This is a genomic window from Thermovibrio guaymasensis (assembly GCF_003633715.1).
GTDB lineage: Bacteria > Aquificota > Aquificia > Desulfurobacteriales > Desulfurobacteriaceae > Thermovibrio > Thermovibrio guaymasensis.
In genome coordinates this window covers 1-115,343 of the sequence record NZ_RBIE01000003.1, presented here as the reverse complement: position 1 = coordinate 115,343, position 115,343 = coordinate 1, and the positions used below count along the sequence as shown (strand labels likewise).

At 42.1% G+C, this 115,343-nt stretch carries 98 protein-coding genes, 5 tRNA genes, 2 pseudogenes and 1 riboswitch (1 of these 106 running past the window's edge); of the genes and pseudogenes, 50 read left to right on the top strand and 55 right to left on the bottom strand.

All coding sequences use genetic code 11. The features are described 5' to 3' along the window. The 3 genes in view from C7457_RS07380 to C7457_RS07370 are tightly spaced (each overlapping or abutting the next) and all read right to left on the bottom strand, a layout consistent with a single transcriptional unit that may run on beyond the window. Positions 1–250, bottom strand: partial view of a glycosyltransferase family 4 protein gene (locus C7457_RS07380; protein ID WP_170137387.1) — the beginning only. The gene continues 809 nt to the left of window position 1, outside the view; only the first 250 of its 1,059 coding nucleotides appear in the window; its start codon is at positions 248–250; its stop codon lies off the left edge, out of view. Continuing rightward, the gene (locus C7457_RS07375; RefSeq protein ID WP_121171582.1) at positions 228–986 is read right to left on the bottom strand and encodes a glycosyltransferase family 2 protein; all 759 of its coding nucleotides are present in this window, start codon (positions 984–986) and stop codon (positions 228–230) included. Before C7457_RS07375 ends, C7457_RS07380 begins: the two co-directional genes overlap by 23 nt. Further along, positions 983–2,020 (bottom strand): polysaccharide deacetylase family protein, encoded by a 1,038-nt coding sequence (locus C7457_RS07370; protein ID WP_121171580.1) that lies wholly within the window; start codon positions 2,018–2,020, stop codon positions 983–985. The genes C7457_RS07375 and C7457_RS07370 overlap by 4 nt, the downstream gene beginning before the upstream one ends. Between C7457_RS07370 and ispE the strand changes: the two genes are divergently transcribed. The 10 genes from ispE (at position 1,994) to C7457_RS07320 (ending at position 8,988) form a co-directional block, all read left to right on the top strand. Further along, positions 1,994–2,893: a 4-(cytidine 5'-diphospho)-2-C-methyl-D-erythritol kinase gene (gene ispE, locus C7457_RS07365; protein ID WP_245939615.1), complete on the top strand. Its 900-nt coding sequence runs from the start codon at positions 1,994–1,996 to the stop codon at positions 2,891–2,893. The genes C7457_RS07370 and ispE overlap by 27 nt on opposite strands. 3 nt (positions 2,894–2,896) lie before the next feature. After that, positions 2,897–2,971, top strand: a tRNA-Gln gene (locus C7457_RS07360). Positions 2,972–2,981: 10 nt separating this feature from the next. Continuing rightward, positions 2,982–3,057, top strand: a tRNA-His gene (locus tag C7457_RS07355). A gap of 11 nt (positions 3,058–3,068) precedes the next feature. Then, positions 3,069–3,154: transfer RNA gene (locus tag C7457_RS07350), tRNA-Leu, on the top strand. Between the two features lie 4 nt (positions 3,155–3,158). Beyond that, positions 3,159–3,234: transfer RNA gene (locus C7457_RS07345), tRNA-Gly, on the top strand. Between the two features lie 4 nt (positions 3,235–3,238). Continuing rightward, positions 3,239–3,313, top strand: a tRNA-Cys gene (locus tag C7457_RS07340). Between the two features lie 125 nt (positions 3,314–3,438). Next, positions 3,439–4,572: a hypothetical protein gene (locus tag C7457_RS07335; RefSeq protein WP_121171576.1), complete on the top strand. Its 1,134-nt coding sequence runs from the start codon at positions 3,439–3,441 to the stop codon at positions 4,570–4,572. 34 nt (positions 4,573–4,606) lie between these two features. Next, entirely contained in the window at positions 4,607–5,668 is a 1,062-nt protein-coding gene (gene pstS, locus C7457_RS07330; RefSeq protein WP_121171574.1) for a phosphate ABC transporter substrate-binding protein PstS, read from the top strand. 133 nt (positions 5,669–5,801) lie between these two features. After that, a complete protein-coding gene (gene uvrA, locus C7457_RS07325; protein WP_121171572.1) occupies positions 5,802–8,609 on the top strand; it encodes an excinuclease ABC subunit UvrA in 2,808 nt (935 codons plus the stop codon). Between the two features lie 19 nt (positions 8,610–8,628). Then, positions 8,629–8,988 (top strand): DsrE/DsrF/TusD sulfur relay family protein, encoded by a 360-nt coding sequence (locus C7457_RS07320; RefSeq protein WP_121171569.1) that lies wholly within the window; start codon positions 8,629–8,631, stop codon positions 8,986–8,988. A 23-nt stretch (positions 8,989–9,011) separates the two neighbouring features. Here C7457_RS07320 and C7457_RS07315 read toward each other — a convergent pair whose 3' ends face one another. Continuing rightward, positions 9,012–9,746: a C-GCAxxG-C-C family protein gene (locus tag C7457_RS07315; protein WP_121171567.1), complete on the bottom strand. Its 735-nt coding sequence runs from the start codon at positions 9,744–9,746 to the stop codon at positions 9,012–9,014. Positions 9,747–9,805: 59 nt separating this feature from the next. Between C7457_RS07315 and C7457_RS07310 the strand changes: the two genes are divergently transcribed. Next, complete coding sequence (locus C7457_RS07310; protein ID WP_121171565.1) at positions 9,806–10,534, top strand: TrmB family transcriptional regulator; 729 nt, start codon at positions 9,806–9,808, stop codon at positions 10,532–10,534. Here C7457_RS07310 and C7457_RS07305 read toward each other — a convergent pair. From C7457_RS07305 to C7457_RS07295, 3 genes are read right to left on the bottom strand one after another with little or no spacing between them, the layout of a single operon-like run. Further along, a complete protein-coding gene (locus C7457_RS07305) occupies positions 10,527–10,868 on the bottom strand; it encodes a glycine zipper domain-containing protein (protein ID WP_121171563.1) in 342 nt (113 codons plus the stop codon). The two genes, C7457_RS07310 and C7457_RS07305, sit on opposite strands and share 8 nt — an antisense overlap. After that, positions 10,843–11,178 carry a SpoVG family protein gene (locus C7457_RS07300; protein WP_121171561.1) on the bottom strand — a complete coding sequence of 112 codons (336 nt, stop codon included), beginning with the start codon at positions 11,176–11,178 and terminating at the stop codon, positions 10,843–10,845. The genes C7457_RS07305 and C7457_RS07300 overlap by 26 nt, the downstream gene beginning before the upstream one ends. Further along, entirely contained in the window at positions 11,175–11,606 is a 432-nt protein-coding gene (locus C7457_RS07295) for an antitoxin AF2212-like protein (protein ID WP_121171559.1), read from the bottom strand. The genes C7457_RS07300 and C7457_RS07295 overlap by 4 nt, the downstream gene beginning before the upstream one ends. 56 nt (positions 11,607–11,662) lie before the next feature. Here C7457_RS07295 and C7457_RS07290 point away from each other — a divergent pair, with 56 nt between their 5' ends. Genes C7457_RS07290 through C7457_RS07280 form a run of 3 tightly spaced genes read left to right on the top strand, consistent with a single transcriptional unit; the run spans position 11,663 to position 13,386 of the window. Next, positions 11,663–12,331: a phosphoribosyltransferase gene (locus C7457_RS07290; protein WP_121171556.1), complete on the top strand. Its 669-nt coding sequence runs from the start codon at positions 11,663–11,665 to the stop codon at positions 12,329–12,331. Then, on the top strand, positions 12,318–12,698 hold the full coding sequence (gene cdd / locus C7457_RS07285; RefSeq protein ID WP_121171554.1) for a cytidine deaminase: 381 nt from the start codon (positions 12,318–12,320) through the stop codon (positions 12,696–12,698). The genes C7457_RS07290 and cdd overlap by 14 nt, the downstream gene beginning before the upstream one ends. Before the next feature lie 10 nt (positions 12,699–12,708). Then, a complete protein-coding gene (locus C7457_RS07280) occupies positions 12,709–13,386 on the top strand; it encodes a response regulator transcription factor (protein ID WP_121171552.1) in 678 nt (225 codons plus the stop codon). Here the strand turns inward: C7457_RS07280 and tgt are convergent. From tgt to C7457_RS07255, 5 genes are read right to left on the bottom strand one after another with little or no spacing between them, the layout of a single operon-like run. Further along, a complete protein-coding gene (gene tgt, locus C7457_RS07275) occupies positions 13,383–14,489 on the bottom strand; it encodes a tRNA guanosine(34) transglycosylase Tgt (protein WP_121171550.1) in 1,107 nt (368 codons plus the stop codon). The two genes, C7457_RS07280 and tgt, sit on opposite strands and share 4 nt — an antisense overlap. After that, complete coding sequence (locus C7457_RS07270; RefSeq protein WP_121171601.1) at positions 14,479–15,600, bottom strand: glycosyltransferase; 1,122 nt, start codon at positions 15,598–15,600, stop codon at positions 14,479–14,481. Before C7457_RS07270 ends, tgt begins: the two co-directional genes overlap by 11 nt. 7 nt (positions 15,601–15,607) lie before the next feature. Further along, the gene (locus C7457_RS07265) at positions 15,608–16,264 is read right to left on the bottom strand and encodes a sugar transferase (protein ID WP_121171548.1); all 657 of its coding nucleotides are present in this window, start codon (positions 16,262–16,264) and stop codon (positions 15,608–15,610) included. Further along, a complete protein-coding gene (locus C7457_RS07260) occupies positions 16,251–17,657 on the bottom strand; it encodes a mannose-1-phosphate guanylyltransferase/mannose-6-phosphate isomerase (protein WP_121171546.1) in 1,407 nt (468 codons plus the stop codon). The genes C7457_RS07265 and C7457_RS07260 overlap by 14 nt, the downstream gene beginning before the upstream one ends. Continuing rightward, complete coding sequence (locus tag C7457_RS07255; RefSeq protein ID WP_121171544.1) at positions 17,654–18,751, bottom strand: glycosyltransferase family 4 protein; 1,098 nt, start codon at positions 18,749–18,751, stop codon at positions 17,654–17,656. Before C7457_RS07255 ends, C7457_RS07260 begins: the two co-directional genes overlap by 4 nt. 82 nt (positions 18,752–18,833) lie before the next feature. Between C7457_RS07255 and gmd the strand changes: the two genes are divergently transcribed. The 3 genes from gmd to C7457_RS07240 are packed head-to-tail and all read left to right on the top strand — an operon-like array spanning position 18,834 to position 24,530. Then, positions 18,834–19,871, top strand: a complete 1,038-nt coding sequence (gene gmd, locus C7457_RS07250; protein ID WP_170137386.1) for a GDP-mannose 4,6-dehydratase — start codon at positions 18,834–18,836, stop codon at positions 19,869–19,871. Beyond that, positions 19,864–21,150 carry a methyltransferase domain-containing protein gene (locus tag C7457_RS07245; protein WP_121171540.1) on the top strand — a complete coding sequence of 429 codons (1,287 nt, stop codon included), beginning with the start codon at positions 19,864–19,866 and terminating at the stop codon, positions 21,148–21,150. Before gmd ends, C7457_RS07245 begins: the two co-directional genes overlap by 8 nt. Beyond that, positions 21,147–24,530 (top strand): glycosyltransferase, encoded by a 3,384-nt coding sequence (locus C7457_RS07240; protein ID WP_245939614.1) that lies wholly within the window; start codon positions 21,147–21,149, stop codon positions 24,528–24,530. Before C7457_RS07245 ends, C7457_RS07240 begins: the two co-directional genes overlap by 4 nt. Position 24,531: 1 nt before the next feature. Here the strand turns inward: C7457_RS07240 and C7457_RS07235 are convergent, their stop codons facing one another. Beyond that, positions 24,532–25,545, bottom strand: a complete 1,014-nt coding sequence (locus C7457_RS07235) for an acyltransferase family protein (RefSeq protein WP_170137385.1) — start codon at positions 25,543–25,545, stop codon at positions 24,532–24,534. Positions 25,546–25,754: 209 nt separating this feature from the next. Between C7457_RS07235 and C7457_RS07230 the strand changes: the two genes are divergently transcribed. Continuing rightward, positions 25,755–29,537 (top strand): DUF4214 domain-containing protein, encoded by a 3,783-nt coding sequence (locus tag C7457_RS07230; RefSeq protein WP_121171538.1) that lies wholly within the window; start codon positions 25,755–25,757, stop codon positions 29,535–29,537. Positions 29,538–30,259: 722 nt separating this feature from the next. Here the strand turns inward: C7457_RS07230 and C7457_RS08945 are convergent. The 4 genes and pseudogenes from C7457_RS08945 to C7457_RS07205 all read right to left on the bottom strand — a co-directional run bounded on the left by C7457_RS08945 (position 30,260) and on the right by C7457_RS07205 (position 32,691). Then, positions 30,260–30,400: an integrase core domain-containing protein gene (locus C7457_RS08945; protein ID WP_274540975.1), complete on the bottom strand. Its 141-nt coding sequence runs from the start codon at positions 30,398–30,400 to the stop codon at positions 30,260–30,262. 109 nt (positions 30,401–30,509) lie between these two features. Further along, positions 30,510–30,899, bottom strand: a complete 390-nt coding sequence (locus C7457_RS07215; RefSeq protein WP_274540974.1) for an IS3 family transposase — start codon at positions 30,897–30,899, stop codon at positions 30,510–30,512. Positions 30,900–30,979: 80 nt separating this feature from the next. After that, a pseudogene (locus C7457_RS09035) lies at positions 30,980–31,156 on the bottom strand (transposase); the annotation flags it as partial. Positions 31,157–31,404: 248 nt separating this feature from the next. Further along, entirely contained in the window at positions 31,405–32,691 is a 1,287-nt protein-coding gene (locus C7457_RS07205) for a glycosyltransferase family 4 protein (protein ID WP_121171530.1), read from the bottom strand. Positions 32,692–32,789: 98 nt separating this feature from the next. On the opposite strand from C7457_RS07205, the gene C7457_RS07200 reads away from it, so the two are divergent. The 6 genes from C7457_RS07200 to C7457_RS07175 are packed head-to-tail and all read left to right on the top strand — an operon-like array spanning position 32,790 to position 39,304. Next, positions 32,790–33,014, top strand: coding sequence for a DUF6447 family protein (locus tag C7457_RS07200; RefSeq protein ID WP_121171528.1), 225 nt, complete (start codon positions 32,790–32,792; stop codon positions 33,012–33,014). 11 nt (positions 33,015–33,025) lie between these two features. Next, positions 33,026–34,744: a type I secretion system permease/ATPase gene (locus C7457_RS07195; RefSeq protein WP_121171526.1), complete on the top strand. Its 1,719-nt coding sequence runs from the start codon at positions 33,026–33,028 to the stop codon at positions 34,742–34,744. Further along, positions 34,741–36,048: an HlyD family type I secretion periplasmic adaptor subunit gene (locus tag C7457_RS07190; RefSeq protein ID WP_121171524.1), complete on the top strand. Its 1,308-nt coding sequence runs from the start codon at positions 34,741–34,743 to the stop codon at positions 36,046–36,048. The genes C7457_RS07195 and C7457_RS07190 overlap by 4 nt, the downstream gene beginning before the upstream one ends. Next, positions 36,048–37,379: a TolC family protein gene (locus tag C7457_RS07185; RefSeq protein WP_121171522.1), complete on the top strand. Its 1,332-nt coding sequence runs from the start codon at positions 36,048–36,050 to the stop codon at positions 37,377–37,379. Before C7457_RS07190 ends, C7457_RS07185 begins: the two co-directional genes overlap by 1 nt. Then, entirely contained in the window at positions 37,342–38,103 is a 762-nt protein-coding gene (locus C7457_RS07180; protein ID WP_245939611.1) for an ABC transporter permease, read from the top strand. Before C7457_RS07185 ends, C7457_RS07180 begins: the two co-directional genes overlap by 38 nt. A 1-nt stretch (position 38,104) precedes the next feature. After that, positions 38,105–39,304 (top strand): ABC transporter ATP-binding protein, encoded by a 1,200-nt coding sequence (locus tag C7457_RS07175; protein WP_121171518.1) that lies wholly within the window; start codon positions 38,105–38,107, stop codon positions 39,302–39,304. Between the two features lie 95 nt (positions 39,305–39,399). Here the strand turns inward: C7457_RS07175 and C7457_RS07170 are convergent. Beyond that, positions 39,400–39,711, bottom strand: a pseudogene (locus tag C7457_RS07170) (tRNA-guanine transglycosylase); the annotation flags it as partial. 263 nt (positions 39,712–39,974) lie between these two features. Between C7457_RS07170 and C7457_RS07165 the strand changes: the two are divergent. After that, entirely contained in the window at positions 39,975–40,754 is a 780-nt protein-coding gene (locus C7457_RS07165; protein ID WP_170137384.1) for a CheB methylesterase domain-containing protein, read from the top strand. An 11-nt stretch (positions 40,755–40,765) separates the two neighbouring features. Here the strand turns inward: C7457_RS07165 and C7457_RS07160 are convergent, their stop codons facing one another. From C7457_RS07160 to C7457_RS07115, 10 genes are all read right to left on the bottom strand, one after another. Next, positions 40,766–41,596 (bottom strand): CheR family methyltransferase, encoded by an 831-nt coding sequence (locus tag C7457_RS07160; RefSeq protein WP_121171514.1) that lies wholly within the window; start codon positions 41,594–41,596, stop codon positions 40,766–40,768. After that, entirely contained in the window at positions 41,586–42,920 is a 1,335-nt protein-coding gene (locus C7457_RS07155; RefSeq protein WP_121171512.1) for a chemotaxis protein CheW, read from the bottom strand. The genes C7457_RS07160 and C7457_RS07155 overlap by 11 nt, the downstream gene beginning before the upstream one ends. Positions 42,921–42,943: 23 nt before the next feature. Further along, positions 42,944–44,779, bottom strand: a complete 1,836-nt coding sequence (locus C7457_RS07150; protein WP_121171510.1) for a methyl-accepting chemotaxis protein — start codon at positions 44,777–44,779, stop codon at positions 42,944–42,946. Positions 44,780–44,905: 126 nt separating this feature from the next. Further along, positions 44,906–47,383 carry a putative bifunctional diguanylate cyclase/phosphodiesterase gene (locus tag C7457_RS07145; RefSeq protein ID WP_121171508.1) on the bottom strand — a complete coding sequence of 826 codons (2,478 nt, stop codon included), beginning with the start codon at positions 47,381–47,383 and terminating at the stop codon, positions 44,906–44,908. 41 nt (positions 47,384–47,424) lie between these two features. Continuing rightward, the gene (dpdA, locus tag C7457_RS07140; RefSeq protein ID WP_121171506.1) at positions 47,425–48,717 is read right to left on the bottom strand and encodes a tRNA-guanine transglycosylase DpdA; all 1,293 of its coding nucleotides are present in this window, start codon (positions 48,715–48,717) and stop codon (positions 47,425–47,427) included. Positions 48,718–48,748: 31 nt separating this feature from the next. Further along, complete coding sequence (locus C7457_RS07135) at positions 48,749–49,639, bottom strand: PD-(D/E)XK nuclease family protein (RefSeq protein ID WP_170137383.1); 891 nt, start codon at positions 49,637–49,639, stop codon at positions 48,749–48,751. Then, entirely contained in the window at positions 49,617–51,881 is a 2,265-nt protein-coding gene (locus tag C7457_RS07130) for a DEAD/DEAH box helicase (protein ID WP_121171502.1), read from the bottom strand. Before C7457_RS07130 ends, C7457_RS07135 begins: the two co-directional genes overlap by 23 nt. After that, positions 51,865–52,296 carry a DUF6884 domain-containing protein gene (locus C7457_RS07125; RefSeq protein WP_121171500.1) on the bottom strand — a complete coding sequence of 144 codons (432 nt, stop codon included), beginning with the start codon at positions 52,294–52,296 and terminating at the stop codon, positions 51,865–51,867. Before C7457_RS07125 ends, C7457_RS07130 begins: the two co-directional genes overlap by 17 nt. Continuing rightward, entirely contained in the window at positions 52,281–53,222 is a 942-nt protein-coding gene (gene mnmL, locus C7457_RS07120) for a tRNA modification radical SAM protein MnmL/YtqA (RefSeq protein WP_121171498.1), read from the bottom strand. Before mnmL ends, C7457_RS07125 begins: the two co-directional genes overlap by 16 nt. Then, positions 53,222–53,605 (bottom strand): hypothetical protein, encoded by a 384-nt coding sequence (locus C7457_RS07115; RefSeq protein ID WP_121171495.1) that lies wholly within the window; start codon positions 53,603–53,605, stop codon positions 53,222–53,224. The genes mnmL and C7457_RS07115 overlap by 1 nt, the downstream gene beginning before the upstream one ends. 104 nt (positions 53,606–53,709) lie before the next feature. Here C7457_RS07115 and C7457_RS07110 point away from each other — a divergent pair, with 104 nt between their 5' ends. The 8 genes from C7457_RS07110 to C7457_RS07075 all read left to right on the top strand — a co-directional run bounded on the left by C7457_RS07110 (position 53,710) and on the right by C7457_RS07075 (position 59,810). Then, on the top strand, positions 53,710–54,288 hold the full coding sequence (locus C7457_RS07110) for a CDP-alcohol phosphatidyltransferase family protein (protein WP_121171492.1): 579 nt from the start codon (positions 53,710–53,712) through the stop codon (positions 54,286–54,288). Further along, positions 54,285–55,289 carry an endolytic transglycosylase MltG gene (gene mltG, locus C7457_RS07105; RefSeq protein ID WP_170137382.1) on the top strand — a complete coding sequence of 335 codons (1,005 nt, stop codon included), beginning with the start codon at positions 54,285–54,287 and terminating at the stop codon, positions 55,287–55,289. Before C7457_RS07110 ends, mltG begins: the two co-directional genes overlap by 4 nt. Further along, positions 55,271–56,416: an ATP cone domain-containing protein gene (locus C7457_RS07100; RefSeq protein ID WP_121171488.1), complete on the top strand. Its 1,146-nt coding sequence runs from the start codon at positions 55,271–55,273 to the stop codon at positions 56,414–56,416. The genes mltG and C7457_RS07100 overlap by 19 nt, the downstream gene beginning before the upstream one ends. Further along, positions 56,413–56,793, top strand: a complete 381-nt coding sequence (crcB, locus tag C7457_RS07095; protein ID WP_121171486.1) for a fluoride efflux transporter CrcB — start codon at positions 56,413–56,415, stop codon at positions 56,791–56,793. Before C7457_RS07100 ends, crcB begins: the two co-directional genes overlap by 4 nt. 63 nt (positions 56,794–56,856) lie before the next feature. Then, positions 56,857–57,465: a TIGR00296 family protein gene (locus C7457_RS07090; protein ID WP_121171484.1), complete on the top strand. Its 609-nt coding sequence runs from the start codon at positions 56,857–56,859 to the stop codon at positions 57,463–57,465. A 10-nt stretch (positions 57,466–57,475) separates the two neighbouring features. Then, positions 57,476–58,099 carry a site-2 protease family protein gene (locus C7457_RS07085; protein WP_121171481.1) on the top strand — a complete coding sequence of 208 codons (624 nt, stop codon included), beginning with the start codon at positions 57,476–57,478 and terminating at the stop codon, positions 58,097–58,099. A 13-nt stretch (positions 58,100–58,112) separates the two neighbouring features. Further along, complete coding sequence (locus tag C7457_RS07080) at positions 58,113–59,384, top strand: thymidine phosphorylase (protein WP_121171479.1); 1,272 nt, start codon at positions 58,113–58,115, stop codon at positions 59,382–59,384. Positions 59,385–59,447: 63 nt separating this feature from the next. After that, positions 59,448–59,810, top strand: a complete 363-nt coding sequence (locus tag C7457_RS07075) for a YlbF/YmcA family competence regulator (protein ID WP_121171477.1) — start codon at positions 59,448–59,450, stop codon at positions 59,808–59,810. Positions 59,811–59,834: 24 nt separating this feature from the next. On the opposite strand, the gene C7457_RS07070 is transcribed toward C7457_RS07075, so the two are convergent. Continuing rightward, positions 59,835–61,802, bottom strand: coding sequence for an EAL domain-containing protein (locus tag C7457_RS07070; RefSeq protein ID WP_121171475.1), 1,968 nt, complete (start codon positions 61,800–61,802; stop codon positions 59,835–59,837). Positions 61,803–61,814: 12 nt separating this feature from the next. Further along, positions 61,815–62,573, bottom strand: a complete 759-nt coding sequence (hisF, locus tag C7457_RS07065; protein WP_121171473.1) for an imidazole glycerol phosphate synthase subunit HisF — start codon at positions 62,571–62,573, stop codon at positions 61,815–61,817. A gap of 682 nt (positions 62,574–63,255) precedes the next feature. Between hisF and C7457_RS08855 the strand changes: the two genes are divergently transcribed. Both C7457_RS08855 and C7457_RS07055 read left to right on the top strand, forming a co-directional pair. Then, entirely contained in the window at positions 63,256–65,223 is a 1,968-nt protein-coding gene (locus C7457_RS08855; protein ID WP_211321829.1) for a hypothetical protein, read from the top strand. 22 nt (positions 65,224–65,245) lie between these two features. Continuing rightward, positions 65,246–71,884, top strand: a complete 6,639-nt coding sequence (locus C7457_RS07055) for a clostripain-related cysteine peptidase (protein ID WP_121171471.1) — start codon at positions 65,246–65,248, stop codon at positions 71,882–71,884. Between the two features lie 391 nt (positions 71,885–72,275). On the opposite strand, the gene C7457_RS07050 is transcribed toward C7457_RS07055, so the two are convergent. The 4 genes from C7457_RS07050 to C7457_RS07035 form a co-directional block, all read right to left on the bottom strand. Continuing rightward, entirely contained in the window at positions 72,276–73,217 is a 942-nt protein-coding gene (locus tag C7457_RS07050) for a prohibitin family protein (RefSeq protein WP_121171469.1), read from the bottom strand. Then, positions 73,214–74,527: a phosphomethylpyrimidine synthase ThiC gene (gene thiC, locus C7457_RS07045; protein ID WP_121171467.1), complete on the bottom strand. Its 1,314-nt coding sequence runs from the start codon at positions 74,525–74,527 to the stop codon at positions 73,214–73,216. The genes C7457_RS07050 and thiC overlap by 4 nt, the downstream gene beginning before the upstream one ends. Further along, positions 74,527–75,339, bottom strand: coding sequence for a sulfide-dependent adenosine diphosphate thiazole synthase (locus C7457_RS07040; RefSeq protein ID WP_121171465.1), 813 nt, complete (start codon positions 75,337–75,339; stop codon positions 74,527–74,529). The genes thiC and C7457_RS07040 overlap by 1 nt, the downstream gene beginning before the upstream one ends. A gap of 56 nt (positions 75,340–75,395) precedes the next feature. Continuing rightward, a riboswitch (TPP riboswitch) is annotated at positions 75,396–75,504 on the bottom strand. Between the two features lie 36 nt (positions 75,505–75,540). Further along, a complete protein-coding gene (locus C7457_RS07035; RefSeq protein ID WP_121171463.1) occupies positions 75,541–76,749 on the bottom strand; it encodes a M20 metallopeptidase family protein in 1,209 nt (402 codons plus the stop codon). 66 nt (positions 76,750–76,815) lie between these two features. Between C7457_RS07035 and pyrE the strand changes: the two genes are divergently transcribed. From pyrE to C7457_RS07020, 3 genes are all read left to right on the top strand, one after another. Next, entirely contained in the window at positions 76,816–77,409 is a 594-nt protein-coding gene (gene pyrE / locus C7457_RS07030) for an orotate phosphoribosyltransferase (protein WP_121171461.1), read from the top strand. A gap of 10 nt (positions 77,410–77,419) precedes the next feature. Then, positions 77,420–78,394 carry a polyprenyl synthetase family protein gene (locus C7457_RS07025; RefSeq protein WP_121171459.1) on the top strand — a complete coding sequence of 325 codons (975 nt, stop codon included), beginning with the start codon at positions 77,420–77,422 and terminating at the stop codon, positions 78,392–78,394. A 69-nt stretch (positions 78,395–78,463) separates the two neighbouring features. Next, complete coding sequence (locus tag C7457_RS07020) at positions 78,464–80,137, top strand: oxygen-binding di-iron domain-containing protein (RefSeq protein ID WP_121171456.1); 1,674 nt, start codon at positions 78,464–78,466, stop codon at positions 80,135–80,137. A 5-nt stretch (positions 80,138–80,142) separates the two neighbouring features. Here C7457_RS07020 and C7457_RS07015 read toward each other — a convergent pair whose 3' ends face one another. Continuing rightward, on the bottom strand, positions 80,143–81,117 hold the full coding sequence (locus C7457_RS07015) for a GDP-mannose 4,6-dehydratase (protein WP_121171454.1): 975 nt from the start codon (positions 81,115–81,117) through the stop codon (positions 80,143–80,145). A gap of 73 nt (positions 81,118–81,190) precedes the next feature. Here C7457_RS07015 and smc point away from each other — a divergent pair, with 73 nt between their 5' ends. After that, a complete protein-coding gene (gene smc, locus C7457_RS07010) occupies positions 81,191–84,688 on the top strand; it encodes a chromosome segregation protein SMC (RefSeq protein ID WP_121171452.1) in 3,498 nt (1,165 codons plus the stop codon). A 31-nt stretch (positions 84,689–84,719) separates the two neighbouring features. Here smc and C7457_RS07005 read toward each other — a convergent pair whose 3' ends face one another. From C7457_RS07005 to C7457_RS06970, 8 genes are all read right to left on the bottom strand, one after another. Next, a complete protein-coding gene (locus C7457_RS07005; protein WP_121171450.1) occupies positions 84,720–84,896 on the bottom strand; it encodes a ferredoxin family protein in 177 nt (58 codons plus the stop codon). Between the two features lie 23 nt (positions 84,897–84,919). After that, entirely contained in the window at positions 84,920–85,099 is a 180-nt protein-coding gene (locus tag C7457_RS07000; RefSeq protein WP_121171448.1) for a ferredoxin family protein, read from the bottom strand. 12 nt (positions 85,100–85,111) lie between these two features. Next, positions 85,112–85,669, bottom strand: a complete 558-nt coding sequence (gene frr / locus C7457_RS06995) for a ribosome recycling factor (RefSeq protein ID WP_121171445.1) — start codon at positions 85,667–85,669, stop codon at positions 85,112–85,114. Then, the gene (gene pyrH, locus C7457_RS06990; protein WP_121171443.1) at positions 85,666–86,388 is read right to left on the bottom strand and encodes a UMP kinase; all 723 of its coding nucleotides are present in this window, start codon (positions 86,386–86,388) and stop codon (positions 85,666–85,668) included. Before pyrH ends, frr begins: the two co-directional genes overlap by 4 nt. Before the next feature lie 68 nt (positions 86,389–86,456). Beyond that, positions 86,457–87,053, bottom strand: coding sequence for a translation elongation factor Ts (tsf, locus tag C7457_RS06985; RefSeq protein WP_121171441.1), 597 nt, complete (start codon positions 87,051–87,053; stop codon positions 86,457–86,459). 11 nt (positions 87,054–87,064) lie between these two features. Continuing rightward, complete coding sequence (gene rpsB, locus C7457_RS06980; protein WP_121171595.1) at positions 87,065–87,790, bottom strand: 30S ribosomal protein S2; 726 nt, start codon at positions 87,788–87,790, stop codon at positions 87,065–87,067. Between the two features lie 245 nt (positions 87,791–88,035). Next, complete coding sequence (locus C7457_RS06975; protein WP_121171439.1) at positions 88,036–89,583, bottom strand: hydantoinase B/oxoprolinase family protein; 1,548 nt, start codon at positions 89,581–89,583, stop codon at positions 88,036–88,038. Continuing rightward, positions 89,576–91,558, bottom strand: coding sequence for a hydantoinase/oxoprolinase family protein (locus C7457_RS06970; protein ID WP_121171437.1), 1,983 nt, complete (start codon positions 91,556–91,558; stop codon positions 89,576–89,578). Before C7457_RS06970 ends, C7457_RS06975 begins: the two co-directional genes overlap by 8 nt. A 58-nt stretch (positions 91,559–91,616) precedes the next feature. Here C7457_RS06970 and C7457_RS06965 point away from each other — a divergent pair, with 58 nt between their 5' ends. Then, complete coding sequence (locus C7457_RS06965) at positions 91,617–92,282, top strand: ubiquinone/menaquinone biosynthesis methyltransferase (protein WP_121171435.1); 666 nt, start codon at positions 91,617–91,619, stop codon at positions 92,280–92,282. A 71-nt stretch (positions 92,283–92,353) separates the two neighbouring features. After that, positions 92,354–93,592, top strand: a complete 1,239-nt coding sequence (locus C7457_RS06960; protein WP_245939610.1) for a cytochrome c3 family protein — start codon at positions 92,354–92,356, stop codon at positions 93,590–93,592. 22 nt (positions 93,593–93,614) lie between these two features. On the opposite strand, the gene C7457_RS06955 is transcribed toward C7457_RS06960, so the two are convergent. Further along, positions 93,615–94,409 carry a sulfite exporter TauE/SafE family protein gene (locus C7457_RS06955; RefSeq protein ID WP_170137381.1) on the bottom strand — a complete coding sequence of 265 codons (795 nt, stop codon included), beginning with the start codon at positions 94,407–94,409 and terminating at the stop codon, positions 93,615–93,617. Between the two features lie 77 nt (positions 94,410–94,486). On the opposite strand from C7457_RS06955, the gene nfo reads away from it, so the two are divergent. From nfo to C7457_RS06940, 3 genes are read left to right on the top strand one after another with little or no spacing between them, the layout of a single operon-like run. Further along, a complete protein-coding gene (nfo, locus tag C7457_RS06950; protein WP_121171431.1) occupies positions 94,487–95,341 on the top strand; it encodes a deoxyribonuclease IV in 855 nt (284 codons plus the stop codon). 11 nt (positions 95,342–95,352) lie between these two features. Then, positions 95,353–96,207, top strand: a complete 855-nt coding sequence (locus C7457_RS06945) for a shikimate dehydrogenase (RefSeq protein WP_121171429.1) — start codon at positions 95,353–95,355, stop codon at positions 96,205–96,207. Then, positions 96,194–97,459, top strand: coding sequence for an MgtC/SapB family protein (locus C7457_RS06940; protein WP_121171427.1), 1,266 nt, complete (start codon positions 96,194–96,196; stop codon positions 97,457–97,459). The genes C7457_RS06945 and C7457_RS06940 overlap by 14 nt, the downstream gene beginning before the upstream one ends. Before the next feature lie 36 nt (positions 97,460–97,495). Here C7457_RS06940 and rpmA read toward each other — a convergent pair whose 3' ends face one another. The 7 genes from rpmA to dapA form a co-directional block, all read right to left on the bottom strand. Continuing rightward, entirely contained in the window at positions 97,496–97,750 is a 255-nt protein-coding gene (gene rpmA / locus C7457_RS06935; RefSeq protein ID WP_121171425.1) for a 50S ribosomal protein L27, read from the bottom strand. Positions 97,751–97,763: 13 nt separating this feature from the next. After that, on the bottom strand, positions 97,764–98,069 hold the full coding sequence (gene rplU / locus C7457_RS06930) for a 50S ribosomal protein L21 (protein ID WP_121171423.1): 306 nt from the start codon (positions 98,067–98,069) through the stop codon (positions 97,764–97,766). A gap of 344 nt (positions 98,070–98,413) precedes the next feature. After that, on the bottom strand, positions 98,414–99,532 hold the full coding sequence (locus tag C7457_RS06925; protein ID WP_121171421.1) for an RNA ligase: 1,119 nt from the start codon (positions 99,530–99,532) through the stop codon (positions 98,414–98,416). Next, entirely contained in the window at positions 99,529–100,248 is a 720-nt protein-coding gene (hisA, locus tag C7457_RS06920) for a 1-(5-phosphoribosyl)-5-[(5-phosphoribosylamino)methylideneamino]imidazole-4-carboxamide isomerase (RefSeq protein ID WP_121171419.1), read from the bottom strand. The genes C7457_RS06925 and hisA overlap by 4 nt, the downstream gene beginning before the upstream one ends. 24 nt (positions 100,249–100,272) lie before the next feature. After that, positions 100,273–101,055 (bottom strand): 4-hydroxy-tetrahydrodipicolinate reductase, encoded by a 783-nt coding sequence (gene dapB / locus C7457_RS06915; RefSeq protein ID WP_121171417.1) that lies wholly within the window; start codon positions 101,053–101,055, stop codon positions 100,273–100,275. Between the two features lie 6 nt (positions 101,056–101,061). Beyond that, positions 101,062–102,090, bottom strand: coding sequence for a protoglobin domain-containing protein (locus tag C7457_RS06910; protein WP_121171415.1), 1,029 nt, complete (start codon positions 102,088–102,090; stop codon positions 101,062–101,064). Then, complete coding sequence (gene dapA, locus C7457_RS06905; protein ID WP_121171413.1) at positions 102,090–102,965, bottom strand: 4-hydroxy-tetrahydrodipicolinate synthase; 876 nt, start codon at positions 102,963–102,965, stop codon at positions 102,090–102,092. Before dapA ends, C7457_RS06910 begins: the two co-directional genes overlap by 1 nt. Positions 102,966–103,046: 81 nt before the next feature. Here dapA and thrC point away from each other — a divergent pair, with 81 nt between their 5' ends. Genes thrC through C7457_RS06890 form a run of 3 tightly spaced genes read left to right on the top strand, consistent with a single transcriptional unit; the run spans position 103,047 to position 106,717 of the window. Beyond that, positions 103,047–104,108 carry a threonine synthase gene (gene thrC / locus C7457_RS06900; RefSeq protein WP_121171411.1) on the top strand — a complete coding sequence of 354 codons (1,062 nt, stop codon included), beginning with the start codon at positions 103,047–103,049 and terminating at the stop codon, positions 104,106–104,108. A gap of 2 nt (positions 104,109–104,110) precedes the next feature. Then, entirely contained in the window at positions 104,111–105,376 is a 1,266-nt protein-coding gene (hisZ, locus tag C7457_RS06895) for an ATP phosphoribosyltransferase regulatory subunit (protein ID WP_121171409.1), read from the top strand. 51 nt (positions 105,377–105,427) lie between these two features. Beyond that, positions 105,428–106,717 (top strand): adenylosuccinate synthase, encoded by a 1,290-nt coding sequence (locus tag C7457_RS06890; protein WP_121171407.1) that lies wholly within the window; start codon positions 105,428–105,430, stop codon positions 106,715–106,717. A gap of 1 nt (position 106,718) precedes the next feature. On the opposite strand, the gene C7457_RS06885 is transcribed toward C7457_RS06890, so the two are convergent. Genes C7457_RS06885 through C7457_RS06870 form a run of 4 tightly spaced genes read right to left on the bottom strand, consistent with a single transcriptional unit; the run spans position 106,719 to position 109,229 of the window. Then, entirely contained in the window at positions 106,719–107,768 is a 1,050-nt protein-coding gene (locus tag C7457_RS06885; protein WP_121171405.1) for an SLC13 family permease, read from the bottom strand. After that, positions 107,765–108,106, bottom strand: a complete 342-nt coding sequence (locus C7457_RS06880) for an ArsR/SmtB family transcription factor (RefSeq protein ID WP_121171403.1) — start codon at positions 108,104–108,106, stop codon at positions 107,765–107,767. Before C7457_RS06880 ends, C7457_RS06885 begins: the two co-directional genes overlap by 4 nt. Before the next feature lie 3 nt (positions 108,107–108,109). Beyond that, positions 108,110–108,490: a rhodanese-like domain-containing protein gene (locus C7457_RS06875; RefSeq protein ID WP_121171401.1), complete on the bottom strand. Its 381-nt coding sequence runs from the start codon at positions 108,488–108,490 to the stop codon at positions 108,110–108,112. Between the two features lie 10 nt (positions 108,491–108,500). Then, positions 108,501–109,229, bottom strand: coding sequence for a sulfite exporter TauE/SafE family protein (locus C7457_RS06870; RefSeq protein WP_121171399.1), 729 nt, complete (start codon positions 109,227–109,229; stop codon positions 108,501–108,503). Positions 109,230–109,302: 73 nt separating this feature from the next. Here C7457_RS06870 and C7457_RS06865 point away from each other — a divergent pair, with 73 nt between their 5' ends. From C7457_RS06865 to C7457_RS06855, 3 genes are read left to right on the top strand one after another with little or no spacing between them, the layout of a single operon-like run. Next, positions 109,303–110,583, top strand: coding sequence for a TolC family protein (locus tag C7457_RS06865; protein WP_121171397.1), 1,281 nt, complete (start codon positions 109,303–109,305; stop codon positions 110,581–110,583). Next, complete coding sequence (locus tag C7457_RS06860; RefSeq protein ID WP_121171395.1) at positions 110,576–111,757, top strand: efflux RND transporter periplasmic adaptor subunit; 1,182 nt, start codon at positions 110,576–110,578, stop codon at positions 111,755–111,757. Before C7457_RS06865 ends, C7457_RS06860 begins: the two co-directional genes overlap by 8 nt. Then, the gene (locus tag C7457_RS06855; RefSeq protein WP_121171393.1) at positions 111,750–114,863 is read left to right on the top strand and encodes an efflux RND transporter permease subunit; all 3,114 of its coding nucleotides are present in this window, start codon (positions 111,750–111,752) and stop codon (positions 114,861–114,863) included. Before C7457_RS06860 ends, C7457_RS06855 begins: the two co-directional genes overlap by 8 nt. Positions 114,864–115,343: the final 480 nt, after the last annotated feature.

The window sequence follows — 115,343 nt, the reverse complement described above, 5'->3', positions numbered from 1 at the left end:
TAGTTACCACAACGTCTGGATTAAATTCCTCAATTGCCCTCTTTAGGGAGATAAAAGCCTTAAAGGGAAGGCCCTTCCTCGGGTCTTTTATAAAGTAAAGAGGGTAGCCCTTTCCTTCCAAACGCCTGTGTGCAGGTTTGCCCTTTAGGACTGCAAAGACTACGCTACAGGAGAGGGAGAGGCCTACCTTTATTCCAAGGTCGGTTAAAGCGCTGTTCCACCTCTCGTCAAGGACGATTAGAGCTCTCACTTCTCTCAAGCTCCCAGAGTTTTAGGTATTTTAGGAAAGTGTAGTAAGAGGCCATTACAGATATTACGAACCCTTCAAAGCCATCCAGGAAACCCCTTTTGAGGATGTATCGCCTTAAGAAAGCCCCAGCGGGAGAGGTTAGAAGCTTTAAGAGGGAAAACCTCTTTCCCCTCTTTAGGGCTCCTTGGGCAAAGAGCGTTGAATAGCGGTCTATCTTTTGAAGGTGGTCTGATACTGAGGAGTAGGAGTAGTGGAGGAGCTCTCCCTTTAAGTAGCCGATCCGACCTTTTACTTTCAGACTCTCATGAACTTCAGAACCGACCCAGCTACACTTTTCCCTCTTTGCCAACCTCAACTGCCAGTCTGGATACCAAGCGTGTCTAATCCACCTTCCCAGGTAGTTCGTTAGCCTGTTTAAGTAGTAGCCGTCGTAAGAAGGACTTTTAAGCTCCTCAGCTATTGAGGATGCAAGCTCGGGAGTTAAGACCTCGTCATCGTCAAGGAAGAGAACCCAGTCTTTTGTGGCAAGTGAGAGGAGGTAGTTCTTCTGGTTAACGAAGTTGTCAAACTTCCTATAGTAAACCTTTACGCCGTAGGACTTTAGGATATCCAAAGTCCTATCCCTTGAACCTGAATCAAGGACCACAACCTCATCGGCAATTCCCTCAATGCTCCTTATGACTTCTTCAATCTTACCTTCTGAGTTGTAAGTTAAAATCGCAACTGAAAGGCTCACAGGCTCTTGTCTCCCTTAAGTTTTCTGTAAACCCTATAGATGGGCGTTGAGAATGTAATTACCCTTCCAAGAACTGTCCAGACTTCCCTTCCGAGGGGGACTCTAGGAAGCTCTAAAGGATCGGAGCTCCCATCAATAACTCCCCTCTTTGTTGTAAAGACGTAGGAGTAGAACTTGGAAGCTACCTCCTTTGAGAGGCTTGAGTAGTGGCCAAAGGGCCAGGAAAAAGTTTCAGGTCTCACTCCTAAATTTTCCTCTATTAAACGGTTTGACTCTTCTAACTCCCTCTCTATTCTAAACTTGGCCTCCCCTTCACCTTCAAACCTTCCAAAGGGAAGTTTCTTTACTTCCTCCCTTAACTTCTCTTTCCAACTTCCTTCCTTTGGGAAACTCCTGCACAGTTTAAAGAGTTCCTTAGAAGGGATAAACGAAGGTCCCCAGAGGGAGCTCTTACACTTAAACCTGGGCTTTCCAGTGAATAAATCTGGTTCGGGGAACAGGAAATCCCTGTGGAAGTTCTTTCCGTCGTAAAAGTCTAAAATGTCTTTAGAAACCGGAAGTTTTCCGTGGGCTAAACCGTGGGCACCAAAGGTAAAGACGTCGGACATCTCTCGGAGCTCCCTCCAGCTTAAGAACTCACTCTTTCTTCCTCTTAGGAAGAACTCTGTGTGGCATTTACCCATTGAGGTTGATTTTAGGAGCTCCTTCCAGCTGACTTTCCCATTCCAGTAGTCAAACAGGTTAGGCCTTACAGATTCATCCTCCCTGATTCTTCCGGAAGTTATAAAAATGTGGGCTTTTAAACCCCTCCTCTTTAAGATTGGGTAGGCGTAGACCCAGTTATCGGCGTAACCGTCGTCAAAGGTTATTGCTGCTAAGCGTTCCTTTGAGCTTGAGTTTAAGAGTTCAGAAAGGGGAACGACTTTGAATCTGTGTGTAATCAGGTTGATGGCCCTCTCAAAGTCCTTTAACGATAGGTCGTCCACTCCCTTATCGGGATAGACTCTGTGGAGGAAGAAAACAACCCTTTCCAAGCTATACCCCTAAAAGAAAGTATAATTGCTCCCATGAGACTAATAGTTCCATCACCTGCTAAGGTTAATTTAGCACTCTGGATTAAGGGTAAAAGGCCCGACGGCTACCACGAACTCATAACTGTAATGCACACAATAAACCTATGTGACACCCTTTTCTTCCAGCCTTCAGACAGGTTTGAGCTCTCAATTGAGGGTTCTGAGAGCTTGCCACTCAACAGGAGCAACCTGATAGTAAAGGCTGCCCAACTCTTTAAAGAGGTAACGGGAATAAAACCTGAGGTAAAAGTAAAACTTGAGAAAGTAATCCCTATAGGGGCGGGACTTGGAGGGGGGTCTTCAAACGCCGCAGCGACCTTAAAAGGTCTTAACGTGATATACGGAAACCCTTTAAGCGAAAGTGAGTTAGTTCAGGTTGCCTCTCAACTGGGGAGCGATGTTCCCTTCTTTATAAGGGGAGGACTGGCCGTTGCCTACGGAAGGGGAGAAAAGTTAAAGCACTACTCTCCGGCCTCTTTTAAGCTACTACTGGTTTACCCAGGGTTTCCGTGCCCTACAAAAGAGGTCTACGAAAACTTACCTCCAATTGAAAGGGATATAACTATTGAAGAAGCCGAAAGGAGGATAATCTCCCCTTTAGTGGCGGGCAGGTTAAGGGAAGTAGAAGAGGCAATGGAGAACGACCTTGAGAAGAGTAAAGCTGAGTGTGTTAGTAAAGTTAATGAAGTAAAAGAAGTAGTTAGAGCCTGCGGCTTAAAGCCAATGATGAGCGGAAGCGGTTCATCCGTCTTTGCCCTAATAACCGACCAAAATTACGACCTGACCCCCTTGAAATCTCGCCAGTGGTGGTATAAATTACTCAACGCCATATAGAGCTGGGGCGTAGCCAAGCGGTAAGGCAGCGGACTTTGGATCCGCCATTCGCAGGTTCGAATCCTGCCGCCCCAGCCATTTTATTATGGTGGGAGTAGCTCAGTTGGTGGAGCGCCGGGTTGTGGCCCCGGCGGTCGCGGGTTCAAGTCCCGTCTCCCACCCCACTAAAACCGCCGCGGGAGTGGCGGAACTGGCAGACGCGCTGGACTTAGGATCCAGTGCCCTCGTGGCGTGCGGGTTCGACTCCCGCCTCCCGCACCATTGAGCGGGCGTAGCTCAGTTGGTAGAGCACAACCTTGCCAAGGTTGGGGTCGCGGGTTCAAGTCCCGTCGCCCGCTCCATAAAGGCGGCGTAGCCAAGTGGTAAGGCAGGGGACTGCAAATCCCTTATTCGGCGGTTCAAATCCGCCCGCCGCCTCCAATAATTCCTCTTCCTCCTCAAAGTTTCAAACCCACCTTTTACCCCTAAAATCCTCCTCCTTTTAACAATTTCTAACAATTTCTGGGATATCTTAAACCTAACAAATGAGAAGATGAGGAGGAGGTATGAAGAGAGCTCTCCTTGGAATCCTAACCCTTACTCTTCTAGTTCAGCCCGTAAGAGCTGCAACCATTCTCATCAATGGAACTCCCGTTAGCAAGCTCTACGTTGACTCTGAAGGAAGGCTCTACTTAACTCCGGGGCCCGGAAGGAAGCCTGTAAAGATAGAAGTTCCAAAGGAGAAGGGAATCCCCGTTGTATCAAAGTCTGAAAAGCTAAAAGTGGGAGGAACAGCCTACGTCCACTACGACGTTGACTTAAAGGGAAAAAGCCACCAGAACAAGTTTAAAGTCACGAGGAACTACCTTGAACTTAGGGGATACTTTAACGATAAAGATTCCTTCAGGACTACCCTTGACGTAAAGCAGGATAAGGACGTTGACGGCGGTTCCTACGTGGTAAGGCTAAAGTATGCATACGCATACTTTAATAACGTCCTTCCCTACACTGGAGTTGAAGTTGGACTTGCCCATAGACCCTGGATAGACTGGGAAGAACACCACGGCTGGCTCCACAGAGACCTTGAGGAGACCTTAATTGAGAATAAAAACGGAGCCCACCTAATTAATTCTGCCGACTTTGGAGTAAACTTTAAGGGACACTATAAATTAGCTTCTTGGGAGTTTGGAGTCTTTAACGGAGAGGGTTACCACGACGAGGAGGACAGCGATCACTTTGGAAAGTCAATTGAGGGAAGGCTTTCTTTAAACTTATTTGAAGGTTTCACGCTTTCAGGCCATACCGTCCACTCCTTTGACCACAAGGGAGAGGACTTTGACAGGCACATCTACCAAGTTCACGCCGTTTACAACAATCCCTACGTTCTTGTGGCCGCCCAGTACATCTGGGATAGGGACGATTACTATGAAGGGGATGACAAAGAGCCCCACGGATACTCTGTTAACGCAGACTTAAAGCTGAAACCTTTCTTAGGGTACCCCCTTGGAATCTTAGGCAGGTACGATAACTGGGATACCGATAACGGAGGAGATGACGTAAGGAGACACTTTGTTTACGGTCTCTTTTACAAGTTCAGCAACCACGTAAAACTAACGGTTGCCCAGGATAGGGTCCTTTCAGAGGATAACGCAGGTGAGGATAAGAACTCAGCAATGGCAGTTATGCAGGTTAAGTGGTAGGCTTTAACGTAGAACTACTTATAGGGAGGAAGAGATGAAGAAGTTTATAGCGATGGCCGCCGTTCCAGCAATAGTTCTTTCAGGGTGTTTTGGGGGAAATTCTGAAAAGGGAAGTCACAAGGAGCAGAGGTCTGAAAGGAGCTCCAAGGCTGTAATAAACGGAGCAGGAGCGACCTTCCCATACCCCGTTTACGTAAACTGGGCAAAGGAGTACGAAAAGTCTACGGGAGTTAAAGTTAACTATCAGGGCATAGGCTCAGGAGGGGGAATAAGGCAGGTAACTGAGAGGACGGTTGACTTTGGCGGTTCAGATAAGATGCTTCCACCTAAAGAGCTTGATAAGAGGAGGCTCTATCAGTTTCCTGCAATAATTGGAAGCATCGTTATCGTCTATAACCTTCCTGGCGTAGGTGATGGGGAGCTTAGGCTCTCAAACAGGGCAGCCTGCGATATCTTCATGGGTAAAGTTAGCTACTGGGATGATGAGGAGATTAAGAGGGATAACCCTAAACTCAAACTCCCCCACCAGAGGATTACTGTAGTCCACAGGGCAGAGGGTTCAGGAACGACTTGGAACTTTACCTACTGGCTGAGCCACGTATGTCCTGAGTGGAAGGAAAAGGTTGGTTACGGAAAAGTCGTTAACTGGCCGACAGGAATTGGAGCAAAGGGTAATGCTGGAGTAACTAACTACGTTAAACAGACTCCCGGAGGAATCGGCTACGTTGAGTACGCCTATAAACTCCAGAACGACCTTCCAGCAGCCCAGCTTCAAACGAGAGAGGGAAACTTTGTAAAGCCGACGGAGGAGAGCTTTAAGGCTGCAGCCTCCCATGCAAGCTGGAAACCTGAGGAGCACTTCTACCTTCCCGGTAACCTTCTCCTTCAGCCAGGTAAAGAGAGTTGGCCTTTAACTGCAGCATCGGTAATTCTCCTTCCCAGGGAGAAGAAAGAGAGGAATAAACTGGTAGTAGAGTTCTTTGACTGGGCCTTTAAGAACGGAGATCAAATAGCAGTTAAACTCGGTTACGTTCCCCTTCCTGAAAGCACAAAGGAGATGGTCAGGAAGTACTGGAAAGAAATCGTTCTTAAGTAGGGACTTCCCTTTTATAGATAGTTTAAGAGGCCGCCCTTTTGGGCGGTTTTTTATTTTGGAAATTTGAAAGCTGAACCTGACAGGAATTCCCAAAGGGTCTATTTTTTCCTGTTAAACCGATTTGAAGAGGGAAATGAAGGATAAAATTGTAGTAAAAGGGGCAAGGCAGCACAACTTAAAAAACGTTGACGTTGAAATACCCAAGAACAAACTCGTTGTAATAACGGGAGTGTCAGGTTCTGGAAAGTCTTCACTAGCCTTTGATACCCTTTACGCCGAAGGTCAGAGGAGGTACGTTGAGAGCTTGTCAGCCTACGCCCGCCAGTTCCTTGAGCTTATGGAAAAGCCAGACGTTGACCTGATTGAAGGCCTTTCTCCTGCAATTGCAATTGAACAGAAAACAGTTTCAAAGAACCCCCGTTCAACTGTAGGAACTACTACTGAGATACACGACTACTTAAGGCTCCTATTTGCGAGGGTTGGAAAACCTTACTGTCCCAAGTGTAACGTTCCGATAGAGCCACAGACGGTTCAGGAGATAGTTGATAGGGTTTTGAATAAAGAGGGAAAGAGAGTCCTCATCATTTCCCCTGTTGTTAAGGAGAGGAAGGGAGAGCACAGGGACTTAATTGAAAGGCTGGTTAAACAGGGTTTCAGGCGTTTTATTGTTGACGGAAGGGAGTACTTGGGGGAAGAGCTCCTCAACCTAAAGCTTGAAAAGAAAGTAAAGCACACAGTTGAAGTTGTAGTAGATAGGCTAAAAGTGGCCCAGAAGTATAAAAGCAGGCTTGCAGACTCAATTGAAACTGCAGTAAACCTCTCAGAGGGTTTCGTTGTAATAAGGAATTACGATACAGAGGAAGAGGAGCTCCTCTCAACAAAAGGCTCCTGCCCGATCTGCGGTTTCAGCTTCAGGGAAATATCACCGAGACTCTTCTCTTTCAACAGCCCACTCGGAGCCTGTCCCGAGTGCGGAGGGCTGGGCTTCCGTTTGGCAGTTGAACCGAGTCTATTGATTGACTTTGAGAAACCTTTGATAGAAGCCTTTGAGCTTACAAAGTACGCAAAGTTTGAGTACTTAACCGACTTAATTGAAACAGGATGTGATTACCTTGAGGTCTCTCCCTACGAGAAGGTGAGGGATATTCCAAAGGGTAAGCTTAACTTCCTCCTCTACGCTGAAAAACAGCCGATCAGGGTTTACGGTAGCGTCTCCTTCTACAGGGGAAACTACAAACCTTACTACTTTGAAGGAATATTAAGACACCTTGAGAGGAGGTACAGGGAGAGCGAGTCTGAGTGGGTAAAGGAACTTATTGAACCCTACCTTGTTGAGGTTGAGTGTGAAGCCTGCAAGGGCAAAAGGCTAAACAGAGAAGCCCTATCTGTAAAGGTCGGCGGACTCAACATAGCCCAGGTTGAGGAGATGACTGTAAGAGGTGCCTTTGATTTCTTTAAGAACCTGGAGCTCTCAGGAAAGAGAAGGGTAATAGCAGAGAGAATACTTAAGGAGATAAAGAACAGGCTCAAGTTCCTAATAGACGTAGGCCTTGATTACCTTACGCTTGATAGGAGAACCTCAACACTTTCAGGAGGGGAGAGCCAGAGGATAAGGCTTGCAACTCAGGTAGGTTCAAGGCTTTCCGGAGTCCTGTACGTCCTTGATGAGCCGAGCATAGGCCTCCACCAGAGGGATAACAGGAGGTTAATTGAGACTCTGAAGGGCTTAAGGGACCTTGGAAATACTGTAATTGTAGTTGAACACGACGTAGAGACCATAGAGAGTGCAGACTTCGTAGTTGACATGGGGCCGGGGGCTGGAGTTCATGGAGGGGAGGTTGTTGCTGCTGGAACTCCCGAAGAGCTAAAGGAGAGCGAGAACTCACTAACTGGGAAGTACCTATCCAGAAAACTCCAGATAGAAGTTCCAAAGGAGAGGAGAAAGCCTACCGAGAAGTGGCTCAGAGTTGTTGGAGCAAGGGAGCACAACCTTAAGAACATTACGGTTAAGTTTCCCTTAGGGCTATTTACCTGCGTTACCGGAGTTTCAGGTTCTGGAAAGTCAACCCTAGTAAATGAAATCCTCTATAAGGCCTTGGCAAGGGAAATCTATAAGAGTAAGGTGATTCCGGGAGAGCACGATAGAATAGATGGAGTTGAGCTGGTTGATAAGGTAGTTAGAGTTGACCAGTCTCCGATTGGAAGGACTCCCCGTTCAAACCCTGCAACCTATGTTGACGTCTTTACTCCCATAAGGGAACTCTTTGCAGCAACTCCGGAGGCAAGGGCAAGGGGGTACAAGAAGGGGAGGTTCTCATTTAACGTTCCCGGAGGAAGGTGCGAAGCCTGTAAAGGAGACGGAGTTATAAAGGTTGAAATGCACTTCCTACCCGACGTTTACGTAACCTGCGACGTTTGTGGAGGTAGGAGGTTTAACAGGGAGACCCTTGAAATTACCTATAAGGGTAAGAACATCTACGACGTCCTTGAGATGACGGTTGAAGAGGCGATGGAGTTCTTCAAAAACCATCCAAAGATATTTAATAAACTTAAGACACTCTACGACGTCGGCCTTGGATACATAAAACTTGGGCAGCCTGCAACAACCCTATCTGGAGGGGAAGCCCAGAGGGTTAAGCTAGCAAAGGAGCTCTCAAAGAGGGCAACCGGCAATACAGTCTACATACTTGATGAACCAACAACGGGACTTCACATTCACGACGTTAAGAAGTTAATTGACGTCCTTCAAAGGCTCGTGGATAAGGGAAATACAGTAATAATTATAGAGCACAACCTTGACCTTATTAAGTGTGCAGACTGGATTATTGACCTTGGCCCTGAAGGTGGAGATGAAGGGGGGAGAGTGGTCGCCGCCGGAACTCCTGAGGACGTTGCAAGGAGTGATACCTGGACTGGAAAATTCTTAAGGGAAGTCCTTTAAAAATCTCTAGGAGGGCCAAATGGCAAAGGTGTTATTTATCCTCAACAGGGAACCTTACGATGGAACCGACGTTACCTGGAACGCCTTAAGGCTTGCTGGAAAGCTACTTGAGAAAGGAGCGGTAGTTAGGATTTTCCTAATGAACGATGCAGTTGACCTTGCAAGGAATGAGACGGTTAAGCCTGAAAACTACGACCAGGACCTAGTTGCAATGCTTAAAGAACTAATAGATAAGGGAGTTCCCGTAAAGGTTTGTGGGACCTGTATGGCAAGGTGCGGAATCCATAAGGGAAAACCTTACTTTGAGGGGGCAGAAAAGGCCACGATGAATGACCTTGCTGAGTGGGTTCTTGACAGCGATAAGGTTCTAACCTTTTAAAAGGGAGGGAGCTCCCTCCCTAATTACTCAACCTCTTTCATCGCTGCTTCGTGGCAGATGAAACACTCCATCTTTGTCTTCTGGGTTCCCTTGACGGAGGTTGGCTTAAATCCCCCGAAGTGGTAAGCGTTTAGAAGCTCAACCGTCTTAGCGGCAACAGAGGCGGTTAGCCTTGCGCACCTTTCAGAACGCTCTTTACTGTTGTAGAGAATCGGCCTTTTAAGGGCTACTGATGCAACCTTACACCACCTCTGGACGGAGACGTGGCATAGGGGAGAGTGGGAAATGCTCTTTGGAAAGTGGGGAATGTCAACTTTACCGCAGACCTTAGGTTGGTAAGTGGGGAGCTCCTCCTTCTGGTACCAGTCAACGAGGACGTCAATCATGGGCTTGAAGTCCTTACAAGTAAGGTTAAAGATTGCAGCTGCGCCGTTGAGAGTTCCGCATATAGTTCCCCAGCCGGCAACTCCTCCGCCACCGTACCAGAACATTAAAGAAGGAATTCCTAAGTAAGGGCCTCCAACTTTCTCCTTTAAAGCATCAAGAATTGACCTGAAAACGCCATCACAACACTCGTGTTTGAAGTACTCTGAGTAAGCCTTGTCTGCTATCTCCTGAGGGTCAAGCTTTACGTAGGGCAGTGGAAGTTTTACGTCGTCGATTCTGGAAGCTAGAGCAGGTAGGTTCTCGGCTAAAAGGCCGGCCGTGATTCCAACTCCTGCAAGAAGTCCCTTCTTTAGAAACCCTCTCCTATCCATAGTTGTCCTCCTTTACCACTTAACAGTGGTGAATTTAGCTATAGTATATCATTACTCCTATGGAAAAGAGCGAAGTTATTGATCTACTGAAAGAGTTCGGCTTAAATACCTACGAGGCAAAGTGCTACGTTGCCCTCCTTGAGAGTGACGGTGCAACGGCGCCTGAAGTTGCGAAGAGGTCTGGAGTTCCTCCTCAAAGGGTTTACGACTCCCTCTCTTCCCTAGAGGAGAAGGGAATGGTTCAAGTCGTTAACAGGAAGCCAAAGCTTTTCGTTCCCCTTCCGGTGAGGGAGGCACTCCTAAACAGGCTCTATCAGATAAAGCTAAACTTTGAAAAGAGGGAGAAGTTCCTAAGGGGGCTTATAGAGGAGATTGAGAGGAAAGTTCCTGTTAAGTCCAGTGAGTTTCCAACTTCAGAAGAAGTCTTCACCGTAGAGGGAGAGAAGGCGATAGTTTCAACTGCTGTAAGGTTAATTTCGTCGGCTAAAAGGAGCGTTAAGATAGCTGGAATAAGGCCTCTCTTTGCCTTTGGTTGCAGGGGAAATTTGGGGAAGTACCTAAAGGAGGGAGTGGAACTTTTAGCAGTAGGGAAGTTTGATACTCCCTGTAAAGAGGAAATCAGCAGGTTAGGGGGAAGGTATTTAGAGAAGGAAGTTGAGTGCACCTACCTTTTAATAGTGGATGACAGTAAACTCCTCTTCATTTACTCTGGAGATAGGGGAATATTCACAGAAAGCAGAGGAGTTGTAACTCCTTTCCTCTCCTACTTTAAGGAACTCTCTACTTAGAGGTAGGGGCCGGCTGGCTATCAACAGTGTACCAGTTCTCCCTTACGTGAATTACTTTCCCGTCCTTCGTCTTAACGTCGTACTCGGTTTCAGCGCTAACCGTGTGCTGATTTGTCTGGTCGCTTCCCATAACGTACCCTAAGATTCCTCCGGCAACTGCTCCGTAAATGGCCGCATCTTTGGCAGACGACTTGTAGTGTTTATGGGTTGCAGCTCCAACTGCAGCCCCTCCAAGGGCTCCAAGCAACGCAGCATCGGTCTTTGAAAGCTGGTTGGAGGTACACCCTGAAAACAAGAGGGCAGGAATACTAATCGTTAGGATTAACCTTTTCACCGTACTTCTCCATAATCCGTTTGTACTCGTCAAGGACCTTCCTCCTTATGTGAAGGTATAGGTCCTTTTCTAGGGGGTTAACTATTGGAACGTATTCTCCCGTTCTGCTCCTCTTGGAGGGCATCTGTATGAAGTAGCCCTTATTTGAATATATGATTTTTATGTCCTTAATTTCCAAGACGTTGTTAATCTTCACCGTAGCAACGGCTTTAATGTTTCCACCAATTCCCGTAGTATCAAAGGGATAGATCTTTACGTCTGTAACCTCAAGGTTCATTACGGGGAGCCTTTCAATCTCTTTCCTTCTCACAGGAGGCTTACTCCCTTCTCAATCTGTTTGTAGATGGAGCTCCCCTGTTCCCTCCACCTCTCAAGCCGGTTTGAGCTTATAACCTGAACCGGAAGGTAAACGGAGCTCCTTTCGTAGACCTTAAGGGCCTCTTCCATAACAGCCCTCAAGTCCCTTTCTGAGTCATCGGTTATTACAAATACTTCAAGTCCTCCGTCTGAAACAACGGCCTTAACGTCTATCGGTGAAACTCTCCTCCTAAGAAGGCTAACGAAGTCCAAGAGGGCCCTCTTCTTCTCCTCCTTAACGTCAATAGAGTTCCACCACTTTGGGAGCTCCTTTTCCCTTTTATCAACGAAAACAACTACCGCCTCACACCCTTCAGGTGGAGAGCAGGGCTCAACCGGGACGAAAACTCCGTTTTTAAAAACGGCTCTAACAGTTTTCATAGGTTCACTCTGTTAAGATATTCGTATGTTAAGAAATTTATTTTGAGGAGGGAGAGATGGCCATATTCAAGGATAGGCTTGAGGCCGGATACAGGCTGGCAGAAAGGTTAAAGCTGCCGTCAAACAGCGTAATCTTTGCAATTCCAAGGGGAGGAGTTCCGGTAGGATACGCCCTTTCAAAGGCCTTTAAGGTCCCGTTTGACATAGTGGTCGTTAGGAAGCTTCCAATTCCGTGGAACCCTGAAGCAGGGTTTGGGGCTATTACCCTTGACGGAAGAGTCGTTTTAAATCCTGAGTTTGAAGGGTACCTATCTCCAAAGACCGTTGAGGAAATTGCAAGGGTAGTTCACCAGGAGGTTTTAAGGAGGAACGAGGTTTACAGGGGAGGTAAGGGGTATAGGGACCTTAAAGGAAAAGTTGCAGTTGTGGTTGATGACGGCTTTGCCTCAGGCTATACAGCAATTGCTGCAGCTAATTTCCTTAAGAAGTTCTCTCCAGACGCCGTAGTTGCAGTTGCCCCTGTGTGTCCCGTTCATACGAAGGAGCTCTTAGAGGACCACTTTGACCAAGTCTATTGTTTGGTTGAAAGTAGGGAGCTCCCCTTCGCCGTTGCCTCGTTCTACTACGATTTCCACGACCTTTCAGACCAGGAAGTTCTTAACTTTGTAGAAGACTTAAGGAAGGAAGGTCTCTTCTTCCCGGAGGTGGAAGGTGAAAACAGTTGAGATGGTTAAGGTGGCAAAAGAGGTCTTGAGGAACGCTTATGCCCCCTACTCAAACTTTAGGGTATCGGCAGTTCTCTTTGGAGAGGACGGCCTATTTACAGGGGTGAACGTTGAAAACGCTTCTTACGGGTTAACAGTATGTGCTGAAAGGGTTGCAGTTTTTAAGGCTGTATCTGAAGGGAAGAGGAAGTTTGAAAAAATCTTGGTTTACACTCCCGGACGGGAAAACCTACCTTACCCTTGTGGAGCCTGTAGGCAGGTTATGGCAGAGTTCTTCGGTGAGGACTTTAGGGTAATCGTTGCAAACGATAGTGAAGAGGAACAGTTTACCTTAGGAGAGCTCCTACCCTTTAACTTCAAACGCTAAAGGAGGAAGAATGATAGAAGTTCTCCTAGTTGAGGACGATGAAGCGATTGGAGATTTAGTCAAGTACAATCTTGAAAAGCACGGTTTCTTGGTTGACTGGGTTCTTGACGGAAAGGAGGCCCTTGAGAAGTTAAGTGAAAGGAAGTACGACATAATAATCCTTGACCTTATGCTTCCGGGAGTTGACGGCCTTGACCTCTGCAGGAAGGTTAGAAGGGAGGGAAAGAACAGGGAAACTCCGATAATAGTGCTAACCGCCCTTGGAGACGAGGATACAAAGGTTAAAGGTTTCTCCGCCGGTGCAGATGACTACGTTACGAAGCCTTTCAGCGTTAAGGAACTCCTTGCAAGGATAGAGGCAGTCTTAAGGAGGGTTGGCTACTCAAAGAAGGACGTTTTAGAGTTTGAGGGAATTGTTGAGAATAAGAAGTCAAAAACCGTAACTGTTGACGGCAAGCCCATTTACCTAACAAAGACGGAGCTCCAGCTCCTTGAGTTCTTCCTTGAACACCCCGAACAGCTCTTTACGAGGGAGGAGCTCCTTGAGAACATCTGGGGAACCGACCACAACGAGACAACAAGGACTGTTGACGTTTACATCAGCCGTCTAAGGAAAAAGCTGGGAGAGAAGGGCAAATACCTAAAGACCCTTCCGAGGTTGGGGTATAAGCTAACGAGGGAAGGTTAACTTCCCTCTCCCCTAAACTTCCTCAGAAACTCCTCCTTAAACTGAGCAAATCTTCCCTCCTTAATTGCTTCCCTTATCCCTTCCATCAGTTTTGCGTAAAAGTGGAGGTTGTGGATAGTGTTTAGAATAACAGAGTTTACCTCACGGCTAACGTAGAGGTGTCTCAGGTAGGCCTTTGTAAAGTTCCTGCAGGTATAACAATCACAGTTTGGATCAAGGGGAGTAAAGTCCTTTTTATACTTTGCCGCCTTTATGTTAACTTTTCCGTAAGACGTAAAGAGGGTTCCGTTCCTTGCGTTCCTAGTAGGCATAACGCAGTCAAACATATCAACGCCTGCCTCAACAGCCTCTAAGATGTCTTCGGGAGTTCCAACGCCCATTAAATAGCGGGGCTTATCCGATGGAAGGTTGGGAGCTACCAGGCGGGTAATTCTGTACATCTCCTCCTTCGGCTCTCCTACGCTAAGCCCTCCTATTGCAAATCCTTCAAATGGGAGTCTCGTTATCTCCTCAACACACTTTAGCCTTAAGTCTTCATAAACTCCTCCTTGGACTATTCCAAAGAGGGCCGTTCTATCTGTAGTCCTTGCCTCTATGCTCCTTTTAGCCCACCTTAAGGTCCTCTCCATAGAGTGCTTTGCGTAATCGTAGGTTGCTGGGTAGGGAGTACACTCGTCTAAAACCATTCCTATATCAACTCCAATCCTCTCCTCAAACTCAATTACGAACTCTGGGGTAAAGAAGTGTTTACTTCCGTCAAGGTGGGAACAGAACTCAACGCCCTCTTCTGTTAACTTCATCAAACTTCCAAGGCTGAAAACCTGAAAACCTCCACTATCGGTCAGTATTAAGTCTTTCCAGCCTGTAAAAGAGTGAATCCCTCCAGCCTCCTCAATAACTTCAAGTCCGGGTCTTAGGTAAAGGTGATAAACGTTTGAGAGAACTAGAGAGTAACCCATTTCCTTTACGTTTTTCCACGTAACTCCCTTAACGGCTCCGAGGGTCCCGACAGGCATAAAACAGGGAGTTTCTGTCTCCCCGTGAGTTCCCTTAAGTTTCCCGTACCTTGCCTCGCCACAGGTTGAAAGAACTTTAAACTCCAACTTTCCTCCTGAATAATCTAAACTCCTCTTCTTTTTGATGAACGAAGGATAGAAAGTTCTCTTTGAACCTCTCTTTTGAGAATTTTTCTGCGTTCTTCCTTATTTCCCAAGGGTCAAAGTTATTTTCTCTTTTCTCAAACTCTTTAACAGCTTGAATAATATACTCTGTACTCTGTTTCTTAAATAAAATTCCAGTTTTACCGTTAATAACAGTTTCGCTTGTTCCTCCTTTTTCATAAGCGATTACCGGAGTTCCGCAGGCCTGAGCTTCAACAGGAGCTATTCCAAAATCCTCTTCAGCAGCAAAAACAAAGGCTCTTGCCCTTTTAAGGTACTCCTTTAAAACTGGAAAGGGAACTTTCCCTAAAAATCTAACGTTTCCAGAAGAAATTTTCTCAAGCCTTTCCCTTTCAGGACCTTCTCCAATTACAACTAGTTTTCTATTTTTCATTTCGGAAAAGGCTTTAACTATCAAGTCTATCCGCTTGTAAGGAACTAGCCTTCCAACTGTTACGTAGAAATCTTCTTTTTGTTCTGATACTTCAAAACTCTCAACGCTAACAGGAGGGTAGATAACTTTGGCCTTCCTTCTATAAACCTTCCATATTCTCATTGATACTGATTTGGAGTTAGCTACGAAATAGTCAACCCTATCGGCAGATAGCCTATCCCAAATCCGATAGTAGTGAGAAATTAGTTGAAAAATAAACCTTTTTAAAAAACCCAGTTTCCTAAATTGACTGTGGTAGAGCTCCCAAACAAACCTAAACGGAGTGTGACAGTAACAGATGTGGAGCTGATCGGATCTTACTAAAACTCCCTTAGCTACAGCGTGAGAGGAAGATATAACTGTGTTGTAGTCTGAAAGGTCTATCTGTTCAACTGCAAAAGGAAACAGCGGGAGGTAAAGCCTGTACTTACTTTTTGAGAAGGGAAGTTTATTTGTAAAAGGAGTAGATATCTCTGCTTTCTCAAGTTTTGTACCTCTAAGAGCTTTTCTATCGTAAAACAAGGTATAGATAGGAGATTTAAAGAGCTCGTAAATTTCCTCAAGAACCCTCTCTGCTCCTCCAAAAGTTAGAAGCCAGTCGTGAACGAGAGCTCTCTTCACTTCCAATTCAATAGGCTCCTTTTCCCTTTAGAACAACAAAAAGTGTCTTTAAAAGGATTTTGAAGTCTTCCTTTAGCGAGACTTTCTCAACGTATTTTAAATCAATCCTGATTCTCTCTTTAAATGTTAGTTCATTTCTACCTGAAACTTGCCAAAGTCCGGTTATACCTGGTTTGACTGATAGGATTTTCTCCCTTTCCTCCCCATTAACTTCACTTGAGAAAAGTTCCTCTTTTAGATAGGGTCTGGGACCAACTAAACTCATGTCTCCCTTCAAAACGTTAAAAAGCTGTGGAAGTTCATCAAGGCTAAATTTCCTTAAGAATTTTCCGACTGTAGTTACTCTTGGGTCGTTCCCCTTAATCTTTTTGTACTTTTTGTACTCTTTTGCAGCTTCAGGGTTTCTCTCTAAGAACTCCTTTAACTCCTTTTCTCCGTTAACTTTCATTGTTCTAAACTTATATAAAATAAACTCTTTACCTTCTAAGCCCAACCTTCTCTGTTTGTAGATTACGCATCCTCCATCGAAAACCTTTATTAGGATAGCTATTAAGCTCATAATAGGGAGTGAAAGAAAGAGGAGAATACCTCCAAAGGAGAGGTCAATCAACCTCTTTCCCACTTTCCTGTAAAAGCTCTTTTCCGTTTCTCTAATAGCTAACATCAAACCTTATTATGTCATCCTCTCCTAGATAATTTCCGACCTGAACCTCTATTATCTCAAGAGGGGATGAGGTACTGTTAATGAGTTTATGTTTCTTTCCCTTTGGAACGTAAATGCTCTCGTTTTCCTTCAAGATTACCCTTCTGAGGGAACCGTTTTCTCCTTCAATCAGTACTTCAGCCTCTCCCCTAACAACAACCCAGTGTTCGCTTCTAAACTTATGAAGCTGAAGGCTTAAAGCTTTACCAGGATCAACGAAAAGCTTCTTTACCTTAAAACCTTTACCCTTCTCAAGCTCAACGTAGTAACCCCAGGGCCTAAAGACTTTAACGTGAAACTCCGTTAAAGTCCTTAGCTCTTCATCTTTTTCAAGTTTCTTGACAACTTCCCTTACCCTTTGACTTTCTCCTCTTCTTGTTATAAGTAGGAAATCTTCGCTATCAACGACTATGAGGTCCTCAACTCCTATCGTTGAAACTATCCTTTTATCAGCCAGAATAAAAGAGCCTTTAGTATCTATGTCAATAACTTGACCGAGTTTAACGTTTTCTCCCTCCTTATCCTTTAAGCTGTCGTAAAGCGCATCCCAAGAACCAAGGTCAGACCAGACTATATCCATAGGTATAACTGCAATATCTTCTGCTTTCTCCATGACTGCGTAGTCTATTGAGATATCCGGCATTTGGCTGAAGCTTTCAAGGAGCTCTTCAAAACTTAAAGAGCTAACAAGCCTGTAGATTTCTGGAGAATGCCTCCTGAATTCCTCAAGAACTTTTCCGATTTTAAAGGCAAACATTCCACTGTTCCAGAAGAAGTTGCCCTTTGATAAGTACTCAACGGCAACCTCAAAGTTCGGCTTTTCATGAAACCTCTTTACTCTAAAGGCACCTTCTCCAATCTCCTGGCCGGCTTCAATGTAGCCGTAGCCGGTTTCAGGCTTGGTAGGTTTAACTCCAAAGGTAACGAGGAAGTTTTCCCCTGCTATCTTTTTTGCCCTTTCTAAGTAGACCTTGAGGGCTTCCTCCGGAAGTATTAAGTGGTCAGAAGGGAAGATAAAGATAACTTCCTCTTCGTCCGCTCCTAGACGCTCAAGGGCAAACTTTGAAGCTAAAGCAATAGCTGGAGCAGTGTTCCTGCCGATCGGTTCAAAGATGAAGTTGTTAAAGTCCTTCTCCCCAAGGAGCTCCTCAATCTGTTTTTTAACGAGGAACTTGTGCCTTTCGTTTGTTACAACTATCAAGTCCTCTTCATTGAAAGTAAGCAAGGTTCTCTTTAGAGTACTCTGAAAAAGGGATTTCCCTGAGAAAATCTTAAGGAACTGTTTGGGCATTGCTTTCCTTGAGGCCGGAAAGAGCCTCGTACCGTTTCCTCCGCAGAGAATAACAGCTTTCATTTTATTAAAACCTCAGCAAGTTTTTTTGCCTCTTCTTCCCATAAAAATAGGCCTTCTCTTAACTTCTCCTTATCACAACTAAGTTTACCTCTTTCAAACAGGGAAAGGGCCTCCTTTAGCCCTTCTTTTGTGGGTTTAACGTAGATTGCACCTGGGCCTGCAGACTCGTGGAGCTCCGGTATATCGGAAACCATAACACAACATCCGCAGGCCCTTGCTTCCTGAGCAGGCATTCCAAAGCCCTCATAGATGGAAGGTAAAACGAAAAGATCAGCTCCATTATATAGCAATGGAAGTTCTTCTTCAGGAACGTACTTTAAATAAAGAATCTCGGAACTAAATTCTTTTATCTTCTTTTCAATAGTGCGGTTTTTCCATCCACTGTCTCCGGCGATAACAAGCTTATAGTGCTTTAATCTGCCTTTTGCTTTAAGTTCCATAAAAGCATCAATTAGAGAATCCAAGTTTTTTCTTGGTTCAATCGTTGAAACAAATAGGATATATTTGTTTAAATTTTTCCTGATTAAATAGTCCTTGACGAACTGTTTATTCAAAATTTTAAATTTTTTAAGGTCTACTCCTGGATGAACAACAGCATCTGCTTGCCTTGAGTAGAATTGTGAGAGTTTTTTTGCTGTTCCTTCGGAAACTGTAACTATTCTATGGGCCTCTCTGATACTTTTGTTAAAGTAAATCTTATATCCTAAACGGACTGTTGTCTTCATCGTTTCAGGAACTAGATGAACGTTAAAATCATGAACTGTAATAGTTTTTGTAACTCCTGTTTTAAGGAGGTTTGGCAGTATAGGAATTCCAGACCAAAAAACATTAAGATTAAGACGATTAATTAACCTATGGGAAAAATACCTTAACCAAAGACTTTTTGGAAGTTTCCTTAAAAACGGATTCTTTTCTACGATTAAGGTAAAATTTTCTTTATTGGAGAAGGGTAAATCCTCAATATCAAGTTGGGAAATTACAAAAAATTTAGCTTTCGGTAAAATGGACTCTAGGTTTTTAAGTAAATAAAAAATGTAGTTTCCAATACCGGTTCGTTTTCCGGCCAATGGACTACCGTAAACTCCGATCTTCAAGTTATTCTCCTTCAATGTGGCCTTTGCACCAATTTGAAATTAAATTATTAGACCCACTAAGAGAGTCAAGCGAGGGCTGGATATGAGAAGAGCTTTAATAACGGGAATCCGGGGACAGGATGGAGCCTATCTAGCTAAGTTTTTACTTGAAAAAGGTTATGAGGTTTATGGAGCAGACAGGAGAAGTGGAGATTCCTCAAACTGGAGATTAAGAGAGCTTGGAATAGAGAATGATGTAAAGATAGTTTACTTAGATTTACTTGAGTTAACCAATGTAATGAGAGTAATTGATAAGGTCAAACCTGATGAAATCTATAACCTGGCAGCCCAAAGCTTTGTGAAAGCCTCTTTTGAGCAGCCGATTTTAACTTCGGAAGTCAATGCAATAGGAGTTTTAAGGTTGCTGGAGGCAGTAAGGACGTTAAAACCGGATGTGAAGTTCTATCAAGCCTCTACGAGTGAAATGTTTGGTAAAGTTCAACAGATACCTCAAAACGAAAAAACTCCTTTTTATCCGAGGAGTCCTTATGGAGTAGCTAAGCTTTTTGGACATTGGATAACTGTTAACTATAGGGAATCCTACAATATATTTGCCTGTTCTGGAATACTGTTTAACCACGAATCACCTTTAAGAGGATTGGAGTTCGTTACAAGAAAGATAACTTACAGCCTCGCAAGGATAAAGTATGGCCTCCAGGATAAACTAATTCTTGGTAATTTAGAAGCTAAGAGAGATTGGGGCTATGCTCCAGAATACGTTGAAGGTATGTGGCTAATGTTGCAACAAAAGGAACCTGATGATTATGTATTAGCTACAGGAGAAACGCATACGGTGAAAGAGTTTGTTGAGGAAGCTGCAGCGGTAGCGGGATTCCATCTTGAATGGACTGGAGAAGGAGTAAATACAAAAGGCATAGATAAAAATACAGGAAAGGTTATAGTAGAGGTGTCACCAGAATTCTATCGCCCTGCGGAGGTTGATGTCCTCGTAGGGGATCCAAAGAAAGCGAAAGAAAAAATGGGGTGGTCTCCAAAAATCAAGTTTAAAGAACTTGTTAGAATAATGATGGAATCGGATTTAAGGAGAGTTTCAAATTTAGTTAGGTCAAAAAATGCTTGAATTTAAATCAAAAAAGGTTAGTTCAGAAGTTTTAATAAAGGAAATAACCAAAGAACTTACTAAACTAGATAAGGTTGTTGATGAAAGTTCAAAGTTAGAAACACCTTCTTCTACTTATACTATTGGCGATTTTATGAACTACCATGATGAGGAATTTATAAAGTTTGCTTATAAAGCAATACTCGGTAGAGAGCCTGATCCTGAAGGTTTCAGACATTACCTGGGAAAGTTAAGATCTGGAGAGTTTACAAGGACAGATGTAATAGTAAGGTTAAGGTATTCTCAAGAGGGTAGAGCTAAAGGTGTAAAGATCTTAGGAATTGGAAAGAGAGCTATTTATTCTTACTTATCTCATGTTCCCGTTTTAGGTTTCATTATCAAGACTCTTAAATTCTTCTTTACCGTTCCTAAATTTATGAAACTCATGAACTTTTTGGAAAATAGCATCTATAGAAATTTTCAGCTTATGGAAAAGAGAGTGCAACTCTTAGAGAGCAAACAGGAAGAGGACATCAGCTATATTACAAGTGAACTTATAGAAGAGAAAGGGAACAGTTTAGTTCTAAGAGCAAAATTAAAAAAACTGGAAGATAAGTTGGAGGAAGAATCAATCCCTTCAAAAATTACTGTAAAGATACGGGATTTAAATTTAGATAGAAGTCTTGATTATTACTCAAATTTTGAAAATATCTTTCGGGGAACCTCAAGTGAGATAAAGGAGAGACTTGCACAGTATCTTAAATTCATTCCTGAAAACCTTGCTAAGAATTATCCCGTTCTTGATGTCGGGTGCGGAAGGGGGGAGTTTCTGGAATTACTTAGTCAAAGAGGAATTAATGCAGTTGGAATAGATTTAAACCGTTACACTATAGCTCATCTTAGAGAACGGGGATTTGAAGTCTATAATAATGACGTTAATTCCTATTTAAAGAGAGCTAAAGGTCAATTCTCTGCAATAACTGCTTTTCAAGTTATAGAACATTTTGATCCTGATTACTTAAAGGAATTTTTAACTTTAACTTATGAAAAGCTCGTGCCTGGTGGGGTTTTAATCTTAGAGACTTTAAACCCTTGGAATTTTGAGGCTTTTCCTAGGTTTTACATTGATGAAACTCACGTAAAACCTATTCCTCCAGATACCCTTACTTTCATCCTTAATTGGGTAGGGTTTAAGGATTTAAATCTTATTTTTTCTTCTCCCTTAAAGGAAAAAAAGAGAAAGGATGATGATTTGAAGAAGTTCTATCTAGACTACGCTATTGTAGGGTATAAAAGATGATTGATATTAGAGAGATTCATCAATTTCACTCCGGAAGTGCTTATGGAGATGCAATAACAAACGGTATGTTTTTTATCCAAAATCTTTTAAGAGAGCTGGGGTTCAGGTCTGAAATATACGTTCAGCACATTGATGAAAGGTTAAGAGGAAAAGTTAAGCATTATTCGGAATATAAAAGTAGTAGCGAGAATATACTTTTTATCCATCACTCTTTGGGTCATGATCTTGATGACTGGCTTCTTTCTCTTAAAGAGAATTTAATCCTTGTCTACCATAATATTACTCCCGAAAAGTTCTTTCCGAAAGAATCCCCCCTTTACAGATATTCCATAAAAGGAAGACAGCAGTTAAAACTCTTGAAAGAAATCTGTAAAGCAGCAATTGCAGATTCGGAGCTTAACAGACAAGAACTTATAAGTTTTGGTTTCAGTAAAGATAGAGTTTTCACAATACCATTATTATTTGATATTAAGAGATTAAAAGAGCATCCATTTAACAAGAAACTATTTGATGAAGTAGTTAAGTACTTTAATATTCTTTTTGTTGGAAGAATTGTAGAAAATAAAAAGCAGGATCAGTTAATAGATGTTCTTTACTTTTTGAAAAAACTAATGGATAGGTCACCAAAGCTTATTTTGGTAGGAGAAACAACAAGTAAAAAGTATGAAGAATTCGTAAAATCCAAAGTTCATAAGTATAATCTTCAGGAAGATGTTGTATTTACTGGGAAAGTGACGAATGAGGATCTGTACACTTATTACAGAGCTTCCGATGTGTTTTTATGTTTGAGCGAACATGAGGGTTTTGGAGTTCCAATTGTTGAATCTTTTGCATTTGATTTGCCTGTTATAGCTTATGATTCTCCTAAAAGCAATATTAGGTATACTCTCAACAGAGGGGGAATTTTACTAAAGGAAAAGGATCCAAGAAAAATAGCAGCTTTAATATCTATCCTTTCTAAGAACAGAGCTTTAAGACGGGAAATTATTAAAACCCAGAGGGAAGCTATTAAATTTTATGAAAACTCTTACGTAATAAGTAAATTTTTTAGATTCCTTGAATGGTTAGAGTTAAAACTTAATAGAGAGAAAAAAGAAAAGATTCTTGAAAGTCAAAAATTGATTGAAAAGCCTAAAGTACAGATAGAAGGGCCGTTTGATTCTTCATACAGCTTGGCCCTGGTAAATAGAGAGATGGCTAAAGCCTTAGACAATCACTTTCCTAACAAAGTTGCGTTATACTCAACGGAAGGTTACGGAGACTTTGAACCAAATGAGGAATTCTTAAGTGGAAATCCGGATGTAAAGAGAATGTGGGAATTAGGGGAAAAAGGCGTTGTAGCAGATGTAGTAGCTAGAAACCTTTATCCTCCTAGAGTCTACGATATGAAAGGATTAATAAATATTATGAACTCCTACGGTTGGGAAGAGTCGGAATTTCCAAAAAAATACTTAAAAGACTTCAACAGATTTTTGGATGCTCTTCCCGTAATGTCTCCCTACGTTAAAAAGATTATGATAGATAACGGCATATCTATTCCGGTATTTGAGGTAGGTATCGGAGTGGATCACGTATTGAATGTAGAACCTAAAGAGTTTTCCCTAAAGACGAAAAAGAAGTTTAAGTTCTTACATATATCTTCAGGTTTCCCAAGGAAAGGTCTAGATGTCTTACTTGAAGCTTACACTTCTGCCTTTACAAGTAAAGACGATGTTGTTCTCATTATTAAAACTTTCCCTAATCCTCATAATAACGTTGAAGACCTTGTTGGTAAATATAAAAGTAAACCTAACTGTCCCGAAATAGAGTTGATTAACGAAGACCTTCCGTATGAATATATAGTAGGACTCTATAGAAAGAGCGACTGTTTAGTGCAGCCAACGAGAGGAGAAGGTTTTGGGTTGCCGATGGCGGAAGCTATGCTACTGGGAATTCCGGTTATTACTACAGCTTATGGAGGACAGAGTTACTTCTGCAACGATGAAAACTCATGGCTTATAGATTTTAAGTTTACTAAAGCTAAGACTCACATGAACTTGTTTAATTCCTATTGGGTGGAGCCTTCTAAAGAACATCTTGCTGATTTGATGCAGTACATATATAAAAACCGTGAGAGTAAAGAGGTAGAAGAAAAAATCAAGAAGGCAAAAGAAACTTTACTTAGAAAATTTAAATGGAGCGATTGTTCTCAAAGATTAATTAATGTAATTAACGAAGTAGAAAATCTTCCGGTTTTCCTAAATAAAAAAGTTAACGTTGCTTGGATAAGTACTTGGAATACCAGATGTGGAATAGCTTCCTATTCCAAATTTATCTTAGATAGATTTTCTGAGGATTTAAAAGTCAAAATTATTTCTAATAAAGTTCCTTCCGAAGAAATAATAAATATGCAGGAAGAGGATAATGTTACAAGGGTGTGGAAGCTCGGAGCAAAGCAAGAAATATACGATATATTAACGGAAATAGATAAAGAAGATATAGATACAGTTTTCATTCAGTATAACTTTGGGCTTATTGACATTAATTATCTTGGTAAACTAATAGAAGAGCTTAAGTTAAGAAATAAAAATGTATTTATAACTCTACATTCTGTTAAAGATGTAAATAAACCCGATTTTAAAGCATCACTAAAATGGATAGTAAAAGAACTATCCAAAGTAGACAGGATTTTTGTTCACAGTTTACACGACTTAAACTATTTAAAGGACATAGGTTTAATTCAAAACGTGGCTTTATTCCCTCACGGAGTAGAGTTAAGGAATTTATCTGAAAAGAGAATAGGCTTTTTTAAAAAAGAGCTTGGTTTAGAAGGTAAAAAAATCATTGCTTCCTTTGGTTTTTTACTTCCCCACAAAGGTATAGTAGAACTTATTGAAGCATTTAATCTAGTTAAAGAGCATTTCCGTAATTCACACCTGCTACTGCTTAATTCTCTATACCCCGTTCCTGAGTCTAAAGAATACCTTGAAACTTGCAGGGAAACGATAAAACGTTTAGGATTGGAGAGGGAAGTTACGTTAATCACCGATTTCCTTCCTGAAGATGACGTAAGGCACATATTGGCAACGGCAGATGTAGTAGTTTATCCTTACCAGCATACTCAGGAATCCTCAAGTAGTGCAGTAAGGTATAGCCTTTCCTTGAAAAAACCCGTTATCTGCACTTCGCTTGAGATCTTTGATGATGTTTCTGACGTGGTATTTTTTACAAAAGACACTTCCTACAGGAGTATTGCCGAAAAAATAAACTCTTTACTCAGTAAACCAGAAGAAGTGGAAAGGAAGGTTAAATCTATTGAAAGGTGGCTGGAGTGTGTAAGCTGGGATTCTTTGGCTGAGAGATTAGAAAACATTATAAAGTACTTTAAGGTTTACAATTAAGCTATAGATTAAATCTGATTTTTTCTATAGGTTTTTCAATGAGGAAAACGCCAATAACTGAAATTAAAATTACAATTATCGTAATCAAAAGTAAATAATATAGATTGTTAGGTGATATTCCTATATATTCCAGCAGCCATATGCTTAAAAAGTGTGATAGGAAAACCCCATAAGATAGACTACCTAAGAACCTATTAAAAGGAAGGTTCTTTTTGTTGATAATAGCCCAGTAAACAACAGGGGTACCTAAAATAATACCCAATAAAGTTTCTCTTGTATAGGCTCCGTAAGTATGTTTAACAACCACAAAGTAAATAAACCATGCGACACAGATTATGTATATAAAAAATAACGAGAAAAATTCTAAAGAAGTAATTTTCTTGTTTGCAATCTTCTGTAGGAAACTTCCTATCATAAAAATGAATAGAGTTCCTACAATAAGTCTGTAGCCGTAGTAATCTGAGTGAACAACATTCAAATTTGCAAGTGAATACACAATAAAAGAGCCGAAAAGTAGAAATAGCCCTAGTTTCCTGATTTTTATTAGGAGCGGAAGTAGTATGTATACCTGAAGTTCTGCTCCTAGTGACCATGCCGGTGGAATGAGCCACCAAGGGGGCTTAGTTGAGGTTAAGATTATTAAATTATCCTGTATGAACATATAATAGTTGAGGGGAATTACTAAAAAATTATTAGCAATATTCAACAAACTGAACTTTGGGCCTCCAAAAGAAGTAACCGCCAGAAAAATCAAGGTTATTAGACTTACGTAAAAGTAGAGAGGGTAAATCCTCAAAATTCTATCTAAGTAAAATAGAAGAGTAGATTTTCCTCTCTTCCAAAAAATATCAAGTAGCAAGTGAGTTACAACGTGACCTGCCAGTATGTAAAATATTACAACTGCGAAAACTCCCGGATTCATACCGTGAACTCTAAAACCTGTATGAGAAAGTAGAACCAAATAGGCTAAAAAGAACCTCAAATACCCGGTCATCCTCTTGACTCCTACTGCCACGCAAATTATACTATTAATGTGAAATTGTCCTTAATTGGAGAAGTTTTCTCCTCAAGGGGGGTAGGTGAGAGAAAAACAGAAGATTGCAAACTTGCAAAGATTAATCAGGAACGTAAAATTTAAAGTGTTGACTTGAGGATTATAAGAAAGTATAACTATACCAGAGAAATAATTAGGATTAAGATATTGAGAGGAGGTAAGCAATAGCAATGACCAAAACTCAGGTATCACAGCTCTATGTAACCCTCTTTGGTAGAGCTTCTGAAAAGGAAGGTAATGAGTACTGGGCTACCCACTATGACAACCAGTACGAAGCGGCCAAAGTAATGCTAACCCTTGACATTGTCAAAGATTACTTTGGTGATGCTTGGAACGACAACAAAGCGTTCATTGAATCAATCTACAAGAACACTCTCGGTAAAGATCCAGCTAAGGATCAAGAAGGTGTTAACTACTGGCTCAACGAGTTAAACTCTTTACTTAAGGAGGGTAAGAGCCTCACTGAAGCAAGAGCAAAGGTAGTGGTTGACCTAATCAACGCCGTTCACGAATACGAAAACAGCAATGATCCTGAAGCTAAAGCTGCTGCGCTTCAGTTTAAGAACAAAGTAGAAGTATCAGATTACACAGCTGAAAAGGTTGAAAAAGTTCCCGGTAAAACTAATGAAGAAGTTCTTCAAAACCTCAAGTACTTCAAGGAAGTAATAGCAAACGTTACCGATGACCCCGCTACTGTAGAGGCTGCTAAGAAAAAGGTTGATGAAGACCTTGTAGTTAAGAATGTGGCTCTTACTACCGGCAAGGATATTATTAAAGGTAGTGTATTTGATGATACGTTTAAGGCAGATTTACTTACTTTAAATGATGGGGACAGCATTGACGGAAGGGACGGTGATGATACTTTAACAGCGGAGATAAATACAAATATTACAGATGGTGTTACTATAAAGAATGTAGAAAATATTAACGTAACGTCATATGGGGATAACACAATAGATTTTAAGAACATATCAGGAGTAAAAACTTTTGCGACAGTGAACTCTACTGGAAAGATAACACTGAACAACGTTGCGGATGCGAGTGTAGCATTTAAGTTTAAAGGACAAACAACTAATGATTTAGAAGTTAATTACAAAGCAGGGACACTAACAGGCACAAATGATGCATTGTATGTAACATTTGACAATGCTAAGGATGTAAAGCTTGACGTAGATTCTGGATTTGAGACATTCACGATAACGAACACAGGGACAAGCTCAACGGATACACTGACAGTTCCTGGTGTTAGTACTTTAGTAATTGAGGGAGATGGAAGTATAGATTTTGGAGATGATCTGAACGGATTTAAGGCTATTAAAGCGTCTGGCTTTACAGGAGCGGTTTACACAGGAAAGGATACGGACAATGATGGGTTTGCTCAGAATGCAGTCACAGGAAATAGTGAAGGGACTTCTGTTTTTCTTGGAAGTGGAGATGACCAGATAGGATTTACAGACAATGCTGCTACAGGGAAAGCGAATACAATTAAACTTGGTGCTGGAAATGATACTTTAGATTTAACGACAAATAATGGTTACAACTATGTTTTTGGTGAAGAAGGAGATGATAATGTGAAGATTGATGATATTGATCAAAATGACTTGGTAAACCTTGGAGCTGGAACAGATACTTTAACACTTAACCTAAATGCTGGAAATTCAACAGCAGTACTGAAAGGTGTTGAAAACCTAGTAGTTAAAGGTGATGCAGATAATGATAGAAATGTTGATATTAACTATGCAGATAGTGCATTGAATGTAACGTTAGTGGCTGAGGAAGACAATGCTAACCTTACGATTTTAAATCTTACAGCTGGATCAACTGTTACTGTTGATCCGAAGAAGAATACAACGAATAGTGTAGATATTCTAAAAGTGACTTACAAGAATGTAGAGGATAGTACTACTATCAAAGTGAATACTGTTGTAAAAGCTGATACAGCAAACAGCGATGACATTACTATTGAGAACGTTAAGAATCTGACCCTTGAATTTGCAAAAGAAGTGGACCTTGAAACAACGGATTCTCAACTTGTGTTAAATGATAAAGTAGAAAACTTAACAATTAAGGCGTCCGAAGACTTCCAAGTTCATGATATAGTAGATGGAGGTACAGCAGGGCTTCAGACAATTACAATTGAAGGTCAAAAGGATGTTAGCACTGGAGATATTACAGATGAAGATAAACTAACAACTCTTACAGCTACAGCAAAAGGCGATTTAACGATTGGAACTATTGATAAGGCTGATAAGCTGACAGAAGTGACACTAACGGGTAAATCTGTAATAGTTGGTGAGATTGGAGATACGGATAATGGTGGAGAAGAAGCTGATATTCCAGATGAACTCTCAAGCGTAACAATTACAGCAACTGATGGTGATGTAACCTTACAAACTGCAGGAACAAACGATGATACTGCAGTGATTCAAGCGGAAAAATTAGGAACTGTAGAAATCAAGGCTGATAAGGGAAGCATACTTGTAGATGATAATGATGATACTGATGATAGTAACGTACTTATATCTGCCTCTGATGCAGATGGAATTACTATAAAGCTTACAGCGAAGACAGCCATTGGTGATGCATCTGATGAGAGTACGGATGGCTATGGTGCTGCAGCTGGTGATGATGCGGTGACCATTGAAAACACCAAGGGAGATGTGGATGTAGAGGTAGGAGGCTCTGCAACAGCTTCGTTGATTATCAAAGCAGGTAACGCTACTTATAACGACAATACTAAGGGTATTGTTAATCTTACTGCTTCAAACACAGGTGGTGGAGCGTTTGATGTATATAATGACTCACCAATAGCGGACAATAAGACATCCACACTTAACCTTGGAAACGCAGATACAGGAAAGACAAACATCCTCAAGGTAGAAGGTGTAGTAGCCAATCTGGTTATCAACGGTGGAAGCGGAAATGATACTGTTGAATTTTCTGACCCAGGAAACTTTGCTAACTTTAAAACAGCAACAATAAACCTTGGTCAGGGAACTAACAAGCTTGACCTTAGTGGAATGGATCTCCAATATGCTCCTGATGGAACAGACCTAGGTACTGATAATGGGGTAGTAGCTAACTTCTCCAGTAGTCAGATTACGATTTATGGTACAGACACTAATTCATCTGCTGATGATAAGACAGTAGATTCTTTAGAGATTAAGCTTTACGATGCTGATGGTGATGAAGATGCTACAAATACTCACCAGAAGGTAGTTGAGAAGTCCTGGACTATAGATACAAACGGAATTACAAGCTTTGTTGGAACTAGCCAAGCAGACTACATTGTTGCTAACAACACGGGAATGACAATCGATGCTGGTGGTGGAAATGACACTGTTAAAGGTGGGGCTGGAGCTGACACGATAGATGGTGGAACTGGAAACGATACAATCTACGGTGGCGATGGAGGTGACACAATTACTGGTGGAGCAGGGAATGATAAAATCTATTTGGGTTCAAACGATGGAGATGCAGATAAAGTCAAGTTTGAAAACACGACAGATGGTCAGGATGTAATTTATGACTATGTAGCAGGAACGGATAAGCTGCTCTTTGACAATACGAACTTTGTAGTACATGGTAATACATCAAGTGGAATTGATATTACTACTGCTGCTCAGGGATCTACGAAAGCAGCAGAGGCTTATGAAGTGATCTGTGTAACAGATAATGCAGCAGCTGATTGGTCAGATGTGGTTACTAAAATTGATAATGCAATTACAGTTACTGATGCAAACGCAGATGGTAATTATGATAACGATGATAAAACTATAATTCTTATTGATAACGGAACGGATACTCGGGTTTATTACTTCAATGGAGATCAGGATGCGGGGGGAGATATTGACTCTAATGAGCTTAATTTGATAGGAACTTTAGATGGAATTTCTGACTGTTCGAGCATTGATCAAGCATCTTTGGTAAGCGGATATATTACTCTTGTTTAAATGTAGTTGAAGGTTTTACTGAATTGAATTAGTTGATGGGCAGGAGCTTCCTGCCCGTTTTTTTTTTTGGAGTTTAGGTGTTAATTCTGCAGAATGGCTAAAAGTGATTTAAGATTTTCTTTGGAGTTGCTTTAGAAGTCTCAATAATAAATATCTTGGTATTTTTCAATCCTGTTATAGAAAAGTTCAATTCTATCTTTTACCTTTTGGGTTTTGGATGTACCATGGCTTGTAAGGTGTTCATCGAATGAGAGAAGATTTTCAAAGACGAGATGAAAAACGAAGTAAAACGTATGAACAAACAGTGGGGAGAACTTGCCAACAAAATGGAACTATAGTAGGAGATATAGTTGAAGACCTAATGGTGAACGTAAAAAAGAGGAGAGAGGGTAAGAGAGAGAGGAGTACGACGTTGTAGGGACATGAGACGACAAAGTATTTCTAATATACGGAGAGTGTTTGAAAAATCATCCAAATAAAGAATAAAACTCCCAGATTGAAAAGGATAAACTTAGCTAAAACAAATAGTTAGGCTATGTGAGAAGGGAGTGTCCACCCAAGTGTGTAAAAATTTCAAACCTTAAACCTAAAGAAGGGTGGACACATGAATGATATGCCCCCATTTTTTTGAACACCCAAAAATATAAACCTCTCTCCTTTCCATAGAACACCTTTGACGGTGATAAATAAACGAGTGAAGAATGAGGCCTTTCATAGTTGTATCACTCAACCCACTCAACTACTTTCCTCCGGGCATCTTCAATATCTTCAAAAAACTCAAAAGAAAGAAGTTCTTCCCTGAGATGACTGTGAAAACTCTCTACATAACCGTTCTTGAAAGACTCTCCAGCAGGTATCACTATCTCCTCTATTCTGTACTTTTTAACAACTTTTCTAAACTCCTCTGACCTAAATTCGCTACCGTCATCTCTGATAATTACTTTTGGTGCTCTGTGGATGGAAATAAGTTTTTCAAGGTGTTTGAATGCTCCTGTCTACCAGAGGAATGAAGACATAACGGGAGTAAACGTCTATGACGTTAAGTATCCTGATTCTAATTTCCTTTTCTGTCCTGTCTTCTATTATGTCCAGGCTCCATACGTGATTGGGGTACTCGGCCACAGGAGGTTGTCGGTAAAAAGCTCTCTTCCTGTATCCCTTCCTTTTTACCGACTTTTGAAGGTTCAGTTCTCTGTAAAGCCTATACACCTTTTTGTGATTTACCTTGAATCCTTGATGTCTTAAAACGGCTCTAATCCTCCTGTAACCGAAACTGGGATGTTTGTAAGCTATCTCCATGATGGCTTCTTTGAGGTCTTCGCTTTTGTCCTTACTACAGTAGTAGTAAGTGAAGCGGCTAATTCCCAGTCTTTTGCAGGCAACTGTAACTGGTACTCCAAGCCGCTTGAGTTCCTTTACTATGTCTTTAAGCCCTTCCTTGGTTAGAGGTTTTTTTTAATGATCTCTGTGAGAGCCTGAATTTTCAATTCGTTTTCAGCTAAGAGTCTTTTGAGCCTTGCGTTTTCTTCTTCCAATACTTTAAGCCGCTTGGCTTCTGATGCCGAAAGTCCTTTGTGTTTGCTTCTCCAGCTGTAGATGGTATTGGGGGATATGCCATATTTTCTTGCTACTTTCTAGACAGATGAACCGGGTAGTTCTGCTTCTGCAAGGATGCGGACAATCTGGTCGATGGTAAATCTCTTCTTCATCTCTGCCCCCTTGCGTTCAATTTTATGTGTTCAGGCTGTCCAAAATTTGGGGGCATTCAACCTCAAAACTTGCGCATAGAAAGAAGGCCATCTTAGTCAAGAGAATAAACTTTCTTTCTTCCTCTAAAGAGGTAGAAGTTTTAGTTCTCATTATGTTCCTATACGCTCTGAATAGCTTTTATTAATTTTTCTTTAAAGTTTTTAAAAGAAAACATTTTAGCTCTTTCCATTCCTGCAAGAGAAAGTTTTGAGTTGAGAGTCTCGTTAGTTGTTATTTCAACTAGACCCTCAGCAATTTCTGAAACTTTGAGAGGATTTACGTAAAGTGCAGCACTTCCGCAGACTTCGGGTAGTGATGAAACGCTTGAAGTTAGAACCGGAGTGCCGAGGGCCATTGCCTCTAAAACTGGAAGCCCGAAACCTTCTTTAAGGGAAGGGAAAACAAAAGCCCTTGAAGTTTTCATAAGTACCAGTTTTTCAATGTTACCTACGTATCCGAGGTAGATTACTTTATTCTTGTACTTTTTGTTCTCAAGATACTGCTTGAATTCGTCGCTTCCAAATCCTAGAGGTCCAGCCAGGACCAGAGGAATTTTGATTTTGTTGTATACTGAAAGGAACGCTTCAATTAAGCGTTTAATGTTTTTTCTCTTTTCAAGAACGCCGACGTAGAATAAAAAGCTTCCTTTTTTCAAATTGAGTATTTGGAGTAAGGAGTTTTGTACGTCTTCATTGAGCGCAAGTTTTTTCTCTTCTTCGTAGATGGGTGCAGGCTGATAGATGGTAACAAGTTTTTCTTCATATTCAGGGAATACCTCAAGGCATTCTCGGCGGGAAAATTCACTTACACACAGGACTAATTTTGATTTTTCAAGTGCGGTTTTGAGCCTTTTGAGGAAAATTTTGGGATTATCAGGAATAAAGGTTGACTTTAAAGGTATCAAGTCATGGATAACCTGTACTGTAGGGTAAGGAGCTACAACGTTCATCGGAGAAATGGATATAAAAAGTGAATAGTCGGTAGGGAGGGTTAGTTTTAAAGATCTATTAAATGGGAGGTAATCGTTGATGTGTGTATAATCGTAAAAGTGCGGTATATTTACAAATCCTTTAACGAACTTAAAATGGGTAAGGTTTATATCAAAATCAAAATCGTACATATTTGGGTTAAAAGGAATAAAATCTCCTATCCACTTTTGTTTTAGTATTATCTCAAGAACTTTAAAAGGTAGTAATTTCCTCTTAAAACTTTCTTGAAGTGTTCCTGTAAGCTTTTTAAGAACATTAAGAGTATAGATAGTTCTGTTTTTATCGTATTTGGCTGAGGTTAAAAGGTGGACTTCGTAGCCAAGTTCGTAAAGGGCAGTAACCAACGATCGTGAAAAGTATCCTATTCCCCGTTGAAATTTAAGTTCAAGATCGTATCCGGCAATAAGGGCTTTCACTACTATTCCTCCCAGACCAGAATACTTGGTATTTAGCTTGACATATTCTATCAGTGATTTTAGAATTAGTTAGAATTTTTAGCAAGGAGGATTCGAGGATGGCCGAAGTTATTATTAACGGAAAGAAGTACGAAATTGAAAAGCTTCCGAAGGAAGCTGTTGATTTAATCAATTCAATTAAATTTGTTGATAATGAACTACTAAGATTGCAAAACCAAATAAAAGTTAATTTAGCAGCAAAGAATTTTTACTTCCAGCAACTTCAGGCTATTCTTTCAAAGCTGGAAAAAGGGGATTCCAGCGAGAAAATAAGTTTTGAATAAAAGGTTAAAAGTTGAAAATAATCCGTTTAAAAGGAAACAATAAGGAAGAACAAGTAAATATATTAAGAGAATTTCTGAAACTCTCAAGGCGCTCTTTTATTTTTACTGCTTTCCTTAGTCTATTTATCAATGTGCTGATGCTTCTGCCTGCTATTTACATGCTTGCAGTTTACGACATAGTTGTTCCAAGCAGGAGCGTTGAGTCTTTAATCTTTATAACTGCTATTATTGTTTTCCTTTACGGAATTTGGGGAATTTTACAGTTAATAAGGTCAAGAATCTTAGTACGGGTAAACAGTAAACTTGATTCTTTTTACGATAAAAAGATTATCAATGCTACTCTGGACTTTGCCCTAAAACACCCGACAAAGGCTACAGCTCAACCTATAAACGACTTCAATCAGATTAAGCAGTTTTTAACCGGTCCGACAATCTTGGCTTTCTTTGATATTCCTTGGGTTCCGGTATACCTGGCAGTTATGTTTGTGTTTCACCCCTACTACGGGTACTGGGCTCTTGGAGTAATGGCTGTTGTTTCCTTTATTACGCTATTAAACGAATTAACAACTAAGGAGAGTTTAAAACGGGTAAATGACCTTCAGATAAGAAGTAACAGGTTTATGAACCACGTCCTGCAGAACGTTGAAGTTGTTGAATCAATGGGAATGAGGGGGAGGATATACAGAAAATGGAGGGAAATTCACGATAGGCACTTAAAGGCCCTTCAGGAAGCAAACGATAAGGCTGGAACTTGGAGTAACTTAACTAGGACCTTAAGGATAATGTTCCAATCTCTAATTTACGGACTCGGCGGTTACCTTGCTATAAACCTTCAGATTACGGGAGGAATGATCGTTGCAGGTGCAATTCTTCTTGGAAGAGTCCTTGCGCCGGTGGATATGCTCGTAAATACCTGGAGGAACTTTTCTTCAGCAAGGCTTGCTTATAAGAGGTTAAATCAGCTCTTGAGTGAGTTTGAGGAAAAGAAAGAGGTAATGAAACTTCCTGAGCCGAAAGGGGAAATAACATTAGCTCACGTTGTCGTAATTCCTCCAGATTCAAAAGAGCCTGTTTTAACGAACGTAACTTTTAGGATCAATCCGGGAGAGCTCGTTGCGGTTATAGGACCAAGTGGAGCAGGTAAGAGTTCTCTAGTGAGAACAATTCTAGGGATATGGCCTCCTGTTAGTGGAGAAGTTCTAATAGACGGAGCAGATATAAAACAGTGGGATAGGGAGTACTTGGGGAAATTTGTAGGCTATCTCCCTCAGGATATTGAACTTTTTGAAGGAACTGTTGCTGAGAATATAGCAAGGTTTGAGAAGGTAGATCCGGATAAAGTCCTTGAAGCCTCAATCCTCGCAGGAGCCCATGAAATGATTCTTAAACTTCCCGAAGGATACAATACTTACATTGGGCCTGGAGGAATCACCCTCTCAGGGGGCCAAAGGCAGAGGATTGGGCTTGCAAGGGCCCTTTACGGAAATCCGAGAATAGTTGTTCTTGATGAACCTAACTCAAATCTTGATGATGCAGGAGAAAGGGCACTTATGAACGCTCTTTGGGAGTTAAAGAAAAGGAAAGTTACAACGATTGTTGTTTCCCATAAAGTTAACATCCTTGATATAGCCGATAAGATAGCTTTCTTGAAGGATGGCAAACTTGCAGCCTATGGAGATGCAAGGAAGATTCTTGAGATGTTGAGAGCTCCAAAGGGGAACATCAATTGAGAGAAAGAAAGGACTTTGGAGAGAATAAGTACATACTTTTGGGGTTATTTACTATCGGTATTGCCTTTACCGTTGTTGTCGTGTGGGGATTCTTTTCAAAGATTGAAACCTACGTAATAGCTCCTGGTAAAGTTGTTATTGAGACTTTTAAAAAGCCTGTTCAGTACAAAGAATGGGGAAACGTAAGTAGAGTTTTTGTTAAGGAAGGAGATTTCGTAGAAGAAGGGGAACCTTTAATTGAACTTGAAAAACTTGAACAGAGAACGAATTACAGTGTTTTAAACGCTGAGTATTATAACTTGCTGGGGAAAAGGGACAGGTTAATATCTGAAAAAAAGGGTTTAAGCAAAATCTTGTTTAGTAAAGAGTTTTTGAATCTCAAAGATAGTAAGCTTAAGGAAAAAGTAAGAAAGGTACAGGAAGAACTCTTTAAAAAGAGAAGAGATGAACTGAATCAACAGATATCAGTCCTAAAAGAGAAGATAGCTCAAACCGAAGCTAGAATTAAAGGCCTTAATGAGATACTATATGTAAAGATAAATCTTTTAAATAGTTATAGGAATGAAATTGAAGAACAGAGGTATTTAGTTGAAAAAGGTCTTGTTAACAATTATAGACTTCTTGACCTTGAAAGGGATAGGGATAGAGTAATATCTGAGATTGAGGATATAAAAACTCAAATAAAACAGCTTAACGCTCAGGTTTCAGAGTATAAGAAGCAAATCTCTCTACAGTTAAAAAGTTATAAAAGCAAGGTTACTCAAGAGCTTGAGGAAGTCCTTTCAAAACTTGATGAAATTAGACCTAAACTAAAATATGCAACAGAAAGAGTAAGAAAGACCGTAATAAAAGCTCCCTGTTCTGGACAGGTTATTGGCCTAAAGGTTTACTCTAAGGGAGAGGTTGTAAAGCCAGGAGATATTCTTATGTATATCGTTCCGAAAAAAGAATCCATATTTATTATGGCTAAAGTCTTTCCAAAGGATAGGGACAAAGTTCACGTAGGTCAAATGGTCGACTTACAATTCCCTTCCTTCCTAAGCATAGCTGCCACATCAGTTGAGGGAAAAGTATCCTACATTTCCGACGATACCCTTCCAGATGAGAAGGATAGAAGGTTAGAATACTACGAAGCTCATATAGTTTTAACCGAAAAGGGGAAGAAACAGCTAAGGGATAATGGTTTTATTCTAGTCCCAGGGATGCCAGCCGTTGCCTACATAAAGGCCGAAAGACTTTCTCCGATTGAGTACCTAATACAACCTCTAATAATTCTTATAAAATCGGCATTCAGGGCAAGTTAATGATCAGAGTTGTAGCTTCCTTGGCTATAGTTTTAGTTTTCCTCTTTAACGCAGAAGCTAATACTTTAGAAAATCTTTTAAAGATAGCAGAGCAGAAAGACTATAAGCTAACTTCCCTGCTCTATCGTAAGGAAGCCGATAAGTACAGAACTGAACAGTTTAGGGCTCAGAGGAGACCTCAATTTTCAATAAGTACTTACTTTGGATGGCAGGAGTACAAGCCTTACTACTCAAGCGAAGTAAGACGAACTTTAAAGTACTATTACCTGGTCCTGAGACAACCTGTTTATCATCCGGAGATTAAGGCTAAAATTGAACAGAGTGAACTTTACAGTAAAGTAGATGAACTTAAAGTACAACAAGAGAAACAGTACATTAAATATTTGGTAGTAACTACTCTTTTGCATTTAAGTTATTCAAAAACAAAAAAATTACTGTATAGTAAGTTAATTAATCTTGAGTTTGAAAGGCTTAAGAGAGTAGAAGAACTCATTAAGAGAAAGAAGGAAACGCAGGATACTTTATTCAATATTGAGAAGTCATATCAGGATGCGAAATTTGGTTTAAGAGAATCGGAAATTGAAGCTGACAGTACTTTAAAAAACTTAGAACTGATAGTTGGTAAACTTAAAAGTAAGCCTACTTTAAATTTAATTGATTCCCTAGAACCGTTCCTCAATAAAGCTGAGGAGCTTAAGGGTGATATAGCAAATAATTTTGAGGTAAGAATTGCTGAAGAGAATATTAAAATAGCCAGAAGCGAAATAGATGTAAGGTCATACAATAGGTACCCTAAGGTTGACTTATCGTTCAGTTACAGTTATACCTCTAGTTCAGCAGTATCGGTGGCTTCAAAGGATAAGAGGGCAGCTATAACCGTTGACTTTCCCCTGTATCAAGGAGGATTGATAACAGCCCAGAAACTAGAAGCCCTTGCCCTTGAGAGAGCTGCAATAGCAGAGAGAGAAAACACCTTACGGGAAAAGAGAACTCAGCTTGAGGACAGTTTGGAAAGGTTAAGAAAAGCCACCGAGAACCTTAAGTATTTAAAAGAAAAACTAAGAATTGATGAAAAGTTGATAGCCTTAAATAGAGAAGGATTAAAGCTTGGAGCTAAAACAGTATTTGACCTTCTCAACAGTAAAGAGTCTTACTTAAAGGACAGACTTTCTGCCATTGAGGAGGTACATAAAGGCTTGACAGCTTACCTTGAAGTCCTTTATTTAACGGCTAACCTAACAGAAGACAATCTTAGATTTGCTAATTCATGGTTTAAATGGGAAAATGCAGAGATTGAAATTTCTAATAGAACTTGTAAAGAGGGACTTTAAGGAGAGGTACGTCGGCTCAGTTTTGGGTATCTGGTGGTCTTTCCTTTGGCCTGCAATCAATATTTTTATTTACACAGTTATATTCTCAAAGGTAATGGGAGCGAAGATTAAAGGAATACCAACAACTTACAGCTACGGCCTATATCTTGCTTCAGGATTAATACCGTGGAATGCTTTCTCAAATACTGTAGTGAGATCATCAAATGTATTTATTGAAATGAGACATATAATAACGAAGGTTCCTATTTCTCTACCTTTGCTGCCTCTTACTGTTGCAATTTTTGAATCTATAACATTTGTAATTGGTATGGGAATTTTACTTTGCGTTCTTTTTATCCTCGGGATTGAGCCAAGTTCATCAGTTGTTATTGTGCCTGTAGCATATGTTGTTCAACAGGTTTTTGCGTATAGTCTAGGTTTGATTTTAGCAACTTTGAATGTTTTTATAAGAGATATTCGGGAAATTGTAAATGTAATTATGCAGATATGGTTTTGGTTTACTCCTATAGTTTACGTTGAATCAATACTTCCGGAGAAAGTAAAAGAAATTGTCAATTTAAATCCGGCCTATGCTTTCATTCAGGTTTATCAAAAGAGTTTTGTAGTAAGAGAGCAGTTAAATTTTGAAACTTTCATTTTTGTATCTGTTTTCTCACTGTTTTTACTTGGTTTAGCTATTTTTATTTTTAAAAAACTAGAAAAGGATGTGAGAGACTTCTTATAGGATGGTTGAGGTTAAAGACTTAAGGAAGAGGTTTAAGCTTTATAAGAAACCGTCAGATAGGTTAAAAGAGATTCTCTTTAAAAGGAAGTATCATAGTATCTATGAAGCTCTTAAGGGAGTTTCTTTTACGGTTCAAGAAGGAGAGGTTTTGGGGATAATAGGGCCCAACGGTGCAGGAAAATCAACTCTCCTTAAAATCTTAACTGGAGTTATTCTTCCAGATGAAGGAACGGTAAAAGTAGACGGTAGGATTACCGGCCTTTTAGAGCTGGGGACTGGATTTAACTTTGAGATGACGGGACTTGAGAATATCTATCTGAATGGAATGCTCTTAGGAATGGAGAAAGAGGAAATAAGTAGTAAGCTGGAGAGGATAATAGAGTTTTCTGAGCTGGGAGATTTCATATTTGAGCCTCTCAAGACCTATTCCTCTGGAATGGTAATGAGGTTGGCCTTTTCAATAGCTATCCATGCAGATCCTGATTGTTTCGTTGTTGATGAAGCTTTATCGGTGGGAGATGCACACTTTCAACAGAAGTGTATGAGAAGAATTAAGGAGTTTAAGGAGAAAGGAGGGTCAATAATTTTTGTTTCTCATGACCTTAATGCAGTTAAAATTTTGTGTGATAGAGCAATTCTTCTTCATAAAGGTGAAGTTCTTGAAGAAGGGAGTCCAGAGAAAGTTATTAATAGGTATAACTTTTTAATAGCTAAAATGAACGATGAAGAAGGGGTAAAGTTTGATATAGAGAAAAAAGAGTCTTATGGAACTTTTGAAGTTAAAATTGAAGAAGTTGAATTTAAGGGAGCAAACTCAAATAGCAACACAGTAAGTAGCGGTGAAGAAGCAGAAGTAAGGATTAAGTTATTTGCTTACAAAGATATTGAAAATGCAACTGTTGGAATTCTCATAAGGGATAAGTTTGGTCAAGATATATTCGGAACAAACACTTTTCATTTAAAGAAAAAAATAAGACTTAAAAAGGGAAAAAAGTATGAAGTCAAATTTAAATTGCCCGTTAATTTAGGACCTGGAAAGTATACTATAACAGTTGCAGTCCATGAAGGTGAGGTTCATTCTCAAAGGTGTTACCACTGGATAGATAACGCTTGTTCATTTGAGGTAGCAGGCTTTAAGAAAGAATTCTTTACCGGTTTAGTTTATTTACCAACAAAAGTGAATTATGTTGAAATTAATTAATGAAAAGAGAAATTTAAAATAACTTTAGGGTTATGCCAATAGCTTTATGTAAGCTATACTGCTATCCTAAGATAAACAAACTTCTCAACAGCACTCGTAAAGAGGGTTCCGTTCCTTGCGTTCCTAGTAGGCATAACGCAGTCGAACATATCAACGCCTGCCTCAACAGCCTCTAAGATGTCTTCGGGAGTTCCAACGCCCATTAAGTAGCGAGGCTTATCCGGTGGAAGGTTGGGAGCTACCAAGCGGGTAATTCTGTACATCTCCTCCTTCAGCTCTCCTACGCTAAGACCTCCTAACCTTGAATTTCCATCTGTTGAAACTACGGTAAACTTAAACAAAAGCTCCTCCTTCAAAATCAGTTTAGAATTATGGTATAAAGCTTGCTGAAGAAAAAGCAAGGAAGGAAATTTAGTTAAGTCTTTTCTTAGGTTAATTGAAACTATATTTAGATATGTAACATAACCGATCAAATCCGCTAGCTTTGTGGAGAAACTTGGAAGACAAGATGGAAAGGAAGAAAACTCTTATGGCTTTTAAAACACCTTTAAAGGAAAAGCTGGTTAAAAGGTACATTTCAAATAAGTACTCAGCAGAACCTCTCTTTAATATGTCTTTGCAACAACTTAAAGAGGACTCTTTCTTTGCACTGATTTTTGAAGAACAGCTTATGGATAGGTTAAGTAACGACTACCCTTGGCTTTTGAAAAAAATTCCAATTCTTGTAGCCGTTTCAGGCACCAAAAGTTTTAAGCTTTCTTCTTCTTTTAAACCTTCTTTAATAGTTAGTTTTTCTCCTAAAGAGATTTCTACTTTACCAAGAAAATTGGCTTTTTTAGAAAGGAAAATAAAAAAAGAACCAAAGAAAGAGGGAAAAAATAAGCTGATAATTGTTGGAGCTTCTACGGGTGGACCGAGATTAATAGAGAAGATACTCGTTTCCCTTCCGGAAGATTATCCACACTCCTTATGTATAGTTCAACATTTTCCTAAAGGTTTTAGCAAGCGTTTTGCAGAAAGGCTGAATTCTATTTCTAAATTGGAGGTATTAGAAGCAGAAGAAGGAATGGAACTTATACCAGGTAGAGCTGTAATAGCCAAAGCCGGTTATCATCTTCATCTTCAGCAAAACAGAGAAAAAATAGTTTGTAAAATTGTTCCGAACATTAAAGGTTTGTTCTTTGTTCCTTCTGTAGATGAAACCTTCTTTTCAGCTTTAAGTGTTATAGGGAGTAAAGATGTTGTTGCTGTCTTACTTACAGGTATAGGGTACGATGGGGCTGAAGGGATGGTTGCTCTTAGGAAGGCTGGAGCTTTTACCATTGCTGAGAGTGAAAAAACAGCGGCTGTTTATGGAATGCCTAAAGTTGCTAAAGAAAAAGGAGGAGCTGTTAAAGTTCTTGATTTTCCCGATATTCAAAAGTTTATATTTGAACTTGGAGAAAGTTAAATTTAAAGTTTCTACCTTTTCCTATAGAAGAAATTGTTTCCAAAACGTACAACTTCAAACATATCTGGGACATTAATATTTTCCGCATGTCCAAGGAAAAGGAACCCTTTTGGATTAAGCATTTCATAAAATGTTTTTATCACCTGTTCTCTGTTTTTTTGGTCGAAGTAAATTAACATATTGCGAGAAAGTATGATATTAAATTTTCCAAGCTTTAGCATATTATTCCTATCTAGTATATTCACTGTAAGAAAATTTGCATTTTCCCTTAAAAATCTTTTAATTTGGTATCTATTATCGGCAGTCTTTTTGAAGTATTTCTCAAGGAGCTCCTTGTTTAGTTTATGAACACTTCTGGACCTGTAAATTCCTTTCTTGGCTTTGTTGATTACATTTGTATCAATGTCTATTCCGAGAATCATAAAATCGTACCGTTCTATGTACTTCCCTTCTTCTAGAAGGTAAATCATTATAGAGTAAACTTCTTCTCCTGAAGAACAGGGAGCGCATAGAATTTTTATAGGTTCGCCCGTAACCTTGTTTTTCACTAATTCAGGTATACAGTAATCTATGAGAACTTGAAACTGATAAGATTCCCTGAAAAAGTAGGTTTCATTGATTGTAATTCTATTTATAAGTTCAGTTAGAACCTTTTTGTTTCTACCTAAAGAAATATCCAAAAGAAATTTATTAAAATCAGAATAAGACAAAGATTCAATAAAGTCAGAGAGCTTATGTTTATAGATGTCCTTGAATTTTTTTTCATCAAAAGTTATACCAGATATTTTTGTTAAGGTATCAAAGAGCAATTTTAGTTCTTTTTCAGTCGGCTTAAGACTCATAAGCTCTCCTTAGTAATAAATCTGTGTTAAGAATGCTTAATGCTTCACCATTTTCGTCGACAATTGCCTTTGAAAAGATGTTTCTCTTATTAGAACCAGTAATTTGACTTGTGGAAGTCTTCGTTAATCCTTCAACTTGGGAAATTGGGATAGCGATGTTCCTGTTATCTTTCTCTACAATTAAGTAATCTGCTCTTTTCAAATCCAGTCTAATTTTTTCGTCAAGCTCATTGGCAATGTTAAGTATAGGGAAGATTTCTTGCCCCACCTGAACAATTCCTCCAAGGTTCCTATAGCTTGTTACTCTAGTATTTTCAGAGCGTACAAGTTTTTTTACATTTTTGAGCTCAATTCCTATTCTTACATTACCAATTTTAACGATTAAATAAGTATTTTCTTCTTCTGAGCTTTCTTTTTTATGTTCCTCCTTTTTGTGAACTGCAGTAGATTCCTTCTCAAGAATTTCCTCTAGAAAAGAAGAGGAAATTAAAGGGATAACGTCATTGTTAGTATTTATAAAATCACTTAAAATGTCATTACTTTTAAAACTTTTAGTTTTTTTATCTTCTGTAATTTCTATAATATCCTCAACTTTGTCAACCACAAGTGCAAATGTTTTTTTGTTTTTTTCAAGAATTACAAGAAACTTTTCTTTGGTTTTTTCTTCAATTTCCAAAAGTTTTTTGAGATTTCCTGCTTTAATAGCTTCTCCACCTACAGAATATACCTCACTTATCCACTTTTGATCCGATAGACGGACGCCGGAAATAGAATCCAATTCTACTACTTTTCTTACGAGTCTTGCATCAATACAAAATTTTTTACCTTCTATGGTTACTTCAAGGTAGTAACTCTTTTTCCTTTGTTGTGACTTTTCTAGCTTCTCTCTCTCTGATTTCAGATTAAGAAAAGGAACCTTTAAGTTTTCAAAGATCTTAACATTAAGTTCTTCAACAAACCCGTTTCTTAGAGCAAAAACAGAAACTTCACTGTTTTCTATTTCTACTTTTTTAGCCTCTTCAATTGTTATCACCTGAGTAACTGGAAGGGCATACGCTTTAGAATCAATCTGTATGATAACAACTGTAACCCGATTTTTATCAAATAAACTGTCTAGAGAAGGGTTCTTTTTATTAAAGAGAATACTAGGGGATATTAGCGGGTAGATATTTTTATAGTGTTTCACAAAACCTAAAGTGTGAGAAGAAAGGGAAGAGTTTATTTTCAGGTCTCTTTGATCTACCTCGATTATGGATTTAATATTCTTAGCCTTTATTGCTAAGAATTCCTTTCCTATTCTTACAACAAGAATATTCTCTTTCATCTTTCACCCAGATAAATTAGGGTTTAAGAGGCTAACTTAGCCAATCTATTTGCTATCTCTTCCATCTGCTTTGTGTTTTTTAATATCAGATCTGCAGCCTCTTTAGATTCTGTTACATTTTTCAGGGAAATAGAAGCTGCTTCCTCTATCTGTTGGGCAGCAATTTTGGATTGCTCAACCATTTTTTTAAGAGTCTCTGCAGATTCTAAAAGCCCATTTGCGACGTTAAAGCTTTTCTCTATTTCTTCCTCACTTTCTTTAAGTTCAAATTTAAGATTCTGAAGTTTATCTCTCTCTCTGTCGAGGGAAAGTATCAAATTATCAATGTCGGATAATATAGATTCGATTTTTTCCATTAAAACTTCTATTGTGTTCTCTGCCCTGTCAAGCTGTTCTTCTGCATTAACAGCAAGGTCCCTAATATCGTTGCTCACATCGTTAAAACCATCTCCCAGTTCTCCTATCCGCGCAGCTTCAATAAGTCCACTTACAGCAAGATTTGTTATTTGAATAATGGTATTCTCTATCCTTCTGCACAGCTTCTGAATTGTTTTAACTTTTAATCTTATCGAGTTGATATCACTCTTTCGTCTAAGTAGAAGATCAGAAATTTCTCTTACTTTTTCCTCAATTCTAGAGATTGACTCCATAATAGACTGAAAGTTTTCCTTGCTCATCCTTAAGCCTTTTACCAAGTCTTCTAAGAAGGTATTCACTTCAAACATAAGGTTTTCGCCGTTTTCAGCTACTTTCAAGTTTTTTGAGGCATCATCCGCAGAAATCTCAGCGGCCTGTTCAATTTGGGAAAGAGCTTCAACTATTTGTTCTGTTGAGTTTTCAAGGGAATAAATAGAATTTCTAACTTCCTCAATAGAAGACAATAATTCTTTTCTCTCTAAATTTCCTTCCTTTACCGTATTTGTAAGGAGTAAAGCAGCTTTTTCTACCTGTTTAAAGGCATTTACTTGTTGAGATATGGTACTTGTTACCTCATTAATTGCACTTGCACTCTCCTCTGCTGCTGCTGATATAGTCTCTGTTCCTCTAAGGAGGAAATCAGCCTCTTTGTTAACTTCTTTTATCCTATTTAAAGATTCTTTTACAATTTCTGCTATTTCTACAAAGTGATTTATTAAATTCAATCCTTTTGAGGAAGCATTTTTTGCAATAATAGCTGTATCTTCTATCTCTTTTGTTACACTTTCAATTTCTTTCTGAAGTGTGCCAATGAGGTTCTGAACCTCTTTTACGTTTCCCCTTACTCCTTCGGCATAACTACTAGATTTTCCAGCTATATGTCTAATTTCAGATGCAACGACAGTAAAACTTCTTCCTTTATCCTCTGCTCGTGCAGCTTCTATTGCTGCGTTTAACGCAAAGAGGGAGGTTTTATTTGAAAGGTTAGTTATTAATTCAACTGCAGATGATATGTTTTCGCTTGCTTCAAGGATCTCTCTACTCTTTTGGGCTATTTTATCGGCTGAACGGGAAAAGTCCTGCATTCCGTTAACGCTTTCTTCGAGCCTTTCTGATGAGGCTTTAAGGGTTTTCTGGAGGTCCAGAACTACGTTCCTTACGTACTCTCCCTCGGATGTAAGCAAGTGGGCTTTGTTGTTTACTTCTTTTACGGTCGCTAGGGTTTCTTCGGCAGCTCCTGCACTTTCATCGGCAGCTGCGGCTATTTGCTCCATTGTGCTTTTGAGTTCCTCAATTGCTGCCATTCCGTCTTCACTAATTTGAAAAAATTTCTTTGAAAGTTCTTCGAGAGAGGTAGTTGCCGTTGTTGAGAAAGAATCTCTTTCTTTTTCTTCCCTTTTTTCCAAAACGTTACCTTCCTCTTTGAACTTAGAGAATCCCATAGAAACCTCCTAAAAGGGTTCGCCTTATAAAGGTTTCCATAGAAAGCGTTGTCTAATCTATAGGTTGATGGCGGCTGTCTATTAATATAGATTTTTCAAACCAACAAGCAAATAGCCATGACTTAACTATTCCAAAAAGTTTGAAATGTCTGAAGTGGGTTTTCCTAGGTAAAATCCTTGCCCGCAATCAACGCCAAGTTCTTTAACGGTTTGTTCTATTTCCTCATTCTCTATAAACTCTGCTATTGTTTTTATATTTAAAGCTTTAGCAAGGGTAATCAAACTCATTACAAATGCTTTGTCCATCCTGCTGCTTGGCAAGGAGCGAATAAATTCTCCATCGATTTTAACGTAGTCAATAGGAAGAAATTTAACGTACTGGAAAGAAGCAAATCCGGCTCCAAAGTCATCTATAGCAAATTGATAACCCTTTTCTTTTAGGTTAAGTGTAAATTTCTCCAAGAGTTTTATGTTTCTAACTGTTTCCCTCTCTGTTATCTCAAATACTACTTGATTAGGATTAATATTAGAACCAATGATACTGTCGATTTTTTGTATAAAGTCCGAAATTATCAAACTTTTAGGTGATAAATTGAAAAATAGTTTACATTTAAACTTATCTTTAAATTTTTGAACTATTGTTTCCATAACTTTTTCAAGCAGAATAAGATCCAACTTATAAACTAATCCTAAATTTTCTGCAGTCTCGATAAACTTATCTGCAGTAAGTATCTTCCCTTCGTGCTCAATTCTCATTAAAACTTCGAAAGCTTCAATCTTTCCTGTTTTCAAGTTTTTAATAGGTTGGTAATAAGGTATTACTTTCTTATTTTCAACAGCATCTAAGATGATAAAACTTTTATCCGCAGCACTTTGAAGAAGTTCTGCTATATCTTCCTGAGAAGGAACGGCTACTTTTCCCTTTCCTTCCTCTTTCGCCTTGTACATCATACTGTCAGCAACGGTGAAAAGTTCTTTGGCAGTCTTTCCATGGTAAGGAAACGTAGCAATTCCTATGGATGCTGTAGCTTTTATCTTTTTTCCATCAGGAGCTCGTATAGAAAATTTATTTAAGTTCTCTATGATTCTTGTAGCAATGGATAAAGCCTGCTCTATGTCTGCTAGGGGAAGGATAATTGCGAATTCGTCTCCTCCGTACCTAGCAATAACATCTCCCTTCCTTAAGGTGTTTTGTATTATTCTTGCAATTTCAACTAAAAACTCGTCCCCAAAGTGATGTCCGTAGGTATCGTTTACTACTTTAAAATTATCAAGGTCAATAACTAAGACTGAGAATGGATAGTTGTACCTCCTTGCTCTGTTTACTTCGTAATCTAAGAGCTCCCAGAAGAGCCTTTGATTGTAGAGTCCAGTAAGAGGATCTCTCGTAGCGTAATACTCTAGTTCTTTAGTGTACTTACTTATGGCTTTTATAGAACCTACATAGTTGAGCAAAATAGAAAGGATACTTTCTATTGCTAACGCCTTTGTGCTGTTTTCAGTTTCTGTTATGTGAACTCCTAGACCTACTACTCCACCAACTAAAGGTTGGTCTACTATTAAGGCTTTTGCAATATTGATTATCTCTTTGGATTCAAGAAGTTCTTTAAGATTTGAACAAATTTTTTCCTTTCCTACAGGAATATGTTCAAAGTCTATCAAGAAATTTTCATCGTAAAGTCCTTTTTCTTTTAAAACTTTGATAATGTAGTTTTCGACTAGATGAGTAAATTTTTTATAGTTTTTACAGTTCCAAAAGATAGTAGCTGTAAATTTCGATTCTCCCTCCTTAAATATTGAGAAGAAATAAGTATAATCAATAATTTCATTGAGCTGCTGTAATATATCTCTTAGAAAAGAACGCCAATCATTTATCGAATCAGAGGTCAGCATGAACTTTTCTAGGATTTTAGTTTCAAACTCTAAGATATTCTTATCAACAGCAATCTTTTTGATTCTGTCGATTAACTTATTTATGTTTTCTTGAATTTTTACGAATTCCTCAAATGGTAATTCAAGTAACTCTTTTTCAAGTTTTGATAAATCATCTAAACTATTGATGTTTTCTATCTTCCTAGATATGGATTTTATGGATTTTGTTAACTCTTTATCTGAAAGTTCGGAAAGTAAGAAGACGATTAGTCCAGGAAATAGGGAAAATAGAGCTGCTAAAGTAATTTTCTTATTTATTTCTTTGATGTAGTAAGAAATATCCTGCTCTATTTCTATACTTCCTGAAAAGTTTTTCATTTGGATTGGATAAACAAGAATTATCTTATTACCTATTTTCTCTTTTTTATGCACTATTTTATTTTGAATAAGTCTGATTTTTAAGCCTCTCCTTTTAAATCTGTCTTTTAATTGAGATAAATAATCTTTCAGTTTATCATCAGACATAGAGAAGTTTTTAAGATCATAAACAATTTGTTCGGCAATAGCCTGAGATGTCTGAAAGGAGAGTTTTTCCATTTCCTGTGATATAATGAACTTGTTTAATTCGTATGTTATGAACAGCAGTGATACTATCAATACTAAATGAGTTATTAAGAAAAAGTGGCTTATTTTAACTTTGCCTAATCTCAAAACTTTAGAAAACCTTTTCAAGGTTTCCTCCTTTTAGCGATCAAAAAGATAAAATATAATGTCTAAATATAATTCATACCAAATTCGGATTCGGATTTCACATGCTCCTTTAAACTTGTATGAAAGAGATACGTGTTATGAAAGCCTCGGCGCTTGTTTCGGTTTGAACCTCTGAATATGACTACGTCTATTCCAAGTTCCCTACAGATAGGGCAGGAACACTCTTTCCAGATTTTGCTCTTTAAGAGTTTCAGGTAGAGCTCCGCATACTTATCTTCTTTAAACTCCCCCCTGTAAAAGAGTTTATCGTAGGAGATTATATCCTCAACTAGAGCTCCCACTTCCCTTAAACTCCCCCTATCGTACTTCCTTAAGTTCTTCAGTATCCTCTCTTCCGTTTCCTTAAGGTTCTCGTAGTTTCCCTTCAACCTCTTTGAAAGCCTCGGGTTTGAGGAGTCTGGAATTCTTATAGAGGCATACCAGTTTCCATCAACTCCCAGGTAGTTTTCCTTGGCCTTTAGCCAAGCCTTCCTAAAGTATGAGGCACTGTCAAAGCTGTAGACTCCAAAAGATGCCATTTTAGGTAGGAGCTCCTCCCTTAAAACCCCAAGTAGGTGAACTTTAACCTCAGATAGGTCAACTTCCCTGTAGAGCTCCTCAAGAAGAGAAGATATGAAATCGGTGCTCCTTGGAACTAAACCGCCTACTGCTACATACCTGTATCCCATCTTTACGAGCTCTTTAACGCTGTCAACGTAGGTTTCAACAGAGTACCCTTGGGCTGCTCCTACCGGAGTAAAGGGAGCTCCTAAACTCTCCTTTAAGAACTCCTTAGCGTTTTTAAGGCTTAATTCCCTTCTCCACTCAAGCTCCCATTCAGAGAGAGTTAGCTTTACCCTCCCTCCCCTTGCAGGCTTTGCATCTGTAAAATCAAACTTATCTACATCCTCCTTTTCAACCGTAATGACTTCACTGCAGATGTGGTCAACAGAGATTCCGTAGTCAAAACCGAGCTTTGAGTAGATTTCAACTGCTTCAAAAATCTCAATCTGGGGCTCTTTACTGCTTACGTAAGTGAAGGCTCCGCAATCTCCCAAAAGGGGAAAGGAGGAAGGGAGTTTTAAATACTTTTTAATGTTCTTATAACCCCTAATTGTCGGCCTTCCGTTTTCCCTAATGAGCCTTAGCTTTAGCTTAAAAACTCCGAGGCTAACGAGTATTCCGTCGTAGGGAGGAGGATTGAAGATCTCATGGGCAAAGAGGGAATTTTTAAAACCGCCTTTACCGTAGGTATCCTTAATCGGGTCAAAGTCCCTGTGAACCCAGTCCTCCCAGTAGGGCATAAAGTACTTCAAGCTCTTCTCCGGTCAAAAAGTGTGGGAGAAATTATCTCAAAGAGGAAAACTTTTCACAGTCAAACCTAAAGTCACACTGGGAACAGGTTTTCTTATCAATCTCTTTTGGGAGTTCCCACTTTCCGCTCTCTTTTGACTTTTCTATTTTTTTTACTATCTCAGAGAACTCCTCAATAAACCTCTCTACCTTCTTAATTGTTTCTTCCTCTGTAAAGTCAATCGCGTAAAGTGGACTACCGTTTTCCTTAACAAGCTCGTTCATAAATAAAAGAACAGCCTTTTTTGGATAACTCCCGTTTTTCTCCTTAAAGAGGTAGCCGTAAACGAACATCTGCTTTTCGTAAATATCCAACTTCCTCTTTCCGTAGGGAGTTGAAGGATCTGGCCTGTCCATTCCCTTATAATCCCAGATTTCAAAGTTTTCATTCTCTTCTTTTAGGGCATCAACTATCCCATAGAGGATAAACTCAGAGAGCTCCTTAACGAGTCTTAGTTCGGCCTCAACGATTTTCGGGATAAACTCCTCTCCGTAGAGGCGGCAAAACTCCTTTAAGATTGAAATTACCTTCTCCCTAACCTTTGGAGAAGTCGGCCTTATCCCCTCTGCCTCCATTGAGGTTTCAACTTTTCTAAAGATTTCCTCAACTTCATCTGGGGAAATTACCCTTCCTTTAATCCTGTAAATTGTGTGGGCCCTCTTTAAAAACCTGTGGATTACGCTACCGTACCATTCCTGAGTTGGGTTTGAGGGGGAAAAGCCGTAAAAGCGGTAAAGGCCGTACTGCCTAGGGCATATGGAGTAGGATATAATATCTCCGGTAATGGTGTAACGCTCCTTTACTTTTCCCTTATTTAAGGTTAACTTCTTGCCTAATCTTTTACTGAACCTCTCCAGCCCTTCAACTATCTTTTCCGGCCTCACTTTCAAGCCTCTTTATGAATAAATTTTTGAACTTTGAGTTTCCATCGTGGTCAAATCCTGGGAAGGCTGCGCTCTTCCAAGGTCTCTTTTCATCGTAATCAATTCTATCTTTGATTAAGATTACAAGGGCGTAAATTGCCCTTGAGTAAGCAACGAAAAACTTCTTTACAGCATCAATCGCACTCCTTTCCCAGGAGTTCTCCACCCTGTACGGAAGGAAATCTTTAAACAGGTCCTCAAACTTTGAGAGCCTCATATCTGAGGAAACTCCGTCAACTTCCCCAACGAGGACTATGGGAAACTCAAGGCCCTTTGACTGGTGGATTGTCATGAGGGGGAAGTAGCTTGGCGGAACCCCCGGGAGCTCCTCCTGGTCAACCTCTCCACCTATTAAAAGGGGAAGGAAGGAGCGGTAAAATTCAACAAAGCTTAAGAGCCTTGAAGTTATAAGTCTCAGCCACCTTTCCCTTTCCTCACTACTTAGACCTTCAGGCTCTTTAACATCAAGGGAAAGCTCCTCTGAGAGCTCTCTTAACTTTTCCTCAAGGTCCTCAAACTTATCAATCTCTTTCCTTGCCAAATTCTCAACTGCCGAAATGAGCTGACTCAGCCTTGCAAGGTTAAACTTTTCAATCTCAGTTAGCTTTTTAAATTCTCCTATTAAAGGGGGAATTAGCCTATAAAAGGCTTCAAGTATTGAGAGTTCCCCCTTTAAAAGACCTCTCTTTAGTTCCTCCAAAAGGTCTTGCGGAAAAGAGGAATCTTCCTTTCCAGCTTTAAGGTTTAATAGGAGCTCGTTATCCATAGAGGTATGAGGGGGAACGATTCTAAGGAGAGCTCTAACGGTTGTGTAAACCTCTTTCCTCTCCTTAAAGGCCTTTGAGCGTGGGTTGTAAACGCCTATTCCTTCCTCTTCAAACTTCTCTCTAATAAGGGCTGCTAATGTTTTCTTGCCCTCATAGTCTTTCTCTCTCGTGCTGGGAAGGAGGAGAACGGCGTCTGAGTAGTCCTCAATTACTCCCCTATCCTTTAAGGACTTTACAAGTTTAGCTGTAAAGTCGGCTAGGAGCTCGTTGCTTCCCTTAACTTCAAATACTGCCCCTTTTAGCTCAGAGAATGAGTCTATTCCTGAGTTCCATAGGACCTTTTTATCCGTTGAGAGTTTTTTCCACGTCTCTGAGAACTCCTTATTCTTCCTGTGCTTTTTCATAAAGTAGTTTATAAATGCGACTATTGACTTATCTGAACGGTAGTTTTCAAGGAGCTTAACGGTTCCAGGGTTTTCCTTGGAATTTTTTAATAAAGCTTTTTTACACCTTCTCTCAAAATTGATGAAACACTCAACTACTGCTCCCCTAAACCTGTATAAGGCCTGGTAGTCATCACCGACAACCGTAAGGTTTTTACTGCCCTCTGCAAGCTTAAAGTAGATTTTCTCATCAATCGGGTTTGTATCCTGATACTCATCAACCAAAACTGCCTTAATTCCCGGAAAGTAATCACTACCGTCTCCGTTTAGAAAGAGCTTCCCCTCCTCACTCTTTAAAAACTTGTAGAACATCCTCTCAAGGAGTGAGTGGTCTAAGAAGCGGTTATTCTTTGCAACTTTTACGTACTTTGAGTAAAGATTTCCCGCTTGAGCTAAGACCTCGTTGGAGCTCTCTTTAAGACTCTCTTCTGAAACCATGTTCTGAGTGAGGAAGTCAAAGAGGAAGGAAAGGAGGGAGAGCCTGCTTAAGGGAGTATCATCCTCTCTTTTAAAGGCCTCAAAGAAGGGGCCCTCTCCCCTTTCTATCTCTTCTGAGAATTCCCTGTATATGAAGAGCTGTCTCTCAAAATCGCTTATGAGCCTGTACTTTTCGTACTTCCCGTACTGGAACTCGTCCATAACCCTTGCTGCCAAGGAGTGTAGGGTTCCGCAGTATAGCTCGTAAGGTTCAAGGGAAATAGAGCGGTTAATCTCCTTTAACTTCCCACAGTAGGAGACAATCCTTGATAGGAGCTCATTTGCTGCTTTACGCGTAAATGAAACTAAGAAAATCGACTTTGGAGGAAGGTTTTTAACCGTCATAAAGTAGAGAGCTCTCAAAACTAAAACTTCAGTTTTTCCAGAACCTGGACCTGCAACGACCTTTAGGGGTTTTAGAGGATAGGAGATTGCCTTCTTCTGGTTTTTGTTTAACCTCTTACCCGAAATCTCCTCTACTACTTCAAAGAACTCATCCTTACTTAGAAATCCCAAAACCAGCCTCCCTCAGAACTTTGGGAAGAAGGCCTATTCCCTTCATATTTCCCCTTCCGAAGGAGAGAAACTCAACTCCTGCTTCCTCTGCAGCCTCTTTGAGGCAGTCGTAGTAGTCTTTCCTTGCTCCTCCTCTAAAGTAAACAATTGCATCAAAATCCTTTAAGACTTTAACTATCTGTTTTTTTAGTTCTTTACACCTTTGAGGGTTCATTACCCTTTCATAAGGTTTAATTACTTCATCTCCAGGAACCAGGCCGTACTGAGCACTCAGAATAAAGAAGGGAACTCCGAGCTCCTTTGAGCGCCTGTATAGGTGCCTTATCCTTGCGCTCTTATAGAGCCTTCCTGCAACTTCCGGTTTATCCTCCTTCTTTCCCCCACAGGCGGTTATTAGGGCTACCTTCCTCTGCAAACTTCCCCCTTAAAACGGCACTTTGCTCCCTGGTAGGTATCTCTCCATTCAAACTCCCTTCTTATTTCCTCTATCACCCTGTGCTTTTCCCTCTGGGTGCACCATGAAGGGCCGATTAGAATATCAGGTGGAGCTTCCCCGGTCATTCTTTGAATTACCGTACTTTCCGGGAGCCTCTCTATAAAGTCAACAACGAGTTTTACGTACTCTTCAAGCTCTAGTAACTTAAAGGGCTTTTCCTTATAAATCCTTGCAAGTTCTGTCCCCTCAATAACGTGTAAGGGATGAATCTTTACTCCATCAAGCCTTAGAGAGGCTATAAAATCGGCAGTTTCCATCATGTCTTTGTAGTCTTCAGTTAGAAGGCCTAAGATTGTGTGGACACAGAGCTTTATCTCAGGGTAGTTCCTTACCCTTAAGACTGCATCAACGAAGTCTGAAACTCCGTGCCCTCTGTTCATGAACCTTAAACTCTTAAAGTGGGAGCTCTCAAGGCCAAGCTCAAGCCAAACCAGGTATTTATCTGTATAGGAGCTAAGGAGCTGAAGGACTTCATCGGGAACGCAGTCGGGCCTCGTTCCGACTATGAAACCAACAACTTCTTTAAACTCCCTTACAGTGTCGTAGAGCTCCTTCAGAACGTTAACGGGAGCGTAGGTGTTTGTGTAGGCCTGAAAGTAGACAAGGAACTTCTTAGCCCCGTAGCGGCGGCCTACCCTCTCCATTCCTTCCCTTATCTGCTCCCTTACGCTGAGAGCTCTCTTTTCAGGCCTGTACTCTGAGCCTGAATAGCAGTAGATGCAGCCACCTTTTCCCTTCGTTCCGTCACGGTTGGGACAGGTAAAGCCTGCATCTACCGTTATTCTAAAGACCTTCTCTCCGAAGGTTTCCTTTAAATACTTAGAGTAGGAGTAGTACCTCTCCACTACTCTTCCTCTTCCTCCTCTTCAAACTCAATCCCTATTGGAATAAACTCTGCAACGTCCGAAAGCCCCCACTCTTCGAACTTCCTGCTACCTTCCTCCTCACACTCAATAGGAACAACGAATATAAATCCCTCTCCTGAACGGCGGCAGTGCTCTGCGATCGCCTTTGCCTTTTTCTCGGCCTCTTCGGTGTTTAAGGTGTTGCAGTCTTCAACCTGAACTGCAACCTGTTGCCTCTCGCCCTCCTCGTTCTCATAGACTGCAAGGAAGTCGGGAAGGTACTCCTCTCCCTCTGCTTCAGGTTCGTAGATTTCAAAACCCTCCTCTTCCATGAGGATTGCCATGAGCTCCATAAGCTCTTCTTTCGTTAATCCTTTTTCCATCTCTCTCCTCCCTTGAACCTTAAAATTAAATTATTTCCTTAAGTAGTAAATTACAATGAACAGTTAATATAATTCCAATTAAGTTTAAAAGCGAAGAAGGGAAGATGATAAGCTCTACGAACATTAAGGCCAAAACTCAGGAGCTCCTAAGGCCTTTAGCCCAGAATTTAGAAAGTATAGGGGTTACTCCTAACGCCATTACCTTTTTAGGATTTATTCTCTCCCTACTATCTGGAATACTCATTGGAGTTGGAGAAGTTCTTTCAGGAGCTCTCCTTTTCACACTTTCAGGCCTCTGTGATACGTTAGACGGGATTTTGGCGAGGGTTTCGGGGAGGAAGAGCTCTTTTGGAGCTTTTCTAGACTCCTTCCTTGATAGGTACTCAGACTTCTTCCCCCTTGCAGGAGTATGCTACTTTGCCCACGTTAATCAGGATTCCCTTCTCCTAGTTTTAACCCTTTTAACTATTGCAGGCTCTTATGCGACCAGCTACGCAAGGGCAAGGGCGGAATCACTGGGGGTTGACTGTAAAGTCGGCTTAGTTGAGAGGCCTGAGAGGTTCTTCATCCTCCTCTTTGCCCTTTTCACGGGGTACCTACTTCCGACTTTAAGTGTCCTCGCCGTCCTCACGAACTTTACGGCCTTTCAGCGCCTAATGTGTACAATGAGGGAGCTCTCTTGAAGAAGTTCATAGTTTTCCTCCTCCTAATAGGGGTTGCTCTTTCCTTCCTCTACGTAAGGCAAGAGCTCTTTAAAGAACGATACGTCTCCCTCCACTTTGAGGTAAAGAGGGGAGAGACGCTAAAAGAAGTGGTAGATAGGCTCTCAAAGGAAGGGGTTACTGATGAGCCGACCCTTCTGTACTACTTTGGAAGGTATAAGGGAATAGAGGTAAAGAGCGGCTGTTACGACATAAAAGGGAAACTCTCACCGGTTGAAGTTTTAAAGGAACTAACAGAAGGTAGGCCGTGCTTAAAGTCATTTACGATAGTTCCCGGCTCTAACATCTTTGAAGTTGATAAACTCTTATCTCAAAAGGGTTTTTGTAAAGAGGGGGAAGTCCTAAAACTATCAAAAGACAAAAGTTTCCTCAAAGGGCTTAAAGTTCCCTCTCTTGAGGGATTTATATATCCAGATACTTACTTCGTTAACAGAGAGAGTTCCTGCAGGGAAGTTCTAAAGGTGGCCGTCAGCAGGTTCCACAGTGTAGTTGACCCACTCTTTAAAAACTACACTCCTCCTGACAGGGTTAAAAAAGCCCTTAAAGACGTTGATTTAATCAAGATAGTTACGGTTGCTTCAATAGTTGAGAAGGAGACTTCACTTAAAGAGGAGAGGCCCTTAATTGCAGCAGTTATATACAACAGGTTAAAAAGGGGTATGAAAGTTCAGTGTGACCCGACAGTAATCTACGCTTTAAAGCTGAAAGGAGTTGAAAAGGAAAGGCTCCTTTATAAAGACTTAACCGTAAATTCCCCCTACAACACTTACCTGTACAGTGGCCTTCCGCCAGGACCTATCTGCAACCCTTCACTCTCTTCAATTGAGGCAGCCCTATACCCGGCAGATGTAAACTACCTCTACTTTGTTGCAAACGGCCGTGGAGGACACACCTTCAGCCGGAGCTATAATCAGCATTTAAAAGAGGTGAGGAAGTATAGAAAATGGCTAAACGGTTCGTAGTAGAGAGCTCAGGGGAGAAGTTTCCCTTTTCTAGGGGCGTTCTCGTCCGTTCACTAACTAAGGTGGGACTATCGGTTGAGGATGCTTATAGGGTTGCAGACCTTGTAGCTCAAAAGTTTAAGGGGACGATAACTACAGAGGAGCTTATTGAACTCGTCTATAAGGTTTTAAAGTCCCAGTTCGGGAAGAAAGTGGCAAACCGCTATAAGAGGCTGGTTAAGGAGAGGGAAGTTTTAGTATGTGAGGAGTGTGGCAAGTCCTTCTCCCCATTCTCAAGGGGAATACTAGCCTCGTCAATCCGTTCTGCAGGCGTTGATATTAAGGAAGCTTATGAGATTGCTAAAGAGGTTTACGACTACCTCGTAAAGAGGGGGCTGTTCCGCATCAAGCGCTCTGAACTTAGGGAGCTTACCGCAAAGCTCTTAAAGAAGAAGTTAGGTGAGGAGTTTGCCCAGAGGTACCTCCTGTGGAGGAAGGCTAAGAGGTTTGATAAGCCGATAATAATTTTGATTGGAGGGGCAACCGGAGTCGGGAAGTCAAGGCTCTCAGCAGAGCTTGCGGGAATCCTTGAGATTAACAGGATAGCCTCAACCGACTCTATAAGGGAAGTTATGAGGAAGATGGTTTCAGAGGAGCTCTCCCCTTCCCTCCACGTCTCATCTTACCGGGCTGGAGATGAGATTCCCTACCTTAAAGAACTTCCGAAGGAGGAGAGGGTAATCTACGGCTTCCTTGACCAGAGCGAGAAGGTCCTAACTGGAATAGAGGCAGTAATAAACAGGGCGATTAAGGAGAACGTTAGCCTTGTTGTTGAGGGAATTCACCTAATACCTGGAATAGCGAATAAGTTCAAGAATAAGGCTTACGTTGTCCACATACTCCTTACAACTCTAGACGAGGAGATGCATAAGAGCAGGTTTAAGTCAAGGGAGAGGAGCTCCCAGAGAACGAGCAAAAAGTACCTGAAGAACTTTAAGGCCATAAGGAGAATTCAAGACTTCCTCTACCAAAAGGCGAAGGAGACGAATACTCCGGTAATTGAGAACATTGACTTTGACCAGACTAGGGATAAGGCGCTTGAGGTCATAACGGATAGACTCGTTGAGTTAACGGGGGTTAAGGCGTGAACACCTTAATCTGGATTGGTACAGGAGGTTTCTTCGGGGCAATTGCCCGCTTTTTAATTTCAGGGCTAGTTCAAAAGCACTTTCAAGTCCCGTTTCCGGTGGGAACTTTAGCGGTTAACGTCCTTGGAAGTTTCCTAATAGGTTTTTTTGTCCTACTTTTTGAGGAAATAATAGCTCCTCAGTACAAAGGAATGTTAATAACCGGTTTCCTCGGTGCCCTTACGACCTTCTCAACTTTTAGCTATGAAACTTCAATCTTAATCCTTGAGGGAGCTTACTTGAGAGCCCTCTTAAACGTCCTCCTCAACGTCTTCCTCTGCTTAACTGCAACCTTCCTCGGTATGTGGACCTTTAAGACACTCTTTAGAGGACTTTAAAAGGTTGCTACTCCCTCCAGTTTGGAATTTCTTAAAAAGTAGAAAGTTTAAAAGGAGGGAGAGATGTTGCTTGACCTTGAAAAGGGAGAGTTCCTCGTAAAACTTGCAAGGCTGGCCGCTGAAGAGTACTTGAAGAGGGGAGTTAAGGTAGAACCTCCACCAAGCACTCCTAAAGAACTGTGGGAAGAGAGGGGAGTTTTCGTAACCATAAAGAGGTACCCAAGCAGGGAACTTAGGGGCTGTATAGGGTATCCGGAGCCTATAATGCCCTTAGTTCTAGCCACTATTGATGCATCAATAAGTGCCGCAACGAGAGACCCCCGCTTTTACCCAATGAGGCCTGAGGAACTCCCCCACGTAACCTTTGAAGTAACAGTTCTAACTCCCCCTCAGCCAATTAACGTTCCACCTGAAGAACTTCCAAAGGCTATAAAGGTTGGACGTGACGGCCTTATAGTAAGGTGTGGGATGGCAAGCGGACTTCTCCTTCCTCAGGTGCCCGTAGAGTGGGGCTGGAACGAGGAAGAGTTCCTATCTCAAACCTGTATGAAGGCGGGCCTTCCTCCAAACTGCTGGCTTGACCCAAGGTGTAAGTTCTATAAGTTTCAGGGACAGATATTTACAGAAGTTGAACCCTACGGGGAAGTTGTGGAGGAAGAAATTTCTCCATAGGAGGTAAGGCTTGGAAAACTGGATACTTGACCTTTTAGTAGCACTACCGGCAGTTCTCTGGGCCATAACTATCCACGAGTTTGCCCACGGGATCGTAGCCTACAAACTCGGAGACCCTACTCCAAAACTTCAGGGAAGGCTCACACTGAATCCCCTTGCCCACATTGACATTTTAGGTTTCGTTGCCCTACTGCTGGTTAAGTTCGGGTGGGCTAAACCTGTAATGGTAAATCCGAGGAACTTTAGAAAGCTCGGACCTCGCTGGGGAGAGGTTGCAGTTTCAATAGCAGGGCCGATGGCTAACTTCTTAAGCGCCCTGGTTTCAGCACTCCTACTAAAATACTTTCCCTTTGAGTTACTTCCAGTTGGCGTAGCCCAGCCCCTATTCTTAATCCTCAAGTACAGCCTCTTCATCAACGTTGCCTTTGGAGTTTTTAACCTCCTTCCGATTCCACCTCTTGACGGAGCAAAAGTCCTTGAGGCTTTTCTTCCTTACAACCTGTACTTAAAGTACAAACAGGTAGAGCCCTACGGTCCAATTATTCTGATAATTCTAGTTATCAGCCCGATTCTCAACTGGATATTAGTCCCCCTCGTTAACGGAATGGTCAAGGCAATTCTCGTCTTAACCTAATTTAAGGTGAACCATGATTTTTAAAGAGATTATTAAGAAGAAACGGGACGGTTTTGAACTCTCCAAAGAGGAAATTTCCTTTGCCGTTAAATCCTACACTCTCGGCCAGACGCCAGACTACCAGATGGCCGCCCTCCTTATGGCGGTTTTCTTAAAGGGAATGAGCTACGACGAAACTCTCCATATGACAGAAGCAATGCTAAAGAGCGGTAAAACGGTGGAGCTCTCCCTTGAAGGGCCAATAGTTGATAAACACAGCACAGGAGGAATAGGGGATAAGGTCTCTATCGTTCTAGCCCCCGTTCTTGCAGAACTGGGTTTTAAGGCTCCACTTCTTGCAGGAAGGGCCCTCGGATTTACTGGAGGAACTATAGACAAGCTTGAGAGTACGGGATTGAAGGTGGAGCTCTCAGCAGAAGAGATTGAGGAAGTGGTTAGAAGGTTTGGCTTTTCAATTTCAGCCCAGACAAAGGAGATTGCACCGGCAGACAGGAAGATTTACGCCCTGAGGGATGCAACAGCAACGGTTGAAAGTATTCCCCTAATAGTCTCTTCAATTCTCAGTAAGAAGTTAGCAGTGAATACTGAAGCGATAGTTTTTGACGTAAAAGTTGGAAGTGGCGCCTTTATGAAGGATATGGAGAGTGCTAAAGAACTGGCTCAGGGCCTAGTTGAAGTTAGTAAGCTCTACGGTAAAAAGGCTGCAGCTTTGATAACCGATATGAACCAACCTTTAGGAATCTATGCAGGAAATGCCCTTGAAGTGAGGGAGAGCTATGAGGCCCTCTCAGGGAAAATTTCACAGGACCTCCTTGAGGTAGTTTCATCCTTAACTGGAGCCCTCTACTTTTTAACGGGGAGGGGAAGTTTTGAAAAGGGAAAGAGGGAGGCAGAAAGGGTAATCAGAGAAGGGAAGGCCCTTAAAAGATTTAAAGAGTGGGTTGAGTACTTGGGAGGAAATCCCTACCCTGAAGTAAAGGCTAAGAAGTTGGAAGTTAGAGCTCCCTATAGCGGTTACGTAGCAGGAATTAACGGGGAAGAACTGGGATGGTTAATCGTAGAGCTTGGGGGAGGAAGGAAGAGGGCAGGAGAGGAGATAGACTACTCGGTAGGTCTTTCCTTCTCAAAGAAGGTTGGAGATAGGGTAGAGGAAGGTGAGTTAATCGGAGAGATTTACTGTAATAGCGGAAGTAAAAAGGAATTTATAGAGAAATTCCTATCAGCTTACACTTTCTCTGATGAGCCTACTCAAAAGCTTAAGCTAATAAAGGAGTTCATCACCTAGGACTTGTAATTGTAGATACTGTATTTTAGATTTCATTTAACTAAGATCGTATTTGGAGGAAGTATGTCAGCAGAAGTAATTAAGAAGGCATCAGAGCTTGCTCAGGCAATTGCTGAGTGTGAAGAGCTTGCAAACCTTAGGGCTGCAGAGGCAAAACTTCAGATGGATCCTGAGGCGAGGGAGCTCCTAAGTGAAGTCCAAAGGCTTCAGCAGATGGCCCAGATGTCAGGTTCACCTGAAGCGATGCAGCAGCTTGAAGAGGCCTTCAATAAGTTTGCAGAAAACCCGGTTGGTAAGGAGTACTTAGAGGCTAACCAGAGGTTCAGCCAGATGCTTGAAACGGTAAACGCTCTATTGCAGGAAGCCATTGAAGGACCTAAACAGCACGGCCACGGCTGTTCAGGCTGTTCTGGCTGCGGAATGTAGCTAATAGGCCGCCTTTGGGCGGCTTTAAACAACCACCAGTTCCGGTTTTGAAAAGAGGTAGCCTTGGGCGTAATCAACTCCAATTTCTTTTAGTTTCTGTCTTATCTTTTCAGAGCTTACAAACTCAGCTATAACTTTGATTCCTAAGGAGTGTGACATACTCGTTATTGCAGAAATAACCATTTCAGCCTTTTGAGAACCGGTTTCAAGCTTTTTAACGTAGCTACCATCAATTTTTAGAAACTTAACTGGAAAGCTTTCAATGAAGTCGATTAAATTTGAAAAAGAGGAATATCCAGTTCCAAAATCATCCAATGCAATATTTAATGAAAAATCCTGAAATACCTCCTTCAAAAGACTATAATCCTTAACAACTGCTTGTTCTGTTATTTCAACTCCTAAATTCATTTTATTCGTTAAAAATTTGAGAGTTTCCATGATTTCTGATCTAGTGGAGTTAAATTTCAATGTCTGGGGGGAAATATTTATAAATATTTTTTCTCCTTTGAATACTCTATAGTTTTGCTTAAGTTTTCTTAAAACTGCTAGATCAAGGAGGTGAATTAACCTGAAGTTATAGATTAGATCTATAACTTCCCCTGCAGGGATTATCCTTCCATCCTCGTGAATAAGTCTGAAGAGAACTTCCTTATGGATAGCCTCTCCGGTCTCCATTGAATGAATACCCTGTACAGCAAGGGCAACTTTCCCTTCTTCCAATTTCTCCTTTAGGTAATCAACCGTACTTATAAAGAGTTGAACGCTCTTAGATTCTATAAGCTCCTTAACGTTTAGAACTAAAAGTTCTTTTGGGTTTTCCTTACTTAACCTTCTCGCATACTTAATCAAATTGATAGCCTTTTGTTTATCTATTTTGACGTTAGGAGGAAAAATTAAGAGGAATCCAGAGATATCTGGAATGGGAACTAAGGAGGAAAACTTACTGTAAATTTTTTCCTTGAGATGGAAAAATAATTTCTTTTGTTTGTCTATATCAGAATTATCAGTATTAAGTCTTATTCCACAAATCAGACCGTCTACGCACCTTAAAACGTTATGTTCACCAAAAAAGGCCTTTAATTCGCTAGTTATTTCATCTAAAATCATGTTTCCTGTTTTAAAACCATAGACCTTATTTATGTAAGAAAGTTCAAGAGGATTGAGAATTAAGACCGTAAATCCTTCGCTATCTTTTATATTTTCTTTTATCAAATAAGAAAGGACGTCTTCTGAAGTTAGTCTGCTCAAAACCGATTCAACGCTTGCAATTCCATCGTGCAGTTTTTCAAAGAGTAAATATATTTCCTTTAATATCAAATATGCGGGAATAAAGTTCTTGCTTTTTACATAATCTGAGAAAAGTAAAAAGTAAACGTGTATAAGGTTATGAATTCTAAATAATTCTTTACAGGTTTTTAACTTACTACATCCAATTTTAAAGTCAATAGAGTTGAAAATACTCTGGAGCTTACAGTCATCTCTAAAAGGGATACTCCTATCTTCACCCTCTATTAAACCTTCAACAGTGTACAGCCAAGATATCAGATTTTCATCTACAGTTCTTGTAAAGCCAAAAGTTTTAACTGGAATTAGTTTCCTCTTCTCTTTAATCGAAAGACGAATGAAACTATAAGCTAAAAGATTTGTGAGTTCCTCAACGAAGGAAAGAACTTCTTCAGATAGTTCAGCCGGAAGACCTTCTGCGCTTATTTTGATTAGAAAGTTTTTAACTAATTTGTTAAGTATGTCAATTATAAAGGCAAGACTTAAACCCTTCTTGTAGAAAAGTGACGTTAGTTTTAGAACTTTCCTTTTAAAAATCTTTTTATTTGTCTTAAAGTCCTTAAAAAGTTCTTTATACTCCTCCTCCACTTTTTTACAAAAGAGATTTTCATTCTTAATTCCAAACTTTTCTTTGGTGTAGGAGGATAAAGAATCAAGGTAGGTTTTGCATATGCTCTCAACGAGGTTTGGAAATTCATCTACTATCATACTTCCCCCTATCTATATTCTAACCCAAACTCCCCTTTCCTTAAGGTATTTCTTTAGCTCAGGAATTGAAATTTCTCTAAAGTGAAAAACTGAAGCTGCAAGAACTGCATCAGCTTTTCCCTCTGTAAGGCCCTCGTAAAAATGCTCCATTTTACCTGCACCGCCTGAGGCTATTACGGGCACAGAAACGGCTTTAGAGATTGCCCTTGTAAGCTCAACGTCATAACCGGCTTTGGTTCCATCCCTATCCATTGAAGTTAGCAGTATTTCTCCTGCTCCCCTATCAACAACCTCCTTTGCCCACTCAACGGCATCAATTCCCGTTGGAGTTCTTCCTCCGTGAATGAAGACTTCCCACTTTCTTGGGGCTACTCTTTTTACGTCAATTGCAACTACTATACACTGAGATCCGAAGAGCTTTGCCCCTTCGGTGATAAGTTGGGGATTTTTTACCGCAGCAGTATTTATTGAGACTTTATCTGCTCCGGCGTTTAAGAGGTTCCTTATATCCTCAACGGTTCTAACTCCTCCTCCAACTGTAAGGGGCATAAAGACTTCCTCAGCAGTTCTCCTAACAACGTCAATCATTATTCCTCTCTTTTCGTAACTGGCGGTGATATCAAGAAAGACGAGTTCATCTGCTCCCTGTTGGTCGTAAACTTTTGCATTTTCAACGGGGTCGCCGGCATCTATTAAGTTAACGAAATTTACTCCTTTAACTACTCTTCCTTCTTTAACATCAAGACATGGAATTACCCTTTTTGCAAGCATCTTGAAACCTCTGAACTTTAATATTCAATCTATTAAATTATATATAAAGATCCGTATTTTCCTTATTGTGATTGTGTTTAAGATTGTATTTTCTACTCTCCAAGATTTAAAAATAGAAATCTAAAAGTCTAAACCTTGGAATTGGAATAATCTTCATGGATGGCAAATTGAGCTTGGATTATCTTTTTTGTTTTTTTGCTTCGAAATGAAATTGAATATTTCCCTTATCTTTTTCATATTTGTTCGCTAGAATATGCTTATTTTCCTCACTTGTTGATTCCATGTTGAGCTCCAAAATTTACGAAAATCCATATCTTTTAAAAGAATGTCAAGTAATCAGAAAATAGCTTTTGTAAAGAAGGTACTTTCTTCAGATTTGCTAAACTTTATTAGGTATGGAGGATTAATAAGGAATGTCTTATTTCGAGTTATGAAAAGGTGTGGAATTTTCACAGTTGATTAATATTAATAAGGGATGAGTCAATTCAATCTGAATAGCTGCAACAAATAAACTCTCAACTAAAACGACAGAAAAATAGACAACATTAAAGTTGATGAGGCTTCTTCACGCTTGTTCTTTAAGGCTTCGAAAGGAAATTTTCCAGCCGTACCGGTAATATTAGCGTGAATTTGGAAATTGTATTATATTACATCAGTAAGGAGTATTGTATAGGGGGGTAAAATGAGAAAGTTAAAAATTTCACTTTTAAACTATTTCCTTATCCTATCTTTTTTTGGATGTGGAGGGGGTGGAGGTGGAGAAACAGTTACCCCATCGTCAGAGGTAAGAAGTGTAGATGTGACTGGAGCGGTTGTTGATGATTTTATTGTAAATAGTGAAATTCATCTGTTTAAAACGAATGGTTCGGAAATTAAACTTGAGTTTCCTTGTTTTTCTGGGGATTATGGAAAATTTTCATGTAGAGCTATTGGTATTGATAAGAATACTCCTGTTCTCATAGTTGTCAAAGGTGGGAAGCTTGATAGCGACGGTATTTCTTCTACAACAGAAGACCAAAAGAGGTTTCCCGGTTCTCTATTGGCAGTTACAATTCCTCAAAAAGGAGTAGTGATAAATCCTATTTCTACAAAAGTCTTGGCGAATACGATCGGAGTTCCAATAGAAATTAAAGAGGACTATGCATATGTTCCTGAAGAAGCAATGGAGGGTTTTGCGGAAAAAATAATAAAAATTAAGGAAAAAGAAAGTTCAGTAATGGATGCTCAAGATGTTATTGTTCCTTCAGTGATCAATGATCCAAAAGAAGTGGATGTTATGGCTAAGACTGTAGGTGAAACCTTAAAAGATTTAATAACAGAGGGAATGTTTGCAGAAGTTATTTCTTCTGTAGAGATAAGGGAAGAAAACGGAAAAATTACCTCTAAGGTTTCCGATAAGGAAGTTCTTAAAAAAGTAACGGAGATTTCTTTTGAACATCTGGTTCAACATATAGCTTCTTATGGCAATCTGGATAAAGAAAATCTTGTTAAAGAGATATTGGATGCTTTTCCTGAAGGATTGCAAGTAAACGTTGCACAAGTTGTTTCAGCTCTTGAGAGTGGGGACGTTACAGAGATTCAACAAATTATAAACAGTATTACAAGTGAAAAACCACAACAAGGAACAACGGGCGGTATTGGTGGAACAACAGGCGGCACTGGCGGAACAGCGGGCGGCATTGGTGGAACAACAGGCGACACTGGTGGAACAACAGGTGGCACTGGCGGAACAACAGGCGGTATTGGCGGAACAACAGGTGGCACTGGCGGAACAACAGGCGGTATTGGCGGAACAACAGGTGGCACTGGCGGAACAACAGGCGGCACTGGCGGAACAACAGGTGGCACTGGCGGAACAACAGGCGGCACTGGCGGAACAACAGGTGGCACTGGCGGAACAACAGGTAGTAGCACTCAAACCGTTCCTCAACCTTCTAATGGATGGTATGAGACTCGTCTTCACTTTGACGGAAATAACTCTGCAAATTTCCGTATAACGATACCTAAAGGTAAATCCTACTATGTTGTTGCTGAGTTCTCGGGTAACGATAGTAGTATTAAATCTGTAATAGATGAAATCAATATTTCTTGTGAAAGCGGTATTGATGTATCAAATGACATAACGATTATTTCGACTGAAACAACGGATACTTCTATTGCAAAGATAAGAATAAACAATCCATCGAATTCTGGCGTTGTTTGTACGGTACCTGTAAAAGCTAAAAGAAATGGAACTTATGTTGCTTCAGATATTTGGGTTGCAGCCATAAGTACTGATCAGAATGAAATCAATCATGCACGTGGTGGGCAGCTAAATCTTAATCAGGACAATACTGGAGAAATTCTTGTTGAAGGTGAAACTCACATTTGGAACTTTACTATTCCTCAGAATGAAGGAGGTAATTACCGTATAAGGATAACAACAGATAACGATAACTATAAGAATCCACTTTGGTTCTTTACTGTGACTCTTCGTTCCGCAGCAGGAACCACGATTATTGATGAACAGCAAGGTAGTTCAAGCTCAGGTGAAAAAACTTTAACCGTTAACCTTAGAGGAGGAACTACCTATACTCTCAAGATTGAAGGTAAACTGAACAAATCCGATGCTCTTGGATATTACAAAGTAAGAGTGGAAAAACTTCAATAGCTAACCTTATTAGGGGGAAGTTATGGAATTATCTTACAGAAGTGGAACTTATTTATACTCCGTTGTGAACAACAACGGAGTTTACAGTGTTAGAGTATATGATTTTTCCAATCCAAATAATTGTCAACTTCTGCATACGATTCCGCTAAATAATAGTTCTCCAGTACTTTCTATTTGTGGTAATTCTTCTGGTTCTGAATTTCTCGTTGCGGATGGTTCTAAAGTTTATAACTATAACTACGATAACCAAAGTGGTAATTGGAATTCTCAAACTCTTCTTGATTTATCTTCCTATCAACAAGCAGGTATAGCGGACATAGCTGTTAGTGAAACTGGTATTCTATATCTACTGCTGAGTGATGGAACTCTAAAAGCCTATAGTAAAAATGGTGGGAGTGTTACCGAAATTGCCTCTGTTAATGCGGTGGAGGTTAATAATGATAATTTTCCCAAAGATTTGGAAGTTAACGGAAATGCAGTTTATGTAGCTTATGTTAACAGTAGCCATAACGATGATGGTGGTTTGAAAATTTACGTTTTAAATAACGGAAGTTTTTCTTTCTCTACTGAAATAAGTTCTATGAGTGTTAATGATGTTGCCGTTGGTCCGAACGGTGAGGCTTATGTTGTTGATTCTGAGAGTAATAAAGTAATTAAGGTAACTTTTGATGAGAAGCAACAACTGCATACGACGGAGATACCTATCAATGGTGGTATTCCGAATGAAGTGGAAACAGACGGAACCAGAGTTTATGTGAGAGTAGACAGTCAGAATCAAGATTCTATAAAGCTTGTAGATTTTGATAGTCAAAGTGTACAGGATGTTGTTAGTGGTGGCAACTATGGAGATATTCTGCCTTTTAAGTATGGTAATGAAGCATATTTAGTGATTTCAAATGCCGGTACTTTTGAACCTACTCTGTATGATGTAGAGAATGTGAGCAATCCACAAGTGATTTCACTCCCTCCTGGTGGTGAAACTGGCGGAGAATCTGGTGAAGGCGGAGGAACACTCCCTCCTGGTGGTGAAACTGGCGGAGAATCTGGTGAAGGCGGAGGAACACTCCCTCCTGGTGGTGAAACTGGCGGAGAATCTGGTGAAGGCGGAGGAACACTCCCTCCTGGTGGTGAAACTGGCGGAGAATCTGGTGAAGGCGGAGGAACACTCCCTCCTGGTGGTGAAACTGGCGGAGAATCTGGTGAAGGCGGAGGAACACTCCCTCCTGGTGGTGAAACTGGCGAACTACCCACAGGACAAGGGTGTTCACAATCCGATGATTTCCCTGATTCAATTAATGATATAAACGATGATACTCCTAATGCAATTATTGATTTTTCTGGGCAGAATAATCAAAATTCCGTTTCAAAACAGGGGCAAATTAACTGCAATATGGACTCAGACTATTTCAAAGTAAAAGTTGAAAACGGAAAAGCTTACAAAGTTTCCATTTCAGGAAATGCTTATGCTATTCCAGTTGACAGCCAAGGAAATTTCCTATTTGATAGCATTAACATTAAGTGGCTTCCCCCTGAAGAAAATAGTCAAAGCGGCAGCTCTTCTGAATCTCCTGAAGAAAGCACCCTAAGCTTTCAGCAACCTCCATTTATCATTGTGCCTTCGGGGGATTTTTACATTGACGTTATGGGAATGGAAAACGAGGGCAACTATACTCTTACTATTGAAGAACAAGACTTTTCTTCAACATCAAGTTCAAATGATGATGCACCAGATTACATTATAAGCAATATTCAAACAATTCAATTAAGCAACAGTCAAGGCTCAACAAACGGTTCTCTTGAGATTGAAGAAGATAGGGATATCTACAAGTTTACAGCCACTCAAGGAAAGTATTACAAAGTAACTATCCCTCTACTAAATGATGTCCCTCAAGGAACATGGATTGGAGTTATGGTTGCTGATAGTAACGGCAGAATTCTTTGGGACGGTGTTTCTCAAATTCAGGAACAGAACAGAGCCGGTATCATCTTTCAGGCAAATCAGGCAGGAGACTATTATGTTCTCGTAGAAGGGGGAATTCCAAACGATAACAATGGAAGTGATAATGTAAAGTATAACTATGACCTTAAAATAGAAGAAGTTACCATTAACGACGATATTCCTGATTATACTCATGCAGTTACTGTTGACCTCAGTAGCAATAATTCTTTTAGTTCTAATAATACAATTGAACTTTCGGGGGATAAGGACTACTTCAAGCTTTCAGCCTTGCAAGGGGATTCTTACGAGATAGTTGTTAAAGATAACGACAATAATAGCGACCTCTTTCCTCACATCGACATAGTCCAGATTGACCAGAACGGAACCGAGACGTACGTTGTGGAAGGCGTTTCCTACCAGCCCGTTGACCCGTCCGAATTCTCAAATCCAACAGGGATAAGGGAGAAGCTTACTTTTACTCCACAAAGCAATGGTGATTACTACATTGTCGTTCAAGATTGGAACACGGGTGACTATACTGTTGAGGTTAGGGAAATTACCGATGACCATCCTAATTCTATAAATGCGAACTTTGCTGATAGTGATGACGTTGTTAATCTTGGTTCTCAAGCAGCTCAAACTGACGTTACGGTAACTGGTTCTATAGAAACGTTGAATGATGTTGATTATCTGAAATTGAATGTTGAACAAGGAAAGACGTATCAGATAGAGCTTTCGATTGATTCTAATCAAATGCTTTTTCCTTTCCTTGATGTATTGGATCAAAGCGGTATGCCTGTAAGTGATGTTCAGTGGCTTTACGTTAATGATACTAATCCGAGCGATGGATTGACCATTGAAAAACTATCCTTCATTCCAAGCACAGATGGACCGTTCTATCTTATGATTTCTGGCGACGGATTCAACACAGGAGACTACACCGTAAAAGTTAAAAAGATAGATTTGCAACAAAACCCGGATAACCATCCTGATAGCATATCAGATTCTTTCGGTAGTGATGATATTTTTGACTTAAACAATACTGATTCTAACGGTTACTCAAGCATAAGCGGCACCATAAATACCGCTACAGATGTTGACTATTTTAAATTACCGGTTGAGGCAGGTAAAGTTTATGAAATTGACCTTAGTTCTTCAAATGGTTATCCCTGGATAGATGTTTACAAATCTGACGGTAGTAGTGCATGGGATGAGATTGATGTAGATTGGAGTAGCGGTAATAAATTGTATCTTGTTCCTCGATCGGACGGCAATTATTTCATAGCTGTTGGTGATTGGCAGGAAGGAACAAACTATACAGTCAAAGTCAAAGAAGTTAATGTCCAGAACGATGACCATCCTAATTCAGTAAGTGGTACTTTTAGTACTGATGATATTTTCGATTTCCAGAATAGTAATGAAGATTCGATAAATGTGAGCAAAAATTCAAACTTTGATCCAGATTATCTGAAGTTTCATGCTAACGCTGGAGAAACTTATGAATTCTGGATTGAAACTAACAGTAATTCTTTCTATCCGTGGTTAAAAGTTGTAGATTTTCAAGGAAACGATGTGTATGATGTTCAATATTTGTGGGAAGGTAATCAAGAAAAAGTCGCTTTTACTCCTTCAAGTGAGGGGGATTATTATATTTCTGTTGAAGGAACAGGCATAGGAAGTTGTACTGTTCATGCTAGGAGGTTCTATCTTAACCAAGATGATCATGCAGATAGTGTTAATGAAGTTACTGATAACGATGTTATTAATCTTTCAAATGGTCAAGCTGATATTAGTGCATCTCTTGAAAGTTTGCAGGATGTAGATGTATTTAAACTTCCTGTGGAGTCCGGTAATTATTACAAGATTCAAATTATTAGACCTGGGGATTCTACTCAAGAGTGGAGATGGGCATACGCTGATGTCCTCGATGAAGATGGAATACCTTTGTGGGAAACGGATAAGTGGGACGAAGTAACTTACGTTTGGGAAGATTTTCAAAATCATAATCAAAATCAATACGTTGTTGATTCTTTTGTTCTTTCACCTTCTGAAAGTACCGATTACTACATAAAAGTTGACGGAGACACTGGTAATTATATTGTTCATGTGGAAAAACAAACTCTGCAACAGGATGATCATCCTGATAAAATAGATGATATCTTTGGTAGTGACGATACGTTTGTGGCTTCATCAATTAATAGTAATGGAACGACTCAAAACGGCAATCTCGGCGCCGAATTTGATAAGGATATCTTTAAATTTACCGTTGATGCAAATAGCGTAGGTAAGGAGTTTGAGATAAAACTTACAACGTCCGATTCCGATTTTTATCCTTACTTTGATATTCTTGATAATAACGGTAATTACGTATGGGAAAACGTTGAATGGAATTGGGATAATCTCGGAAACGGAGAAGTTGAAAAGATTACATTTACTCCATCAGAACAGGGAGATTACTATATAAGAGTTGCCGGATGGCAAACAGGTGATTACGATTTAACGATTCGCACCACTTCTACTCAGGATGTGCCAAGTGATAATTCCACTACTGCTACTGTAGCTGTTGATGATTCCAACGGTTACACAGGTTCTCTTGAAACCGCAACAGATGAAGACTGGATTAAAGTTAATCTTACAGTTGGTAATGTTTACAAGTTTACTATTGAGAGTAAAGATACAGATGTTTACGCACAATTACTTGACAGTAGTGGTAGCTTCCTCGCTTTTGATGATGATAGTGGAGAAGGAACAAACGCAGAATTTTACTATAAAGCCAATTCCGATGGTGATTACTACATAGACGTTGGCGGTTATTCTCCCGGAGATTATGCCGTTAAAGTAGAACAAGTTGACACAAGCAGTGACAGTGAAGCAGATTCAACAACGACTACTGCAATTATCAATGTTGGAGGAAGCTATCAGGGTGGAATTGATTATCCGTTTGATGTTGACTGGATAAAAGTCTCTCTTAGAGCAAATCAAACTTATACCATTGACCTTTCCGGTATAACTCTTGAAGATACCAAGATAGCTGGTATTTACGATTCCTACGGCAATCTCATTCCAAACACCTCAAATGACAATAAAGATGCGTTCACAACCGATTCTTCCTTAACCTTTACTCCTCAAGCAACAGGAAACTACTACATAGCAGTAGAAAGTGCTTTGCCTGTTGACACGGGAACATACTTGCTTAGGATTAACCAGCAGAGCAGCAGTTCCCAATCAACTTCAGATAGCGAAGGAAACGATATAAATAACACAATAAATACAGCAATAAACATAGATAGTTTAGGAACTCCTGTTGACGGAACGATAGATTATGGTGGTGATGAAGATATGTTTAAAGTCCACCTTGTAGGAGGTAGAACGTATGGTGTAGCAATGCTTGGTGCAGATTCAAATGAAGGAACACTTCCAGACCCAAAAATTATTGAAATTGAAGATAGAAGTGGGAATAAAATTGTAGATGGTAATGATAACAATGGAATTTCTCTTGATAGTTTTGTTGAGTTTACACCTAACCAAACAGGAGATTATTACATTAAGGTGTCTGCTGCAGATAGTGACCAGATAGGAACTTATAAAATGGTAATTTCCGAAATTCAACAGAATGTTGACATAGCAAGTAGTTCGAATCAGGGTGATTGGACCATTATGGTTTACATGGCTGCAGACAACAATCTCGAACCGTATGCTCTTAAAGATCTGAACGAGATGGAGGCTGCTAATCTTCCATCAAACGTTAAAGTTACGTTCCTCCTTGATAGAATAGATGGTTACGATGATTCTCAGGGTGGATGGAGTGGAACAAAGCAGGGGATTATTTCCCACGATAATGATAAAACGTTTATTAGTAGTCCCATGGAAGATGTTGGTGAAAAAGACATGGGAGACCCAAATACTCTCAAAGACTTTATCAACTGGAGTATTCAAACTGCTCCTGCGCAGCACTATGCCCTTGTTATCTGGAATCATGGAGACGGCATAAGGGGAGCTGCTGTTGATGACACAGATGGTGACTACCTGTCAATAAGTGAGGTGGCTCAGGCTTTGAGAAGTTCAAACTTACCCAATAATAAAGTTGATGTCCTTGGATTTGACGCATGTTTAATGGGAACTCTTGATGTTCTTTACGGCGTAAAAGATGTTGCCAACTACATTGTTGCTTCTGAAGAACTTGAACCGGCAGACGGCTGGGACTACGAAGGATGGTTCAACGCCGTAAATAGTGACACTAATGGTGTTACAACGCAAGAACTTGTTCAATATGCCGTCAATTCCTACGTTTCTGCTTATAACTCTTACCCAGAAACCGTTACACTTTCTGCTTTTGATACCTCTAAAGTTAATAATGTTATAAATGCCTTTAAGGAGTTAAACGATGAATTAAGGAATCTTACTGGAAGCACAGCTGCACAAGTAAAGTCAACCATGTCTCAAGTTGAGAAGTTTGGATCTTTTGATTCATACATCGATCTTAAAGACTTAGCTGATAAAATAGAAAACGTAGTAAATAACGGTTCTAATCTCTATACAGATGCAGATAATCTTAAGACGAAAGTGAATAGTCTTGTTGTTAGTCATGATTCAAACATACTTGACGATAATTCGGTTTCTATCTATTATCCCGGGTATAACGACACTGATTATATTAATAATGTTTCTCTTATTGCAGACGTTACTGACCTTGCAAATTTCTTTGACTTCTTTACTTCATAACTATTTTAATGGAGGGGGAAGCCCCTCCATTGTTCATAACATCATAAAGATAGATAAGGCTATAGTTAACAATATTTTATCTTAGAAAGTATATCGTTTTTGGTTTTCTAAATTCTAAATAATGTTTATTTCCGTATCTAAAATCTAATTTCTTTTATCTTAAAAAAATGTCTTTAAAGTTGCTCAATACTTATGTAATTTTCCAAAATTTTAATTATATCAATAATTTTGCGTAAGCCACTTAGAAATACCTCCTAGAGAACATCTCCTGAATCTCTTCCATAACTTCTAAAAAGCTGTTTACTACCCTGTTAGACCATCTATCATTAAGCATTGTTACCTTAAGATAAACAAACTTCCGACAGTAAAGTGAGCTTAAATACCTCCGTTCCTAATTATTTCTATCTAACCACACGTGAAAGTTACCGGAAGGAGTGTTTATAAACAGCTTAACGTTTGGATTTTTCTCTAAGCTTTCAGCTACTCTCTCTTGAATGTCAAGCTCTCTCCACTTAAGGATATTTGGAGTTATTGAGCGGGAAATCATATGGTTGGCTTGGGCTTCTGCCTTTGCCTTCTCAAGGCGGGCTTCTGCTTCAGCTTGAGCTTTTATAACCTTTTGTATCTTTTCCGTTTCGGCCTGTATTCTCTTTACTTCCTGTTCCCTCTTGGCCTTCTCCTCAACGTACTTCATCCTTTCTGCTTCCTGCTTTGCTATCTGAACTTCTTTTATCTTCTGCTGAATCTCCCTTGGAAGGAGGATATTTCTGAGCTGAACTCCCACAACCTGAACTGCGCCGCCAGATTGAACTTTTATCTCTTTCCTTATTCCCTCCTCTATTCTCGTTGCAATTTCAGGACGCCTAGTTGGAATCGCCTCAGCAGGGTAACTGCCAATTACGTCTCTTACAACTTCCCTTACAACCGGGTTAACTAACTTCTCCTGCCAGCTCTCTCCCCACCTCTGAAGGGTTTCTGAGGCCATATCAGGAAGGAGTCTATACTGAACGGTAAGCTCAACGGCAATTGGAAGTCCTCTTTCGTCAAGGACAGTTATAGCCGGTTTGTTTATCAGACCCTCTTCGTCAACTTTATCAACCTTTCCTTTGTAGTTTATTGCGTGGACCTTAACATCAACTTTCTTTATCTCCTGTACAAAGGGAAGTCTAAAGTGGAGCCCCGGAGGGAGCTCCCTATCATCGTACTTACCAAATGTAACTTTTACACCGACATTTCCACTCTCTATAGTCTCAAAGCTCTTAAAGAGGGCAAAACCAACCAATGCAAAAAGAACTAATAAAAATGTTCCGCTTACCTTCTGAAGGTCGTTCATTTCCTATCCTTCTTAGGGTTTAAGTAGTCCTCTACTCTCTTTATTGAGCATAGCTTTCCACACATAGTACAGGTCTTTTCGTCCTCCTGAGGCGCCCTTTCTTCCCTGTACTTCCTTGCAATTTCAGGGTCTATTGCAAGCTCAAACTGCCTTTCCCAGTCAAGAGCCTCCCTTGCCTTTGCCATTTCAATATCCCACTCAAGGGCTCCAGGAACTCCCTTAACTATATCTGCAGCGTGACCGGCTATTCTTGCTGCAATGACGCCTACCTTTACGTCCTCAACGTCTGGAAGTGCAAGGTGCTCTGCAGGAGTTAGGTAACATAAAAAGTCTGCTCCTGCCTTTGCTGCAATTGCTCCACCTATCGCTCCCGTTATGTGGTCGTAGCCTGGAGCTACGTCTGTGACTATCGGGCCTAAGACGTAGAAGGGAGCTCCGTGGCAGAGTCTCTTCTGTAGAGTTATGTTAGCCTCAATCTGGTCAAGGGGAACGTGGCCTGGCCCTTCAACCATAGCCTGAACGTCTGCCTCCCTTGCCCTATCAACGAGCTCTCCGAGGATGATGAGCTCTTCAATCTGGCACCTATCGGTTGCATCGGCAATACAGCCGGGCCTCATACCGTCTCCCAATGAGAGGGTAACGTCGTACTTCTTTGCAATTTCAAGGAGGCGGTCGTAGTGCTCGTAGAGAGGGTTCTCTCTCTCGTTGTAAACCATCCACTCGGCAATTAGAGCTCCGCCCCTTGAAACTATATTCATTATCCTTCCTTCTCTCCTCAACCTCTCTAAGGCACTTAGCGTAACTCCACAGTGAACAGTTATAAAGTCAACTCCGTCACGGCAGTGCTTCTCAATAACATCAAAGAGCTCATCAACGGTCATCTTTCCTATAAAGCCATGCCTCTCAGCAGCCTCCTTTGCAGCTTGGTAGATTGGAACCGTTCCGACCATAACAGGAGAGTTCTCAACTATGGCCTTCCTGGTCTTGTCTATGAACTTTCCTGTTGATAGGTCCATTACAGCATCTGCACCGTACTTAACTGCAACCCTTAACTTCTCAAGTTCAAGCTCAATGTTCTCAATATCTCCACTGGTTCCTATGTTTGCGTTGACCTTTGTCTTTAAGCCCTTACCTATGGCCCTGGGAGTAAAGTTCGCCCTCTCCCTGTGGTAAATGTTTGCAGGAATTACTATAGTTCCTTCAATCAGACCTTCTACTATATAGTCAACGCTCCTCTTTTCGTACTCTGCACAGTACTTTACCTCTTTAGGAATCTCTCCCCTTTTAACTAGCTCTACCAAAGTGGCCATTATGCCTCCTCATTTGAATTTAATCTGTTGGCTATCTCGTCTGCTACCTTCTTCCCAGACATTAGCATTCCCCCAAACACTGGTCCCATCCTGTGACTTCCGCAGGTAGCGTTTGCTGCCATTCCGCTTACGAAAATTCCCGGAAAGACCTCCTTACTGTTCTTAACAGTGTCTTCTTCCCCGACTGAAGCCCAGAGGGGCTTTTCACCGACAACGCAACCGGTTTCGGTGTTTAGCTTTATTCCGGCCTTCCTCTGGAGGGTTGAGACAACGTTTGCGTCGTGGCCGGTTGCGTCAACGACGTACTTAGCGGTAATAACGAGGGGGTCTACCATCATGTGGGTAACGTCTGCAGCGGTCCAGTTTACCACTAAACCGCAGACCCTGTACTGGCCGTTAACTTTCTTTAGGACTACATCCTCGGCAGTAATTCCGTTAAAGATAACAGCTCCAGCCTTTACTGCCTTTGAAGCTATGGTGGTAGTAGCTTCAACGGCATCGGCAATGTAGTAACCGGGCTTAAACTCCCTGTATCTAACGTCGAACTCGTCTAAAATTTCCCTTCCCATCTCCTGAACTACGATCTCGTTGAAGAACATTGCTCCTGCCCACATTCCGCCGCCGATTGATAACTTCCTCTCAAAGATGGCGGTTTTAAAGCCCCTTTTGGCAAGGTAGTAGCCTGCAACTAGACCTGAGGGCCCTCCTCCGACGATTGCAACGTCTGTTTCAAGGTATCTGTTTAGCTTTTCCATGAATGAACTTACAATTGCCTGGGAAATTACTACTTCGCTTAAGTTCTGGTTTTCCATAGATTCCTCCTAATAGGTTTAGTTGCTCCACGGGGGATGTAAGGAGGGAAAGAGCGGGAAAGACTCTTGCCGCTCCCTACGCCGGCATTACCCGGTTCAGGTTCCAGGGGTTCCCGCCCGGTGCGGGCGAGTCTCAGGAGCCCAGCTCCACCCCCGCGGCCTAATAGATTTTATTCTATATTTGATGAAAATGATTTTCAATTAGCTGTGAGTGATAAGCCACTGAAGGGCTAGATAGCTCTCAACTGCAACACCGACCGGTAGGGCATCCTCGTCTACGTCAAAGCGGGAGTTGTGGAGAGGGTAAACTGTTCCCTTCTCCTCGTTCCGACTTCCAAGCCTTATGAAGGTTCCGGGAACGTACTGTAGGTAAACTGAGAAATCCTCTCCTCCCATCGTAGGCCTATCAAGGATGATGACTCTTTCTTCACCAAGGAGTTCCCTCATCTTTCCAATTACAAATAGAGTGACCTTTTCGTCGTTTATTAAAGGAGGAGTTCCCTCCTCAAACTCAAACTCGTAATTACCTCCGTAGGCTTCACTAACCCCCTTCAGAGTTCTGTTTATTAACTTTGGGAAGTTTTCCCTAACTTCGTTGCTTAGAGCTCTAACAGTACCTTCAAACCTAACCTCATCTGGAATGACGTTCTCTGCAAATCCGCCCTCTATCTTTCCGATCGTTAAAACTGCAGGTTCTAAAGGGTCAACGTACCGGCTGACTACGTGGTGGAGGGAGGTTACTGCCTGAGCTGAAATTAAAACAGGGTCTATCCCTTGATGGGGACGGGAGGCGTGAGTACTTCTACCCTTTATCTTTACTCTGAATACGTCGGAGGAAGCTAAAAAAGGGCCGGGCTTTGTTCCAACGTAACCTGTGGGAAGGTCTGGGAAAACGTGAAGTCCAAAAATTGCCGAAACTTTCGGGTTTTCAAGGACTCCATTTTCAACAAGCCACTTTGCACCCTTACAGTCGTGCCTCTCCTCACAGGGTTGAAATATTAGCTTTACGTTCCCGTGGACCTTCTCTCTCAGTTGACACAGGACTTTAGCTGTTCCAAGGAGCATTGCCGTGTGGGCATCGTGGCCGCATGAGTGCATAACTCCCTTTATTTTTGAAGCGTAAGGCTTTCCAGTTTTTTCCTCGGTCGGAAGGGCGTCCATGTCGGCCCTTAAGGCAACCGTTGGCCCCTCCTTTTTCCCCTTTATTAAACCGATAACTGCAGTTGAACCAGCAAAGTTCTCAAGAACTTCATCAACTCCGAATTCCTTTAACTTATCGGCGACGAACTCTGAAGTATTGAACTCCCTTCCTGAGAGCTCCGGGTACATGTGAATATGCCTTCTCCACTCAATAACTTCGCCTTTTATGTCCTCTGAGAGTTTAAGAACTTCATCTTTTAGGTTTTCCATTTTGGCTCCTTGAAAGAAGTCATTCGCAAATTTAAAATTTAACCCTACTAAATGTCGGGAGGACAAATGTTAACAGAGGATAAGATAAAGGAAATTTTCCTGAAAGCAGATGCTTTCTTACAGGGGCACTTCCTCCTTTCAAGCGGACTACACAGTCCTTACTACCTCCAGTGTGCAAGGGTTCTCCAGTACCCTAAGTATTCAGAAATCCTCTGTAAGGAGCTTGCAAGGAGAATTAAGGAGAAGGTAAGTGATTTTGACTTCGTTATAGCTCCTGCAATCGGCGGGATAATAGTTTCTTACGAGACCGCAAGGCACTTGGGAGTCAGGGGAATCTTTGCAGAGAGGGTTGACGGAAGACTAACTTTAAGGAGAGGCTTTGAGATAAAGCCTGGTGAAAGGGCCGTTGTTGTTGAGGATGTTGTAACGACTGGAAAGTCTACGAGGGAGACTATAGAAGTTGTAAAGTCCCACGGAGGAGAAGTCGTAGCAGTTGGAAGTTTAGTTGACAGGAGTGGCGGAAAGGTTGACTTTGGAGTTCCGTTTACAACTCTCTGGAGGTTAGAGGTTCCGGTTTACCAGCCTGAGAACTGTCCCCTGTGTAGGGAAGGAAAGGTTCCGCTTGTAAAGCCTGGAAGTAGGAATATTCCTTTAAAGTAAAAGGAGATAGATGAAAATTTTTAAGCCTTTTGAGGTAGTTAAAGAGGAGCTCTTAAAGGCAGAGGAGTTCTCAAGGGAGCTCCTTAACAGCAAAGTTGACCTCGTTTTAAGGGCCGGCGGTTACATCCTTGACAGCGGAGGAAAGAGAGTAAGGCCCGGTTTAACAATTGTTTCAGGAAAGCTCGTAGATGCTCCCCTTGAAAGGTTAATTCCCATTGCAACCGTAATGGAGTACATGCACACGGCTACACTTTTACACGACGACATAGTTGATGGAGCGAAGCTGAGAAGGGGAAGGCCTTCTGCTAACGTGGTTTTTGGGAATGACGTTGCGGTCCTAGTTGGCGACTACATGTTTGCAAAGGCAATTTACGTCTTGGCAGTTTACGGTGGGGAGGAGGTCCTAAAGGTTGCCTCAAAGACTGTTCAGGATATGGCTGAGGGGGAGCTCTTTCAGCTTGAAAAGATAGGGGATGTGAACTTAACTGAAAGTGAGTACTTTGACATAATCTACAAGAAGACTGCATCCCTCCTTTCAACCTGCTGTGAGTGTGGGGGGATAGTTGGAGGGGCAAAAGAAGAAGAAAGAAAGGCCCTTAAAGACTACGGGACTTTTATAGGTTATGCATTTCAGCTTGTTGATGATGCCTTTGACTACGTTTCAGACGAAAGGACGATTGGAAAACCTGCTGGAAACGATATAAGGGAAGGGAAGGTTACGTACCCTCTCCTCTGGTCTTTAAAGCGGGCAACTGAAGGGGAAAGGCAAGAAATAGAGAAAGTTTTGAATAACCCAAACCCTTCAAAGGAAGAGGTAGAGTTGGTTAGGAACTTCGTCCTTGAAAGGGGAGGAGAGAGGGCAACCTTAAAACTTGCCAGGGAGTACGTTGAAAGGGCAAAGGAGAGCTTAAAAATCTTTCCCGATTCAAAGTTTAAAGAGGCTCTATACGAAATTGCCGATTTTATAGTATCCCGGAGCCTTTAAATGTTTAAAAGCAGGTATTTTCCACTAGTATAATGTTTCACATAAATAACCTTTAAATGGAGATTCAAAATGTCACAAAATCTAGACTTAACAAAACCTATAGAGCTCGGTCCAGAGGTTTTCTGGGTAGGGTACGTTGTTCCTAACGACCCATTCCAGTGTCACACCTACCTAATTAGGAACGGTGAAGAGTCCATTCTGATAGACCCGGGAAGTATGATAACTTTCCCGATAGTTTTAGAGAAAATTTTAAAGCTGGTAGAGCTCAAGGATATAAAGTACATAATATTCCACCATCAAGATCCCGATATAACCGGTTGCTACAACATTTTAGAACAGTTATTCCCTAACCCCTCTAAGGAGAGGTTTGCAGTAACCCACTGGAGGGCAAAAACTCTGCTTAAACACTACAAGTGGAAGACCCCTTTTTACTTGGTCGATAAACACGACTGGAAACTCCAGGCCGGAGATAGGCTTTTAGAGTTCGTCTTTACACCCTACGCCCACTTTCCCGGAGCCTTCTGTACTTATGACCCTAAGAGTGAAATACTCTTTTCAAGCGATATCTTTGGGGCCATATCCGATAAGTTCCAGCTCTTTGCTACCGACGATGAAGAGTACTACCAAGGGGTTGAGCTTTTCCACAAACACTACATGCCAAGTAGTGCAATTTTAAACTACGCCCTTGATAGAATAATGGAGAAAAACCCTAAATTAATTGCCCCACAACACGGAAGTATAATAAAGGAAGATATGATTATTCCGGTAGTTAACAGGCTTAGAAAGCTTGACTGCGGCCTCTTCCTCCTTCAAAAGGGGGCTGAGGACATCAAAATCCTCAATAAAGTTGATGAATTACTGAAAAAACTGATAAGGAACATACTCTCAAAGAGCAACATTAAAACCCTTTTACTGGAAGTTTTCCAAATTCTAAAGAGTGAAATTCCTCACCTCTCAAAGCTTGTTATAGTTTCAGATATACCGATAGACCACAAGAACTTCCTGTTAGAGGTAACAGATAAAAAGGTTGAGCTTGTTTTCATCCCGAAAGATTACGAACTTAAAAACTTTTCGTTCAGGGGAATTTTGGAAACAGAAACAAGGAAGATAGGTACCCTCTACCTCTTTTCCGAGAAAAACTTAAGCCGTGAAGAGCTTAAGTTCCTTGACCTCCTTTACAGTCACATAAAGTATCCATTATCCATAAGCCTTGAGAAGGAGTTAACAATTGAAGCTCTGACGATAAAGAGCAAGATTTTAGAGGAACACGTCTTCAAAGATCCCCTTACAGGTCTACACAATAGGGCATACTTAAAGCGTTGCCTTGAGAGTATGGATAAGGACAAGCCTGTGTCAATTATAGTAATAGACATTGATCACTTTAAGTCAATAAACGATACCTACGGCCACCAAATTGGAGACTGTGTACTGAAGGAGCTGGCCAAAATTTTAAGGTCAAACTTTAGGGAATCTGACTGCGTAATCAGGTACGGCGGAGAGGAGTTCTTAGTAGTCCTGAATAACTGCGACTTAGAGACCGCCTGTAAAAAGGCAGAAAAGTTGAGGAAGGAAGTTGAAGAGCACACCTTCTGTAAGGAGGAGGGGCTTAACCTAAAGGTTACTATAAGTGCCGGTGTAAGGCAGGTTCTAAACTTAGAGAACTTTAAGGAGGAGTTTGACAAGGCTGATAAGGCCCTATACAGGGCCAAGGAAACCGGCAGGAATAGAGTGGTTTGTATTTAAAAACCTTACGGGAGGGGGATTTCCTTTACGAAATTCCTGTTTTCCTTGTGCCACTCTACAGTTCTCCTTAAACCTTCCTCAAGGGGAACTTTAGGTTCCCAGCCTAAAATTTCCCTTGCCTTTGTTATATCGGCCCACGTTGCTTTAAGGTCTGCCTTATGGAAAGGTTTGTAGATGATCTCCGCCCTCTTGCCCAAGTAATCTTCTATTAGCTTAATGACCTCTTTCAGCTGGTGGGGTTGATTACCACCGAGGTTTATTATCTCGTAGCCGGTCTCTGTCTCGTAAGCCCTTACTGTTCCCTCTGCTATGTCGTCGACGTAAGTAAAGTCCCTACTTTGGGTTCCGTCTCCGTAAACAGTTATAGGAGTTCCCTCATCTATCCACTTTATAAACCTGAAGATGCACATATCGGGCCTTCCTGCCGAGCCGTAAACCGTAAAGTAGCGAACAACTGTAACGTCAAAGCCGTAGAGGTAGTGGTAGGTGTAGGCCATGACCTCTGCACCCTTTTTACTTGCAGCGTAGGGGGAGATAGGAGTGTTAACTGGGAGGTCTTCCTTAAAGGGCATCGGCTGGCCTGCGTAGAGTGAGGAGGTTGAGGCAAGGACAAACTTCCTTATTCCAAACTCCCTCATGAGTTCAAGGAGGTTTAAAGTTCCCATAGTGTTAGTTGATGTGTAAACGAAGGGATTTTCTATGCTGTACCTTACTCCTGCCCTTGCTGCTAAGTTTATTACACCTCTGATTTCGTTATCCTCAAAGATTACCCTCAAAGCTTCAAGGTTTTCTATATCAACCTTGTAGAACTTGAAGTTTTCATATTCTTTTAAAGTGTTTAGCCTGTACTCCTTTAACCTCGGGTCGTAGTAGTCGTTAAGGTTGTCAACTCCGATTACACTGTAGCCCCTTTTAAGGAGCTCCATTGCCGTCTTAAAGCCTATAAAACCGGCTGCACCGGTTAAGAGAACGCTTTTCACTTCAGCCCTCCGTGCTATTTTCAGTTGATGTAATATTACACTACTTGAGCGGAAGAACTAACTGGAGGAATTGATGATAAGAACCCTAAAACTAAAGGGTTTTAAGTCCTTTGCGGACGAAACGGAGATAAGGTTTACGGACGGAATAAACTGTATAGTAGGTCCCAACGGCTGTGGGAAGAGTAACGTAGTTGATGCCCTTAAGTGGGTAGTTGGAGTGACGAGCGCTAAAGGAATGAGGGCGGATACTATCAAGGACGTGATTTTTAAGGGTTCTGAGGGGAGAAGGCCTGCAAGGAGCGCTGAGGTAAGTATCCTGATTGAGCAGGACGACCTTTTTTCAGGAGGAAGCGGCCTTACGGAGGTAAGAAGGAGGATAAACTCTAAAGGAGAGAGCGAATTCTTAATAAACGGTAGGAAAGTAAGGTTAAAGGACGTCCACCAGCTCTTTACATCTTTAGGCCTTGGAAATAGGGACTACGCATTCCTTGAGCAGGGGCAGATTGACAGGATTCTCAGGATGAGGCCTTCCGAGAGGAAGGTTCTAATAGATGAGGCCGCCGGAATAACGGCTTTTAAGGAGAAGAGGGAAGAGACCTTGAGGGAGCTTGAGGAAGCCCAGCAGAACCTTGAGAACGTAAGGGGCGTAATAGACGAAGTTGCAAAGAACTTAAGGAGCTTAAAGAGTCAGGCTGAGAAGGCAAAGAGGTTCACAGAGCTTAGAAAGAGAGAAAGGGAGCTGGAGCTCTCCCTCCTCGGATATCAGCTTAAAAAGGTTAGGGAAGAGAGGGCAAAGCTTGAGGGGAGTATAAAGGTTTTAAGGGAGGACAGGAGCTCTCTCTTGAAAGAGGTTGCCTCTCTTGAGAACTCCCTTGAGGAGGAGAGGAAGGAGCTTGAGGACTTAACCCAGCAGGTAAAAGAGCTCAGCAAGGAACTCTTTGAAGTTGAAAAGAGTAAAAAGGAGGCCTCAGTAAAGAAGGACTTCCTTGAGAGGGAGATTGAGAGGCTTGTAAGAGAAATTGAGGACAGGAGAGTAGAGAGGGAGGAGAAAGTAAAGAGGTTGGAAGTAATAAAGGGGAAGCTCCAAGACCTCTGCAGGCTTGAGGAGAGCCTCCTAAGGGAGGTTGGGGAGATAGAGGGAGAGGAGAGGAAGTTAAGGGAGAGTTTGAAAGAGGTTGAGGATAAGAGGAGAAAGATTGAGAACGAAAAGTTAAAAAAGAGTAGGGAGGTTTCAGGGGTTAATGCTCAGATAACTAAGCTACAGATGAACCTTGCAAGGGAAGAGGAAAGGGGAAGTTCCCAGAAGAGGTTCCTTGAGAGGCTTCCTTCTGAAATAGCCCAGATTGAAAGGGAGATTGAGTACTACTCCTCCCAGTCCGATAGGATTAAAGGAGAGATAGAGAAAATTAAAGGTGAAATAGAGAGTAAGAGAGCCGAACTTAAAGAGAGGAGAGAAGAGAGGGAGGAAATCTTAGAGAGGTTAAACGACTTTGAGGAGGAGCTCTCAAGGAGGAGGAGGGAAGTCTACCAGCTCAGGGCGAAAGTTGAAAGCACGAAAAAAGTACTTTCATCAATTAACGTTGGAAAGCTTGAGGAGAAGATTATAAAGAGCGGAAAGGCCGGGAAGGTAAAGGGATTTATCGGTCCGATAGTCAACCTTATAGAGGTTGAGCCTGGATTTGAGAAGGTCGTTGAGAGCTTCCTCTCACGGCTTGGAGCAGGGATTGTAGTTAAGGACTTTGAAACTGCAGTCTGGATAGGAGAGAGGATAAGGGGAAACGGGAGGATCTACATTCTATCGGCATCGGTTAAGGAAATTGAGACTCCAGAGGTTGAAGGAGCGGTTAAGTTAGTAGATAAAGTTAAGCCGAAAGATGAAAGAGTTAAAAAACTCCTAAAATCCCTCTTTTATAAGGTTTACTATGCCCCTTCAAATGCCCACAGGCTAGCAGAGGAAAATCCGGATTCAATCTTCGTTGATGAAAACCTCAACCTCATTTCTGGAAAAGGCTCTCTCGTAGGGAAGTTTGGTGGAAGTTCACTTTTAGAGCTTGAGAGGAAGCTTAAGGAGACCGAGAGTGAACTTAAGGAGAAGGAAGGAGAGTTAAAGGAGTTTGAAGGAAAGGGGAGCTCCATCAGAAAGGAGTTAACCGAAGTTGAGGAGGAAATAGAACTTCTGAAGGAAAGGATAAGGGAGAAGGAGAGCCAGCTCTATAAACTTGAAGTTAAACTCAGCGAAAACCAAAAGAGGTTAAAGGAGGTAAAGAGGAAGAGGGAGGAGCTCCTTGAAAAGAGGAAAAAGGCTGAGGAAATTCTCTCTTCGTTTAGTAGGAAAATAGAGCTCTTTAAGGAGAAGATATCTCAGCTTGAGGAGAAAAGGAAAGAGTTACTCAAAGAGCTTGAAGGACTTGAAGAGGAGCTGAAAGGAGTTGAAGGAAGGGAGAGGGAGTTAAGGGAAGAGCTCTCAAAACTCTCCTCTAGAAAGGGTGTTCTCCTTGAGAAGTTGAGGAATTTGAGGGAGAAAAAGAGGGGAAAAGAGGGGGCTTTAAAGGCTATCAGGAAGGAGATAAACCATTTGGACGATAGGATATCAAAGGAGGAGAGGGAACTTGAGAAGGCTAAGGAAGCCTTAAAGAAAGCGATAGAGATTCTCTCAGGAGTTGATGAGGGGATAGAGGAGATAAGGAGGGAGCTCTCAGAGGTAGAAAATAAGAGAAACGGACTCCTTGAGCTAATAAGGGGTAAAGAGGAGGCCTTAAAGCAGAGGAACAAGGAACTCGGAGAGGTTTCAAAGAGGTTAAAGGAGACAGAGGTCTCCCTTGCGAAGCTAACGGTTCAGGAGGAGGAGTTAGTAAAGAAGGTACTGGATCTTGATTCTTCCGTTTCAGAGGCCCTTGAGCTTGGAGAGAGGGTAGAGAGTGAGGAGGAAGTAAAGAGGGAGTTGATTAACCTAAAGGAGAGGTTAGGGAAGATTGGAGCAGTTAACCTACTTGCAATTGAGGAGTATGAGAAGGTAAAGGAGAGGTACGGCTTTATCCTTGAGCAAGAAAGAGACCTAATTGAGTCAATAAAGAACCTTAAAGAGGCTTTAAAAAAGCTTGACGATGAGATAGAAAAGCGCTTTATCTCAACCTTTAGTGCCGTTAACAGGCACTTTAAAAACACGATTAAGAGAATCTTCGGTGGTGGGAGCGGAAGGCTCTACCTTACAAGTTCTGAAATCAGTGAGGCAGGACTTGAAATAGAGGTTAGGCCGCCGGGGAAGAAACACTCAAACATTAACCTCCTCTCGGGAGGGGAGAGGACTCTCGTTGCAATTGCCTTCCTCTATGCCCTCTACTCAGTTAGACCTGCTCCCTTTCTCGTCCTTGATGAGGTAGATGCTGCCCTTGACGACGCAAATACACTAAGGTTTACAGAGCTCCTTAAGCAGATGGCAGAGGAGACTCAGGTGATAATAATTACACACAACAAGATAACTATGGAAGCTGCAGACGTAATCTACGGGGTAACTATGGAAGTTCCTGGGGTATCAAAAGTTATTGGAGTATCCTTTGAGGCTTTAGTTTAAGAAGGGGGCAAAAGCCCCCTTTTTGACAAAGTTATTCTGCAGAGATAGCGTCTGTAGGGCATACTTCGGCGCAAGCTCCGCAGTCAATGCACTCGTCCGGATTGATTACGTACTTTCCGTCGTCCGTTGGGCTGATGCAGTTTGTAGGACATACCTCGGCGCAAGCTCCACAGCCGATGCAAAGTTCTGGGTTAATCTTGTGTGCCATAGTCTTCCTCCTTTAGGTATAGTTTAGCCCTCTGGGGAGATTGCATCTGTTGGGCAGACCTCTACGCAAGCTCCGCAGTCAATACAATCTTCAGGCCTTATATAGTACTTTCCATCTTCTGTTGGCTCAATACAGTTCGTTGGGCATACTGAAGCACAGGCTCCACAGCCAATGCAGAGTTCAGGGTCAATCTTGTGTGCCATAACTTTCCTCCTTTAAACTGTAAGGATTTCCTCCTCCTTCTTCTTAAGGAGGGAATCTACCTCTTTGGTGAACTTATCTGTAATCTTCTGTAGGTCGTCTTTTGCTCTCTTAATGTCGTCTTCAGAATACCCGCCCTCCTTCTTAAGTTTGTCAAGCTCTTTAATTATCTCGTGGCGGATATTCCTTATGGCAATCCTTGCCTGTTCTGCCATCTTACCGGCCTTCTTAACAAGCTCCCTCCTCCTTTCCTCAGTTAACGGAGGAAGGATAACCCTTATGATGTTTCCGTCCCTTTGGGGCTGTACTCCTAAGTCCGATTCCCTTATTGCCTTTTCAATGTTTGGAATAACGGAAACGTCCCAAGGTTGAATAACGATCTGGTTTGACTCAGGAACTGATAGTTGGGCAATCTGCTTTATTGTCATAGTTGAACCGTAGTAGTCAACCTTTATATCCTCAACTAAAACGGTAGAAGCCCTACCGGTCCTTAGTCCCCTAAACTCCTCCTTGAGGACTTCTACAGCCTTCTTCATTCTCTTTTCGGCATCCTTCAGTAGCTGGTCAATCATAGCCCCTCTCCTTCTACAAGTGTTCCTACGTCTTCTCCGAGAACTACCTTCTTCAAGTTTCCAGGTTTACGAACGTCAAAAACGATAATTGGAATGTTGTTCTCCATGCACAGGCTAACTGCTGCTGAGTCCATTACCTTTATACCATTTGTAATTACTTCTTTGTAAGACAATTTGTCAAGCTTTTTTGCACTCTTATCCTTAACGGGGTCTGCAGTGTATATACCGTCAACTTTTGTAGCTTTTAAGAGAACATCAGCGTTAATCTCCGCAGCCCTCAAAGCTGCGGCCGTGTCGGTTGTAAAGAAGGGGTTCCCAGTTCCGGCTCCAAAGATCACAACCCTTCCCTTCTCAAGGTGCCTTATCGCCCTTCTCCTTATGTAAGGTTCGGCAATCTCCCTCATCTCTATCGCAGTTAAGACTCTCGTCTGGAGCCCTTCCTTCTCAAGGGCATCCTGAAGGGCAAGGGCGTTTATGACTGTTGCTAGCATTCCCATGTAGTCGGCAGTAGCCCTATCCATTCCCTGAGTAGCTCCAGAAACTCCCCTGAAGATATTACCACCGCCTATAACTATTGCTATTTGAGCTCCAAGGTCTGCAACTTCCTTTATCTCCTGGGCAAGCTTCCGGAGGAACTCAGGATCTATCCCATAGTTCTTACTGCCCTGAAGGGCCTCACCGCTCAACTTTAGGAGTATCCTCTTATACTTTAACCCCATTTCACCCTTCTTCAATAAGATTAGTTCTTGATTATAAAAAAAGCCCCGCTTAAAGCGGGGCCGTTTAATTACTTACCAACTTCAAACCTTGCAAAGCGGCGGACTTTGATGTTCTCTCCAAGCTTTGTAATGTAGTCGGTAATTAAATCCTTGATTGTCTTGCTGTCGTCTTTAATCCAAGGCTGCTCAAGGAGGCACTTTTCAGAGTAGAACTTAGCAAGCCTTCCCTCAACGATTTTCTCAACTATGTGCTCAGGCTTACCTTCAGCCATTGCCTGCTCTTTAAGAACTTCCTTTTCCTTCTCAACTACTTCAGGGGGAACGTCCTCCCTGCTTACGTACTCTGGAGCCATTGCAGCAATTTGCATTGCAATCTCGTGACCAAGCTCCTTGAATGTCTCGTTCCTTGCAACGAAATCTGTTTCACAGTTGAGCTCAACTAGAACTCCTACCTTTCCTCCACCGTGAATGTAGGAGAAAACCGCTCCTTCAGCAGTAGCCCTTTCGGCCTTTTTGGCGGCCTTTGCAGCTCCCTTTTTCCTAAGTATCTCAACTGCCTTCTCAATATCGCCGCCTGCTTCAACAAGGGCCTTCTTGCAGTCAACTATTCCAGCTCCAGTTTTCTCTCTGAGCTCCTTTATCATCTGAGTTGTTATCTCAGCCATCTTTTCCCTCCTTACTCTTCCTCTGGTATAAAGTCTGCCTCTTCTCCTTCTGCAAGCTTAACGGCCTCTCTTCTCATCTTCCCTTCAAGAACGGCGTCTGCAATCCTTGAGGTGAGGAGCCTGATAGCCCTTATAGCGTCGTCGTTTGCTGGAATTGGAATATCAACGAGGTCCGGATCTGCGTTTGTATCAACGAGGGCCACTATTGGAATTCCAGCCTTCCTTGCTTCCCTAACTGCGTTCTCTTCCCTAACGATGTCAACGATGAAGAGGGCATCTGGGAGGCGGTTCATGTTTTCAATTCCGCCAATGTACTTCTCTAACTTTTCCTTTTTACGCCTTAGCTTAACCGCCTCTTTCTTTGGAAGCTGGTCAAAGACACCTTCCTCTTCCATCTTTTTGAGCATCTTCAGCTTAAATACAGACTTCCTGATAGTCTGGAAGTTCGTAAGGGTACCACCGAGCCATCTCTTGTTGACGTAGAACATTCCACAGCGCTCGGCCTCTTCCTTAACGATGTCCTGACCCTGCTTCTTTGTGCATACGAAGAGAACTTTCCCTCCGTTTGCAACAAGGTCGGCGATGTAATCGTAGGCCTTCTCAAAGTACTGGAGGGTCTGCTGAAGGTCGATGATGTGGATTCCGTTACGCTCTGTAAAGATAAACTTCTTCATTTTGGGGTTCCAGCGCTCCTTCTGGTGGCCAAAGTGAACCCCTGCCTCAAGGAGCTCCTTCATAGTTACTCTCTGGCCGGGAGGCCTCGGCTTAAAAGTTTCCTGTGCAGGTGGTGGAGTTTGCTCCTGCGGTTGTTGCTGAGTCTCTCTGATCTCTTCGCTCATTCTTTATCCTCCTATAAGGGTTTTCCCTCCCGGGCCTTCACCCTCAGGGAGAACCCCCTCTTAAAAGGAGCACCCATCCCTGAGTCTGGCCCGGTGAGTTTTCAGGTGGAAATATATAAAAAGGTTCTGTTATTCGGAAGGGTTTAAACTTTCTTATGACCCCAGCCACCCCCACCGGGGGTCTCTATCCTAACTCTCTGGCCCGGTTTTACGGTTATTGTGAACTTTGAAGGGAGCTCCACAACCTCTCCGTTTTCCTTGATTAAGAGGTTCTTTCCAGGCTTTCCAGGTAAACCTCCCATTAGACCGTAAGGCCTGTGAACTCTCCTTTCAGAGATAACTGTTAGCTCAACTTCTTCTTTAAAGAGGATTTCCCTTACTATCCCGTCACCTCCCCGCTTCAGCCCTTCTCCTCCTGAGTTTTCCCTTATCCTGTAGGCGGTAACTTCAACAGGGTAGTATAGTTCTAGGGCTTCAACGGGAGTGTTTAATGTGTTAGTCATGTGGGTCTGAACTGCACTCTCTCCGTCGGCTTCAGGGTGAGCTCCAGCACCACCTCCAATAGTCTCGTAGTAAGTGAATCCCTTTCCTCCAAAGGAGAGGTTGTTCATAGTTCCCTGGCTTGCTGCAGGAATCCTCTCAGGAATAGCCTTTGAGAGGGCCCCCAGTAGAACGTCAACTAACCTCTGGGAAGTTTCAACGTTACCTGCAGAGACGGCACTTGGAAAGTCTGCATCAACAATAGTCCCCTTTTTGGTAATAACCTCTATCGGCCTCAGAATCCCTTCGTTTGGAGGAACGTCATCTCCTGCAAGGCACTTAAAGACGTAAAGGGTTGAGGAGAGGGCTATTGCCCTAACGCTGTTTATACTTCCTCTACTCTGGGGGTAGGAGGGGGAGAAGTCAACAACTGCTCTATCCCCTTTTATGGTTAAAAGGACGTTTATTCTAAAGTCTCTCCCACCTACTCCGTCGTCCTCCATAAAGTCGCCAAACGTGTAGGTTCCATCTGGAATTTCAGATATAAAGCTCCTAATCATTCTCTCTGAGTAGTCAAGGAGAGCTTCCCCCATAGCCTCAAGCTTTATAGGAGAGTACTTTGAAAGGAGCTCTTTTAGTCTCCTAATTCCTATTCTGTTTGCCATTACCTGAGCTTTAAAGTCTCCCTCTCTTTCAACAGGGGAGCGGGAGTTGGCTTTTAAGAGCTCTAAAAAGTCCCTGTTAATCTCTTCTCCCACAACCCCTTTTACGGGAGGAATTACAAGCCCTTCCTGAAAGAGGGAAGTTGAAAGGGGCATTGAGCCGGCACTAACTCCTCCGACGTCCGAGTGGTGGGCCCTGTTTGCAACGTAAAATAGGAGCTCTCCCTCGTAGTAAACTGGAGCTACGACTGTTATATCCGGAAGGTGAGTTCCTCCCCTGTAGGGATCGTTTAATACAGCCATATCTCCTTCTTCAAGTTTGAGGGCCTTTATAACTTCCTTTACAGAGAGGGGCATTGAGCCAAGGTGAACAGGTATGTGGGCGGCCTGAGCAATTAACCTTCCGTGCCTGTCAAAGATTGCACACGAAAAATCCCTTCTCTCCTTTATGTTAGGGGAGAAAGCCGTTCTCTGAAGGACTGCTCCCATCTCCTGCGCAACTGCACTAAATAGGTTGTTGAATATCTGGAGCTCCACAGGATCAACCATTCTCTACCTCTAATATCAGGTTTTTAAACCTATCAATCTTTAGATTGAAACCGGGAGGAACTAGGGTAGTTGAGCTGTACTCTACTACTACGGCCGGGCCTTCAAAGGAACAGCCCGCCGGGAGTTTCTCCCTGTCAACAACCGGGGTCTCAATCCACTCTTCGTTAAAGAAGACCTTCTTAACCTTTAGGATGGCTTCGTTTGGAAGGGAACACTCCCTTACTTCAAACTCCTCAACCTCCGGCTTTTCCACCCTTCCGATAACCCTTAACCTGCAGTTAACTACTTCAATTCTTCTATCGTGGACGTAGCCGTAGAGCTTCTTGTGTTTCCTCTTAAACTCTTCAACGAAGTTTTTACAGAAGGGAACGCTTATTTCAAATGACTGGCCTTCAAACCTAACGTCAAGTGACGGTTCAAAGGTTATCTCTTCAGGTTTAAATCCCTCCTCCTCCATCTCTGAAATTGCCCTTTGGGCCAACCTATCAAGGTGTTTCTGGAGTTCTTCAGGATTTGCCTCTTCTTCCTTCTTCATAACTGTTATTGAGTAGTCTTTTATAACGTCTGACATTACCATTCCAAAGGCTGAAAGGAGACCGGGGTTTCTTGGGACTATAACTTTCGGTATCTTTAAGGAGAGGGCAAGGAAGGGCGCGTGGAGACCTCCTGCTCCACCGAAGGTAAAGAGGGAGAAGTCCTTCGGGTCGTATCCCCTCTCAATGGATATTACCCTTACTGCCCTCTCCATAGTTGCGTTTGCTACCCTTAGTATTCCGTCTGCGAGCTCAACGGGAGTTAAACCGAGCTCTGAGGCCATCTTACTGAATGGCTCTTCAAGGAGCTCCCTCCTCAGCCTCATCTTCCCGCCCAGGAAGAAATCTTCGTCAAGTCTTCCAAGATAAAGGTTTGCATCTGTTATGGTTATCTCCTTTCCACCTTTACCGTAGCAGATAGGTCCTGGAGAAGCTCCTGCACTCCTCGGTCCTACCCTCAGTGAACCTCCCCTGTCAATCCAGGCTATTGAACCTCCTCCGGCTCCTACGGTGTGTATGTCTATAACCGGAACTGCAACCGGAACTCCCGAGATCTTAAAGGAAGTGGTAATTTGTGGTCTTGAGTCAACGAGTGAAACGTCGGTTGAAGTTCCTCCCATATCAAAGGTTATTAGCCTCTCAAAGCCTGCTAACTTCCCTAACTCCCAAGCACCTATAACACCTCCTGCAGGGCCTGAGAGAACAGTTCTAACCGGCTGCTCCTTTGCAGTTTCGGAGGAGATTACCCCTCCGTTTGACTGCATTATCCTGAGGGTATCCTCTCTTTGTAAGTTCTCCTCAATAAAGGAGATATAGCCCTTCATTTTCGGCATGACGTATGCGTTCACCGTTGTAGTTGAAGCCCTCTCGTACTCCCTGAACTCTGGGAGAATTTGACTTGATATTGAGACCATAAAACCCTTGCTTTCAAGGATTTCCTTCACAAGTTCCTCGTGGGCTGGATTGAAGAAGGAAAAGAGAAAGCACACTGCTACAGACTCTACTTTCTTTTCCTTTAAGACTTCGGAGAGTTTTTCAACTTCTTTTCTATCAATCTCTTTAGTTACCTCTCCTCTGCTGTTAACCCTACAGTCAAGGCCAAAGGAGAGCTCCCTTTTGACCAAAGGTTCAGGTTTCTTCACCTTCAGGGAGTATAGGAAAGGTCTGTCCTGCCTTCCTATGAGGAGGAGCTCCTCAAAGCCTTTGTTTGTAATAAAGGCTGTCTTTGCTCCCTTCCTCTCAAGGAGGGCGTTTGTGGCAACGGTAGTCCCGTGGGTTATTCTTCTCCTCTCTCCACCGATTTCCCTTAAACCCTTTAAAATTGCCTCAGCCGGATTTTCGGGAGTTGAGAGGACCTTTAAGACTCTCCACTTACCGTCCTTTTTATAGATGAAGTCGGTAAACGTTCCGCCGGTATCAACTCCTACTATAACTTCTTCCATACCTCTCCCCTCTTTTCAATGTTAAACTTAGGAAAAACTTAATCTTAATGGTAAAGGTATGGAAAAGAGACAGCCTGTTGGAGTTGAAATTTTTGACAGGATAGCCGAGAGGTACGATTCAATATCCACCTTCCTCTCACTCGGGATTATAAAGAGGTGGCAGAGGGAATTAGTTAGAGGCCTTGAAAAACCGGGCTTTGTCCTTGACCTTGCCTGCGGAACTGGAGACGTTGGAGCTCTCGTTAAAGGGAAATCAAAGGGGGTAGTGGGCCTTGACTATTCTCTGCCTATGTTAAGGGTTGCAAAGAGAAAGTACCCTGAAATCCTCTTCGTTAGAGGAGATGCCCTAAGAACGCCGTTTAGAGACGGAACTTTTGACACTGTTTTAATCTCACTTGCCCTTCGCCACTTTGAAAGGCCGAAAGAGGCCCTCTCTGAGGTTAGAAGGATTTTAAAGGAGGGGGGTAGGGTAAGGATCCTTGAAGTTTCAATTCCAAAGAACCCTGTTTTGAAGGGCCTCTTCATAACTTTCCTAAAGAGGGTGATGCTACCTCTAGGTAAGGTTCGCTCAAAGGCAGACGTTACGAGGCACCTCTATGAGACTATAGTCAACTTTCCCCACTACGAAAAGCTTATAGAGCTCTCTAAGGAAGTGGGATTTAAAGAGGCCAGCTATAGAACTCTCATGGGGGGACTGGCGACGATTTACTCATTAAGAGGATAATTGATTATAATACGATTTTGAATCGCTTATTTTAAACCTTCCTTTAGGTCTTATAGGGGTAGGAGGATATGGTGAAAAGGCTAATTTTAACGGCAGCAGGGCTTTCTGCTTTTGCCCTATCCGGCTGTGGTGGAGGTGGAAGCGGAATTGCTGACCCTGACGTTTACTATAGGGACTTTGGAGTAAACGTAGCGGTAAGGAGCTCTCCTTACCTAACTAAGGAGAACCACCCAGACGGCTGGGGGCAGCCAAACTGCCTTCTTTGTCACCAGGGATTTAAACATACAATGGCAACCCCTTCGTTTCCAACACAGGCGTACCAAAGTCTGATTGAGAGGGCAGTCTCAAAGGTTGGAAAGGAGAAGGCAATAAACGTATGTTCAGCCTGCCATGGAACGAACGGAGTAGAGGGTGTTAAGAGGAACTGTCTGGTCTGCCACGATTCAATAGATAAGCTTCACTTTTACAAGAATACATCCTCCAGGAAGCAGTCCTTCCACGACTTTAACGGAAACGAGAAGATTGACGATGGGGACTGCGTAGTATGCCACTGGCAGTCCGACATGGATGGAATCGTTGAGCCAGACACCGACCTTGGAGCTCTAAACGGAGTCCATCCCAGAAAGGTTAATGACCTGTGTTTAACCTGCCACTCAGCTACAGGCCCAGAAATATTTAACTCTCCAGTAGCAGATACCGACGGAGACGGAAAGGCCGATTCCCTCTTAACTCCTTCAAAACTTCCTCCGGATATAGAAACTCCTTGGAATAACAACGACTGGCACGGTCAAAACTCCTTTACTTCAGAAAGGTTGTTTGAGGAAATAACCCTTTCAGGGGAGCTCCTGTTCCACTCAAACCACTCTCCCCTTGTCTGCTCCCAGTGCCACAACCCCCACGCTTCAAACAACGATAAGTTAATTGTAGAGAAGGTAGGAGAGACTTTAATTTCTGAGAAAGTAGTTAGGCAGGTTGACAACACCTCTGAGGTTAAGTACGCAGTAATTGACCCACAGGTAACAGCTTACTTTAAAGACCTTTCATTCTCAGGGATAGTTACAGCAAAGGATAGGACTTACGACCTCTCTAAAGCTGAAGACCTAAAGGCCTTCATGAACTTGCCGGTTAAAAACCTTGACCAGGTAGACGTTAAAACTGCTAGGGCTTACACTTCGTCCCTATGTGCTGCATGCCACTCCGGTAGTTACTACTCACCGGTAAATAACCTTTCCCTCCCAAAAGACGTTGAAACCCACGGGGGATCCAACAACGAATGTACACAGTGCCACGTCCACGGTCACACCTTCTAATGGGGAGGAGTCTCTCCTCCCTTTAACTTATTAGGATTTTGATCCCTATTAAAACCATAAAAACTCCAAAGCTCCTCTTCAAGTGGCTTTGGCTGATTCTCCTTAAAAGGTTCAGTCCCAAACGGCTACCGACCAGAGAGCCCAGCGAAACTAAGAAGGTTGCAGGAAGGTAAACGTACCCTAACTGGTAACTTAGAACTTTTTTGGCCGGGACAACCATGTAGAGGAGAGTTCCAAAGAGGGCGTTGAGGAAAGATGAAAGAGAAGCGGCAGCAACAACCTTTTCAACCGGCAGTGAAGAGAAGGAAAAGAGGATCGAATTGACAACAACCCCCCCTCCTATACCGAAGAGGGAGCTGAGGAAGCCCGAGATAAAGACGGAAAGCCTTACTATACCCTCTCCTCCCCTACTCAAGTGAGCTTTCTTAATTTCCCCTTTTAGGAAATTTCTAAAACCTAACACTATTAAGAGAGCTCCAAACAACTTCTTTAAAGCCAAGGCCGGTATAAACTTGGCCAGGAAAACACCCAGGGCAACGGCTGGAGCTGAGAAGAGGCCTAAAGTTAAAATGTCCTTCAAACGTAAACTTCCCTTTAAGAGGTGAGAAAGGGATGTAAAGAGAGTTGTAAAGGCTATTACAGATAGGCTTGTTGCAACTGAGAGCTTTACTGAGAGCCCCTCCTCAACTCCAAAACTTCTAAAGAGAATCCAGAATACGGGAACCAGTATAACTCCACCGCCTATTCCAAAGAGACCTGCAGCAAAGCCGGAGAAGACTCCGGCAAGGAGCAAAAGGGAAACCTCAAAAAGTTCCAACTACTTGACCTCATCTTTAATTATTAAATCAGCCTTACTCTATAATTTCCTTTAATCTACCAAAAGAGGGAATTGGAGTGAAGTTAAAGAAGTTCGTCGGAGCCCACGTAAGCTCTGCTGGAGGAGTTTTCAACGCACCACTCAACGCAGAGAAGATAGGAGCTAAGGCCTTTGCCCTCTTTACAAAGAACCAGAGACAGTGGAAGGCGAGGCCTTTAAAGGAAGAGGATGTTGAGAAGTTTAAGGAGAACCTAAAGAAGGTTGGAATCTCTCCCGACCACGTTCTTCCCCACGACAGTTACCTGATAAACCTCGGAAGTCCCGATAAGGAAAAGAGGAGGAAGTCAATTGAGGCCTTTGTAGATGAAGTTGAAAGGTGTTATCAGTTAGGCCTTAAGTATTTAAACTTTCACCCCGGGAGCTCCCTCGGAAAGGTTAGTGAGGATGAGTGCCTTAAAATAGTTTCAGAATCAATAAATGAAGCCCTTTCAAGGACAAAGGAAGTTATACTGGTAATTGAAAACACCGCAGGTCAGGGGAGTAACGTAGGTTACAGGTTTGAACACATTGCAAGGATAATTGAGCTGGTTGAGGATAAAAGCAGGATAGGAGTCTGCCTTGATACCTGCCATATGTTTGCTGCAGGATACGACATAAGGACTCCAGAGGCTTACGAGAGGACTATGAAAGAGTTTGACGATGTTGTCGGTTTTAAATACCTAAAGGGAATGCACCTAAACGATGCAAAGTCTACACTTGGGAGTAGAGTTGATCGTCACCACTCAATAGGAAAGGGGAATATAGGCCTTGAGGCTTTCAGGCTCATAATGAACGATGATAGGTTAAACGACATTCCTCTCATCCTTGAGACGATAGACCCTTCTATCTGGAAAGAGGAGATAGAGCTCCTTTACTCCCTCGTTGAAGGTTAAAGGAGGAAGAAATGAAGATAACCGGAAGAACCGCCGTTTACGGAATAATAGGCTACCCTGTTAAGCACTCCCTCTCCCCGCTCATGCAGACGTCGGCCTTTCAGGAGTTAGGGTTGGATGCAGTTTACGTTCCTTTTGAGGTGCCTCCTGAGAACCTTGAAGATGCAGTAAAGGGATTGAGAGCCCTATCTGTAAGAGGTTTCAACGTAACAGTTCCCCACAAGGAAAAGGTAGCACAGCTGGTTGACTACTTAACGGAGGATGCAGAAATACTTGGAGCAGTTAACACGGTGAAGAACGAAGGTGGGGAGCTTACCGGATACAACACAGATGCTGAAGGGTTCCTCCGCTCGCTTATTGAAGAGGGAGTTGAGCTTGAAGGAAAGAGGGCCCTTATGTTTGGAGCAGGGGGAGCTGCAAGGGCTGTAGGTTATGCCCTCTTAAAGGGAGGAGTGAAGTTCTTAAACATAGTAAACAGGAGCTTTTCAAAGGCTAAGAAGATGGCAGAAATACTCGGTAGGAGGGGAAACGTTTTAGTATATCCCCTGAAGGAAGGAACCGTTGAGGCCCTATTAAAAGACGCAGACATAATAGTTAACACGACAAGCGTTGGAATGAAGGAGGGTGATCCCCAACTCTTTGACTACTCTAAAATCCCTTCAGGAATAACCGTAGTTGATATTATCTACAACCCTCCACAGACCCCTCTACTCAAAGCTGCAAAGGAAAAGGGCTGTAAAACGATTAACGGACTTGGAATGTTGGTTCATCAGGGAGCCGTAGCCTTTGAAATATGGACTGGTAAGAAAGCACCGGTTGAAAAGATGAAGAAAGTTCTTGAAGAGGAGCTCTATGGATCTGTTTAAAGAACTTGTAAACTCTGAAGTCTGGAAACTCTATCAGCCCTATTTCATATCACTCATAATCGGTGGCCTCATTGGAACTGAAAGGGAGTTTAAAAAGCAGAGGGAAAAGGTTCCGTTCTTTGGAGGAATAAGGACTTTTATCCTCATTTCCCTCTTCGGGACGCTATCAGCCCACGTTTCAGACGTCTTCGGAGTTCCCTACTTCTTCTACATAGCTCTAACTTCTTTAACCTTCTTGGTGGCAGTTGCCCAATACCTTGAGGGACTGCCCGGTTTAACTTCTGAAGTTTCAGCCCTTATAACTTTTACACTGGGAGCTCTCTGCTACAAGGAGGAGTTCCAGCTTGCAGCCTTCACGGGAGTCTTAATTCTCTTCGTCCTCTCCTTCAAGGAACAGATGCACTCTTTCGTTAAACATTTAACTTTGGAAGACCTATATGCCTTTTTAAAGTTTGCGGCCGTAACTGTAATAGTCTATCCCCTCCTTCCAGACCAGAACTTCTACGGAGTCAATCCGAGGGAAGTTTGGACTATGGTCGTAGTGATTTCAACTATAGACTTCATAGGCTACGTCCTAACGAAGCTGGCTGGGGAAAGGGGAGTTCTCATAACGGGACTCATAGGAGGACTCGTCTCAAGCACGGCAGTTACAGTAACTTTTTCCTCCCTTTCAAAGGTTAATTCTGCCCTTACTAGCGAATACGCTGCAGGAATTGTAGGGGCCTCTGCCATAATGTTCCCAAGAATGACATTTCTCTCCTCAATCGTATCCCCCCAGTTTGCAAAGGTTCTCCTGGTTCCGAGTTTTATTGCCTTTCTACTTGGTATCTTCTTTGCCTACAGGATTGCTAAGGGAAGTAAGGGGGATAGGACGGAAGTTAAAGTTCAAAACCCCTACGAACTGTCAACTGCGGTAAAGTTCGGCATTTTTTACGCCTTCATTCTCTTCCTTTCAAGGAACGCACTTACTTACTTTGGAAACCTTGGACTCTACGTTGTTTCTGCAATTTCAGGTCTTTCCGACGTTGATGCGATTACTCTTTCAGTTACGAAACTCTTTAAAACCGGGTCTGTTGAGATATTGGCTGGAGTTACTGCAGTCTTAATTGCAGCGTTTGTAAATACAGTTTTCAAGTGGTTCTTGACCTTTTCAATGGGAAGTAGGGAGCTCTTTAGACAAACGACACCCGGATTTATAGCCCTCATATTCGGGGAAGTTATAGGAGTAGCCCTTTTATTCTGGTTGAAGTAGAAAGGAGAGTTAAAGGGGGCAGAGCCCCCAAGCAGGTTACTGAACGGGGTAAACGCTTACGAACTTCTTGTTCCTTCTTGTTTCAAACTTAACTACACCGTCAATTAGGGCAAAGAGGGTGTAGTCACTACCCATTCCAACGTTCTGTCCTGGGTGGATTGACGTTCCCCTTTGTCTAACGATGATGTTTCCGGCCCTTACAATCTGGCCGTCGTGTCTTTTAACACCCAGTCTCTTTCCGATTGAGTCCCTACCGTTTTTGGTAGAACCCATACCTTTCTTATGTGCCATGACAAACCTCCAATTAGCTTACGATTTCATTAATCTGGAGTTCTGTAAAGTGCTGGCGGTGGCCGTACTTCCTCTGGTAGTGCTTCTTCTTCTTGTACTTAAATACGATAATCTTCTTACCCTTACCGTGCCTTACAACTGTAGCTTTAACCTTGTAACCTTTGGCCTCATCGCCAACCTTTACGCTACTGTCGTCCCTAACTAGGAGAGCTTCAAACTCTACTTCGGAGCCTTCAGGTAGGTTGAGCTTTTCAACCTTTAAAACCTGACCGGGCTCCACAACGTACTGCTTTCCTCCTGTCTTAATAACGGCATACATCTTGCCCTACCTCCGGCTGTTTTCGGTGAGGTGTAATTTATATCAGAATTATCCGTTAGGTCAACAACCAAAAATTACTCTATTTGTCACACATCAAATTTCAGAAACAATTACTTCAAAGGCTTGTACTACTTGACTTTAAAGCACCTATATTAGATTTTCATTAAAGTTCTTAATAAAGATGTGTGACTATTGACCCTTTCTTCGCAATTTTATAGTGGTTCTTTAATAAATGAGGTTTTTAGCTCTCCTTTAAGGAATTGAAACTGTAAAGAAAAGCCTTTGAAAGGCATAAAATTTGGATTTTAGTTAACTTTATATCAGGCGAGAAGTTAAGAGTATTCCTAACGAAGGATAATTTTTCCTTCTTTAAGGAGTATGTAGAGTTTATTTCCTAAGAAGTTTTCAAATTTTCCCCTCTTTTTTGCTATTCTTAAAGCCTCGGAAATGTAGTTCTCCTCAAGCTCCAGTTTTTTAAACTTGTCTGAAAACTGTTTTTTAACTTGTGAGATGATTTTCTTAACGGCTTTACCTGTTGGGAGCTCCCTATACTTAGAAACCAAGTCTGAAAGGTTCAGAAGGAGCTCCACCATCTTTCTCAGCTCCTCCTCTCTCCTTTCTCTTAACTTCCTGTTCAGAACTTTTGAAAAGACGTCGTCATGCTTTCCCATAAGGTAAAGGTTGAAGAGCTTATGGGGTGGTATGTTGTGCAGATACGTAAAGGCGTAGTGTCTGTCGTAATACCACGGAGACTTAAGTTTTACAAAGAGCGGAAAAGGCTCTTTGGCCGAAAAGTCCTTTAAAACAAAACCTTCAACCATTTCTCTGTTTTTAAGTTCCTTCTCAACATCTTCAAATTTACCAGTGATTTTCTCCGGTAGCTCAAATCCTGCCTCTTTTAGCTCCTCTTCCGTCCTTTCTAATAGGTACTCTCCCGTTCTGTTATTCCTTACTTCGGTTAAAAAAAGCTCCTCCCTATCGTAGGGGATGACAAGCTGAAACTCTGGAGATACGAGCTCAAAAATAGGAGTAAATCCCTTTTCAACCATCCTCTTTGTAAATTCGTATAGGTTAGTTTTTTTCTTAAGGAGCTCCTCACCCTTTTTAGTTTGAGGGTTTTCAAAGTCCTTCTGGGTTAAAAGCTTTAATTCTCCGTTTAAGATAACGGGGTGAAGCATCGTTCCGTCAAGCTTTTCTCTGAAAATAAACTCTTTCCCTTCTAAGTTCTCCCTCCTGCTCTCTTCAGATTCGTCAAGGTTGAAAAACTTGTGAAATGGACGGGAAACAACCTCTCCGGTTCCCTTTGAGAAGGTTATTCCCCTGAGTTCCCTCTTTATAGGGGAGTCAAAGACTTTAGGTGAATTAAACCTGTAGGAAACCTTTATAAGACCGTCTTTTTCAATGACCTTAAAGAACTTATTACCCTCAACTTCTTTGAGGACTTCTGGGAGTTTAATCTTCACTTAAGTGCCTCAAGAGCTTCTTTTAAGCTTACTTTACCCTCGTAAAGTGCTTTACCAACTATTGCACCAGAAACACCTCTTATCTCTGAAAGTTTAATAAGGTCTTCCAGCTTTGCCACTCCCCCTGAGGCTATAACAGGCTTACAGGTGCTACTTGCGAACTTTTCAACTTCAGAGAAGTTAGGGTTTGTTAAAGTTCCGTCCTTTGAGATGTCGGTGTAAACAAACCCCCAGATAGGTTTTTCTTCCATCTTCCTTGCAAGCTCAACTGCACTAACTCCGGAAACCTCAACCCAACCCTTCGTTGTTACCATTCCATCCTTAGCATCTATGCCAACAACTATTTTTCCGGGAAAAGCTTTTACCATCTGGTCAAAGAGTTGGGGTTCCTCCACTGCAACAGTTCCGACGACTACTCTGTCAACACCTATCTTAAAGAGCTCCTCAAGGGCCTTCAAAGTCCTGACGCCTCCCCCAAACTGAACTGGAACGCTGACGTTCTTAACTATCTCCTCAACTATCCTTATGTTCTTAGGAACTCCTTCAAAGGCACCGTCAAGGTCAACAACGTGAATCCTTGGAGCTCCCTCCTCTTCCCACCTTTTAGCAACTTCAACCGGGTTCTCAAAGTAGACCTTTTCCATGTCGGCCCTACCTTGGTAGAGCCTAACGCACTTACCTCCCTTTATGTCAACTGCAGGAATTACCTCAAACATAAAACCTCCCTACTTAACAGTTTACTATATTTCCAGAACGTCAAACATATTGTAGAGTCCCGGCTCTTTCCCTTTAAGCCACTTTGCAGCTATTAAAGCTCCCCTTGCAAAGGTCTCACGGCTGGTAGCCCTGTGGGTTAGCTCTATCCTCTCTCCCAAAGTGGCGAAGTAGACTGTATGCTCTCCTACAACGTCGCCCATCCTTGCTGCCAAGACTCCTATTTCGTCGTCTTTCCTCGGTCCTATCATTCCCTTCCTTCCGTAAACACCACTCTCCTCAAGGTTTAGGCCCAGTTCCTTAGCGACAATCTCTGCAAGGCGGACTGCCGTTCCAGAGGGGGCATCCTTCTTAAACCTGTGGTGAATCTCAAATATTTCTACATCGTAACCCTTATCCTTTAGAGCTCTAGCTGCTTCTTCAACAAGCTTAAAGAGGAGGTTGACCCCTAAACTCATGTTCGGCGAATAGACTATCGGGACTTCTTTAGAAACCTTCTCTATCTCTTCAATCTGCTCTTTTGTTAAACCGGTAGTTCCGATAACCAAGCCAAAACCGACCTCTCTAGCTTCCCTCACAAGTGCCATTGTTCCTTCTGGAGCTGTAAAGTCAATCACGATTTCCGGTTTTTCTTCCATATCCTTGATACTTCTGTAGAACTTTATTCCCGGTTCAAACTCCTTACCGACGAAGGGACTGTCCGGCCTTTCCAGAACTCCAACCAGTTTAAAGTCCTTATCTTCAAGGGCAAGCTTCCCAATCAATCTGCCCATTCTTCCTGCTCCACCTGCAACTGCCAACTTTACCATGATTCACTACCTCAACTTTTTCTTCCGATTTACTTCAAACCACTTAACTATTCCGTAAACTATTCCCAGAATGAAAATTAGAGCTCCGATTCCCAGTTTAAACTCAATGGGTTTGTTGTGTTCAAGGGAAACGACCAGTGCTTCCCTGATTGTTGCGGCTAACGCAACGCTGACGAAGGCACTAACGGCAAGCTCACCGCCAAGCATGAACTTTATTTCGCTGTTTAGGAGCTCTAAAACGGTCCAGAGTATCAGTAGGTCTCCAAGGGCTGCAATTAGACTGTGGGCAAGGTCTCCGTGGAAGAAGTGCATTATATCTGAGATGAAGAGGGCAATAACAAATATTGCAAGGAACATGAGGCCTATTAGGATTGCAATGTCCATAAAGATTGCAAACTTCTTACTGAAGCTGATTGCAGTTCTCTCCACCCTACCGGCTTCGAGGAAAATCTTCATTTCAACGTCAACGTAGTAGGAGATAAAAACGTCCTCGTTGAGTGCAAGGATCTTCCTTAGAGAGCGGGTAAGGTCCTCCATTCTGTCAAAGAGCTCTTCAATAACGAACTTTTCAAGCTCTCCGATTTTATTAGGATCACAAACTTTCTTCTGTTCTTCCTGATAGTGCCTGAAGAATTCCTCCCCGTGCTTTTTAAAGTACTCAGAAATTCTCCTAGTACAGAAGCGGCTAACGAAGTTCATCGCGACAATTATGTAGTGGGGAGGAATTCCCTCCTCAACGTGAACCTTCGCTATCCTAAGCAGGTAAAGGAGGTACTCTGAGTCGTACTTTCCAGAAAAGAGTTTTTCGTACCATTCTTTAATGGTCTGTTTTAACTTTTGGAGTTTACTTTCGGGAATGTACTCCTTAATATCTGGAAACTTCATTAGATTATCGTAGAACGCTTCTGCAAACTCTTCCTTATAGGGAAGGAGTATATTTCCAAGGAATTGAAGGTTTTTTATGTCTTTTTCCCTGATTTCAAAGTAGAGAAAAAGCCTCTCTAAATCCCTGTAGTCAACGGTAGATATCCCCATTACTGAATTACTCCGTACTCTTTAAGGGTTTTCTGGATTACCTCTTCCTTCTCAGGGGTTGTGGGGCACAGGGGAAGTCTGAACTCCTTTTCCATCATCCCCATCATTGAGAGGGCTGTTTTAACGGGAATCGGATTGGTATCTATGAAGAGGACTTTTGATAGGTTGTAGAGCTCCCTATGAATCCTTGAAGCCTCTTTCCAGTTTCCGTTTAAAAACTCCCTGTACATCTTTACGACTCTTTCAGGAACTACGTTTGCAGTAACAGAGATAACGCCTTTAGCACCAACCGTTAAAAGCGGGAAGAAGGTTAAATCGTCACCTGAGAGGATCTCTATCTTATCCCCGCAGAGGTTAACTATTTCGGTAGCAACGTTTGTGCTTCCGGTCGCCTCCTTTATAGCTACTATGTTGTCAATTTCGGCCAACCTCGCAACAGTTTCAGGGAGCATGTTTACTCCCGTTCTGCTCGGAACGTTGTATAGGACTATTGGAATTGGAACGGCTTCAGCTACGGCCTTAAAGTGGAGGTATAGACCTTCCTGGTTTGGCTTGTTGTAGTAGGGGGTTATTAGTAGGGCTCCATCGGCACCTGCTTTATAGGCAAACTCCGTAAGCATTATGGCTTCTGAAGTTGAGTTTGAACCGGTTCCTGCAATTACCTTTACCTTTCCTTTAGCCTCCTCAATTGTTATTGCTATTACCTCTTCGTGCTCTTCGTAAGAAAGGGTTGCGCTCTCCCCCGTAGTTCCGCACGGGACAATTCCGTCAACGCCGTTTTCAATTAAGAATTTGATGTGTTTCCTTAGAGCTTCTTGGTCAACTTTACCCTCTTTAAAGGGGGTAGGAATAGCAACGTATATGCCTTCAAACATGGCTCCTCCAGAAGTTTTTAAAAGGGAGCTTTATAAAAGTATAATTGCTCTCGTTATTTTATCCTTTTAGAGAGGGAAAAGATGGAAAGGTGGAAAGGCGTAATTGAGGAGTTCAGGGAATTCTTACCGGTTTCTGATAAAACCCCAGTAATAACCCTTTTAGAGGGTAACACTCCTCTAATAAAGGCAAATAACCTTGCAAGGGAGATTAAGCCGGGAATAGAGCTCTACCTGAAGTTTGAGGGTTTAAACCCGACTGGCTCTTTCAAGGATAGGGGAATGACTATGGCCGTTTCAAAGGCCGTTGAGGAGGGGGCAAAGGCAGTAATCTGTGCCTCAACTGGAAACACGTCAGCCTCAGCTGCAGCCTATGCGGCAAAGGCCGGACTAAAGGCTGTAGTTTTAATTCCTGAAGGGAAAATAGCACTCGGAAAGCTATCCCAGGCAGTGATGTACGGAGCGGAGGTAATTCAGATTAAGGGGAACTTTGACCAAGCCCTTGAAATAGTTAGAGAGATAGGCCAGCAGTACCCTATAACGATAGTTAACTCAATCAACCCTTACAGGCTTCAGGGGCAGAAGACCGCAGCCTTTGAGATTTGCGAGCAGCTAGGTAGAGCTCCGGACTACCACTTTATCCCTGTGGGGAATGCAGGTAACATAACGGCCTACTGGATGGGATACAAAGAGTACTACGAAGCTGGTAAAGTTGACTCAAAGCCTAAGATGTGCGGATGGCAGGCTGCAGGAGCAGCTCCAATAGTCCTTGGTCACCCAGTCAAAAACCCTGAGACTATAGCAACTGCGATAAGGATTGGAAACCCTGCAAGCTGGAAGGGAGCAGTAAACGCGGCCAACGAGTCTGGGGGCTTTATAGATATGGTTACAGATGAGGAGATTTTGGAAGCCTATAAGCTTGTTGCAAGAACTGAGGGTATATTCTGCGAGCCGGCCTCTGCAGCCTCAATTGCAGGGGTAATAAAGAGCGTTAGGGAAAAGGGAATGTTTGAAAAGGGAGACGTGATTGTATGTACCCTTACAGGCCACGGCCTTAAAGACCCAGATACTGCAATATCAATGGGAGTTAGGCCTGTTACTCTCCCTGCAGAGAGGGAAGAAATAGTCAAGTATTTAGGGTTTTAAAGATGAGATTAACGGAAATACCACAGGGATTTAGAACCCTTTTGCCGAAGGAAGTGAGGCAGAGGGAAGAGCTCTTTAAGAAGTTAACTAAGGTCGTTGAGCTCTGGGGGTACGAGCCCCTATTACCTCCAACTATTGAGTTCCTTGAGGTCTTTAAAGCGGTTGATGAGAAGTTAGAGGAGATTTCTTTTAAGCTCGTTGACAGGAAAACTGGAAGGTTAATGGCAGTAAGGCCAGACTTTACACCCCAGGTCTCAAGGGTTGTGGCCTCCTCCTTTAAGGATGAAGACCCCCCTTTTAGGTTCTACTACTGGGGGAAGATCTTTAGGGATGCTGGAAACGAGAGGGAAATTAGCCAGCTGGGGATAGAACTTTTAGGGGTAGATGAAGTTGAGGCCGATGCCGAAGTTATAGGAGTAGTAGCTAACGGACTTTCAGAGCTTGGAATAAAGTCATTCCAGATAGACATAGGACACGGTCTCTTCCTGGAAGGGGCTTTGAGGGAACTGGAGATTGAGGGAGAGGAGAAGGAGGAGCTGGTAGAGATTTTACGCCACAAAGACTTTTCGGGAATAGACCTCTTCTCGCAGAAGTTAAAGTTAACGGGAGAGAAAAGGGAGAAGCTCTTTAACCTTTTAGAGCTCTACGGTAAAGAGGAGGTTTTAGAGAGGGCAAAAGCTCTCTTTAAAAATCCCCTTTCTCAGAGGGCCATTTCAGAGCTCTCTTCCGTCTATAAAATCCTTAAGAGTTACGGCTTTGAAGAGAAAGTAATTTTTGACCTTTCAGAAAAGAGGGGAATGGGATACCACACCGGAATAACTTACGAGGTCTTTCACCCTCTACTCTCATCACCTCTGGGAATAGGGGGCAGGTACGACCAGCTCCTTAAGAAGTTTGGGAGAGAGCTCCCGGCAACGGGAATAGCCCTTAACCTTGACTCATTGATGGAACTCCTTGAGAAGAAGAGGGTTTCTCTCTCAAGGGAAGAGAAGGACTTTTACATAATTGACCTTAAAAAGGAGCTCCACGTTGCCTACCACCTTGCAAAGGAGCTAAGGGAACTCGGTTATTCTGTGGCAAGGGACATTTTAAAGAGGGACTATAGAAAGTCGGTAGAAGTTGCCTTTTCTAAGGGATACAGGTTCGTAGTTGTCCTAAACAGGGAAGAAAGTCCTGTAAACGTCCTGTTTACGTCTCCGGAGAACTTCGTTGACTTAGGGGAAGAGCCCCTTAAACGTATCCTTGAGTTAGTTAGAAACTTTAATTGAAAGTAAAAAGTTTGTATATTTGCGGCGGCAGAATTTAAGAGGAGGAAGTAAATGGCCACTCTCGCGATAGTCGGAACCCAGTGGGGCGACGAAGGAAAGGGGAAAATCGTTGACATACTCTCTCTGGAAGCAGACTACATCGTAAGGTTTCAGGGAGGGAACAACGCAGGACATACAGTTGTTATTAACGGGAACAAGTACATTCTCCACCTTCTCCCTTCCGGAATCCTTCACGATGATAAAAAGTGCGTCCTTGGAAACGGAATGGTCATTGACCTTGAAGGCCTCCTCAACGAGATAGAGTTCATAAAGAGAGTTGGGAAAAGCCCCGAAGGGAGGCTATTTGTAAGCGAGAGGGCCCACGTAATCTTCCCCTACCACAAGGAGCTTGATGCCGCCTCTGAGAAGTTAAAGGGAGACGGTTCAATAGGAACCACTTTAAAGGGAATAGGACCTGCATATAAAGACAAAGCTGGAAGGGTAGGGATAAGGATTTCAGACCTTAAAAACGAAGAGAGTTTTAAGGAAAAGTTAAAGTGGAACTTGAGAGAAAAGGAGCTAACCCTTAAATATGTTTACAACTACCCGGTTTCCTTTGACTTTGACAGGATTTACTCAACAACTATGAGGCTCTATGAGAAGATAGAGGAGTTTGTCTGTGACACTGTTTCCCTCTTAAACAGGGAGATTGATTCTGGAAGGAGAGTACTCTTTGAAGGGGCTCAGGCAACCCTCCTTGACATAGACGTTGGAACTTACCCATTTGTAACCTCCTCAAACTCATCAGCCCTTGGAATATCGGCAGGAGCAGGAGTAAGCCCGAAGAAGGTTGAAAAAATCTACGGAATTGCAAAGGCTTACACGACGAGAGTGGGGGGCGGTCCTTTTCCAACGGAGTTGAAGGACAGTTTGGGAGAGCTCCTGAGGGCTCGGGGTCACGAGTACGGTTCGACTACCGGAAGGCCAAGGCGCTGCGGATGGCTTGACCTCTTTGCCGTAAAGTTCTCCACTATGGTAAACCATCTTGACGGAGTAGTAATAACTAAACTTGACGTTTTAGATGCCTTTGATGAGATAAAGGTCTGCGTTGGCTACGAGCTTGATGGAGAGGTTATTGAAAGGTTTCCATCAACTGCAGAAGAACTTTCAAGAGTTAGGCCAATCTATCAGACCCTTCCAGGCTGGAAAACAGAGACTACCCACATAAAGAAGTGGGAAGAGCTCCCAAAAGAGGCTAAAAACTTCATAAGGTTCATTGAGGACTACCTCGGAGTTCCCGTCCCCATAATTTCAACGGGACCCCAGAGGGACGAGACAATTCTAAGGAGCTCCCTCTGGTAATTTAGAGAGCTCTTAACATTAAGATATAGATCAGGAAACCTATAAAGAAGAAGAGGAAGTTGTAGAAGTGGAATCTCAGCAAAAATCCTTTACCGTCGCCTCTCCACTTCTTATAGAGCCTGTAGGTTATTAGGTTTGCCATTGAGGAGACTAAGGTCCCGAAACCTCCCACACTAACGCCCCACAGAAGGGGAGCCCACCTATCGGTAAACTCAGAGACCAGCAGAGCTGCAGGAACGTTGCTCATAACTTGGCTTAAAAGGGCAGAGTAGCTAAATACGGAAATGTCACTATCTATCTGAATCTTTAAGGCGTAAGAGAGGTTATCGGTAAAGGCAAAGAAGAAGAGGAATGTTCCAAGCAGGAAGTAGTCAACTCTAAAGAGCTCCCTCCTAAAAAGGAGAGCGTAGAGGAGGGGTAAAACCCCCAAGTAGAGGGGAAGGAGCTTTAAGGCCACAAAAACAAAAATTAGAAAGAGAAGAGCCACAGGAAGAGCACTCTTAACGCAGAGCTCCCTGAAAGCTCCCCTTCCCTTCAGCTCTTTGGGAGAGAGGAGAGTAAGGAGAATAAGGACGAGAGCTCCGAAAGGCCAGATAACCTTAAAGAACTCTCCCGGTCCTAAAGAGTACTTCAAGTAGATGAAGATGTTCTGAGGGTTCCCTATGGGCGAAACTGCAGAGAGGCCGTTGGCCGCAAGGGTCTCAAATATGAGAACCTTCTCCACTCCGCCGCTCCCTACAGCAAGGGTCAGGGGAACCATAACTATCAGGGCAACGTCGTTGGTTATTAAGGTAGAGAGGAAACCAGTAAAGAGAACCAGCTTTAGGCCGAGAAACCTTCCCTTGCTTATCTTTAGTGCTATCCGGTCAAGGAGGCCGGAAGTTTGAAGTCCCTTAATCAGAATCAGAAAGACCCAGAGGATAAAGAGAACTTGAACCTCGTCGGCCGTTATACGGGGAAACTTCTTTAAAAAGAGGCTTGTAGAGAGGGCAAGGAAGAGGGAGAGGTAAAAGAGCCACTCGTCAAAGAAGTGCCTTAAAAAAGTCCTCATTTGTAAGGGCAAACGTCTTTAAGTTTTACCTCTTTCATCTTACCAACTTCCTCTGGAAACTTATCCTTTAAGTAGTCAAGGAGATTGTTAAAAAGGGGAAGGAGCTGGGAAGGAGGAGTTCCCAGCTCACAGAGAACCTTCCTTCCCTCCCTTTTAACTTCAACGAAACCAAACTTCTTAAGCCTTGAAAGGGGAACGGAAACTGTTGGATCTGAAAGGCCAAGGACAGCTGAAATTTCGCAGACGTAAAGGGGCCTTTCCATTAAGAGCCTTAAAATCTTCAGCCTTGTGGGTTCTCCCAAGACTTTAAGGCCTTCTGCAAACTCTTCAGGCTTCAAGACCTACTCCGAAAGTTTCTTGACAACGCCGGGTTTAAGGTAATCTATCAACTCTGAAGGGCTTGAGGCAAGGACTTTAACGTTATTAAATCCTGCATTAATTAAAAGTGAATAAGCGATAGTTGCCCTGATTTTGCCGGGGCAGATAGGACAGACGAGCTTGTCCTTTGGGATTTCGTTGAGTCTATCTGGAAGTTGGTTTAAAGGAATTCTGATTCCAAAGGCTTCAAGGGTGTAAAATTTAGCCTCCTCGTCAGTTCTAACGTCAAGGAGAACGGCTTCCCCCGCCTTCCACTTCTCAATGAAGGCCTCTAAAGATATCTTGTGGTTGTTCTGGGTAAGCCAATCAAGGTTCATTTCCCTAATTTTTTCTTTTAAACCCATCTCTACCTCCTTAAATGAACTTAGTAAGGAATTTTATTCCCAGTATGATGAATACTATACCTAAGAGCTTTTTAACCTGAGCAGGGCTCAGATACTTGTGGGTTATATGAGCTCCTAAGTAGCCGGCAAATGCAGCAGGAATTGCAGCGGCAAGGGTTATTTCCCAGTCAACCTTCCCCAGCTTTAAGTATGTCAAGAAGGCCGATAAAGATGAGAAGACTACGGCCAAAGCAGTAACAGGAACAACTTTCTTAGGATGGTACCCGGCAATTATTAAAAGGGGAGATATTAATCCTCCCCCTCCTACTCCGAGGAGTCCGGAAACAAAACCTGATAAGCAGCCTACAAAGACTGGGTATAGGGGGTTTTTTACTTTAAGGAGCTCTCTCTTAGGAGTGTAAACCATAATTCCTGCAAAGAAGAGAAATAGGGTAAAGGCTATTCCTACAATCCTTTCAGGGATAATAGTTGAGGCGTAAGCCCCAAAGGGAGCAAATAAGAGGGATGAGAATAAAAGGGGAACGGCGAGTCTGAAGTCTACCAGTCCGTTTTTAACGTTGTGAACTGAAGCTGAGAAAGTAGAGATAAAGTTTGTAAACAGTCCGGCCGGCCTTGCAAGGGAAAAGGGGACTCCAAGGAATACGAGAACCGGTATAAGGGCTACGGCAGAACCAAGCCCTCCCAAGGCAAACAGGAAGGAGAGCAGGAAAGAGGCAACGGATATTTCTAGAAACTCCAAGGCTAACCTCCGCTAAATGTATGGTATATTATATATTAATTTAGCCAAATAACTAAAAATCCTAGAGGCAAAGATGAAAATACTTTTAAGCCTCATAGCATTCCTACTTCCCATCCTATCTGCTCAAGGCCTAACCCTAAAGGAGGCAAAAGAGCTTGCAGAGAAGAACTACCCGAAGCTGAAGGCCTTAAGGGAGGAGGTAAGGGAGAGTTCTCTCTCAGCCGAAATATCCAGGAGGGAGAGGTTTGGAGAAGTAGACTCTGTAGGAAGCTATACCTCCTACAACAGGAACTACATACTAGTTCCCATGTTTCATCCGCCAAACCCCTTAAACCCTCCTCCCTTTGACAGCAGGAAGTTAACTTACGGGATTTCTCTGAAAGTTCCCCTCTACCTTGGAGGAGTTATAAGCAGGAAAGTTGAGCTTAATAAGGTTAAGGAGGAGCTCCTAAAAAACTCCTTAAAAGCTGCAACTTGGCAGGTTAAGCTCAACGCAACAACCCTCTTTTTAAAGATCCTCTCCCTCAGTGAAAGGGAGAAAGCCCTAAAGGAACACCTTAAAAGCCTAGAAAAGCTCTACGAAAACACCAAGGCAGGTGTAGAGGTAGGCAAGCTCGCTCCGGTTGACCTGATGAAAATAGGGTACTCAGTTAGGGAAGTTGAGGCCGGGCTTAAAGAAGTGAGAGAGATGAAAAAGGCCCTGCTAACAGCCTTAGAAACGCTCCTTGGCCGAAAAGTTAAAGACCTCCAACCTCCCCACTTTTCCTATCAGCCTAAAGAGTGGAAGATAGGGGAGTTTTACTCTGAGCTCCTTGAAAGGAACAGCAGAGTAAAGGCTGCAGAGCGCAGAGTTGAACTATCAAAGGTTAAAGAGAAGCTAACGAAGGCAAAGTACGGATTGAAGTTTACCGTAAACGGCCTTCTAACCAGAAGGTACGGGTTTGATTCTGGGGAAAACGAAGCTTACAGCTCAATATCCCTCAACCTTTCCTTTCCAGTCTTTACGGGAGGGAGAAAGGGCCTTGAGCTCTTACAGAGGGAATCTGAAGTAAGGAGAGCTCTCTACGAGCAGGAAACCGTGAAGAGGGAGCTTAAAAGGGAGCTAGCAGAGGTTGTAGCACTCCTTAACTCAATTCAGGAAAGGTTAGAGGCAGATAAGGAAAAGCTAAAGCTCGCAAAGGAAGTAGAGAGGATAGAGGAACTCAAGTACGTTTCGGGGAAAGGGGATATAAACCACCTTCTTCTAGCAAAAGCTCAGAGGTTTGAGAGTCAGGCAGACCTCAACGCTTCTTACTACGAGTGGTTCTCCGCCCTTGAAAGGTTAAAAGCCCTGCTGGAGGTAAACAATGAGTAGTAGAAAAGCTGTTCTAATTTTCTTAGTTCTCATACTAGCGGGAGCAGTAATCGGGAAAGTCCTTATAGAGAAGAGGAAGAAGGAGCTACTCTCTTACCCTCCTCCGAAGGTCAATCCTTTACCGGTAGAGTGGGCAGAGGTGAAAGAGGGAGCTCTAGGGGAGGAGCTCCACTATTTCGGCAGAGTCCTTCCCTATCAGTATGCAACTCTTTCAACGAAGGTTGCAGGAACGGTTTTAAAGGTCTACAAGAGTGAGGGGGAAAGGTTTAGGAAAGGAGAAGTCCTTGTTGAAATTGACTCCTCCGAGATTTCAAACAACCTAGCTTCCATTGAGAGCCAGAGGAGGGCAAAGGCCTCTTTAATAAAGGGTTTGGAAGCACAACTTGAAGCAGCTAAAGTTAAGGAGAAGAATGCAGAGAGGGAGTATAAAAGGGAGCTCTTCCTCTTTGAGAGAAAGGCGGTTCCGAGAGAGGCAGTGGAGAAAGCTGAGAACCTCTACAGGTCTGCACAGGCTCAGGTTAAGAGTTTAAAGGCCCAAATTGAAGAGCTCAGGAACTCAATAAAGAGCCTTAGGGAGAAGGCTGAAGCTCTAAGGGGCTCCCTTTCCTACACAAAGGTAGTAGCCCTTAAAGACGGAGTGGTTGCACAGGTTCTTGCCTATCCGGGAGACGTGGCTCTACCCGGAAAGCCACTTCTGAAGGTTTTTTACCCTGAAGAGGGAATGAGGGTGCTGGTGGAGCTCCCTCCCGAGAAGGCCGGAGAAGTTGAAGTTGGAACGACCGTTAGCGTTAGCGGAGCAGAAAGGGGAAAGGTAGTAAAGTTCTATCCGGCCGCAACTCCTAAGGGCCTTGTAACACTTGAAGTTAAGCTTGAAAAGAATACAACTCTTAAACCAAACCAGCTGGTAAAGGTAGAGATTCCAACTAGAGAAGTTAAAGGTCTAATAGTTCCAACTTCTTCCCTCCTCCACTTAAAAGAGGGTGTTTTCGTCCTCCTGATAGAGAAAGGAGAAGTTAAACCCGTTAAAGTCAAAGTTTTAAAAGAAGCACCTAAGCTATCAGTTGTATCTGGAAGGCTTTCACCGGGACAGAAAGTTGTTGTAGGAAGGGAAAGTGCCCTTCTTAGAGCCTACAGGATAAAGAGAGTAATACCTGTGGAGGAGCTTAATGGGTAAAATCGTTGATTACTATCTAAGGAAACCCCACGGCGTTCTAGCAGTACTACTATTCTTCTCCCTTTTGGGGATAGTAGGATTTAAAGAAATCCCGAGGAAGTTCTTCCCCGATGCAAACAGGCCCCAGGTTGCCGTAGTAACTCTCTACCCCGGAGCTTCAGCAGAGGACGTTGCTTCACACGTAACCAGGCCAATTGAAGAGAGGCTTATGAGTATAAGCCTCTTAAGGCAAGTTCGTTCAACGTCTAAGGACGGCGTTTCAGTGGTAGTTGCCGAGTTTGAGTACCAGAAAGGTATCTCAGCAGCTCAAACTGAAGTGTCAAACCAGCTTTCAAGGGTTATACCGCTACTTCCAAAAGGGATACTCCCTCCTCAGGTTTACAAGATAACTGATGCTACAAAGCCGGTAATGATCATTTCAGTTTACCCTAAAGAGGGCTCCAACCTTACCCTTTCCCAGGTGAGACAGATCGCAGAGAACCAGATAAAAGATAGGCTTTTGCGCCTTCCCCACGTTTCCGACGTTGAGGTGTTTGGTGGCTTTAAAAGGGTTATTGAAGTAAATCCCGATTACTTGAAGATGGCAAACTTAAAGGTCAGCCTCGGGCAACTACTGGAAGCTATAAGGGGAAACAACATTAATGCTCCTGCAGGTTTTTTAATAAACAAAGATGGAATGCTAACTTTAAAATTAAAGGGAGAGGCCGAGCGGATAGAGGAACTTAAGGAGATAACGGTAAAACCGGGAGTAAAACTTAAAGACGTTGCAAAGGTAAGGTGGGGACACGAGGACAACCTATCTGCATACCACGGAAACGGAAAGAGGACCATAGGAATATCCATTCTCCGCTCAGAAAAGGGCTATGAACTTCCAACTATTAACTCAGTTATGGCCTACCTTCCAAAGTTAAAAAAGGAATTTCCACAGCTCAACTTTGAAATTGCAGATACCCAGAAGTGGTTAATAGAGCTCTCAAACAAAAACATGCTTGAGTCATTAAGAGATGCAATAATAATGACCCTTCTTGTAATATTCATCTTCCTTGCAAACTTGAGGATGCTGATTGTCTCCTTCTTCTCCATTCCCGTTACCTACTTAATCACCATAGGCCTAATGTGGCTTTTGGGCTTCAACTTCAACATAGTTACCCTAACTGCCGTAATCCTTGCGCTTGGAATGTTAACAGACGATGCAGTTGTAGTCCTTGAGAATATTGAGCGCCACTACTTTGAGCTAGGAAAGGACATATGGCAGGCCGCCCGTGACGGAACGAAAGAGGTAATGCTCGCGGTTCTCAGCGGTACCTACACGACAGTCTTTATGCTCCTTCCAATAGCCTTTATAGGAGGTTATGTACAGCACATACTAAGGCCCTTATCCCTTACGCTTATAATTGCCCTGGTTGTCTCCTACTTCGTTGCGGTAACCCTCATTCCAATAGTTGCTCCTTACATACTTAAAAAGACACCAGATAAGAACTGGCTTGAAAGGAAGATCTACGATTACTTCGTCAAAGCGGTCGTCTACAGGTTGAGGGATTTCTACACCTCCCTCACAGAACCCTTTTTAAAACGCTTCTGGATAAAGCTGATAACTGTAGTTTTAGGTTTTGTCTTATTCGGAATAACGATGAAGAACGTAATTCCTGTTCTCGGAAGAGACTTAATGCCCCCTATGGACACTGGAATAGTGATAGTAAGGGCTGAAACTGAAGCAAATACCTCACTTGAGAAAACCGAGAAGACTTTAACGGAGATGGAGAAAGTCCTTTACTCCTTCCCTGGAGTGATAAGGGTTTCATCAACAATCGGCTCAGAACCGGGAGTACTTTCCTTTGGAAGCGGAAAGACCCCTCAACAGATAGAGATGAAAATTCAGTTTGTTGATAGGTTCCACAGGAAAGAGTCAATATGGGAAATTGAGCGCAGACTTCAGGAAAAACTCCTCAAAATTCCTAGACTCAAGTATGTTAACGTTATGGACTTCGGCGCAACTCCCCTCTCTTCAATAAAGGCAACAGTAGATGAGATGCTCTACGGAGAAGACCCGAAAATCCTTAACACCTTGGGAGAGAAGTTAGAAAACCTAATGCAGAGAGTTAAAGGACTTACCTCAACTTCAAGGAGCTGGTATTACGATAAGAGGGAGCTCCTAATTAAAGTGGACGGAGAAAAAGCGGCCCATTACGGTCTAACTCCCCTTCAGGTTGTTGGCTATCTGGGGAATTTCGTTAAAGGAGTGAACGCTTCACTCTTCACAGTTCCTAACCAGAACGGCCTCTTAATAAAAGTTATACTTCCCCGGAATGAAAGAGACTTCCTCCAGAAGTTAAACCTCCTTCCGATTCCTACAAAGAGAGGAGAAGTTCCCCTTTCCTACTTTATTGAGTCAGAGAACCACCTTACTCAGAGTAGGATAACCCACCAGAACCTTCTTAATACCCTTGACGTTTACGGTTATCGCTCAACTGCTCCAACAACCTTCCTTCAGATGCAGGTAAATAGGCTTGAAAGGAACCTGGAGCTCCCACCCGGTTACGGAATCTCCCACGAAGGAGAAATAAAGCAGATGAGAGAGAGCTTTAAAAGGCTTATAGGGTCTTTAGCAATAGGGATACTCATCCTCTACTTCTCACTAGTCCCAGCCTTTGAGTCCTTCACCTACCCAATCTCAATTCTTGCAGCAATACCTCTTGCCCTTATGGGTGCAGCAATCTCAATGCTAATAGCCCATAAACCCCAGTGTATGCCTTCCTTTATGGGAATGATTTTATTGGCCGGAATAATCGTTAAAAACTCAATTCTCCTAATAGACTTTTTCAAGTGGGACAGGGATAAAGGTACACCAGTTAAAGAGGCTATTCTTAACTCAATAAAAGTAAGGACTCGTCCCGTCCTGATGACGGCTTTCGGAACGGCTGTGGGAATGATACCGATAGCCTTAGGTTGGGCTTTGGGTCTAGAGAGGCTCGCTCCTTTAGCGGTAGTTGCAATTGGAGGATTAATCCTTGGAACTTTCCTAACTCTCTTCTTCGTCCCCGTCCTCTTATCATTGATAGAGGACATAAAAAATTGGTTAAGGGGAGTTGACACTCAGAGAGGATAGCCTATATTTTGCTGTCGCCAGTTGAATAAGCTTCCAAACCGGTGCCAAAGGGCACCGTCAGGTGATGAGCCTTAAAGGCTCCTCTCCCCTTGACAAGGACGAAGAAAGGTATAAATTATCATTTTGCGCTCTTTGAAAACAAAGCTGAATACGGCCGCCTGCTCCTCGCCCTTGAGTAAAAGGCTCTTCATCAATTGAGGGCCTTTAAGACTTGACAAGAGGGTGAGGAAGGGATAAATTTAAATTTTACCTGCGCTGAAATTAAATTAAAAGCGCACGGCACCTGTAACCCCTTGAATCAGGGAGTAAATCCCGAAAAGGGGTTGACAGGGAGAAGCTGGTGGCATAAATTAAAGTAATGCCCGCGAAGGCGGGAAACTGAAAGGGTCTTTGACAGGAGAATAAGGGACACGCACCTGCGGAGAGAGAGCAAGCCTACTTAGGCTTTCAATTGAGGTGTTCCGCAGGTTTTCAGTGAAA

What these genes read in the sequence shown, in the direction of transcription:
- C7457_RS07070 (WP_121171475.1), bottom strand. Translation starts at nt 61,802, where the DNA reads ATGATAGTAGATGAATTTCCAAACCTCGTTGAGAGCATATGCAAAACC.
- C7457_RS07110 (WP_121171492.1), top strand. Translation starts at nt 53,710, where the DNA reads ATGATAAGCTCTACGAACATTAAGGCCAAAACTCAGGAGCTCCTAAGG.
- frr (WP_121171445.1), bottom strand. Translation starts at nt 85,669, where the DNA reads ATGATTGACCAGCTACTGAAGGATGCCGAAAAGAGAATGAAGAAGGCT.
- hisF (WP_121171473.1), bottom strand. Translation starts at nt 62,573, where the DNA reads ATGCTTGCAAAAAGGGTAATTCCATGTCTTGATGTTAAAGAAGGAAGA.
- C7457_RS07100 (WP_121171488.1), top strand. Translation starts at nt 55,271, where the DNA reads ATGGCTAAACGGTTCGTAGTAGAGAGCTCAGGGGAGAAGTTTCCCTTT.
- C7457_RS07295 (WP_121171559.1), bottom strand. Translation starts at nt 11,606, where the DNA reads ATGAAAACTGTTAGAGCCGTTTTTAAAAACGGAGTTTTCGTCCCGGTT.
- C7457_RS07090 (WP_121171484.1), top strand. Translation starts at nt 56,857, where the DNA reads ATGTTGCTTGACCTTGAAAAGGGAGAGTTCCTCGTAAAACTTGCAAGG.
- C7457_RS06865 (WP_121171397.1), top strand. Translation starts at nt 109,303, where the DNA reads ATGAAAATACTTTTAAGCCTCATAGCATTCCTACTTCCCATCCTATCT.
- C7457_RS07310 (WP_121171565.1), top strand. Translation starts at nt 9,806, where the DNA reads ATGGAAAAGAGCGAAGTTATTGATCTACTGAAAGAGTTCGGCTTAAAT.
- C7457_RS06965 (WP_121171435.1), top strand. Translation starts at nt 91,617, where the DNA reads ATGGAAAAGAGACAGCCTGTTGGAGTTGAAATTTTTGACAGGATAGCC.
- C7457_RS07185 (WP_121171522.1), top strand. Translation starts at nt 36,048, where the DNA reads ATGATCAGAGTTGTAGCTTCCTTGGCTATAGTTTTAGTTTTCCTCTTT.
- C7457_RS06885 (WP_121171405.1), bottom strand. Translation starts at nt 107,768, where the DNA reads ATGAGGACTTTTTTAAGGCACTTCTTTGACGAGTGGCTCTTTTACCTC.
- C7457_RS07290 (WP_121171556.1), top strand. Translation starts at nt 11,663, where the DNA reads ATGGCCATATTCAAGGATAGGCTTGAGGCCGGATACAGGCTGGCAGAA.
- C7457_RS07280 (WP_121171552.1), top strand. Translation starts at nt 12,709, where the DNA reads ATGATAGAAGTTCTCCTAGTTGAGGACGATGAAGCGATTGGAGATTTA.
- C7457_RS07335 (WP_121171576.1), top strand. Translation starts at nt 3,439, where the DNA reads ATGAAGAGAGCTCTCCTTGGAATCCTAACCCTTACTCTTCTAGTTCAG.
- hisA (WP_121171419.1), bottom strand. Translation starts at nt 100,248, where the DNA reads ATGTTTGAGGTAATTCCTGCAGTTGACATAAAGGGAGGTAAGTGCGTT.
- smc (WP_121171452.1), top strand. Translation starts at nt 81,191, where the DNA reads ATGATAAGAACCCTAAAACTAAAGGGTTTTAAGTCCTTTGCGGACGAA.
- dapB (WP_121171417.1), bottom strand. Translation starts at nt 101,055, where the DNA reads ATGGTAAAGTTGGCAGTTGCAGGTGGAGCAGGAAGAATGGGCAGATTG.
- C7457_RS06860 (WP_121171395.1), top strand. Translation starts at nt 110,576, where the DNA reads ATGAGTAGTAGAAAAGCTGTTCTAATTTTCTTAGTTCTCATACTAGCG.
- C7457_RS07150 (WP_121171510.1), bottom strand. Translation starts at nt 44,779, where the DNA reads ATGGGATTCTCTAAGTTCAAAGAGGAAGGTAACGTTTTGGAAAAAAGG.
- pstS (WP_121171574.1), top strand. Translation starts at nt 4,607, where the DNA reads ATGAAGAAGTTTATAGCGATGGCCGCCGTTCCAGCAATAGTTCTTTCA.
- C7457_RS07155 (WP_121171512.1), bottom strand. Translation starts at nt 42,920, where the DNA reads ATGAAAGAGAATATTCTTGTTGTAAGAATAGGAAAGGAATTCTTAGCA.
- C7457_RS07075 (WP_121171477.1), top strand. Translation starts at nt 59,448, where the DNA reads ATGTCAGCAGAAGTAATTAAGAAGGCATCAGAGCTTGCTCAGGCAATT.
- C7457_RS06855 (WP_121171393.1), top strand. Translation starts at nt 111,750, where the DNA reads ATGGGTAAAATCGTTGATTACTATCTAAGGAAACCCCACGGCGTTCTA.
- C7457_RS06875 (WP_121171401.1), bottom strand. Translation starts at nt 108,490, where the DNA reads ATGGGTTTAAAAGAAAAAATTAGGGAAATGAACCTTGATTGGCTTACC.
- C7457_RS07165 (WP_170137384.1), top strand. Translation starts at nt 39,975, where the DNA reads ATGGATAGGTTAAGTAACGACTACCCTTGGCTTTTGAAAAAAATTCCA.
- C7457_RS07020 (WP_121171456.1), top strand. Translation starts at nt 78,464, where the DNA reads ATGTCACAAAATCTAGACTTAACAAAACCTATAGAGCTCGGTCCAGAG.
- C7457_RS07040 (WP_121171465.1), bottom strand. Translation starts at nt 75,339, where the DNA reads ATGGAAAACCAGAACTTAAGCGAAGTAGTAATTTCCCAGGCAATTGTA.
- C7457_RS07245 (WP_121171540.1), top strand. Translation starts at nt 19,864, where the DNA reads ATGCTTGAATTTAAATCAAAAAAGGTTAGTTCAGAAGTTTTAATAAAG.
- C7457_RS07035 (WP_121171463.1), bottom strand. Translation starts at nt 76,749, where the DNA reads ATGGAAAACCTAAAAGATGAAGTTCTTAAACTCTCAGAGGACATAAAA.
- C7457_RS07115 (WP_121171495.1), bottom strand. Translation starts at nt 53,605, where the DNA reads ATGGAAAAAGGATTAACGAAAGAAGAGCTTATGGAGCTCATGGCAATC.
- C7457_RS07000 (WP_121171448.1), bottom strand. Translation starts at nt 85,099, where the DNA reads ATGGCACACAAGATTGACCCTGAACTCTGCATTGGCTGTGGAGCCTGT.
- C7457_RS07260 (WP_121171546.1), bottom strand. Translation starts at nt 17,657, where the DNA reads ATGAAAGCTGTTATTCTCTGCGGAGGAAACGGTACGAGGCTCTTTCCG.
- C7457_RS06975 (WP_121171439.1), bottom strand. Translation starts at nt 89,583, where the DNA reads ATGGTTGATCCTGTGGAGCTCCAGATATTCAACAACCTATTTAGTGCA.
- C7457_RS07050 (WP_121171469.1), bottom strand. Translation starts at nt 73,217, where the DNA reads ATGAACGACCTTCAGAAGGTAAGCGGAACATTTTTATTAGTTCTTTTT.
- C7457_RS07320 (WP_121171569.1), top strand. Translation starts at nt 8,629, where the DNA reads ATGGCAAAGGTGTTATTTATCCTCAACAGGGAACCTTACGATGGAACC.
- C7457_RS07315 (WP_121171567.1), bottom strand. Translation starts at nt 9,746, where the DNA reads ATGGATAGGAGAGGGTTTCTAAAGAAGGGACTTCTTGCAGGAGTTGGA.
- hisZ (WP_121171409.1), top strand. Translation starts at nt 104,111, where the DNA reads ATGAGATTAACGGAAATACCACAGGGATTTAGAACCCTTTTGCCGAAG.
- C7457_RS08855 (WP_211321829.1), top strand. Translation starts at nt 63,256, where the DNA reads ATGAGAAAGTTAAAAATTTCACTTTTAAACTATTTCCTTATCCTATCT.
- C7457_RS07230 (WP_121171538.1), top strand. Translation starts at nt 25,755, where the DNA reads ATGACCAAAACTCAGGTATCACAGCTCTATGTAACCCTCTTTGGTAGA.
- C7457_RS07200 (WP_121171528.1), top strand. Translation starts at nt 32,790, where the DNA reads ATGGCCGAAGTTATTATTAACGGAAAGAAGTACGAAATTGAAAAGCTT.
- gmd (WP_170137386.1), top strand. Translation starts at nt 18,834, where the DNA reads ATGAGAAGAGCTTTAATAACGGGAATCCGGGGACAGGATGGAGCCTAT.
- rplU (WP_121171423.1), bottom strand. Translation starts at nt 98,069, where the DNA reads ATGTATGCCGTTATTAAGACAGGAGGAAAGCAGTACGTTGTGGAGCCC.
- rpsB (WP_121171595.1), bottom strand. Translation starts at nt 87,790, where the DNA reads ATGAAGGAGCTCCTTGAGGCAGGGGTTCACTTTGGCCACCAGAAGGAG.
- C7457_RS07175 (WP_121171518.1), top strand. Translation starts at nt 38,105, where the DNA reads ATGGTTGAGGTTAAAGACTTAAGGAAGAGGTTTAAGCTTTATAAGAAA.
- pyrE (WP_121171461.1), top strand. Translation starts at nt 76,816, where the DNA reads ATGTTAACAGAGGATAAGATAAAGGAAATTTTCCTGAAAGCAGATGCT.
- C7457_RS06890 (WP_121171407.1), top strand. Translation starts at nt 105,428, where the DNA reads ATGGCCACTCTCGCGATAGTCGGAACCCAGTGGGGCGACGAAGGAAAG.
- C7457_RS07265 (WP_121171548.1), bottom strand. Translation starts at nt 16,264, where the DNA reads ATGTTAGCTATTAGAGAAACGGAAAAGAGCTTTTACAGGAAAGTGGGA.
- C7457_RS07025 (WP_121171459.1), top strand. Translation starts at nt 77,420, where the DNA reads ATGAAAATTTTTAAGCCTTTTGAGGTAGTTAAAGAGGAGCTCTTAAAG.
- thrC (WP_121171411.1), top strand. Translation starts at nt 103,047, where the DNA reads ATGGAAAGGTGGAAAGGCGTAATTGAGGAGTTCAGGGAATTCTTACCG.
- pyrH (WP_121171443.1), bottom strand. Translation starts at nt 86,388, where the DNA reads ATGGGGTTAAAGTATAAGAGGATACTCCTAAAGTTGAGCGGTGAGGCC.
- C7457_RS07055 (WP_121171471.1), top strand. Translation starts at nt 65,246, where the DNA reads ATGGAATTATCTTACAGAAGTGGAACTTATTTATACTCCGTTGTGAAC.
- rpmA (WP_121171425.1), bottom strand. Translation starts at nt 97,750, where the DNA reads ATGGCACATAAGAAAGGTATGGGTTCTACCAAAAACGGTAGGGACTCA.
- C7457_RS07080 (WP_121171479.1), top strand. Translation starts at nt 58,113, where the DNA reads ATGATTTTTAAAGAGATTATTAAGAAGAAACGGGACGGTTTTGAACTC.
- C7457_RS07005 (WP_121171450.1), bottom strand. Translation starts at nt 84,896, where the DNA reads ATGGCACACAAGATTAACCCAGAACTTTGCATCGGCTGTGGAGCTTGC.
- dapA (WP_121171413.1), bottom strand. Translation starts at nt 102,965, where the DNA reads ATGTTTGAAGGCATATACGTTGCTATTCCTACCCCCTTTAAAGAGGGT.
- C7457_RS06940 (WP_121171427.1), top strand. Translation starts at nt 96,194, where the DNA reads ATGGATCTGTTTAAAGAACTTGTAAACTCTGAAGTCTGGAAACTCTAT.
- C7457_RS06970 (WP_121171437.1), bottom strand. Translation starts at nt 91,558, where the DNA reads ATGGAAGAAGTTATAGTAGGAGTTGATACCGGCGGAACGTTTACCGAC.
- C7457_RS07240 (WP_245939614.1), top strand. Translation starts at nt 21,147, where the DNA reads ATGATTGATATTAGAGAGATTCATCAATTTCACTCCGGAAGTGCTTAT.
- thiC (WP_121171467.1), bottom strand. Translation starts at nt 74,527, where the DNA reads ATGGCCACTTTGGTAGAGCTAGTTAAAAGGGGAGAGATTCCTAAAGAG.
- uvrA (WP_121171572.1), top strand. Translation starts at nt 5,802, where the DNA reads ATGAAGGATAAAATTGTAGTAAAAGGGGCAAGGCAGCACAACTTAAAA.
- C7457_RS06945 (WP_121171429.1), top strand. Translation starts at nt 95,353, where the DNA reads ATGAAGATAACCGGAAGAACCGCCGTTTACGGAATAATAGGCTACCCT.
- C7457_RS07160 (WP_121171514.1), bottom strand. Translation starts at nt 41,596, where the DNA reads ATGAGTCTTAAGCCGACTGAAAAAGAACTAAAATTGCTCTTTGATACC.
- tsf (WP_121171441.1), bottom strand. Translation starts at nt 87,053, where the DNA reads ATGGCTGAGATAACAACTCAGATGATAAAGGAGCTCAGAGAGAAAACT.
- C7457_RS06910 (WP_121171415.1), bottom strand. Translation starts at nt 102,090, where the DNA reads ATGGGGATATCTACCGTTGACTACAGGGATTTAGAGAGGCTTTTTCTC.